Origin of the sequence: Tropicimonas sp. S265A, from assembly GCF_049800835.1 — a bacterium.
Classification (GTDB): domain Bacteria; phylum Pseudomonadota; class Alphaproteobacteria; order Rhodobacterales; family Rhodobacteraceae; genus Dinoroseobacter.
The window spans coordinates 1-111,342 of sequence record NZ_JBNAFU010000005.1; the positions used below are offsets into that span (position 1 = coordinate 1).

Here is a 111,342-nt window from a genome sequence, read left to right on the forward strand (position 1 = left end):
GCGAAGAACGGCGTGTGACGGCCCCCCTCTTCCTTGGTGAGGATGTACGCCTCGGCCTCGAACTTCGTGTGCGGGGTCACAGAGCCCGGCTTGCACAGGACCTGCCCGCGCTCAACGCCTTCGCGGTCCACACCACGCAGCAGCGCGCCGATGTTGTCGCCCGCCTCACCGCGGTCCAGCAGCTTGCGGAACATTTCCACACCCGTGCAGGTCGTCTTGGTGGTGTCGCGGATGCCGACGATCTCGATCTCATCACCCACGTTGATCACGCCACGCTCGACACGACCGGTCACAACCGTGCCGCGGCCCGAGATCGAGAACACATCCTCGATCGGCATCAGGAACGGCTGGTCCACCGCGCGCTCGGGCGTGTCGATATACTCGTCCACAGCCGCCATCAGCTCGGCGATCTTCTGCTCGCCGATCTCCGGATCACGCCCCTCGAGGGCGGCCAGCGCGGAGCCCGCGATGATCGGAATGTCGTCACCCGGGTACTCGTAGCTTTCCAGAAGCTCGCGGATCTCCATCTCGACGAGCTCCAGAAGCTCCTCGTCGTCGACCTGGTCGACCTTGTTCATGAAGACGACCATCTTCGGGATGCCAACCTGGCGGCCCAGCAGGATGTGCTCGCGCGTTTGCGGCATCGGGCCGTCCGCGGCGTTCACCACGAGGATCGCGCCGTCCATCTGCGCCGCACCGGTGATCATGTTCTTGACGTAGTCGGCGTGGCCGGGGCAGTCGACATGCGCGTAGTGACGGGCGTCCGTCTCGTACTCCACGTGCGCCGTCGAGATCGTGATCCCGCGCGCCTTCTCCTCAGGCGCGCCGTCAATCTCGTCATACGCCTTGAAGTCGCCAAACTGCTTCGTGATCGCCGCCGTAAGCGTCGTCTTGCCGTGGTCAACATGCCCAATCGTGCCGATGTTAACGTGCGGCTTGGTACGCTCAAACTTTTCCTTTGCCATGATCCAGGCGCCTTTGCTGTGGGGGTCCCTCCAGACCCGTTGGTGTAATCGCGGGCTAGCTACTGAGTGTCGCAGGAAAAATCAAGCACTCTTGCACAGGTTGTCGCAGCCGGATCACAGGCCCACGCATCAGCCCTGGTCAGGGCGTGGCGCAGGGCGGGTATCCTCCGGCCCGGGTACCGATATGCCTGCGGCGGCAAGCTCCTCGGCGCGCGACCGTTCGGTCTGGATTTCATCGAAAGGGATCCCGCCTTCGACCGGATCGTCGAACCATTCGGGACGGTTGTTCAACCAATCCTCGATCTCCTTCACGAGATTCTGGGAGATGTTTTCCAGTTGCTCGTCGGCCTCCATGGTCAGGCCGGAGCCGACAACCAGATCGGAGGAAAACGACTCCAGAACCACGATCTGCTTGGGTTCCTCGTTCATCTTGGCCTGCGCTGCATCGTCCCAAAGAGTGACGGAGGCGAAGAGCGCGGATTTGGGCGACGCGATCACCGGGATACCCGGCTCCGCAATGATGTATCCGTCGATACTGACCCCCAGGTGATAGCTTTTGCCGCCTTCGTAACGGCTGAACCGGCGGTCGATTTCGGCAGAAACCGCCTCTTCGATCTGCTCCGGCGTGGCATCGCGCGAGAAGGGCCCCTTGCGCGCGTTGTCCGCCACAACCACCGCGAAACCAAGCTCGAAATTGCCAAGATCGACCTTGTCGGTCAGTTCTGCATTGTTCGCACACCCGGCCAGTGTCAGCGCCGCAGTGGCGAGCATAACGCCTTGGATTGCCTGTTTCATTTGCCTGCCCTCGTAATGTTCCGCCTCAGGGTACTGCCCGTCTACGTAAATTTGTTGTCGCGCGGAAAGCCGCGGGGGGCCATCCGCCCGGCGCTGGCCCGTTTTCCTGTCCACTCCACCAGGTCGGGGTCCGAGACCGTGCGCGTGCGTCCGCCCGCATCGAGCCACTGCAAGCCGTCCGCCCGGGTGAACGTTGCCAGATCGGACAATCCGCCGTCCTTGTATTTCTGCAACCGAACGCCCTTGCCGCGGGTCATCTCGGGCAATTCATCCAGCCCGAAGATCAACACTTTGCGGTTCTCGCCGACCGTCGCGATCGTGTCGCCGGTCACGGGCTTGGCGCAAAGGGCTTTGTAGGGGCTTTTGACGTTCAGCACCTGCTTGCCGGCACGGGTCTGGGCCGCAACCTCGCCCTCGGGCACGATGAAGCCATCGCCCGCGTCCGAGGCCACTAGCAGCTTGCGTTCAGGATCGTGAAGAATGAGGTCCACAAGCTCCGCCTCGTTCGGAAGGTCCACCATCAGGCGCAGCGGCTCGCCCATGCCGCGCCCGCCCGGCAGGTTGGCGCAGGACAAGGTATAGAAGCGCCCATTGGAGCCAAACACCAGCACCTTGTCGGTGGTTTCCGCGTGGAAAATGAACCGTCCCTCGTCCCCGTCCTTGAACTTGAGCGCGGTATCGAGGGCAATGTGCCCCTTCATCGCGCGGATCCAGCCCATTTTCGAGCAAACGATCGTGATCGGCTCACGTTCGATCATGTCCTCAAGGCTGACCTCTGCCACCTCTGTTACCTGCGCGAAATCGGTGCGGCGTTTTCCGAAGGCGTGCCCTTTGCCGAAGTGTTTGCGGATGTCCTTCAACTCTTCCGCGATGCGGGCCCATTGCAGGCTTTCCTCGGCCAGCAAATCCTCAAGCTCGGCGCGTTCTTTCATCAATGCGTCGCGTTCGGAGACAAGCTCCATCTCTTCGAGGCGGCGCAGGCTGCGCAGGCGCATGTTGAGAATGGCTTCGACCTGAACTTCGCTGAGTTCCCCCTCGCCCGGGGCCGGCGACACATAATCGGCCTCGGACGTGGCGCGGACGAAGCTGCGCCCCCAATCCTCGCGCAACAGCGCGGATTTGGGGTCATCGTCATAACGGATGATATCGATCACGCGATCAAGGTTCAAAAACGCGATGATGAACCCTTCGAGGACTTCGAGCCGGTGGTCGATCTTGTCCAACCGGTGGCGTGCGCGGCGGCAGAGCACGTCTTGCCGGTGATCGAGGAAGGCGCGCAGCACCTCCTTGAGTGAACAGACCTTGGGCGTACGTCCGTCAATCAGAACGTTCATGTTGAGCGAGAAGCGCGTCTCCAGTTCGGACAACCGGAACAACTGCGCCATCAGGACATCTGCCTCGACATTCTTGGAACGCGGCTCCAACACAATGCGGACGTCATCAGCACTTTCGTCACGGATATCAGCCAGGATGGGCAGCTTCTTTGTCTGGATGATCTCGGCGATCTTCTCGATCAGCTTGGATTTCTGAACCTGATAGGGGATTTCGGTGACAACGATTTGCCATTGGCCGCGGCCCAGGTCCTCTGTCTGCCACCGGGCGCGCAACCGGAACGCTCCGCGCCCTGTGCGATAGGTTTGCGCCATGCTCTCGGGAGGCTCCACGATCACGCCGCCAGTCGGGAAATCCGGCCCCTGAATGTAGTTCAGCAGCGTATCGTCGCGGGCATCGGGCGTCTTGATCAGGTGCAGACAAGCGGCGATCAGTTCATCCAGGTTGTGGGGCGGGATGTTCGTCGCCATGCCCACCGCGATGCCGGACGACCCGTTTGCCAGCAGGTTCGGAAAAGCGGCAGGCAGAACTTCCGGCTCTTGCAGGGTTCCGTCGTAATTGTCTCGGAAATCGACTGAATTCTCGTTAAGACCTTCGAGCAGGGCCTCGGCGGCGGCGGTCAGGCGTGCCTCGGTGTAGCGAGAGGCGGCCGGGTTGTCCCCGTCGATATTACCGAAGTTCCCCTGACCATCGACGAGCGGATACCGGACGTTGAAATCCTGCGCCAGCCGGGCCATCGCGTCGTAGATCGCGGCGTCGCCATGGGGGTGATAGTTGCCCATCACATCGCCCGAGATTTTTGCTGATTTCCGGAAGCCGCCGGTAGAACTGAGCCGCAGTTCCCGCATCGCAAACAGGATACGGCGATGCACCGGTTTCAACCCGTCGCGCGCGTCGGGCAGCGCCCGGTGCATGATGGTGGACAGCGCATACTGCAGATACCGTTCGCCGATGGCGCGGCGAAGGGGTTCGGATGTCAGCGCCTGTTCTTTTTCGTCCATTTTGGGGTCGCCTGACGAACTGCTCGTATATGCTGTGTAGCGGGGCAGCGCGGATGCGTAAAGCGACGACGCGCGCGGAGACGAAAATAGCCGCTTGCCGCCGGGCGGGGCGCGCCCTAGCGTCCGCCGCATGAGCAAATCCGTTTTGATCACCGGCTGCTCGTCCGGCATCGGACTTGATGCGGCCCGCACGTTGCAGGACCGGGGCTGGCGGGTGTTTGCCTCCTGCAAGCAGCAGGCCGATTGCGATCGTCTGACGGCAGAGGGCTTCAACGCGCCCCGCATCGACTACACCGACTCCGCCAGCATCGAGAGCGGGCTGGCCGAGACGCTGGAGGCCACCGGCGGCACGCTGGACGTTTTGTTCAACAACGGGGCACATGCGATTCCGGGGGCGGTAGAAGACATACCGACCGACGCGCTCCGCGCCAATTTCGAGGCGAACTTCTTTGGCTGGCACGAACTGACGCGCCGGGTGATTCCGGTGATGCGCGCCCAGGGGGCCGGCCGGATCGTCCAATGTTCTTCGGTTCTGGGGTTTGTCACACTGCGTTGGCGCGGATCTTATGTTTCCACCAAGTTTGCGCTGGAAGGGCTGACCGACACTCTGCGGCTGGAGATGAAGGATACCGGGATAGAGGTTATTCTGATCGAGCCCGGCCCAATTACGACGCGCATCCGGCAAAACTCCATCCCACATTTCGAGCGTTGGATCGATTGGCGCGCCTCTCCACGCAAAGCGCAGTATGAGGGCAGCCTGATTGAGCGGCTCTACAAGGAAGAGGGCGGCCCAGACCCGTTCGAACTGCCGCCCGAGGCCGTGACGCGGAAACTGATCCACGCGCTTGAAGCGCCCCGACCAAGGCCGCGCTACTATGTGACCACGCCCACGTACATCATGGGGATTGCACGCAGGCTGCTGCCGACCCGCGCCCTCGACCGGCTTTTGCGCAAGGCGGGCTGAAAAAATCCATCCTCGCCTTCGCTTTTCCGAACGCGCGCCTTAGGTTGCGCCGGACCAGACACGACAGACGACCAAAGGACCTACCATGGTGAAAGATCCGCTCTTCCTTGTCATGGCGCTCGCAATGCTGGCGGTTGTGGCAATCCTGATGTTCGGCATTGGCGGATTTGCCAAGGGCGGGGATTTCAACAAGAAGTATGCCAACAAGGCGATGCGCTGGCGTATTTACGCGCAGTTTATCGCCGTGCTGTTGATCCTGCTGTTCGTGTTTGTCCGGCGACAGAGTGGTGAGGGATAGGCATGGTCGTTCTCAACAAGATTTATACGAAAACTGGCGACGCGGGCGAAACCGCTCTCGGCAACGGGGCGCGCGTGGCCAAGCATTCGATGCGGGTGACAGCCTACGGCACCGTGGATGAGACAAACGCGACGGTCGGACTGGCCCGGATGCATGCCTCTGGTGCGATGGATGACCGCCTCGCGATGATCCAGAATGACCTCTTCGATTTGGGCGCGGATCTGTGCCGGCCGGACATGGAGAAGGACGCCGAGTCCGAATACCCGCCCCTTCGCGTGACGGACGCGCAGGTGGCGCGTCTTGAGTCGGAGATCGACGAGATGAACGCGGCACTTGAACCATTGCGGTCGTTTATCCTGCCCGGCGGTTCTGCCCTGGCGGCGCATCTGCACCTGTGTCGCACCGTCTCCCGCCGGGCCGAGCGGCTGAGCGTGGAACTTGCGACCATGGAAGCGATCAACCCGGCGGCGGTGAAATACCTGAACCGGCTGAGTGACTGGTTTTTCGTTGCTTCGCGCATCGCCAATGACGATGGCAAGGCGGATGTGCTCTGGGTGCCGGGGGCAAATCGCTGATCCGCGAAACGAAGTCGAAAAACGCCGCGTCGGATGCGTCATTGCGGCGCTTTTCCTCTGTTGTCGCGCGCCTAGCTCAGGTATTGCAACACCGATGAATTCCCCGCGCTTCCCCGGAGAAGCGCCGACTTGATCAGGAGAGATGCGCAAATGAAGGTCCTGGTGCCTGTGAAACGCGTGATCGATTACAACGTGAAAGTTCGTGTCAAAGCGGATGGCAGCGGCGTCGATCTGGCCAACGTTAAAATGTCCATGAACCCGTTCGACGAGATTGCCGTCGAAGAGGCGATCCGGCTGAAGGAAAAAGGCGCGGTTGACGAGATTGTCGCGGTTTCGATCGGAGTGAAGCAAGCCCAGGAAACGCTGCGCACGGCTCTGGCCATGGGGGCTGACCGCGCGATCCTGATCGTCGCAGCCGACGATGTCCATCAGGACATCGAGCCGCTGGCCGTCGCAAAACTTCTGGCCAAAGTGGCCGAAGAAGAGCAACCCGGCCTGATCATCTGCGGCAAGCAGGCCATCGACAATGACATGAACGCCACGGGCCAGATGGTTGCGGCGTTGCTTGGCTGGTCGCAAGCCACGTTTGCCTCCGAAGTTGAGGTCGCAGGCGACACCGCCAAGGTCACGCGCGAAGTGGATGGCGGCTTGCAGACGATCGAAGTCAAGCTGCCAGCGATCGTCACGACCGACCTGCGCCTGAACGAGCCGCGCTATGCGTCGCTGCCCAACATCATGAAGGCGAAGAAAAAACCGCTGGATGAGAAGACCCCTGCGGATTACGGCGTGGACGTCGCGCCTCGCCTGCAAGTGGTCAGCACCGCCGAGCCCGAAGAACGCCAGGCCGGCATCAAGGTGGGCTCGGTCGAAGAGCTTGTGTCGAAACTCAAAGAAGTGGGGGCTGTGTAATGGCTGTTCTTCTTCTCGCCGAAGTCACGTCAGGCGCACTTGCCATGGACGCGACCGCAAAGGCGGTCACAGCGGCAAAAGCCCTGGGCGATGTGACGCTGCTATGCGCGGGCGCGTCCGCCAAGGAGGCCGCGGCCGAAGCCGCCACCATCGAAGGCGTGTCCAAAGTGCTGGTGGCCGAGGGCGACAGCCTTGGGCACCGTTTGGCTGAAACCACCGCAGACCTGATTGTTGGGCTCGCCGGCGACTATTCGCATATCTGCGCTCCGGCGACGACGGATGCCAAGAACATCATGCCGCGCGTCGCGGCCCTTTTGGATGTGATGGTCATCTCAGAAGTCGTGGCCGTGGTCGATGCAGACACGTTCCAGCGTCCAATCTATGCGGGCAACGCGATCCAGACCGTAAAATCCTCGGACGCGACAAAGGTCATCACCTTCCGCACATCGACCTTTGACGCAGCGCCGGTTGGCGGCTCTGCGCCGATCGAAGATGCGGCTGCGCCGGCCGCGTCCGGCCTGTCGAGCTGGATCGAGGACAAAGTGGCCGAAAGCGACCGGCCCGAACTCACGTCGGCTGGTATCGTGGTATCCGGCGGCCGTGCCTTGGGATCGGAAGAGCAGTTCTCGATCATCGAAGGATTGGCCGACAAGCTGGGTGCCGCTGTCGGTGCGTCGCGGGCGGCGGTCGACTCGGGCTATGCGCCGAACGACTGGCAGGTCGGGCAGACCGGCAAGGTCGTGGCCCCAGAGCTTTACATCGCGGTTGGGATTTCCGGCGCGATCCAGCACCTTGCAGGCATGAAAGACAGCAAGATCATCGTTGCGATCAATAAAGACGAAGAAGCGCCGATCTTCCAGGTTGCGGATTACGGGCTTGTCGCAGACCTGTTCGATGCGGTGCCGGAGTTGATGGAAAAGCTCTGACCAGAGCCTGATCTGATGCCAAAGGCCCGCCTTGAGCGGGCCTTTGCCGTGTCTAGCGCCGCCGACGTCGGGCGCGTGGAACGGCGTCATCTTTCGGCAGATGGCGAGCCAGCGCGTGCAAGACGCGCTCGCCCGCAAAGGCGACCTCGTGTGCTGTGGGCAATGCCTCTAGCTGCGCAAGCGCATCGTCCGGAAAGACCATGCCGGTGCGATCCTTCCGCAGGTCATGTCCGTCAATCACGACAAGGTCCGCGGCAGTTCCGGACAGACCACTGACCATTTGCTCATCCACGAATGGAATGCGCACCGTGGCGTCTTCGGCTTTCTGCGGCACGGGCCCGCCCCCCATCCAGAGCAAGATAACCGGGCCCGGCAGCGCGCGGACAAGCGCGTGCATCCGTTCCAGCCATTCCTGGCGCAGATCTTCGATGACCGTTTCAGTGCGCGCCGGTGCGACGGCCTGCATCAGCGTCAGCAAATGGCGCGTGAAGTGAACATCCGACAGATCGAGCTCCGGGAACACCCGCTTCATCAGCGGCGTCGCGGCAATCACCCGGTCATTGCGACGTGGATGGACACGGTAAAACCGGTTCGACAGGTTGTGTGCCCCGACCAGATCAATCACCGTCACGGTCGCGCGCGAAGCAACGCTGAGCATCTCGGGGCTGACCATGAAATCGACGCCGCCGTTCACCTGCCCCAGATTGACGGCAGGCATGGCGGAGCCCGCTTCGACCACGTCCGGCAGGGCACGGGGGACATATTTTCCGAACATGCCCGCACCACCGAGGCAGGCAATGAACGGTCCGTCCAGATCCCGCTTCGGCCCCCGAAAGGCCATCTTGATATCGTTATAATAGCACGGCGCATAACAGACTGCGTCCGCGCCATGATGCTGAAAGCTCATGGTCGCCCACCTTGTTTAAGACTCACCCATGACCAATTTCGGCCCAAAGCCTTGACGAAGCGCTAAGTCTCTATTTTGCCGAAACTTTTAATCGTGTCGCCGCCCGGCTTCGCGCCTTGCGCTTTGCAGCGGGCGTTGCGTAAACTCCAGCCGACAGATGGAAAGCGGGGCAAAGATGGACATCAAATCAGTGGGCGTGATCGGGGCCGGGCAAATGGGCAACGGGATCGCGCATGTGTTCGCCCTCTCCGGGTTCGATGTGCAGCTGACCGATGTCAGCCAGGATGCACTGGACCGCGCGATCGGCGTGATACGCAAGAACCTCGATCGTCAGGCCAGCCGCGGCAAGATTTCTGCTGAGGATGCGGAAGCCGCGATGGGACGGATCAAGACCACATTGACGCTGTCGGACCTCGGTCAGACTGATCTGGTTATCGAAGCGGCGACAGAACGGGAAACCGTCAAATCAGCCATTTTCGAGGATCTGCAACCGCATCTGAAGCCAGAGACAATCCTGACCTCCAACACATCCTCCATCTCGATCACGCGGCTGGCGAGCCGCACAGACAGACCGGAAAAGTTCATGGGGTTTCATTTCATGAATCCTGTGCCCGTGATGCAGTTGGTCGAGCTGATCCGGGGGATTGCAACGGATGAGCCGACTTATTCCGCCTTGCACGGCGTTGTCGAGAAGCTTGGCAAAACCGCCGCGAGTGCCGAAGATTTTCCGGCGTTCATCGTGAACCGCATCCTGATGCCGATGATCAACGAAGCCGTCTATACTCTGTACGAGGGCGTCGGCAACGTTCGGTCCATCGACGAGTCGATGAAACTTGGCGCAAACCACCCGATGGGTCCGCTGGAACTGGCAGATTTTATCGGACTGGACACGTGTCTGGCGATCATGAACGTGCTGCATGACGGGCTTGCGGACACCAAGTATCGGCCCTGCCCGCTTCTGACCAAATACGTCGAAGCAGGTTGGCTTGGGCGAAAATCCCAGCGCGGGTTCTATGACTACCGCGGCGAGACGCCTGTTCCGACACGATGACACCGGACGAGAAGATCGCGCAGGTCCACGCGTATTTCGCCGCTTTGACGGCAGGAGACACGTCGGCCATTGTCGCGCTGTTTGCGAAGAACGCGATGGTCCACTCGCCGTTTCTAGGAGAGGTCGCAGCGCCCGCGTTCTTTGCGAAGCTCGCAGCCGCTTCCAACGGGAGCAACCTGAAGGTTTTTGATGTTCTTCTGAACGCCGACGCTTCTTCGGCGGCGGGGCACTTCCGGTACGACTGGACTCTGGCCAGCGGCGATACCCTGAGCTTCGAGGGTGTCGATCTGTTTCATTTCGCGCCGGACGGCCGGTTTGCACGCATGGCGATCTATTACGACACGCATCCGCTGCGCGAAGAGGTCGGCGACAAGTACGCCAACGCCTGAGCCGAACGCAAAACCCCGGCCACAGAGACCGGGGTTTGGTTTGTTCCGCGAAAGCTGTGCGTCAGCCGATCGCGACGGCCTTTACGTCCTCGTCGATGTAGGGGACATATTGCGCGAAGTTTTCTGCGAACATCTCCACCAGTTTCTGGGCCTGCGCGTCGTAGGCAGCGGGGTCGTCCCATGTGCTGCGCGGGTCAAGCAGCTTGGCATCCACGCCATCGACCGTAACGGGCACGTCGAAGCCGAAGTTGGCGTCCTTGCGGAAAGTCGCGTCCGCCAGCGACCCGTCAAGGGCAGCGGTCAGAAGCGCGCGGGTTGCCTTGATCGGCATCCGCGATCCGGTGCCATACGCCCCACCGGTCCAACCGGTATTCACCAGCCAGCAGGTCGCGCCATGCTTGGCGATCTTTTCCTGCAACAGCTTGCCGTACGCCTCAGGCCGGCGCGGCATGAAGGGAGCCCCGAAGCAGGTCGAGAAGGTCGGCTGCGGCTCGGTCACGCCCCGCTCGGTTCCGGCAACCTTGGACGTAAACCCGGACAGGAAGTGGTACATCGCCTGCGCCGGGGTCAGGCGGGTGATCGGCGGCAGCACACCGAACGCATCGCATGTCAGCATGATGATGTTCTTGGGATGACCGCCAAGTGCCGTGTCCGACGCGTTGGAGATAAACTCCAGCGGATAAGCGCAGCGCATGTTCGCGGTCAGGCTGTCATCCTCGAAATCCAGTTCGAAGGTTTCGGGATCGAACACCATGTTTTCGATCACCGTGCCGAATTTCTCGGTCGTGGCGAAAATCTCCGGCTCCGCCTCGGCACTCAGGTTGATCGTCTTGGCGTAGCAACCGCCCTCGAAGTTGAAGGTGCCGCGATCCGACCAGCCATGCTCGTCATCGCCGATGAGCACGCGGTTCGGATCCGCCGACAAGGTGGTCTTGCCGGTGCCCGACAGTCCGAAGAAAACAGCGGTATCGACCGGGTTGCCAACGGCATGGTTGGCCGAACAGTGCATCGGCATGATGCCTTTTTCCGGCAATATGTAGTTCAGCAGCGTGAACACCGATTTCTTGTTCTCGCCCGCATACTCGGTACCGCCGATCAGGATCATCTTGCGATCGAAGTTCAACGCGATCACGGTGTCCGACCGGCAGCCATGCTTGGCTGGGTCGGCCTTGAAGCTGGGGCAGTTGATGATCGTGAAATCAGGCACGAAGCTGTCCAATTCCGCCCGCTCGGGTCGGCGCAGCAGGTGGCGGATAAACAGGCCGTGCCAGGCCAGTTCCGTGACCACGCGAACATCCAGTCGGTGCGCCGGGTCAGCGCCGCCAAACAGATCCTGCACGAAGTAATCCTTGCCCTTCATGTGGGACAACATGTCGGCATACAGCGCATCGAAGCCTTCGGGCGACATTTCTGCGTTGTTTTCCCACCATATGCTGTCCGCAACGCTGTCCGTGCGCACGACGTGCTTGTCCTTCGGCGACCGGCCGGTGTACTTGCCAGTTGTCACGAGGAACGCGCCACCTTTGCCCAAGGTGCCTTCGTCGCGCTTGAGGGCGGCCTCGATCAGCGCAGGTTCGATGAGGTTGTAATGCACCTCGCCCAGCCCGCTAATTCCTTGATCTTCAAGCGTATGTGTCGGGTTAACCCGTCCAATTGCCATACCTAGAGCTCCTGCTTCGTAACGCGCCGCTGCCGCGACCGGGACCCGAAATTCCTGCGAACGGCCAAGTTCCGCAGTGCGCCGTCTGACGCGTAGGGCGGCCTATAACACGCAGCTTAGCCGAAGGAACAGGACTGTTCCGCGCAGTTAGCGCAACCAAGTTTGCGTTAGCGCAACCAGCGGGGGCAATAAGGCCCGGAAGCCGCAACAATACCACAAATTTAGCACTTTCTTATCCGATTTGTCGTGTTTTCAGGATGCCAGAGGGGCCGAATTAAGAGAATTGAGTTGATTCTCAGGGCCCGAGGACTCATTGTTCTGCCATAAAAATAACTGGCAGGCCGCAGCAGTATAAGGAATTCGCCCATGTCGCGGATCGCGTTGGTCGATGACGACCGGAATATCCTGACTTCCGTTTCCATCACGCTGGAGGCTGAAGGTTTCGAGGTTGAGACTTACAACGACGGCCAGTCGGCGCTGGATGCTTTCAGCCGCCGGATGCCTGAGCTTGGGGTTTTTGACATCAAGATGCCCCGGATGGATGGCATGGACCTGCTCCAGCGGGTGCGCCAGAAATCGAAGATGCCCGTTATTTTCCTGACATCGAAGGATGACGAGATCGACGAGGTCCTCGGCCTTCGCATGGGCGCTGACGACTACGTCAAGAAACCGTTCTCGCAACGCCTGCTGGTCGAGCGGATCCGGGCACTTCTACGTCGCCAGGAAGCCATTGCCAGCACCGAGGCCGGTGAGGTCGATGAAAGCAAGGTGCTGACCCGCGGCAACCTCAGCATGGACCCACTGCGCCACGCTGTGACCTGGAAAGGCAAGGACGTGGCCCTGACAGTCACGGAATTCCTGCTGCTTCAGGCGCTCGCGCAGCGCCCTGGCTTTGTAAAAAGCCGTGACCAACTGATGGATGTGGCGTATGATGACCAAGTTTATGTAGACGACCGTACGATCGATAGCCACATCAAGCGCCTGCGCAAGAAGATGCGGTCTGTGGACGACACGTTCACGGCAATCGAAACTCTGTACGGCATTGGGTACAAGTATAACGAAGAATGAATTTGGCGACTGAGTCTGAGCCATCAAGAAAACGTCGCTCCAAGCCACCTGATGTGGAGCTTGGGGAGGATTGGGTCGACAGCGTAGCAGCGCGTGATCCGGATCTGCAAAGCGCCCGCAAGTCAAAGCGGGTGCTTTCCATTAACAGTTCCCCGCTTGCGCGGAAGATCATCACCTTCAACCTCATGGCGCTCGTTGTTCTGGTTGCGGGCGTTCTGTACCTGAACCCGTTCCGGGACAGTCTGGTGTTTCAGCGCGAACAGGGGTTGGTGTTCGAGGCCCATCTGATCGCGGATGTGCTCGAAGCGGTGTCGGAGGATAGGTCCCAAAACAAGACGCTGGCCGAGTTGGACGTGCCGCGGCTTGTCGCCAACCTGGATCTTGCACCCTCCCTCGAGTTGTTCGTTTTTGACGCAAACGGCGAAACGCTGGCACGCGCTGAAGGTGCCCGACGTTCCGAATGGGCAGCCTCTACGCAGGCGGACAGGCCGCGCCCCACGATCATCACGGACAGTCTGAACGCAGTGTGGGAGGGGATCGCCAAGCTTGTCGGGCGCGAGACGTTGCCCGTTCTGATGTCCGGAGAACAACAGGCGCGCAGCTTGTTCGACGGCGCGATGACAGGTGTGACGTCGATCGAAAACTCCATAAATCCGGCAGGAAATCAGATCTTCGCTGTCGGCACTCCGATCCTGATCGACGGCGAGGTTGTCGGCGTTGTGGCCCTGACCACGGCCTCGGGCGAGATCGACACGCTTGTCCAGCGCGAGCGGGAACAGTTCCTGCAAATGTTCATCGTCGCCCTGCTAGTCTCGATCGGGTTGAGTCTTGTTCTGGCGGGCACCATCGCCAACCCGCTGTCCGACCTTGCCGCCGCTGCTGAACTGGGGCGCGATCGGAACGCCCGCAAGATGAGCCCGGGCCGTGTCCGTATTCCGGACCTGACAGGCCGACCGGACGAAATCGGGCGGTTGTCGGGGGCGCTGCGTGGGATGGTTTCAGCGCTCTACGACCGAATTGATGCCAACGAGCAATTCGCGGCGGACGTCGCGCACGAAATCAAGAACCCTCTCGCCTCGCTGCGGTCTGCGACCGGCACGCTCCGTATGGCAAAACGCGAAGACCAGCGCGCCAAGCTGCTGGACGTGATCGACCATGATGTGCGCCGCCTGGACCGGCTCGTTTCCGATATCTCCAACGCATCCCGCCTCGACAGCGAACTGGTCAAGGAGGAAGAGGAGGCGTTCGATCTGATCAAGATGCTGCGCAACCTCACCGACTATCATACCGAAGAGGCCGCCAGCCAAGGCATCGATTTCATCGCCGACATGCCCAATACGCCAGTGATCGTGCAAGGGCTGGAACCGCGCCTGGCGCAGGTGTTCGTGAACCTTTTGGGCAATGCGATTTCGTTCTGCGAGAAAGGTGATGCCGTGCGCCTTTGGGCGCGACAGCGCGACAACCGCGTGCTCGTCGTTGTCGAAGATACGGGTCCCGGCATTCCGGAAGAGGCGCTGACAAAGATTTTCACGCGCTTCTATTCCGAGCGCCCCGAGCGCCAGTTCGGCAATCATTCCGGGCTCGGCCTCGCCATCTCGAAACAAATCATCGAGGCGCATGGCGGCGTGATCTGGGCGGAGAACATTCGCCCCACGGTCATGGACCCGACCTCGGAACCGCTCGGCGCTCGTTTCGTGGTTGGCCTGCCACTCTGACCCATGACCGCGTCCGACGGCCATATCCCAAAGCCGACGCAGCAAATCATTCACGCGACCTCCGTTGCAGTAAACGGCTGTGCAGCGTTGTTGACCGGTGCGGCCGGCAGCGGGAAATCCACGCTCGGCCTTCAGTTGGTCGCGCTTGGCGCCGGTCTGATCTGTGACGACCGCACCCGCATCTTGCGAGAACACGGGCAGATTATGGCCAGCGCGGCCCCCAACATCGCCGGTTTGATCGAGGCGCGCGGGGTCGGCATCCTGCGCGCGGACGCAGCACCGGCGGCCCCCGTTGCGCTGGTGGTGGACCTGGACCGGCCTGAAATCGACCGGCTGCCAGAGGCGCATGTCGTGTCAATTCTTGGCGTGGACCTGCCTTGCCTTCACAAAATAGAGGGGCCGCATTTTCCCGCCGCCATCCTGCAATATCTAAAACACGGGTTGGCGGAATGACCGCGAAACGCCGAAGGACCTGAGCATGCCGCCCAATGACATCAGTATGCCGCCCCCAACGGACCGCGCGCGCGACAAGCGCGTGGGGCTGGTGCTTGTCACCGGACCCTCGGGCGCCGGGCGTACAACCGCCATCCGCGGGTTGGAGGATATGGGGTTCGAGGCGATCGACAATATCCCCCTGTCGCTCGTACCCCGTCTGCTCGATGGGTCTCCATTGACCCGCCCGATCGCGCTGGGTCTGGATGTACGCACCCGGGATTTCAGCGTTGCCGGTCTGCTTGATCTGCTGGACGACCTGCGCGATAGCGAGAAGGTCAAGGCGGAATTGATCTACCTGGACTGTCAGGACGACAAGCTGCTCAGGCGGTTCTCGGAAACACGCCGACGTCATCCGCTTGCACCGGCCGAAAGCCCGATCGACGGCATTCGACGGGAGGCAAACGTTCTGGGGCCGGTCCGGATGCGGGCCGATATGCTGATCGATACCTCGGAAATGAGTCCCCATGACCTGCGCGCGGAACTGGCGCGCTGGTTTGGCAGTGCGGATCAAACCCGTCTTGCAGTTTCGGTTCAGTCTTTCTCCTACAAGCGTGGGGTCCCACGCAGTGCGGACATGGTCTTTGATGTCAGGTTCCTGCAAAACCCCTATTGGGAGGCGGATTTGCGCGCACTGGATGGCCGCTCGGACGCGGTTGCGGCTTACGTGATGGCGGACCCTCGTTTCAGCGCGTTCTACGATCACATCCTGTCGCTGACCCGGTTGTTGCTTCCGGCTTACACGGCGGAAGGAAAATCCCACCTGTCAATTGCCTTTGGCTGTACCGGGGGGCAGCATCGCAGTGTCACATTGACCGAAAAGCTGGCGGCAGCCCTTGCTGCGGACGGCTGGGGGGTGTCTATACGACATCGGGAACTTGAAAGCCGGGGCGCAAGCGGCAAGGACCGCGTGTAGGAGGCCAATTGATCGGGATTGTCATCGTCGCGCATGGCGGACTTGCACGGGAATACCTGTCAGCGGTCGAGCATGTGGTTGGCAAGCAGGCGGCGGTTCGCGCGATCGCAATTGCCGATGATTGTGATCGCGAGGCGAAACAGGCCGAGATTTGCGCCGCGGCGGATGACGTCGATCAGGGCCAGGGCGTTGTGGTTGTCACGGACATGTTCGGCGGATCCCCATCGAACTTGAGCCTGCGGGCCTGCACACCGCAAAACCGCCAAATCGTTTACGGGGCCAACCTGCCGTTGCTGATCAAACTGGCAAAATCGCGTCAAGAACCCCTGGCCGATGCAGTTAGGGTTTCTCTGGAAGCGGGTCGCAAGTATATAAACAGCTTTGACGGAACGGTCTGAGAAGGGAGATCAGATGATCCGCCAGGAACTGATGATTGTGAACGAAAAGGGTCTTCACGCGCGAGCCTCGGCAAAATTCGTCGAGTGCGTTGAAGCCTATGACGCCAGCGCGGAGGTCGAGAAAGACGGCCTGTCGGCGTCGGGTGACTCGATCATGGGGTTATTGATGCTGGCCGCGAGCAAGGGCACGTCAATACAAGTCGAGACCAAGGGACCTGCAGCCCAGCAATTGGCAGCAGCCCTTGAATCGTTGGTTGCAAACCGCTTCGGCGAGGACTTCTAGCGCAGGCGCGCAAGAGACTGATCCGCATGTTGCGGTTCAGATCAGGAACAAGGGAGCCTCCGTGACCGACAGTATCGCTCAGAGCGTCAGCGCGCCCGAGGCAGAGCCCTATGACGGGCGCAACCTGTCGTATGCCCGAACGTTCACGGACCCACGCGCCGCCGCCATTATCCGCAGCATCGAGATGCTCACTGGGAAGTTGCGCCTCCTCAGGTTGATTCGCATCTTCGAGCGGCAAGGCGTCCCGCACGGTCAGGCCTTCTGGCGCCAGGCTCTGGATATCATGGGCATCGAGCTGACCACGCCGAAAGACCAGATCGCCCGCATACCAGCCTCGGGCCCGACAATCATCGTCGCCAACCATCCGCACGGGTTGGTGGATGGCATGATCATGGCAGATCTGATCGGGCGCGTGCGGACCGACTACAAGATCCTGACCCGGTCGCTTCTGACGGATGTCGACGAGGTCCGGGAGTTCATGATCCCGGTGCCGTTCCCGCACGAAGCCGATGCGTTGAAGAAGAACCTCGAAATGCGCAAGCAGGCCATGGCCCATCTGGCCGGAGGGGGCTGTGTCGTCGTGTTCCCCTCGGGTGTGGTGGCAGCCTCAGAGACGATGTTCGGGCCAGCGATCGAGCGTGAATGGAACCCGTTCACCGCCAAAATGATCCAGCGCAGCGGTGCCAAGGTCGTGCCAGTGCACTTCCCCGGACAGAACTCGCGCTGGTACCAGATCGCCAACCAGATCTCCCCGGTACTGCGGCAGGGTTTGCTGATCTACGAGGTGGTCCATGCGTTGAATAAGCCGCAGGCTCCGGTGGTGGGCACGCAGATATCCGACGCTGACATCGCCAAGTGGAAAGACAACCCGCGCGGGTTCATGGAATGGCTGCGCGAGCGGACCCTCGCGCTTACATAAGTGATCGCCGGATCAGGTTGAGCCCCGCAACCAGAAGCAACACCATGGTCGCCTGGCGAAACCGCGCTTGGTCCATCTTGTCTTGCAACCAGAACCCGACCGCCATGCCGATGGCCGCAGGGACAAGCAACGCGGCCGAGAACTGGAGCGAGATGCCTGTCAGTACGCCAGTGCGCAAGTGCGTGATCAGAAACGCGACGCTGCCCATCCCGTACAGAAGACCTTGCGCGCGGACCTGTTCGGCTTTTGGCGTGTCCAAAGCCGTCAGATACGCCACGATGGGCGGTCCCCATATGCCGCTGAAGCCTCCGAAGAAACCTGCCACGATGCCCGTACCCACCTCGGCACGACGATGATGGCGAGGCGCGACACGCAGCCGCCATCCAAGCAACTGACTGGCTGCGTAGAAGGTAATGGGCACCCCGATCATCGCCGACAACAATGCCTCGGGCAGGGCCACGACCAACTGCCCTGACAAGAATATGAACACCAAAACGATGCTCAGCAGGCGCCAGTACTTCTGCGTTGCGCGCCAAAGCGCGCCCACCCCACCGCGCAGCGCCTGCCATACGTTCATGACCAGCGTTGGCAGGATCAGACCCGCAAGCGCGATCGGCACTGGCAAGACTGCGGAAAGGCCAGACATCATTACGAGTGGCATCGCAAAACCTACGGCGCCCTTCACGATGCCTGCAAAGACGGCGACGAACAGAAGAAACAGCAACGTGCCTTCGGACACGGACAACAGTATTTCCATGGCAAGCTCCCTGCCTAGCGCTTATCCCCGGGCTGTGGGAACCGCAAGTCGCACCGATTCGAGGCGGGTACACTGCACCGCAGCATTTGGAGCCGCTCCGATCGGACGCATGGCGTGGACCTTTGAAAGGTGCAATTTGGTGTTGCCTAAGACCCTATTCGCCCTAGCGGCGGGTTATAATCCTTCGCAAATTGCCGCGTGCGCGAATTTTTCTTGCGCTGCGGTTGCAAAGACCCTATCCCGGTCGAGATCACGACAACTGGAGACGTAGAATGCCCCATGATGGACAGGACATTGCCCTGACAGAGGCCCAGACGACGGTCCTCCCCGACCTGCTTGAGTTGACCGGTGCGGCTGTTGCCCCGGCGGAAAAGATTTTGGAAATCGCCGTCGCGAAGCTTAAGGATCGCTTCACGATTGACGGCCGGATTTCGGGCGCTGCGCTTGAGGCGGACCAGACGGCGGCGCATGGCCTCGCCTGGCTTGCAACGTATGTCGAATCCCTGCGTCAGATGCAAAAATGGGCCGAGCGCCTCAACGAGGATGGAAAGTTCGGCGAGGTCGAGAAGCTGATCCACCAGATCGCGTTCGGGGAGTACCTCTGGCAGATTTACGGTGGCATTCCCATGAACCAGGGCGAGATCGTACGCCTTCAGGATCTGGGCCTGAGCCAGGAAGACCAGAGTGTTCTGATGGACAATGCGGTCATGACACTGACCCAAACGGCAAACACACTCGCAGCCCGCACGCGTCTGGTCGAGTTGATGCAGGAGCGGTCTGCTGAAATCACCGTTGGCGCGACCGGTCTTGACGAAGAACTTGAGATGATCCGGGAGCAGTTCCGCCGCTATACGGTCGATCGCGTTCTGCCCGACGCCCACGAATGGCACCTGAAAGACGAACTGATCCCGATGGAGATCATCGAGGAACTCGCGGAGATGGGTGTATTCGGCCTGACGATCCCCGAGGAATTCGGCGGGCTGGGATTGTCCAAAGCCTCCATGTGTGTGGTTTCCGAGGAGTTGTCGCGCGGCTATATCGGCGTCGGTTCGCTCGGCACGCGGTCCGAGATTGCTGCGGAGCTGGTGATCGCTGGCGGCACGCAGGAGCAGAAGGAAAAATGGCTCCCGGGTCTGGCCTCGGGCGAAATTCTGCCCACTGCCGTTTTCACCGAACCCAATACCGGCTCCGACCTCGGCGCATTGCGCACGAAAGCGGTAAAGGACGAAAACGGTGACTGGATCATCAACGGCAACAAGACATGGATCACCCACGCTGCGCGCACCCATGTAATGACTGTTCTGGCGCGGACGATTCCGGACACCGACAACTACAAAGGGCTGTCGATGTTCCTGGCCGAGAAGACGCCCGGCACCGACGAGCAGCCATGGCAGGATCCGGGCATTTCCGGCGGCGAGATCGAGGTTCTCGGCTATCGCGGGATGAAGGAATACACCGTCAACTTCGACGACTTCAAAGTGAAGGGCGAAAACCTGCTGGGTCAGGAAGAGGGTAAGGGCTTCAAGCAATTGATGGAGACCTTCGAATCTGCCCGCATCCAGACCGCGGCCCGCGCGATCGGCGTCGCCCAGTCGGCGCTGGATGTCGGGATGCAATATGCCGAAGACCGCAAGCAATTCGGCAAGTCGCTGATCGCGTTCCCGCGCGTATCCAGCAAGCTGGCGATGATGGCGGTCGAGATCATGATTGCGCGGCAGCTGACCTATTTCTCCGCGTGGGAGAAGGACCACGGCCAACGCTGCGATGTGGAGGCCGGTATGGCCAAGCTGTTGGGCGCGCGGGTGGCCTGGGCTGCGGCCGACAACGCGCTGCAGATTCACGGCGGCAATGGCTTTGCGTTGGAGTATGCGGTCAGCCGTATCCTGTGTGACGCGCGCATCCTGAACATCTTTGAAGGTGCGGGCGAAATTCAGGCCCAGGTGATTGCGCGACGCTTGCTGGGCTAACAGAAGCATACTTGATGACGAAAGCCCCGTGCAGCGCGCGGGGCTTTTTCGTAGGCATCACGCCTGCGCCCGCCGGGACAGCAGATCGACAAAGCGTGCACGGGCTTCGGGCAAAGGCCGATCCCCAAGAGCCGGTGCAAGCTTGCGGGTCAGAAAGTGACCGGTCGTGGTCAAGCCGTCGCGCACGCCGGCCAAGTCTGCGGGTCCGCCCAGCATCACCTGTGGCAGTGGCAGCAAGCGGTCCGCCCAGGCACCAGCCCCCTGACGACTGACCGCGCGCCCCGACTTCGGACTGATGAAACTCAAATCCTCGTTCACGCCGCGCACGGCACAGGCCGAAAGGTCAAGGCCGAACCCCATTTCGGCCAGCAGGGCCAGTTCCCAATCCAGATAGGCGGGCAACCAGCCGACTCCGTCGGCCAGTGCGTCGAGCAGCGCCTCGGTCTGCGCATAAAGATCCGCGTAGGGTGCACGTTCGGGCAGCACGAAGCCCGTCAGAACTAGAACCGAGGTCATCGCCGCCAGCGACAAGCGGTCCGACATCACGCTCGCTGCGCGCCCTTTGACAGGCTCAACCGTAAAAGCGCCCAGATGATCGTCCAAACGCGCCTTCCACGTCAGATCGAGTTGTGCGCCCGGTTGCAGGACAGGCGTCAACTTGCGCGATGCGCCCCCTCGGACAACGCCGCGATGGCGACCATGCTCGCGCGTGAAAACATCGAGGATGGCCGAGGTCTCACCATGCGGGCGGACCGATAGCAAAATACCCTCTTCGCGCCACTGGATCACGCGTGCCTCGCTTGTTTCTTGCACGACCAGTCTTGCCGAAGGCTTGCGCGCCCGGCAAGCGGCGCTAGCCGTCGAGACCCGGTGCATCCAGCAAATGGCGCCCGGCGCGATCTTCAACCGCAACGATCCAGAGGTCCGGGTCGCGCGCCCGCGCCCGCTGAAGTGCTGCATCCACCTCGGCCTCCGGACCTTCGACCAGAACCTCCCAGGATCGGGTGTCACGCAGGATGTCATACCGCCGCTCGTATGCGCAGGCCCGTCCGTCCAACGTGCATTGTTTCACGATCACCGCGCCCGCGGTGGCATCCCCTCGCGCCTCGACATAAACTGCAATTCCTTCGATCTGACAGCGCATCATGTAGGCCTGCACCCAAAGGCCAGACGCCAGCCGCGCCGTCATGGCTCAGGACGACCCGTCACGAAAATCGAGACCCATCTCCTCGAACCGCTCTTTTTCTTCGAGCCAGTTCGGGCGGACCTTGACCTGAAGGAACAGGTGCACGGGACGCCCCAGAAATTCGGCAAGCTCTTCGCGGGCCGCGACCGAGACACCTTTGATCGTCTCGCCCTTGTTGCCCAGAACGATGCCCTTATGGCCATCGCGGGCGACGTAGATAAGCTGGTCAATGCGGACGGACCCGTCTTTGCGGTCGTCCCATTTCTCGGTTTCCACCGTAAGCTGGTAAGGCAATTCCTGATGCAGCCGCAGGGTCAGTTTCTCGCGTGTCACCTCGGCGGCCAGCATGCGCATTGGGATGTCGGCGATCTGGTCCTCGGGGTAGAGCCATGGACCTTCAGGCAGTGTTTCTGCAAGCCACCCGCGCAGGTCGTCGACACCGTAACCTTTTTCGGCAGAGATCATGAACGTCTGCGCGAATGGATAGGCTTCGTTGAGGCTGGATGACAATTCTAACAGAACTTCGGACTTCACTCGATCGATCTTGTTGATGGCAAGCGCCACCGTTTGTTTCGGCGAGGTGCGTTCCGAAAGGGCGTCCAGAATGGCGCGCACACCATCGGTGATGCCCCGATGCGCCTCAACCAGCAACACCACGATGTCGGCATCCGCTGCTCCGCCCCATGCGGCTGCAACCATCGCGCGATCCAGACGACGTCGTGGGCGAAAGAGACCGGGCGTGTCGACGAACACCAACTGCGCATCCCCTTCTATCGCGACACCGCGGATGCGGGCTCGCGTGGTCTGCACCTTGTGCGTCACGATCGACACCTTGGCGCCGACCATGGCGTTGGTCAGCGTAGACTTGCCGGCATTGGGTTCGCCGATCAACGCAACGAACCCGGCTTTGGTCTGCCGTTCAGGCATCGCTTTTCTCCAGTTGTTCGAGCAGCGCGCTTGCAGCGGCCTGCTCTGCCTGGCGCTTGCTGCCCGCGCAGGCCTGTGCCTTGGCCCCCGTTTCAAGCTCAGCGGCTATTGTGAACTCCGGCGCATGATCCGGACCGGACCGCGAAAGCTCCACATAGCGCGGGGGCGTCATCCCGCGAGCTTGCGCCCACTCCTGCAAGGCGGTCTTCGCGTCCCGGGCATCGGCCTCGACCCGGTGAATGCGGTCACCCCACAGTCGCAAGACAACGTCCTTTGCGGCCTCGAAACCACCGTCGCGATAGACCGCCGCGATCACGGCTTCCACCGCATCGCCGAGGGCTGCATCCTTGCGCCGTCCACCGGTTTTCATTTCGGACCGGCCGAGGCGCAATACGTCGCCCAGACCAATCTCGCGCGCGACGCTGGCGCAGGTTTCCTTGCGCACGAGCGCGTTGAACCTCGGGGCGAGGCTGCCTTCGGGGGCGTCCAAATCGGCTTCGAGCAGGGCCTCGGCCATGACCAGCCCCAAAACGCGATCGCCCAGAAATTCCAATCGCTGATTGTCGGACCGCACGCCGGAACTGCGGGACGGATGGGTGACCGCGCGTATCAGAAGGTCGGGCTCGGAAAACGCATACCCCAACTTCGCGGAAAACGCGGAGAGTTCCGATGACAGCTTCAATCCAGAGCCTTGAAGAAACGGTCGCCGCGCCAGGTCCAGAAATAGACCATGCGCTTGCCGGCGGACGAGAAGATGACCCGGTCTGCCCGACCGATCAGATTTTCGAAGGGGACGAACCCGACGCCGCCTACAGCTTGCGAGTATCGGCTGTCCTGACTGTTGTCCCGGTTGTCACCAACAAAAAAGAAATGGCCCTGCGGAACCGTGAACACCGGCGTGTCATCGCCAAAGCTGCTCTCGATGTTGAGGACGGAGTGGCTGACACCGCCGGGCAGTGTTTCGGTGAAGCGTTCCTTTTCGCATATACCACCTTCGCCCACCGGTGCGTTGCTGCACCGTGGATAATGGCCGATCGGACCCTGCCGGGCGAACACCTCCTCGAAGGTGCCAGCGGGCTCCAGTGGAACGGGCTCTCCGTTCAAGATCATGCGCCCGCCCTGGAACTGAACCGTATCGCCCGGCAGCCCGACAACACGTTTGATGAAGTCCGATCCGTTCACCGGATGGCGAAAAACCACGATGTCACCGCGCTCGGGCTCGGACCCGAGAATTCGGCCCGGAATAGGGCAGATGGAGAACGGGCACGAAACCTGCGCGTATCCGTAGGCCATCTTGTTCACAAACAGGAAGTCCCCAACCAGCAACGTATCTTTCATTGAGCCGGACGGGATCCAGAAAGGTTGGAAGAACAAGGTGCGAAAGATACCCGCGATCAAGAGAGCATAGACCACCGTCTTGACCGTTTCGACCAGTCCGCTCTCTACTTTTTCGGTGGTTGCCATGCCTGGGATCCTGCCTGCCGTTTTGCCCCCGCTTCATGGTCCCCGCGCGGGGGGGAGTCAAGGAAGCGTGCGGGTGACTTGCTTGGGATGCGCGTGAATGACCACAAACGCCTGTGCCCATGGATGGTCATCGGTCAGAGAGACATGGATCACCGCTTCGTGCCCTGGCGGGGTCAGCTGTTCCAGGCGTGCTTTCGCCCAGCCAGTGACATGCATGATCGGCTGGCCGGTGTGCAAATTGCTGACCGCCATGTCCTTCCACGCGATGCCCATGCGCAACCCCGTTCCGAGCGCTTTGGAGCAGGCCTCCTTCGCGGCCCACCGTTTTGCATAGGTGGCCGGCGCGTTGGCGCGATTCTCCGCACGGGTTTGTTCACGTTCGGTAAAGACACGGTTTCGAAACCTGTCGCCAAACCTCGCGAGCGTGCCTTCGATCCGCTCGATGTTCGCCAGATCCGTACCGATCCCGATGATCATGCCGCTTCCGTGACGCGGGCCGCATCCATACGGCGGCGCATTTCAGCCATCGCGTCCGGGAGGCCCCTGAAAATCGCCTCGCCCATCAGAAAGTGGCCAATATTCAGTTCCACCACTTCCCGAAGCGCTGCGACCGGCGCGACCGATCCATAGCTCAGACCGTGTCCGGCATGAACCTCCAGACCCAGCGCGTGTGCCTGCGCCGCGGCTTCGGCAATTCGGGCAAGTTCTGCATCACGCGCCTTGAAGTCACCCGCGTCATGGTGGTCGCAATAGGCTCCGGTGTGCAGTTCCACGACAGCAGCGCCCACGCGTGCGGAGGCTTCGATCTGCTCGGGAACCGCCGCCACGAACAGCGACACGCGCGCGCCGGCTTCGGCCAAGGGGCCGACAAAATCGCTCAGTCGGTTCTGGTCTTTTGAAACTTCGAGTCCGCCTTCGGTGGTCCGCTCCTCGCGCCGCTCGGGAACAATGCACACGGCGTGCGGCTTGTGCCGCAGCGCGATGGCCTGCATTTCATCCGTGGCGGCCATTTCAAAGTTCAGCGGGATGTGCAGCGCCGCCATCAGGCGTTCGATGTCGTCGTCCCGGATATGGCGGCGGTCTTCGCGCAGATGCGCCGTAATTCCGTCCGCGCCCGCGGATTGCGCAAGCACAGCGGCACGGACCGGGTCGGGCACGCCCCCCCCGCGCGCGTTTCGGACCGTGGCAACGTGGTCGATGTTTACCCCCAGCCGCAATGGGCCCAGGAAATCGGTGATACTCATGGCATAACCCTCCAGAGCCGCAAGTTAGGGCGCGCGGCCCGCTTCGTCAGCCCCCGGAATAGGTTTTGGCTTCGCATCGGCTTGCGCGCGCAGCGCTTCGAGTTTCTTCTTCAGCCGCCCGCGCCGCCGTTTCTGGTACGCCTGCAACACCGGAAGGCTCAAATAGTAGCAAATCGTGGCGGCAACCAGACCAGGCAGGATTCCCCCGACGAGATAGGGAAAGAAAACCTCGTTATTGAATCGTGACAGGTTGGACCAGTCAGCGGTTGCGTCCGTAAAGAGCGCGTGGAAATTGTACCAGAGGTCCGCCATGGCGTCGTTGAACTTGCCGACCAGCGACTGATCCACATTCTCATCGAACTCGGTTCCGAGAATATAGTGCCCGACCTTCAGGCAGATCACGCCGATCGGGATATAAGTCAGCGGATTGCCAATGAAGGTCCCAAAGAGCGCCGCGAACATATTGCCGCCCATGGCCCGGGCAATAAGCGCCGCGATGACAAAGTGCAGACCATAAAACGGTGTGAAGGCGGTGAAAACGCCCGCAAAAATGCCCCGTGCGATCCGATGCGGCGCGTCCGGCAGCCGTTGAACCCGATGTTTGATGTAATAGGCCGCACGCCCCCAGCCACCCCGGGGCCAAAGGCTCTCCAGTGCGATCTTCCAGATCGGACGTTTATCACGGCGCTTGAATACCAAGCGGGGGCCTCAACTTTTTACCGAGCCACGTGAACCCGTCAGGGCCTGCGGCTCATATCGCGGTAACGTTCGAGCTGGGCGACATCGCTGTCGGCCTGAACGGCGGTCATTACACGGTGCAAATGCTCCAGGTCCCGGACTTCTACTTCCAGAAGTAGGCGATAAAAGTCCGGTTTCCGGTCAACAAAGCGCAAGTCGCTGATATTTGCCCGTTGTTCTCCAATCAATGTGCAGATTCGCCCCAGCACACCCTGATCATTGCCGATGGTGACATCAAACGTCACCGAATGTGCTGCGGCATGGCGCCCGGAATGCCATTGCAGGTCAATCCATCGCCGCATTTCATCCTCGAATTCCTCAAGGGCGGGGCAATCAATGGCGTGTACGCGCACCCCCTGTCCCTTGTAGGCGATTCCAACGATGCGCTCACCAGGCACTGGTTGGCAGCAACGCGCCCGCTGGAAGCTCTGATTCTGGTCCAGACCGATCACTGCGCTTTCGGCTGCAACCTCGTCTCCGTCCTGCCCCGCAAGATCGGGGTACAGCGCTTCGACCACCTCGCGCGCGGTGATCTGCGCGCTCCCCAGATCCGCCAGCAGGTCCTGCCGAGACCCGATTCCCAGGAGCCCGGCGGCGGTCTTCAGGGCCTTGTCACTGACGCGTTTGCCCACATGTTCGAACCCCACGCGCGCAAGCTCCTGCCCAAGTTTGACAAACCGCGCGCGGTCTTCTTCGCGCAGTGACCGTCGGATTGCCTGTTTCGCGCGGCCCGTCACAACGATATCGATCCAAGTCGCCTGAGGGCGCTGTCCGTCGGCGGTGATGATTTCCACCGACTGGCCGTTCTTCAGCCGGGTCCACAGGGGCACGCGCAAACCATCGACCTTGGCCCCGACGCAACTGTCGCCGATCCGTGTGTGGATGGCATAAGCATAGTCCAGAGGCGTCGCCCCCTTGGGCAGCTTCACCACTTCGCCCTTCGGCGTGAAACAAAACACCTGATCGGAATACATCTCCAGCTTTACGTGTTCGAGAAATTCGGAGTGGTCTTCCGATTGCTCGAACCGCTCGCTGAGCGATGAGATCCATTTTGCCGGATCGACGGCGAACGGGTTTTCCACCTGCACGCCATCTCGGTACGACCAGTGCGCCGCAACCCCGGCTTCTGCCACTTCGTGCATTTCCCGGGTGCGGATCTGGATTTCCACGCGCTTGCCATCCCGACCGGAGACCGTCGTGTGGATCGACCGATACCCGTTCGACTTCGGCTGGCTGATATAGTCCTTGAACCGCCCCGGAACGGCCATCCACCGCTGGTGCAGTGCCCCCAGAACCGCATAGCAGTCGGCTTCGGACATGGTGATCACACGGAACCCGTAAATATCAGAGAGTCGCGAAAAGCCGAGTTGCTTGGCCTCCATCTTGCGCCAGATAGAATAGGGCTTCTTGGCCCGGCCGTAGACATCCGCTGTCAGATCGTTCTTCTCAAGTTCGTTGCGGATATCCGTTGTGATCTTCTGAACCACATCACCGGTTTCCTGCTGCAACTTGATGAAGCGGCGCATGATCGACTGGCGGCCATCGGGATTGAGGACCCGGAAGGACAGATCCTCCAACTCCTCGCGCATCCACTGCATGCCCATGCGCCCGGCCAGCGGCGCGTAGATGTCCATCGTTTCGCGCGCTTTCTTGACCTGCTTTTCGGCATGCATGTGCTTGATCGTGCGCATGTTGTGCAGCCGGTCGCCGAGTTTGACGAGAATGACCCGCAGATCCTTCGACATCGCCATGAACAGCTTGCGGAAGTTTTCCGCTTGCTTTGTCTCGCGGCTGGACAGCTCCAAGTTTGTCAGGTTGGTTACGCCGTTTACAAGCTCCGCAATTTCGCGTCCGAAATGCGCTTCGAGCTCGGCGTAGGTCGATCTGGTATCTTCCAGAGTGTCGTGAAGAAGGGCCGTGACAATGGTGCTGTCATCAAGGCGCTGTTCGGCAAGGATTGCCGCCACCGCGACCGGATGCATGAAGTACTCTTCGCCCGAATGCCGCGTTTGCCCGGCATGCATCTCGCGCCCATAAGCGTAGGCCGACATGATCAGGTCGGCGTTGGAGTTCGGATTGTAATTCTTGATCAGCGCGACCAGATCACGAGCTTCGAGCATAGGGTCCGGTAACGCCTCCGGGGCTTGGGGTCAGGCCTGACCCTGCGCTTCCATCAATGCGCGCAGCAGCTTCTCTTCGGACATGTCGTCCTCGGCGGGCTTGTCAGCTTGCGGCCCCATCAGGATCGCCATGTTGTCGTCTTCCGGCTCGTCAACCTCGATCTGGGTCTGGTTCGACTCGATGAGACGCTCGCGGAGGGCATCTGCGGACTGCGTTTCCTCGGCAATCTCGCGCAGCGAAACCACGGGATTTTTGTCGTTATCACGCTCGACCGTCAGGGGAGAACCGGACGAAATCTCGCGAGCACGGTGAGCGGCAAGCATAACCAGCTCAAACCGGTTGGGAACTTTATCAACGCAATCTTCAACCGTCACGCGGGCCATTGGTCTCTCCAATCCAAGAAAGGGGCGGTTGGTGGGATTTAAGGCCTCTCGTTAGTCTTGACAACCCGAATTCGCGGTGCGGATCGGCCTGATCGCGTCAATTTCAGCCTTTGAGCGCCGGTCGAGCATCTGCCTGACGGTCAATCCGGTCACGGGATGCTGCCACAACGGGGCGATTTCGGCCAATGGCACCAGAACAAAGCTGCGATCGGCGATACGCGGATGGGGCAGAATCAATTCGTCAGGGGTCCGTGCTAACTGGTCAGTCCGGGACAAATCCGCCCACTGGTCGTACGTGGCGCGGTCAGGAACGACAGCTGCGCCAAATGACAGAAGGTCAAGATCGATCACGCGTGCGCCCCAACGCTCGTCACGCACCCGGCCCAAACGGTCCTCAACCGAGTGCAAATGCTTTAAAAGCGCTTTTGCTGACAGAGATGTCTGCAAGCACACGCACGAATTGACGTAAGGTCGTGCCGAGGGGTCCGGAAACGCCGGCGTTTCGTAGAACGAGCTGCGCGAAATCTCCAACACCTTGTCATTAAACAAGTAATTAAGAGCTTTCCCTAAGGTCACTCTCGGCGGATTGTCGCCGGAAGGGAGGTTTGCACCGAGTGCGATCAGGCCGATGGTTAACATTTTGATGACAATAGCGGTTGCGAAACGGTTTGAGTGCTATATTTTCAGCCGCGCGTTTCATCAAACTCTTTTCCATCACACTCACGGATTTGATGAAGCGCATTATCGAAGGGAACATTGATGTTTTACAAAGACGATCGATTGGCGCTGTTTATTGACGGTTCCAATCTTTACGCCGCAGCCAAGGGGCTGGGCTTTGACATCGACTACAAGTTGTTGCGGCAGGAATTCATGCGTCGCGGAAAGTTGCTGCGTGCGTTCTATTACACCGCTCTCTTGGAAAACGATGATTACTCTCCGATCCGTCCTCTTGTCGATTGGCTCCACTACAACGGGTTCACCATGGTGACGAAACCCGCGAAGGAGTACACAGACAGCCAAGGCCGTCGGAAGGTAAAGGGAAACATGGACATCGAGCTGGCTGTGGACGCGATGGAACTAGCGCCCCACATCGACCATGCCGTCCTGTTTTCAGGTGACGGAGACTTCCGCCCATTGATCGCCGCCCTGCAACGCAGCGGTGTGCGTGTGTCGGTGGTCTCCACAATTCGGTCGCAGCCGCCGATGATCTCGGACGAGTTGCGCCGTCAGGCCGACAATTTCATCGAACTCAATGAGCTCAAGGAAATCATCGGTCGGCCACCGCGGGAGCCTCGCGAAGTTCGCGAACAGGCGCCCGAGGTTGAAACGGCGGAATAAACTACCCCCCTATCGCCACGATCAGACCCGCCTTAGCGCGGGTCTTTTCTTTGGAGGGTCGTCATCCGCGCTCTTGGGGTCTGCGCATCGACCTGTTGCGTGTTTCTACGATGTAGGCGCAAAGTTTCCAGGTGCACGCGCGCACATCCATCGCGCCCTCTACGTGAACCCGTTTTCATCCATCGCGGCAATGGCGCTCTGGCCAAGGCTCTCGCCAAGGCTTATTCAGAAGGCGTCTGCTGTATTCTGACCCGAGGCGATCCATGACCAAAACGCCCTTGACCCTGTATCTGGCAGCGCCGCGTGGCTTCTGCGCCGGCGTGGATCGCGCCATCAAGATCGTCGAGATGGCTTTGGAGAAATGGGGCGCGCCGGTATACGTGCGGCACGAGATTGTTCATAACAAGTATGTGGTCGATGGCTTGCGCGAGAAGGGCGCGGTCTTCGTAAAGGAGCTGGATAATTGCCCCAATGACCGCCCCGTCATTTTCTCGGCGCACGGGGTGCCCAAGGCTGTCCCGGCAGAGGCGGCCCGACGTGAGATGATCTACGTCGACGCGACGTGCCCCCTTGTCAGCAAGGTCCATATCGAAGCCGAACGGCACCACGCCAACGGGCTGCAGATGGTAATGATCGGACATGCGGGCCATCCAGAAACAATCGGTACAATGGGACAGCTTCCTCACGGAGAGGTCATCCTTGTGGAAACCGAAGAAGACGTTGCGCAGATCACCCCGCGCGATCCGGAAAAGCTGGCCTTCATCACGCAGACCACGTTGTCGGTTGACGACACCGCAGGCATTGTCGCCGCACTTCAGGCCCGATTTCCAACTATCGTCGGTCCACACAAGGAAGACATCTGCTATGCGACCACGAACCGGCAGGGCGCTGTAAAAGCCATGGCGCCGAAGGCCGATGCAATGCTGGTGATCGGGGCACCGAATTCCTCGAACTCCAAACGTCTTGTGGAGGTTGGCCGCTCTGCCGGATGCGCCTATGCTCAACTGGTTCAGCGGGCGGAGGACATCGACTGGCGCGCGTTGGAGGGGATCGGGTCCATCGGGATCACGGCCGGGGCCAGCGCTCCGGAAGTGCTCGTCAATGAAGTGATCGATGCGTTCCGCGACCGATTTGATGTCACCTTGGAGCAGGTCGAAACTGCCGTCGAGAACGTTGAGTTCAAGGTGCCCCGGGTTCTGCGTGAACCTGCCTGAGACATAGTGTGCGCGCGTGGTGAATAGACAGGCGGTCCAGCGCGTGCCACGGTCCGCACATGATTTCTGTCCAGTTTCTCATCACCGCCCTCGTTGTCGTCGCAGCCCCCGGCACCGGCGTTCTTTACACCCTTGCCGTTGCCCTCGGTCAGGGCCGTCGCGCGGCAATGGCTGCTGCCTTGGGCTGCACGTTTGGGATTGTTCCGCATCTGGCGGCGGCGATCCTTGGTCTTACGGCCGTTCTGCACACATCTGCCGTGCTTTTCACGGCTGTGAAATTTGCTGGCGTGGCGTACTTGCTGTGGCTGGCCTGGCAGTCGCTGCGCTCGGGCGGGGCGTTGCAGGTCCGGCCTGACCGGTCGGCTGAGGCCCTGTTCCTGACGGCCCGCCGTGGCGCTCTGATCAATATCCTGAACCCGAAGCTGTCGATCTTCTTCCTCGCCCTCCTGCCGCCATTCCTGAGCGGCAATGCGGCCTCGGCAACCACCGAGATGCTGATTTTAGGAAGCGTTTTCATGGGGATGACCTTTGGCGTGTTCCTGATCTATGGGCTCTTTGCAGCCAAGACGCGCGACTGGGTGCTGGGATCGGAACGGGTGATGGCGTGGCTGAACCGCACCTTTGCGACGCTCTTTGCCGCACTTGCGGGTCGCCTCGCGCTGGAGCGTGCCTGACACTTGCAATCGGCCCGGTTTCGGGTACCTCCTCGGAGCACACCATCGACGTCCGCTCGACAGAGGCTTTTTTTGACACAGATCCCCCGCGCCGCCCTGATCCTTGGCCTTGCCGGATTGATCCCGTTCCTGTTCGGAACCGCCACGCTGTATTCAACCGCGCTGGCACAGTGGGGGGTATCTGCACTGGGGCCGCGGTTTGTGGGGCCATATGTGCAGGTTTTCTACGGCACGATCATCCTGTCTTTCATGTCCGGCGTGCTTTGGGGCTTTGCGACACAGGCCACGGGCGCAGTGGCCGCGACGGGCTATGCGTTGTCGGTCATCCCCGCGCTTTGGGCGTTTTTCATGGTGGGAGGCGGCGCAAACGCGGCTGCGTTTTATCTGGCCGGAGGATTTATTGGACTTCTGGCACTAGATTACATGTATTGGAAACAAGAACTTGCGCCACCATGGTGGATGCAGCTTCGTATTTTGTTGACCAGTATCGTCGTGGTTTGCCTTGGACTGACCGCCTATGCCTGATCTTTTTGCCTACACAGACGGCGCGTGTTCCGGGAACCCCGGCCCAGGGGGCTGGGGCGCGCTTCTGATCGCGCGCGACGGTGAAAAAGTGTTGAAAGAGAAAGAGTTAAGCGGCGGCGAGGCCGACACGACCAACAACCGGATGGAGCTTCTGGCGGCGATCAACGCGCTGGAGGCGCTTGAGCGTCCCTCAAACCTGACGGTCGTGACCGATAGCGCCTATGTCAAAGGGGGTGTAACCGGTTGGATTCATGGCTGGAAACGGAATGGTTGGAAAACCTCCACCAAGAAACCGGTCAAGAACGAGGACCTGTGGCGCCGCCTCGATGAGGCGCAGGCGCGGCACAGCGTGACATGGGAATGGGTGAAGGGACATGCCGGGCACCCTGAAAACGAGCGCGCCGACGCGTTGGCCCGCGCCGGGATGGCCCCCTACAAACCTTAAGCCTTTGTTCAGGAATGCGGGCGTTTGTACGTTTTGTAGCACTCGAAAACCGGCCGTTTTACAAAATGTAGCAAACCGAATGGCTCGGGTTCATGTGATTTTCGGGCCACGAAACGGGTCGGTCAGGACACAGTTTCGGGCAACGTGAGGCCGCGCAGGATTTCTGCCGCTTGGGCCGGTTTCTTGCCAGCGCGTTGGGCGCGCGTGATCTCAACCGCGCCCGTGCCGCAGGCGATCGTGAAGCCGCTCAGGACCTGCCCCGGCGCGCCTTGCCCCGTGGCGAGGCGCGCGCCGAGGAGTTTGACACGCTCCCCTGCAATCTCGCACCACGCGCCGGGAAAAGGGGAAAGGCCGCGGATCAGGCGGTCGACCTCGGCGGCGGGACGTGTCCAGTCGACGCGCGCCTCGGCCTTGTCGATCTTCTCGGCATATGTGACGCCGTCTCCGGGTTGTGGCTTGGGCGTGAGATCCGGCAGCCGGCTCAGCGCCTCGACAATCAGGTCGGCCCCGAGACGTGACAACCGGTCATGCAAGCCGCCCGTGGTTTCCTCCGCCCCGATCTCAACCCGGCCTTCCAGCAGAACCGGACCGGTGTCCAGCCCAGCCTCCATCTGCATGATGCAGATCCCGGTCTCGGCATCGCCCGCCATGATCGCGCGGTGGATGGGGGCGGCCCCACGCCAGCGCGGCAAGAGAGAGGCGTGGATGTTCAGGCAGCCCTGCGCAGGTGCATCGAGCACCGCTTGCGGCAGGATCAGTCCATAGGCCACGACCACGGCGATATCGGCATTCAGAGCGGCAAACTCTGCCTGAGCCTCAGGCGTGCGCAGGGTCTTGGGGTGGCGGACAGGCAGGCCCAGCGCCTCCGCCCGGGTTTGCACGGGCGTGGGGCGGTCTTTCTTGCCGCGGCCCGCCGGGCGTGGGGGCTGGCAGTAGACGCAGGCGACCTCGTGCCCCGCCGCGACCAGCGCGTCGAGCACGGGCACAGAAAAATCGGGCGAGCCCATGAAAACGATCCGCATCTGTCAGCCTCTTCTCAGGAACGCGCCGCGCCGGTGCAGCATTCCCGCACCTCCGGGTGACCGGCGCAGCAATCCTCTAGCAGAAAGGCGAGGAAGGCACCAAGGGCTGGAAAGTTGGCGCGGTAGATCACCTGCCGGGAGCGTTTTTCCGATGTGAGCACACCCGCGCGTTCGAGCGCCGAAAGGTGAAACGAGCTGCGCGAGGAGGAGGCGCCGACTGCCGCCGCAACCTCCCCTGCCGGAGCGCCGTCCGGTCCGCGTGTTACGAGAAACCGCAACATGCGCAGGCGGGTCTGCTCGGACAGGGCCGACAGCATGCCCAGAACTTGACTCTCCTCCATATTTCAATGATCCTTGAGATGTTGAGATATGAAAGGACGGTACGCAATGCCCCCTGCCCCCGCAACACTGACAGACCTGATCGCGGATCTGAGCGCGCAAGACCCGGAGGCCGCCGCGGTGTTCCAACTGGACGGGCGGGACATTCAGGCAGGCTACCACGTGACCGAGTTGAAACTCGCGCGGATCGACGGGATCGATTGCGGTGGTCGGCGCAGCCACTGGCAGGAGGCGCAGATGCAGGTGCTGGACGGCTATGGTGGCAAGTGGATGCGCGCGGGCAAGCTGGCTGGCATTCTGCGCCAGTCCGCCGAGGCGCTGCCGGGTCTCGCCGACGCGCCCCTGTCGGTGGAGTTCGCGCCGGGCAATGCGCATCTGGCCCGGTACCATCTGGGCCCTTTAGGGACAGATGCAGAGGGCCGGTTGACCCTGCCACTGGTTGCGACACGGGCGGTGTGCAAACCGGCGGAGGACCATGCGCTGCGCGTGGGCGGCGCGCGCTGCTGCTGAGACGGCTCAGCGCCGGGTTTTTCGCGATTTCTTGATCAGCATCTCGCGCTTGGTGCGGCTGAGATGGTCGATATACATCCGGCCGTTCAGGTGGTCGATCTGGTGCTGGATGCTGGTGGCCCAGAGCCCCACGAAATCCTGTTCCTTCACGGCCCCTGTTTCATTTAAGAACCGCACGGTCACAGCACGCGGGCGGGAAATTTTGGCGAAGACGCCGGGCAGGTTCGGGGAGGCTTCCTCATGGTCTCGCATCTGGGCGCTGGCATGCAGGATCTCCGGGTTGGCGAAGCGGATCGCATGACCACGGTCGTCCGAGGCATCGACCACGGCGAGACGCAGCATTACGCCGATTTGCGGTGCGGCAAGGCCCACGCCAGGCCCCATGCCCGGCATCGCCTCCATCGTGTCGATCATGTCCTGCCAGATCGCGCGAATGTCGTCCGTGATCGTTTCGACAGGCGCGGCAGGCGTCCGCAGGCGCGCATCCGGATAGGGTACGAAGGGGCGGATCACGCGCGGGCGCGCTCTCGCTTCAGCTTGACCATCTTGCGGGTGATCATCTGGCGCTTGAGCGGTTTGAGATAGTCGATGAACAGCTTGCCGTTCAGGTGGTCGATCTCATGCTGGACGCAGGTCGCCCAGAGCCCGTCCATTCTGGCCGATTGCTCCGCCCCGTCGAGCGATGTCCAGCGGACCTCGACCTCCGCCGGGCGTTCGACATCGGCGTATTGCTCGGGGATGGACAGGCAGCCTTCCTCGTAGGTGTTCAGGTCTTCGGATGACCAGACAATCTCGGGGTTGATGAGCACCATGGGTTCTGGCTCGGCGTCTTTCGGGCTACAGTCGAGCGTGATGATCCGGTGCAGCACGCCGACCTGCGGTGCGGCAAGGCCAATGCCCGGCGCGTCGTACATTGTCGCCAGCATATCGTCAGCCAGCGCGCGCACCTCGTCCGAGACGCCGGTGATGGGCTCGGCGGTTTTCTTCAGGCGCGGATCTGGATGGATAAGGATCGGTCGAATGGTCATGACAGGTGATGTAAGCGAGTGCGGATTGCGGTGCAACATCGCCTTGCCCCTCCGGACGGGCGCGTTAGGGTGAAGGCACACTCACAAGGACGAAAACAGAATGGATTTTGACACGCCAAAGGACCGGCGTGGGACGGATTGCTCCAAGTGGGATCTGATGGAGCCTGCTTTTGGCGTTCCGACCGACGAAGGCCTTGCGATGTGGATCGCGGATATGGACTTCGCGCCCGCGCCGTTTTTGCAGAACGCGGTTCAGGGGCTGCTGGAGCGCGGGGATTACGGGTATTTTTGCGGGCTGGAACGGTACACGCAAGCGATCCAGTGGTGGATGCGCACGCGCCACGGCTGGGACGTGGACACGGACGCGATGTTCACGACCTATGGTCTGGGCAACGGGATCGCCATTACGCTGAACGCGCTGACCTCGCCGGGTGACGAGGTGATCACGTTCACCCCCGTCTACCATGAGTTCGCCATCAAGATCGGCAAGACCGGGCGCGTGGTGAAGGAACTGCCGCTGGTGCAGGACGCAGGTGGCCTCTACCGCATGGATTTCGACCACTATGAGACCTTGCTGTCGGGGCGCGAGCGGCTGGTGATGCTGTGCTCCCCGCACAACCCGGCGGGCAGGGTCTGGACCCGAGAAGAGCTGCGCGCGCTGGCGGCGTTTTGCGAGAAGCACGACCTGCTTCTGATCTCGGACGAGATCCACATGGACCTGACCTATGGCGGGCAGACGCACCTGCCGATGCCGGTGGCCGCGCCCGAGATCACTGATCGGCTGGTGATGACCACCTCTGCGTCCAAGACGTTCAATATCGCGGGGGCGCGGACGGGCACGATCTCGGTCCTTGGGGAGACGCTGCGCGAGAAGTTCCGGGCGTTTTTCCGTGGGCTTGATATGCAGCCGAACCTGTTTGGCGTGCGCCTGACGGAGGCCGCTTACACGCCCGAGGGTGCGGCCTGGGTCGATCAGCTGACCGCCTATCTGGAGGGCAATTACCGACTGTTCGAGGCTGGCGTGAATGCGATCCCGGGGCTGAAGCTGATGCCAATGCAGGGCACCTACCTGTCCTGGGTCGATTTCAGCGGCACGGGGATGGAACGGGCCGAGTTTTCCGCCCGTGTGGCGGAGCGCGCAAAGATCGCCGCAACGCCGGGCCATACGCTTGGCACGGGTGGCGAGACCTTCCTGCGGTTCAATCTGGGCACGCAGCGCGCACAGGTCGAGGCGGCGGTGAGCCGCCTGCAGGATGCGTTTTCCGACCTTCAGTAGGGCTTAGTGGCGCGGCAAGAGCGCGACCGGGGCAGCTTCGTCCCGGTCGTAATCGAGCGGTGGGGTCTCCCGCGCTTCGGTGACGCGCTTGAACTCATAGCGCATCTCGGGCCCGTCGAGCGCCGCGGTCACGATCAGCGCCTGATAGAGGTGCCGCCCGCCATCGAAGATATCCACCAGCCCGCGCAGGTTCGGCGTGTCTTCGACCGCCAGTGTGAAATCGCGCTCTCCGAAGGTGCGGATGGGAAAGCTGCTTTCCCCGATACGGACCTTGAGACGGTTCTTTTTCAGCGCGTCGCGCTTGCGGGCAAGGTTCAGGCCCTCCCGGACCTCTTTGGGCAGGTAACTCGACATGATCGCACGTCCTTGGCAGCGCTCCCCCTGAGCACACGGTAAAGCTGCGTCAGAAATGAATTAAATCAAGGATTCCCCGGGGAGACGGGGGCGTCATCAGCCATCTGTTGCCGAATTGGCGCGAATACGCGGCCTGAGCACGTGTGGTATCGCGGGATCATACAATGCGCTGTCTCGGAACTCCTGAACCTCGGCCAACGCGGGGCCGACGAGGATCAGCGCGGTGCGGGTGATCTTTTCAGCACGCACTTTCTCGCGGATATCCGACAGGGTGCCGCGCAGGAACATCTGGTCGGGCCAGCCCACACGGTAGGCGATGATCACCGGGCAGTCCGCGCCATAGTGCGGGGTCAACACCCGCTCGATCTCGCGCAGAGCACGGATGCCGAGGTGGATGGCAAGCGTGGCACCGGTACGGGCGAAGTTCTCCAGCGTCTCATTGGGGGGCATGGAGGTCGATTTCATCGACACGCGCGTCAGGATGATCGATTGCGCAACCTCCGGAATGGTCAGTTCCTGCCCAAGGGCCGCGGCGGCGGCGGCATAGGCGGGCACGCCGGGCACGACCGCGTACGGGATATCATCGGCGCGCAGGCGGCGGATTTGTTCGGCAATCGCACCATAAAGCGATGGGTCGCCCGAATGGACGCGGGCCACGTCATGGCCGGCCTTATGCGCGGCGAGGATCTCGGCATGCGTGTCATCAAGCGTCATGGACGCCGTATCAAGCACGCGGGCATTCGCAGGGGCATGGGCCACCACCTGTTCGGGCACGAGCGAGCCAGCATAGAGGCAGACCGGACAGGCTGCGATCAGGCGCTGCGCCTTGAGGGTCAGAAGTTCAGGGTCGCCGGGGCCCGCGCCGATGAAGTAAACGGTCATGGTGTTGTCCCTTTCACAGGAGCCGCGCGATGCTGGCCGCCCCCGAAGATTTCGTTCCCGCCTTTGTCGCCGCGTGGATGGCGCGCGACGGGGAGGCCCTTGGCGCGCTGTTTGCGGAGGATGCGGATTTCGTGAATGTCGTGGGCATCTGGTGGGAGGACCGCCCCGCCATCGCCCGCGCGCATGGCTATGCGTTGGGCTCGTTTTTCGCCGAAACGAAGCTGGTGCCGGGGCGGGTGAAGGTCCGCCAGATGGGCGATGTGGCCGTGATCCACGCGCGGATGCGGCTGAGCGGCCAGCGTGCGCCCGACGGGTCGGAGGCGGCGGCACGCACCACGATCCTGAGTTTCGTGCTGCAACAGGGGCCGGATGGCTGGGCGTGCGTGTCGGCGCAGAACACCGATGTCCTGCCTGGGGCCGAGACGTATCTGGCCAGCGACACGGGTCTTGCCCCGCAGGATTACCGCTAGGCTCATTTGCCCAGGCCCGCGTGACGCTCGGCCACCAGATCGCCGTCGATCTTGCGGGCATAGCCGCGCGGCGTGAACATGCGCGGCCCCTCGCCCAAGTGCGCGAGCCGCGAGTTCGAGGACCCGACCAGCACGACGGTCAGCATGTCGACCTCTTCCACATCGAGATCGGCAAGGCGGCGGTAGCGGATTTCCTCCTCGGGGCGGCCGAGGGAACTTGCCAGCAGGACGGGCGTATCGGCGGGGCGGTGGGCGAGCAGGATATCCCGCGCCTCGGCCAGCAAGGTGCGACGGCGCTTGGAGACCGGGTTGTAGAAGGCGATGACGAAATCGCCCTCCGCCGCGGCGTGCAGGCGTTTGACGATGTCTTCCCGCGGGGTCAGCAGGTCGGACAGGGAGATCGCGCAGAAGTCATGCCCGAGCGGCGCGCCCGCACGGGCGGCGGCGGCCTGGAGCGCGCTGACACCGGGCGCAGAGACCACGTCGACACGGCGGGCGGCATCGCTGACACCTTCGGCTTCCGCATCGCGGTCCAGAAGTTCGAACACCAGTGCGCCCATGGCGTATATCCCTGCGTCGCCCGAGCAGATCAGGGCCACGTTGCGCCCCTCGCCCGCGCGTTCGAGCGCGTAGCGGCAGCGGGCTTCCTCGCCCCCCAGCGGGAAGTCGGCGCGGGTTTTGCCATGGGCAAGCGGGCCGAGCAGGTCGATGTAGAGCCCGTAGCCCACAAGCTCCTCGGCTTGCGTGATCAGTTTGGAGGCTTCGGGCGTGCGCCAGTCGGACTGGCCCGGCCCTATGCCAATAATGGAGAGCCGCCCGCGCGGACGCCCGTATAGGTCGGTGATGGGCTGGGGCGCGACGGCCAGCGCGGCAGTGGCCATGGCGGTCTTGCGTTTGGGGTACCAGAGCACGCCCCCCGCCCCCGCCCCGGCAAGGGCTGCGTTTTCGGCCACGCCGTGGCTGCCGATCTCGGCAAAGACCACGTCGGACGGGTTTTCCGTGCGGGGAGTTTCGGCGTCCAGTTCCGCGGCGGTGAAAAGGCGCAGCGGCAGGTCGAGGTGGCGGGCAAGCGCCAGCACGGCGGGCTCGTCGGCCTTCAGGTCGGCGGTGTAGATACCGCGCAGGGCGGCGGGCGCAAGTTCAGCCTCGGCCAGAAGCCCATTGACAAGGGCGATCAGTTCTTCGGGGGGGCAGTTACGCGACGCACCCACGCCCAGCGTAGCGCGCTTGGGGTGGAACGTGAGGGCGGCGTGGTTGGGATCGTGCGGCTCCATCGTGCAGGCGAGCGTGACAGTGTCGCCTTGGGGCAAGTCGGCGAGCCAATCCGCCTTGGCGGCTTCGTCCCCGGTCACGGTCGCCCCACCGCCAGCAAGGAGTTGCGCCATCGCGTCCTTGGCGTCAGCGGGGTTGGCAAGCGCCCAGCCCGCGGGCGGCTCGTCAAGGGCCACGCCCAGCGCCACATCCCCGGCGGTGGTGATGGCGGCGGTGGCCCCGATTCCGTCGGCGATCTGACGGGCGAGCCGGTTCGCGCCCCGGTGTCCGCCCAGAAGCGGTAGGACGACCGCGCCATCCTCGGACACCGCAACAACCGGGGGTTCGGTCGTCTTGTCGGAAAGCAGGGGGGCAACGGCACGGATCAGGATGCCTGCTGCACACACGCCAATCACCGGCCTTCCGGCAGCGAAGAGGTCGCGCACATGGATGAGCGCATTGGCAAACTCGGCATCCGCGCCGACCGCCCGGCCCGCGCGGCCATGCATGGCCCAACCGTGGGCGTCGGCGATGCGCCGGGCAAGCGGGCTGCCAGAGGCAGAAATGGCGACGACGACGGGGGTTAGAGCCATGGATCGGCCCCTTTCGTAACAAGGATCATCGAGAAATAGGGGGCGGGATCGGGGGCGTCGGCCAGTGGCATGGCGCGTTCGGCAGGCAGCGTTGCCCGTTCCAGATACCGGGCCTGCGCGGCAAGGCCCGCATGGGTCAGGACACGGCGGATCTTGGTGATGTGGCGGCCGACCTTCATGATCACGACAGTGTCCGCCTCCTCCAGCCGGGCGTAGAGCGTGTCTTCGGGCAGTGGGCCGGGGAGGACCGTGAGCACCTCGTTCCGGGCCACCAGCGGGCGGGCGGCGCGGGCGGCACAGGCGGTCATGGAGGTCACACCGGGCACGACCTGCACATCGAACCGATCCGCAAGCCGGGCGTGCAGGTACATGAAGGAGCCGTAGAAGAACGGGTCGCCCTCACACAGGCAGACAACGTCATGGCCGTCGCTGAGCGTTTGCGCGATGTCCTCAGCCGCGCTGTCATAGGCGGCTTGCGCCGGGGCCCGTGCCGGGGTCATGGGCACCTCGATCCGAATCTCGCGCGCGGTCTCGGGGATGGCGGCGGCGGCGATGGACCGGGCGAAGCTGTCGCCTTCCACCAATGCAGGATAGGCGACGACTTTTGCTTCGCGGATCAGCCGGTCGGCCTTGAGCGTCATCAACTCCGGATCGCCGGGGCCGAGGCCAACACCATAGAGCGTTCCGGTCATCGCTTGATCAGGCTCCACTGGGTGACCGGCATGAAGGGCCGCCAGCCGGTGCGGGGGCCGACAGGTTCGGCGCGCTGGACGCTGAGCTTGGCCAGTTCGCCGCCATGGGCGTGGTGCAGATCGAGAAGCACCTGTTCGGATTCAAGCGTGACGGAATTTGCCACCAACCGCCCGAGGGGGCGCAGGGCGGCCCATGCGGCCTCGAAAACGTGGCGGTCGAGCCCGCCGCCGACGAAGATCGCATCCGGCGCCTCAAGCCCGTCAAGGGCCGTGGGGGCGGTGCCATCGACGATTTCCAGCTTCGGGACACCGAGGGCCAGCGCGTTGGCGGCGGCCATGGCGCGGCGGTCAGCGCGCGGCTCGATCCCGATGGCGCGGGCGTAGCGCGCCGCACGCATCCATTCCACGGCGACCGAGCCACAGCCCGTGCCGATATCCCACAAAAGCGCGCCGCGCATGGGCATCAGCTTGGCCAGTGTCACCGCGCGCACCTCGCGCTTGGTCATGGTGCCGTCATGCTGAAAGAGGTCATCCGCCAGCCCCGGCACGCGGGGCAACAGCGCACAGTCGGGGGCCGCGATGCAATCAACGGCGAGCGTGTTGAACTCCGGCACCTCATGGGTCCAGGTTTCGGCTGTGCCGTCAAAGCGCGCCTCGTTCTCCCCCCCCATTGCGGCGAGCACGGTCATGGGCGATTTGCCAAAGCCACGGTCGGTCAGAAACCGTGCGATCTGCGCCGGGGTGTCGGCCCCGGTGGTCAGGATCAAAAGCCGCTGGTCGGGCTGGATGAAGGCGATCATCTGCTCCACCGGGCGGCCATGCACGGTGAGGGTTTCGACATCCGCAAGGCTCCACCCCATACGCGCAGCGGCCAGTTGGAAGGCGGAAACCTGCGGGTGATAGGTGATCTCGGATGGATCGATCTCGCGCCCGATGCGCGCACCGACCGAGAACCAGAGCGGATCGCCCGTGGCCAGCACGACGACGCGGCGGCCCTGATGCGCGCGCAAGAGGTCGATAAGCGCGTCAAAGGGCGAGGGCCACGCGACACGCTCAGCAGTGACGGCATCCGACAGGTTGTGGTGGCGCTGACCGCCCACGATCACCTCTGCCGCCTCGACCACGGCGCGTGTGGCGGGGGTCAGGCCGTTCATCCCGTCCTCCCCGATGCCGACGATATGCAGCCAGGGTTGGGTCATCCGCGATCCTCCGGCAGGCCTGCGGCGAGCGCGTTGACAGCCGCCGAGGCAATGGCGGAGCCGCCGCGCCGCCCGCGCAGCGCGATAAATTCGGACCCGCGCGGGTTTCTGGCCAGTTCGGCTTTCGATTCTGCCGCGCCAACGAAGCCCACCGGAAACCCCAGGATCACGGCAGGTTTCGGCGCGCCTGCATCGAGCAATTCGAGAAGGTGAAAGAGGGCCGTGGGCGCGTTGCCGATTGCCACGACACTGCCTTCAAGATGGTCTTGCCAAAGCTCCACCGCCGCCGCCGAACGGGTGTTGCCGATGGCCTTGGCAAGGTCCGGCACGGTTGGGTCATTCAGGGTGACGATGACCTCGTTATCCGCAGGCAGGTAGCGGCGGATGATGCCGGCCCCGACCATTTCGCAGTCACACAGGACCGGCGCGCCCGCGCTAAGCGCCGCACGCCCGGCATCGAACGCGTTCTTGGTGTAGGCGAGGCGGTCGGCCACTTCGACCATGCCGCATGCGTGAATGATGCGAGTCGCGAGGCTGGCCATCGCCGGGGTGAACCGGTCGAGATTGGCCTCTGCCCGCACTGTCGCGAAGGATTGGGCATAGATCGCTTGCGGGTCGCGAATATAGGGGCGCATGGGCGGGGCTTCGGCGGATGCGGCCTCTGTCATTTCATCAATGGCCGCCTTTACCGCCTTGCCCAGCAGTGCCTCGTAACCGAGGCCGAGGATCGTCGCCTCATGCGTGACGACATCGGCGGGATGTTGATCCGCGGACGCCAGCATCGGACCGAGACGCCCCTGCCCATCGAGCGCGCAAAACGCCCGCGCAAGGCTTTCGACCTGCACGGCATCATGCACACGACCCGGGATTTGCGGCACATCGACGAGCGAGGGGTACACCTCCGCCAGAACCGGGACTGTGCGCCCTTCCCACCCCTCGAACGGCCAGACGGCGGCCTGAACGGCGCGGCGCAAGCGATCCAGCACGGGGAGGCCGGTCAGCGCCTGCCCGCCAACAGAGCCCGCACCGGACAATTTCCAAACCTCCTGCGCGCTGGAGGCTGAGGAGTCGGCCAGCCGGTACCGCGCTGGCATGGCGCCGCCGTAGTTATTGGGGCAGGTGAACGGCAACCCCTCGTAGCGGCCATGGTGCTGATGCGGGTAGCCCCAGAACGGTCCATCACCCGGAAAGACCGCGTTCAATCGGGCCGCGGCCTCGAACCGGTTATTCGCGTTATCCGGCCCGTCCGAGATTTCCTCGGCAAGCCGTGCCCAGACATCGACCCACGTCCCGTGCGGGGCGATTGTGGCGGCAAACCCTGCTGGGTAGCCGAAGGGGAAATCGAACCCCGCCAGAACGCGGCGGCCTGCGCGCGCCTCCGACAGGATCAGGTCCGTGATCTGGGTTTCGGCCTCTGCCCGCGTGGACGGGTTGGCGAGCACCGGGTCCGCGCCGGGACGCACAAGCGCCCACCAGATGCTGTTTGGCCCCTGTGCTGGCGCGTTGCTGGCTGACCAGTCAACGACCAGGTAACTGCCGAATGCGCGCGCCATCAGCCCGCGGGCTTTGCCGTTTTGCGCGCACTTTCGGGGCCGTGCGGGTGGGCGGCATGCGGATAGGGCGCGTGGTGGTGGTGGTCGTGATCATGATCGTGGTCATGACCGTGATGATGGTGATGTCCATGGTCGTGGCTGTGACTGTGCTGCGCTTCAAGCCGGCAGAGGCCGGTGCAGAACGTGTCGCACAGCGTGCAGTCGGCCACGTTGGAGCCGGGGGCGGAGGCGCCCTGCCCCTCCACATGGTGGTGGTGGCTTTCCTGGATCGCGCCGACCTCTGCCTCGAACCCAAGCACCTGCGTACGGTACTTGCACATCACGCAAGTGGCGGGCGGGACGGCGCCGAAGGCCGGGTGTTTGCGTTCCTCGGCGGTGATGATGCGGGTGGTGCCGTCGGCGGCCGCAATGGCCTGCGCGCGGTAGCCGCATTGGCCACAATTGGGCGGCGGGGTGTCGGAGACCTGCTCCATCACGCGTTCGGCGAAGGTTTCGAGCACGTGGGGGTGCGCGCCGAGGTAGCCTGCCTTGACGAATTCGATATCCGGGTGCGCGTCGGCGACCTGATCGGTGAAGCCGTAGATGCGGTCGATCAGGATGCCGGAGAAGAGGAAATAGGGGAAGACGACAATGCGCTTGTAGCCGAGCCGGGCCGCGTGGCTCAGGCAGGGCTCGACCAGCGGGAAGGTCACGCCGGAATAGCCAACCTCGCACCAGCCAAAGCCCATCCCCTCGTGCAGGAGGCGGGCGATCTTGGCAACGTTGCCATTGGCGTCCGGGTCGGACGCGCCGCGCCCGATGACGACAAGGCAGGTGTCGTGCAACGGGACGAGGTCGGTCATGTTCGCCTGATCGACCGCGTCCTGAATGCGGGCGGCGGCGGCGGAGACCATCTTGGGGTCAACCCCCAGTTCGCGGCCATAGGACACGTCGATCCCGTGCTGCTCCGCATAGGTTGTCAGCACGGTAGGGATGTCGTTTTTCGAATGCATCGCCGCAAAGAGCATGCCCGGCACGGCGAGGATCTTGTCGCAGCCTTTTTCGCGCAGGCGGTCGAGGCCGTCACGAATGACCGGGTTGGCGAATTCGAGATAGCCGTAATCCGTCTCCCACTCGGGCGGCAGGTAGGCTGGAAGCGCGTCCGCGAGCTGGGCAAACTCCTCGACAGCCGCCTTGGAGCGGGAGCCGTGCCCGCAGATCATCACGCCGACCTTGGTCATGCTGGTGTCTCCTCGGGCGCGTCCTCTTCGGCCTCGTCCGGCTCGGCCTCGGTGGATTTCTTGCCCTTGAGCGCGCCGTAAAGACCCAGCGCGATGGCAAGGCCGATTGCCGCCCCGGCGACCCAGTGATCATGACCCGCAAGTGCACCCAGATGACCGGGGTGGGCCATCGCGGAGACCGGCGCGAGGATCAAGACGGCGGAGGCAAAAGCAAGGTTGGGGCGCAGCATGGGGCAGCATCCGTCGAGGCGGGCCGAACCGTGGCAAGCCGTGCAAAACCGCATGACGATCCGCGTGGTTGCCCCCGGGGTGGGTCAGCTCCGTCACGGCACCTGTCCGGCCCTAGGTTGAAAGGGCGTCGTCCCTGTTGGCTATAGCGGCGCGTCCGAGGTCGCGCAAACGGATTCCGGGCGCTGCGTCATCGCGACTTTTGTGCGTTTTTATGGGATGTTCCCTGCGGGTATCGGTGTTTTCCGACACATGCGCGCAGTTTACCTTTGTTCCACACTCAAATCAGGAGCGATGTGATGGGACAGTTGGTTGATGGCGTTTGGCACGACACGTGGTACGACACGAAATCCACGGGTGGAAAGTTCGTCCGCTCAACCGCCGGGTTCCGCAACTGGATCACCGCCGATGGCAGCCCGGGTCCAACCGGCGAAGGCGGGTTCAAGGCCGACAGCGGACGCTATCACCTGTATGTCTCGCTGGCGTGCCCCTGGGCGCACCGGACGCTGATTTTCCGCAAACTCAAGGGTCTGGAGCCGCATATCGGCGTTTCGACCGTGCATCCCGACATGTTGCAGGATGGATGGACCTTCGAGACCGATGACCACGGCGCGACCGGCGATCGGCTATATGGGCTTCCGTTCGCCCGGGATATCTATACCAAGGCCGACCCGACCGTGTCCGGCCGCGTGACGGTGCCGATCCTTTGGGACAGGGAGCGAGAGACGATCGTGTCGAACGAAAGCTCCGAGATCATCCGCATGTTCAACAGCGCGTTCAACGAGCTGACCGGCAACACCGACGACTACTACCCCGAGGCGCTGCGCGCCGAAATCGACGCGGTGAACGCACGTGTCTATCACGACATCAACAACGGTGTTTACAAGTCCGGGTTTGCCACCACGCAGGCAGCCTACGACGAGGCCGTCACGACGCTGTTCGATGCGCTGGACTGGGTGGAGGAGCGCCTGTCGAGCCGCCGTTACCTGGCTGGAGACAGGTTAACGGAAGCTGACTGGCGGCTCTTTACGACGCTGGTGCGGTTCGACCCGGTCTACCACCTGCATTTCAAGTGCAACCGGCGGCGGATTGTGGATTATCCCAACCTGTGGGCGTACACGCGGGAGCTTTTCCAGACGCAGGGCGTGGCCGAAACGGTGAATTTCGAGCATATCGTGCGCCACTATCACTACAGCCACGAGACCATCAATCCGCACCGGATCATCCCGATCAATCCCGAGATCGACTGGATGGCCCCGCATGGCCGCGACCGGCGTGCGGCCGCTTGACCACTAATGGGTTGCGTAGTGCTGGACGACGGCGGTCAGGTCTTCGGGCGGGACGTCGTCGGGCAGCATCAGGTTGGCGTTGCTGACATGGTTGAACAGCGAGCCGTCGCTGAAAAACTTGTTGTTGGAGACGAACAGGACCCGGCAATCAGGGCGCCGGTAATTGGCATAGTCGGCGATGGCCAAGGCGCTGCCACGTTCCAGCGTCAGTGACAGCAGCATCACGTCGAACCTTGTGCCGCCCAGAGCCTTGATCGCCGTGTCGGTGTCACGCGCCAGCTGCACCTCCACGCCGGAGCGGGTCAGATGACGACTCCAGAGTTGGGACAGTTCGGTCTGACCATGGACAATCAGGACGCGCTTCATGGCGTTTCTGGACCCTCTGCGGTTGCCGCCAAGCGGCGCTGCACAATACTAACACATTTTTGACTTATACGGCTCACAAAACAAACAAACGGATGTGTTGGCAAGCCTCTGCCCAACTGTAACTCGTTTGAATTTGGCACAAATTCTCCGCTCTGTATCTAGGCAGATTGACCTACGGCGTTAACGCATCCGATTGCGCCTCAGCCGGAAATCGGGTTTTAACACCGCCACGACACATAAGTGCTTCGGCGACACAAAAGGGCAAGGCATGGCGACCACCTGGATTACAATTTGCGACACGTGCAAGCAGGACGGATGGGACGCGCGGGGCATGGACCAGACCGATGGTGAGGTGCTGGCAGCGGCGGTCGAGACGGCGGCGAAAGCCAGCCCGGGCCTGCGCACCCGCCGTCATTCATGCCTCATGGGGTGCAGTGGCGCGTGCAACGTCACGATCCAGGCCCGGGGCAAGCTGGCCTACACGCTCGGCCGGTTCGACCCGAATGCAGAGGCCGCCGCCGCCATCGTCGACTACGCGGAGAAATACGCCGAAAGCGACAGTGGTCAGGTGCCCTACCGGACGTGGCCCGAAGCGATAAAAGGTCATTTCGTGACCCGCCACCCGCCCTTGCCTGAGGAATGAGCGCAGGGCGAGATCACGGCGGCGGGGTGGATGCAGCCGCCCAACGCTATGGTGGCACACGCGCGGACTGGCTTGACCTGTCCACCGGCATTAACCCGATCCCCTACCCGGTCGACAGCCTGCCCGCAGGCGTCTGGACGACCCTGCCCGACAGCACTGCGCAAGAGCGCCTGTTGCACGCAGCGCGCCGGTTCTGGAATGTCCCTGACGGGTTGGGCATACTTGCCGCGCCGGGGGCTTCGAGCCTGATCGCGCAAATGCCCCACACCCTGGGCGCGCAAGGGACTGCCCGGATCGCACAGGCGACCTATAACGAGTGGGCTGCAAGTTTCCGGCAAGCGGGCTGGACGGTGACGGAGACCGCACCGCACGCCGAGGTCGATGTCAGGGTGCATCCGAACAATCCGGATGGAGCCCTCGCAGAACCCGTGCAGAAAACGGGCGAAACTTTCGTGATTGATGAGAGCTTTTGCGACCCCACGCCCGAGAAAAGTTTTCTGTCTGAGGATTTTTTCTGCAAAGTTATTGATACTAATAATTTTTTTATCTTTAAGAGCTTTGGAAAATTTTGGGGTTGTGCCGGGTTACGCCTCGGATTCCTGATCGGACCACCCCCGTACCTTGAGCACATGGCCGCCCGTCTGGGGCCCTGGCCGGTCTCGGGGCCTGCGCTTGAGCTTGGCGCGCGCGCGTTGGAGGACCCGGGCTGGGCGGATCAGACGCGGGCACGGCTGCGGCGGGACAGCGATAGACTGGACGCCTTGATGACGGAGTACGGCGCAAGAGCGCCGCGCGGAACGACCCTGTTTCGTCTGTACGAGGTCGCGGATGCGGCGGCGTGGCAGGACAGGCTCGCACGGCATCACATCTGGACCCGGATCTTCCCGTACTCGAAAACCTGGATTCGGCTGGGCCTGCCGGGGCAAGAGCCGGACTGGGTTCGGTTGGGCCGGGCCCTGAAAGACCTCTGAAGATGGAGTGGGCAGCCATTCTGGCATTGGCACTGGTGCTTGACGCGCTGCTCGGGGAACCGGTTTGGCTGTGGTCCCGCCTGCCGCATCCGGCGGTTCTGATGGGCCGTGCGATCGGTTGGGCGGATGCGCGTTTCAACACCGCGGACCGGCAGAAACGGAACGGCATCTGCGTAGTGGCTGGTCTGGTTCTGATCGCAGGCGCGGTTGGTCTTGTGTTGTCCCAACTCGGGTGGGTGGCGGAGGCGCTGGTTGCGGCCATCCTGCTGGCGCAACGCAGTCTGGTTGATCATGTGCGCGCGGTGGCGGACGGTCTGGCGCGGTCGGTCGAGGACGGACGCGCGGCGGTGGCGATGATCGTAGGGCGGGATACACGCGAGATGGACGGACCAGCGGTCGCGCGCGCGGCCATCGAGTCCGCCGCCGAAAACTTCTCCGACGGGGTGGTGGCCCCGGCGTTCTGGTTCCTGATCGCGGGTTTGCCGGGGCTGCTGATCTACAAGGTGGTGAATACCGCGGACAGCATGATCGGCTACCGCACCCCGCGCCATTTGGCGTTCGGGTGGGCAGCGGCGCGACTGGACGATGTGCTCAACTGGGTGCCTGCCCGGCTGAGTGCGGTGCTGATTTCGCTCAGTCACGGAAAACTGCGGATCTGGCGGGCCGTTCGGCAGGATGCACGTCTGCACCGGTCGCCCAATGCGGGCTGGCCCGAGGCCGCCATGGCGCAGGTGCTGAACGTGGCACTTTCCGGGCCGCGCGGTTATGACGGGCAGCGTGAAGCGTTTCCATTCGTCAACCCGACCGGCGCGCGCGACATCGGTGCGGCGCAGATCGCGGACGCGTGCGACGCGCTGTGGCGGTCCTGGTCGGTCGGTATGGGCGCTGTGCTGCTGCTTGCGCTGCTCTAGGGTTGCGCGACGCGGCGAGCCTGCTAGCGTCCGCTCAACTTCAGGAGGGTTTCAGGATGCGGTTCGTTTCTGCCTTGGTGATTTCGGTCTTGGCCGCTGGCGCGGCGGCAGCCCAGTGCGGCGGCAGTTTTTCCGGTTTTGTCGAAGGGCTGAAGGCCGAGGCCGTGGCCAAGGGCCATGACCGGGTGACGGTCGACGCATTTTTCCGAACCGCTGCGCAAGACCCACGCACATTGCGGGCGGACCGGGCGCAGGGGGTGTTCAAGATGCCCTTCACCGACTTCTCCAGGCGGGTCATCAGCCAGAACCGCATGCAGAACGGCGCGCGCAACGCCGAGCGCTATGCACAGGTCTTTGCGCGGGCGGAACGCGACTATGGCGTGCCGGCGGGCGTGTTGCTGGCCTTTTGGGCGCTGGAGACCGATTTCGGCGCGGTGCAGGGCGATTTCAACACGCTCAACTCGCTGGTCACGCTGGCCCATGACTGCCGCCGCCCCGAGCTGTTCCGCCCGCAGATCTTCGCCGCGCTTGAGCTGTACGAGGCCGGGGATTTTGACCCGGCCCGCACAACCGGCGCCTGGGCCGGGGAGATCGGGATGGTCCAGATGCTGCCCGAAGACATCCTGACACGCGGGGTCGATGGCAACGGAGATGGGCACGTGTACCTGAAGACCTCTGCCCCGGATGCGCTGCTGTCGGGGGCCAACATGCTGCGTGGCCTTGGCTGGCGTGCCGGAGAGCCGTGGTTGCAGGAGGTGCGCGTCCCGGACGATCTGAACTGGTACGAAACCGGCCTGACGACGAGAAAACCCGGGCGCGACTGGGCTGCACTGGGGGTCACGCCGCGCTGGGGTCAGATCGAGGGCGGGCTGCCCGCCGCGCTGATCCTGCCGCAGGGGCGCAAGGGTCCTGCGTTTCTGGCCTATCCGAATTTTGACGTTTATTTCGAGTGGAACCAGAGCTTTGTCTACGTCACCACGGCGGCCTACTTCGCCACGCGGCTGTCCGGCGCCCCGGTGTTCGACGCGGGCGCCCCCGAACCGGGCCTGAATGATGCCCAGATGAAGCAGCTTCAGCAAAAGCTCGCGGCACGCGGATACGATGTCGGCAAGGTCGACGGGATCCTGGGCGCCCGCACTCGCGCCGCCGTACGCGAGGAACAACGCAGGCTGGGCCTGCCCGCTGACGCGTGGCCGACGCAAGCCTTGCTGGCGCGACTCTAACCAAGAGCTCCGCCCGTGGTTGCGACCACGCGGGTTACACTGTTTCCGAGATGTCAACAAAATCGCAGGTGTAGCAACCGCTTTTTCCTTCTGCGCGCCTGAAACGTTAAAAATTTGGGCAAATATGTTAAAAATATGATGCAGAACTAACGCTAGCTAAAGTACGATTGCGCTGTGCGATTATCGCATGTGTTACGTAACGGAGATTTCCAATGGAAAAAATTCTAACGCGCGGGGGCGTGTGGCACAGCATTACTGGCGCTGTTTTCACACTTCTTGCAGCGCTCTTCCTACTGCCCACCGCGGGTCATGCGGCTGGGACAGTCAGCTGGACAAACCCGGCAAACAACTCGTCGTTCCCGGTCGGGACCGTCATCAGCCCTCAGGGCATCGCATCGGGCGGCATTTCGTCCGGCTCAGGCCTTGATCTGGTCATCGTTCTCGACGGATCGGGCTCGATGAACAACACCACGCTGGCCCAACAGGCCGCTGCGGCCAATGCGTTGATTGCGGCTGTTCCACAGGCGACAAGCCAGATCGGGATTGTTCAGTTCGGTTCGAGTGCATCGACCATCGCACCGCTGCAAAGCGCAGCAAACCAAGGCGTCCTGATGGCCGCCGTGAACAGCGTTGACGACAACCTAGGCACCACTGACACGGCAGAGGCGATCGACCTTGCCGCCAGCCTGCTGACCGCGAATGACAACGGCAATTCCAAGCAGATCGTTCTGATCACCGATGGTGGCCCGAACAGCCAGACTGCTGCGGAAACAGCCGCTGCCAACGCCGCTGGTGGGACACCCGCGGTACAGGTCAACACTGTTGGCCTGCCGAACACGAACTTCGGTAGCCAGGACGATATCGCCGCTGCAGGTGGTGGTATCTTCGTGACGGCTAGCAATCAGCAAGCACTCGTTGATCTGTTCACAGGGACCGGCGGTAACCTCGTTGGTATCGACCAGATCGATGTGGAACTGCCTGACGGCACACTGCTGTCTGACGTTGCACTGACCTCCGGTCTGGGCAACTTTGACGTAACCCAAGGGTATGCTCTGGAAGCCGGTGCAAACACCTGGACGGTCACTGCATTCTTCACCAACGGCCAAAGCGCAATGGCAGACCTGACCGTCTTCGGCAAAACCGGAAGCACGAACGTCGTTCCGCTGCCTGCCGGTGTGTGGATGCTGCTTGCCGGCCTTGGTGGCCTCGGCGCCCTGCGCCGCCGCAGCTAAGAACCAAGTTGAAATCGGAGAAGGCGGCCCCGGCGGCCTTCTCCCGCCTGATTTCCTCCACAATTTTGATATTGAAGCGGTTCCATGCGCATTTCAGTCCTTTCCGCTGTCGCCCTTTCCCTGGCATTTGTCGCACCCGGTGCGGTTGACGCGCGGACGCTGTCCGTCGATCCGTTCATGTCGGACGGAGAGGCCGCATATTCCACCGCAACAACCACCCTCGCCGATGTACTGAGGGACTACGGAGACACCGGCGCCGTTGCCGGGGCGCTGCCCGAAGATACAGCCGACGACCCGATCCTTCAGGCGCTGCGCGCGATCACCCTTGCCAGCGCGGGCGATGTGTCGGAGGCGCGCACGGCGCTTGCCCGCACACCTGAAAGCCGGGCAACCGTGTGGGGGCAGATCGCACAGGCGATCATCCTGCGCGCCGAAGGCAATCTGGACGCCGCGCGCGACGAGATCGACGCCGCGCTGGTGCTGGGCGCGAACAACGCCTACGCGCACAACATTGCCGGTACAATCGCCGCGAGCCGACAGGACTGGGCCAGCGCGGTCGAAAGCTTCGGCACCGCCGCGCGCCTGAGCCCGGATGGCGCGCTGTACCTTGCAAATCTGGGGACCGCGCAACGGGTCGTGGGCGCCTTTGCCGATGCTGCCCGATCACTGACCCGGGCGCTGGACCTGAACCCGCAATCCTGCACGGCCGCCATCGGGCGCGCAGACCTCTTTGCCCTGCAAAACAACATCTCGGCTGCGCGGGACGATCTGGAGTTGTGCCTGGCGACCGCCACGCCGCACCCCCAGGCGGCAACGCGCCTGGTTGAGCTGTTGCTTGAAGCGAACGCGCTGGACGCCGCCGAAGAGACCCTGGCCATCCATCAGGACCTGCTTGGCGCGTCGGTAGCGGCGTTGCGGGCAGAGCTGGCCTTGCGCGATGGCAGACCGGCAGACGCGCGCGTGCTGCTTGCGCAGGCCACGACGTTGACGCCAGCGCAACGCGAGGTGAACAAGGCCTATAGCCTGATCATGCAGCGCCGCGACGCCGAAGCGTCGGAGCTTCTGGCTGAAAGCGCACTGGAGGGCCCGGCCCGCCTTGCACTGGACGCCGGGTTGTCGGTCATCCTGGGCATGCCGCTGCCAACAGGGCTTCCGCCGCAGGATCCGATGATTGCGATGTTCGCTGCGCTCGCGCCCGGCAGTGCCACTGCGCCGCAGCGGTTTCTGGAGATGTCCCGGGCAGCAGATGTGGTACCCGGGTTCCGGGTCGATGGATTGACCGAACAGGCCATAAGTGCTGCCAGCACGCCCGAGATGCGCGCGGAGCTTTCCCGCGGGATCTTGTTGATCGCCCGCGATCTGTACGGCCCCGCCGCCGAGGCCTTTGCCGCCGCCGAAGCCGCATCCGGCACCACGCCAGACGCACAGGAGGCGCGTGCGCTTGCCCTCTATTTCAAGGCAAGCGCCCTGTCGCTGGCGCGGGATGTCCCCGGGGCGGAGACCGCGCTTGAACAGACCGTAGCGCTGGCCCCCGCGTTTGCGGCAGGTCAGTTCTTTCTTGCCGAAACGCGCGCGGGCCAGGGAAAATTCGCCGAGGCCTTGCCCGCGTACGAGGCCGCGCATGCCACCGCCCCGAGTTCGGCAACGGTGTTGCGGGTCGGAATGGCGGCGGAGGCGGCGGGCATCCCCGAGACAGCGGAGCGCGCGTATCGCGAGCTGATCACATACATTCCCGACAGCCATGTCGGTTACAACCAGCTGGCCTGGGTGCTCGTGTCGAATGACGGTGACCTGGACGAGGCGCAGGCCCTGGCCGAGCGCGCCCTGACCATCGCGCCCGGCGACCCTGCGATCAAGGACACGCTCGGCTGGACGCTGTTCAAGAAAGGGGATCCGGCTGCCGCGCTGCCCTATCTGCGCGCGGCCCATGATGCCGGAACCAGTGCCTCTGCGCCGTTGATCGCGTTCCATCTGGCCCAGGCCGAAGCCGCGATGGGCAATGACGCCGCAGCGCGCGCGTTGCTGGACGAGTTGCTGGCCTATGGCGATAAGGCGTTCGTGTTCTCGCAACAGGCACGGGCGTTGCGCAACCGGTTGAACTGATCGACCGCCTCAGGCGACCAGTGTCTCGGCCCGCTTGAGGTCGACGGAGACAAGCTGGCTGACACCCTGTTCCCCCATTGTCACGCCGAACAACCGGTCCATGCGGGACATGGTGACCGCGTGGTGGGTGATGATCAGGAACCGCGTATCGGTGCGGCGGCACATCTCGTCCAGCAGGTCGCAGAAGCGCGTGACATTGGCATCGTCCAGGGGCGCGTCGACCTCGTCCAAAACACAGATCGGAGCCGGGTTGGCGAGGAAAACCGCAAAGATCAGCGCCATCGCCGTCAGCGTCTGCTCGCCACCCGACAGCAGCGACAGGGTCGAGAGTTTCTTGCCCGGCGGCTGGCACATGATTTCCAGTCCCGCCTCCAGCGGATCATCGGACTCAACCAGCACCAGTTTTGCCTCGCCACCGCCGAACAGGTGCGTGAACAACATGGAGAAGTTGGAATTGACCTGCTCGAACGCGGTCAGAAGCCGCTCGCGCCCCTCGCGGTTGAGGCCTGAAATGCCCGAGCGCAGCTTGCCGATCGCCTCTTCCAGATCGCTCTTTTCCTGCGTGAGGGTCTGGTACTCCTCGTCCACGGATTTGGCGTCTTCTTCGGCGCGCAGGTTCACGGCCCCCATTGCATCGCGTTGCCGCTTGAGGCGGTTGACCTCTGCCTCGATCTGCTCGGCCGGCGGCATTTTCTCGGACTCGCCACCAAGTGTATCGAGCAGTTGCTGCGGGGAGACGTCGAGTGCTTCGCGAATGCGGTCCGCAGCGAGCGTGACGGTTTCGATGGCGGCCTCGGCGCGGGCCTCGGCGCGGGCACGGGTCTCGCGCGCCTCGGAGGCCGCGCGTTCGGCGTCGCGTTCGGCCTGTTCGGCCTTGCGCAAGCCGCCTTCGGCTGCGCTGAGCGCGTCCGCGGCGTCGGCCTTGCGGGCCTCGGCCTTGGCGATTTCCTGCGCCAGCGCGTCGCGCTGACGTGCAATGTCGCCCGGGGCCTCTTGCGCGGATTTCAACTCGGTTTGCGACGTTTGCCGCCGGTCCGCAAGCTCGGCACTGCGTTTGGCCGCCGTGTCCAGCCGGTGGCGCCACCCGCTGATCTGTTGGGTGATCTCCTGATCACGCTTGGTGCGGGCTTCCCCTTCGCGACGCAACTCGTCATGGGCAGAGCGCTTGGCCAGCATCGTCATGCGCGCGGCATCGACCGTCATGCGCACCTGTTCCACCTGGGCCCGCGCCGTCTCCAGATCGTCAAGACCCTTGAGCGCAGCCTCGGCCTCTGCCACCGCCTTGCGGGCTTCGAGAGCCTCTTCGCGAAAGCGCGACACCGACATGGTCAGGGTTTCCAGCTTGCCAGCCAGAATATTCTTGTCGGCCTCCGCCCGGCTCAGTGCGCGGCTTGTGTCCCCCAGCGCGCGCTCTGCGGCCTTGCGGGCGTCTCGCGCGGTTCGATCGGCTTCGGACGCTGCACGCAGATCAGCTTGCAGACCCTCATGAACAGCGCGCGCGGACGCGGCCCTGGTGTCTGCTGCCGACAGATCCGCGCGCAACGTGGTCAGGCGGTTCATCTGCTGAAGGCGCGCGGCAGCCGCCGAAGGCGCATCCTCGGCTCGGGCGCTCAGTCCGTCCCACCGCCACAGGTCGCCTTCCACGCTGACCAGACGCTGGCCCGGCAAGAGGGCGGGTTGGAGGCGCGCGCCCTCGGCCCGTTCGACCAGACCCACCTGCGCCACACGGCGGCGGAGCGCGGCCGGAATCTCCACGTGGTCGCCCAGGGGCGACACCCCCGCAGGCAGCGGCTGCGCCGCATCGTAGTCCGGCAGCGTATGCCAGCCGGACGCATCTCCCTCGACCTCCGGGGCCTTTAGATCGTCTGCAAGCGCGGCCCCCAGAGCGGCCTCGAACCCGACCTCCGCCGTCACGGCATCGAGAACCTGCCCCCCTTCGGCCCGCGCGCGGGCCACCAGCTTGTCGAGCGCACCAACCTCCGCCCGCAGGGCACTTGCCTCGCCTTCGGCTTCGGACCGGGCCGCCCGTGCTTCGGCCTCTCGGGCTTGCAGCGTGGCGCGATGCGCCTCGGCTTCGGTCAACGCGGTGTCGGCGGCCTCGGCCTGTGTCTGCGCCTCTGTCTGGGACGCTGTCGCAGTGGTGAAGCGCGCATCGGCATCGGCCAGAGCCACCTGTGCCTGCGCGACCGCTTCCTCGGATCTGGTCGCCTGTTCGGCGGCGCGGGCCTCGGACTTCTGCGCATCCTGAAGCATCCGCTGCGTCGACTGATGACGTGCCGCGAGCCGTGCCACATCTTCGGTCAGCTCGCTTTGGGCGGTTTCGCGGTCCTGAAGGATTTCGGCCGCGGCGCGGGCGGCCTCGGACGCCTCGGTCAATCGCGTATCATGTCCTTCTGCGGCCTTCCGGATCTCGGCCTGTTCCCATTCCAGCTTTTCGATAGTCTCGCCCGCATCGGTGTTCAGCGACGCCTCACGGGCAATGTCGTTTTCCAGTTGCGCAATGCGCGCCACCAGCGTGTCGATCATTTCCCGCGCGCGGGCTTCCTGATCGGCCAAGGTGTCGCGCTGGACATGAAAACGCTGGACGACGGCGGCGGCGATCGCGTCTTCCTCGCGCAGGGGGGGAAGCGCGTCTTCCTGGGCCACGCGGGCCTTGGCGGCCTCCCGCGCGGCTGATTCCGCCTGTGCAGCCTCGGTGGTGCAGGTGGTCAGGTCCCGGGCCGCAAGCAGACGCGCCTCGTCCGCCTCGCGCCAGCGCCGATAGAGCAGCAGACCTTCGGCCTTGCGCAACTGCGTTCCGATCTCACGGTAACGCGCGGCCTGCTTGGCCTGACGTGCAAGGGTCGCCAGCTGGCTGGCCAGCTGTTCCAGCACGTCATCGACCCGTTCGAGGTTCGATTCCGCCCCCTTGAGCTTCAATTCCGCCTCGTGACGGCGTTGATACAGCCCGGAGATGCCTGCCGCTTCTTCCAGAATGCGGCGGCGCGCCTTGGGCTTGGCGTTGATCAGTTCGGCGATCTGACCCTGCCGGACGAGCGCCGGCGAATGCGCGCCGGTGGAGGCGTCGGCGAACAGCATCTGCACATCGCGGGCGCGCACGTCCTTGCCATTGGTCTTGTAAGCCGAGCCGACATCCCGGGTGATCCGGCGAATGATTTCCAGCTGTTCGGCATCGTTGAACGCCGCAGGTGCACGCCGGTCGGAATTGTCGATGGTCAACGAGACTTCTGCAAAATTGCGGGCCGGGCGCGTCGCGGCCCCGGCAAAGATAACGTCTTCCATGCCACCGCCACGCATCGCGGTTGGGCGGTTCTCGCCCATGACCCAGCGCAGGGCCTCCAGCAGGTTGGATTTGCCGCAGCCATTCGGGCCGACCACGCCTGTCAGCCCGTCCCCGATGATCAGATCGGTGGGGTCGACAAAGCTCTTGAAGCCATTGAGGCGAAGCCGGGAGAAGCGCACGCGCAAACCCTTTCAGCGGTGATTCCAACACCCCACAGGGTCGGGACTCCGGCTCTCCGAGTCAATGGGGCATACCATATATGGCCCAACGACCTAGGCTCACCACGGCATCTGGGGCGTTTATCCACAGGGTGTGGGCGCGACCAATCTGCCAAGGTGTAAAATCGCCTTGACGCCAAACTGTCACGAGGCGCACAACGGGTGTGCTTAGGTTCCCCGGTGGCGCAAAGCGTCGGGGATGAAATGGGAATGTGGTGCGGACGACCCAAGTCGGGGTCCAACGCCACAGCCGCCCCCGCGACTGTAAGCGGTGAGCGCCCGTCCGACACCACTGGCTCGCCTCGGGCCGGGAAGGGGACGACCGCGCCACGACCCGCGAGCCAGGAGACCAGCCGAGCGTCTTGAAACCACCTCCGTCGGGTGTGACGGATATCGTAGGGACACGATCATGCATATCGAACCGGGCGTCGTAAACGGCGCGAAACTCGCACTTTCATACGCAACGGCCGCCGGCGCGGGCCTGTGGACCGTCAAGCTGGCCTGGGAGACGCTGAAAACCTCCTCCGTGCCGGGATTCGTGGCGCGCGTTGCGGCCTCCACCCTTGCGGTTTTCTTCTTTTTTGAAGTTCTTCCGAAATTCCCGGTCGGCGTGTCGGAAGTCCATTTCATCCTCGGCTCGACGCTGTTCCTGCTGTTTGGCGCCGCCCCTGCTGCGCTTGGGCTTGCGCTGGGGCTTCTTGCACAGGGGATGATGTTCGCGCCCGGCGACCTGCCCCAGTATTTCATGAACCTCACCACGCTTCTGGTGCCTCTGTTCGCCATCAGCGCGCTGGCCAGGAAGATCATCGCGCCGGGAACCCCGTATGTGGATCTGAGCTACGTTCAGGCGCTGAAACTTTCCACGGCTTATCAGGCCGGCGTCGTGGCGTGGGTCGGATTCTGGGCGGTCTACGGTCAAGGAGCCGGCGCCGAGAACATGGCGGCCATCGCGGCCTTCGGCGCGGCGTACATGCTGGTGATCATCATCGAGCCGCTGGTCGATCTGGCGGTGCTGGCTGGCGCGAAGTCGATCCGCGACATCTCCAAATGGCAGGTCTTCCACCCGCATCTGCACAAGGGCCACTGAGCCTTCACGGCGCGCGCACCGCGCGCGTCTTGCCATCAATCGGTCGGCGACGGGGTTTCCGTCGGCGGCTTAAGTGCGTTCTGACCGTGAGACCTCCATGCCCAGCAAGATACCCGCAACTGTCGTAACCGGCTTTCTTGGTGCCGGGAAAACCACGCTCATCCGCCACATGCTGAGCAATGCCGAAGGGCGCAGGATTGCCCTGATCATCAATGAGTTCGGCGATCTTGGCGTTGATGGGGAAATCCTGAAGGGCTGCGGCGACGCCGCCTGCAAGGACGAGGACATCATGGAATTGTCGAACGGTTGTATCTGCTGCACCGTGGCCGATGACTTCATCCCGACGATGGAAAAGCTGCTCGCGCGGGACACACCGCCCGACCATATCGTGATCGAGACCAGTGGGCTGGCCCTGCCGCAACCGCTGGTGCGTGCGTTCAACTGGCCGGGGATTTCCACCAAGGTCACGGTCGACGGCGTGGTGACAGTGATCGACGGAAAGGCAGTGACCGAGGGGCGCTTCGCCCATTCGGTAGAAGCCGTGGACGCGCAGCGCAAGCAGGACGAGAACCTCGATCACGAAACACCCCTGTCAGAGTTGTTCGCCGACCAGGTCGCCTGTGCCGACATGCTGGTTGTGAACAAATCCGATCTGTTGTCGGCGGGTGAGGCGGCAGGACTGACGCGCAAGCTCAAATCCGAGGCCCGCGCAGGCGTTCAGGTCGTGTCGGCATCCCACGGGTCATTGCCCGTGGATGTGCTGTTGGGTCAGGGCATAGGGGCGGAATCGGATATGGCGGCGCGTCACGAGGTGCACCACCATCACCACGACCATGACCATGACCATGACCATGACCATGACCATGACCATGAGGATCATCATGATCACGACCACGATGCGTTCACCTCGTTCGTTGTGGACCTGCCGGAAGTGACTGATCCGGATGCCTTTGCGCGGAAGGTCGCAGACGTGATCCGCGACCATGATATCCTGCGGCTGAAAGGGTTTGCCGCGGTGACGGGAAAACCCATGCGCCTGACCTTGCAGGCGGTGGGGCCGCGAATCGAAACCTATTTCGACAGACCGCTCACAGAGGCCGAGGGACGGCGCGCGCGGCTGGTGGTGATCGGCCAGCGGAGTCTGGACGAGGCCGCGATATCCAAAGCGCTTCGAGCTTAGACACAAGAAACCACAAGTTAATTTGAATCAAGAGTGGGGCAGTATTTCGCAGTCCCCCTCGAAAAGCTGTATCAGAGATGTCATATTTATCATGAGGGGCGTGAATCCGCGGAGGATTCGGAAAGAGGACCGATGGCGCAAGAGCTTCGGATTTACCGGGCCAGTCCGTTCGATCAAAAGGCGCAGCGGTTCCTTGTACCGCCGAAATCAATTGAAGCGCCCGACCTGAGCGATCTGTCCGGCCCAAAGGCCTTTTTCTATCTGGCCGAGCGCGAGGACCAGCCTCTGGGCTGCATCTCCCTGCGCAACATGGGCAGCTTTGGTCTCGTGAGCGCGCTGCACTTCATCCCAGAACAAGAGCACACCGCGCTGCCAGATATCCTGATCGAACAGGTTGAGACACAGGCACGCAGCCTGCGATTGCCGGTGTTGCGGGCCTGGGTCGGCAGGCTGCATCCAAGTATACAGGCAGCGTTCACCCGCAACGGGTTTTTCCCCGATTGCGCGGCGAATGATGACGACCGAATGGCCATCTACGAACGGCACCTGAAGCGCGGTGCGGCCCGTGCTTCGGCCAAGCGTCCGAGCGTGTGAAACCCTCGATTGCCGGTGTCCGGCAGTCTTGATACACCGCCCTGAACGACAAGGAACAGGGCATCTCCATGCATCTACTGGCGGCAACACCGGGGGCCATTGACGATGGGCAGGAGCCTGTCGATCTGGGGCAGACCCCGGCGCCGCTGATCGTCATTTCCGCCGCCGATACCGAGCTTGCCGCCCTGTCGGAAGCGCGCGGCGCGATGGCATCCCCCCCACAGATGCGGCTCTCCAACATGATGCACTTGCGTCATCCGATGTCCGTCGATCTGCATCTGGACACATGTGCCACGCAGGCGAAGCTGGTCGTCGCGCGGGTGCTGGGCGGCACGGGCTATTGGCGTTATGGGGTCGAGCAATACGCGGCGCGCTGTGCGCAGGCGGGCGTTGCGCTGGCCCTGTTGCCCGGAGATGACAAGCCGGACCCCGACCTTCGTGCTGTGTCGACCGTGGCGGATGCGGATTACGACGCGCTCTGGGCATACCTTGTCGAAGGCGGGCCGGAGAACAACACTAATTTCCTGCGTTATGCGCAGGCAATGATGGACGGGACGCCGCGACCGGCGGGGGCGTCCCCTTTGTTGCGGGCCGGTGTCTACTGGCCCGGGGCCGGGATCGCGACGCTTGAGGCCGCGCAGGCGGCGTGGACAGTGGGCGCGCCCGTGGTGCCGGTGGTGTTTTACCGGGCACTGGTGCAAGGCGCGGGGTTGCATCCAATCAACCGTTTGGTGCGCGCCTTGCTGAAACGGGGCCTTGCCCCACTGCCGGTCTTTGTCGCCTCGCTGAAGGATCCGCTCAGCCAGGCGACGCTGGACCGGCTCTTCGGGGATGCGCCGCCGTCGGTGATCCTGAACTGCACGAGTTTTGCAGTGGGGACACCGGACCAGACGACAGGCCCCATAAACCCCTTGACCGCCCCGAGCGCGAATGACGCACCGGTGTTTCAGGTGATCCTGTCGGGCGCGTCGGAAGCGGCTTGGGAAGACAGCGCCGCCGGTTTGTCGGCGCGGGATATCGCCATGAACGTGGCCTTGCCGGAGGTTGATGGACGCATCCTGAGCCGGGCCATCAGCTTCAAGGGGGAGGCATATTACGACGAGGCCACCGAGTGTCCGATCGCCAGCTATCGCGCGCAGGGAGACCGGGTGGAGTTCGTCGCCGATCTCGCGCAGAACTGGTGCCGTTTGCGCGCCACGCCGGTCGCGGATCGAAAGCTGGCGCTGATCCTCGCGAATTACCCGAACAAGGATGGGCGTCTGGCCAATGGCGTGGGCCTTGATACACCTGCGGCAACCGTGAGCGTTTTGCGCGCATTGTCGCGCGAAGGCTACGATGTTGCCGACCCCCCGCGAACGCCTGATGTGCTGATGGCATCGATCATGGCAGGGCCAACGAACTGGTTGACCGACCGCGCCACACGGACGGGCGGCGCGCGCCTGTCGCTGGAGGATTACCAAGCGGCCTATGCCGGGCTGCCGCTGGAGCTGCGCGCGGCAATTGAAGACCGCTGGGGGGCTCCGGAGGAGGATCCGTTCTGCACAGACGGAGCCTTTGCCCTGTCGATCCTGCGGTTCGGCAGCGTTGTGGTGGGGGTGCAACCCGCCCGCGGCTACAACATCGACCCGACCGAGACGTACCATGCCCCGGACCTCGTGCCGCCGCACAACTATCTGGCGTTCTACATCTGGCTCAGGGTAGTGCATGGTGCGCAGGCGCTGGTGCACATGGGCAAGCACGGCAATCTGGAATGGCTGCCCGGCAAGGCCGTCGCCCTGTCGCAGGCGTGTTGGCCCGAGGCGATGATGGGCCCCTTGCCCCATGTGTATCCGTTCATCGTCAACGACCCCGGCGAAGGCACGCAGGCCAAGCGACGCGCACAGGCTGTGATCATCGACCATCTGACCCCGCCGCTGACACGGGCCGAGACTTATGGCCCGCTACGCGATCTCGAGGGGTTGGTGGACGAATACTACGAGGCCGCAGGCGTGGACCCGCGTCGGATCACGGAACTGCGCCGCGAAATCCTGTCCATGACCTCAGCCACCGGGCTGGATCGCGATGCCGGGTTCACCGGCGATGAGGACAGCGATCTGGCAAGGCTGGATGCATACCTGTGCGAGTTGAAAGAGGCGCAGATCCGCGATGGACTGCATGTGTTCGGCACCTCGCCCGAGGGCGGGTTGGCGCGCGATCTGACCATTGCACTGGCCCGCCTGCCGAGAGGAAATGGCACCGGGCGGGATGCGTCTCTGCTGAGGGCGCTGGCGGGAGATTTCGCGCTAGGGTTCGACCCGCTCGATTGCGAGATGGCCGAAGCCTGGGCAGGACCGAATCCTGAGGCGCTGGTCCGCGTTTCGGACGATCCGTGGCGGAGTTCGGGCGACACGGTGGAGCGGTTAGAGTTGCTGGCGCAGGATTTGTTGGAGGGGTTAGAGGCCCCCGGCCCGCAAAGCGCGGACGTTCTAGCCGAAATCCGAGAACGGATCGCGCCAACGGTTGCCGCATGCGGACCGGCAGAGGAGGCGGGGCTTCTCAGGGCCCTGGAGGGCCGCTTCGTCGCCCCGGCGCCTTCCGGCGCGCCCACGCGGGGACGGCTGGACGTATTGCCGACGGGGCGCAATTTTTACTCGGTCGATAGTCGGGCGGTGCCCACACCCACCGCGTGGAAGCTGGGGTGGAAGTCTGCCAACCTGTTGATCGAGCGGCATTTGCAGGACCAAGGCGACTGGCCGCGCACGATGCTCCTGACGGCCTGGGGCACGGCGAATATGCGCACGGGCGGCGATGACATCGCACAGGCCCTGGCACTGATGGGCGTGAAGCCGCAATGGGACAGTGCGAACCGACGGGTGACCGGGTTCGAGGTGATCCCGATCTCGGCCCTCGGGCGGCCACGGGTGGATGTGACCTTGCGCATCTCGGGCTTTTTTCGGGATGCGTTTCCGCAGCAGATCGCCTTGGTCGACAGTGCCGCGCGGGCCGTGATGGCGCTGGACGAGGCGGAGGCGGAGAACCCAGCGGCCGCGCGGGCCCGGGCCGGCGAGGCGCAGGCGCGGGTTTACGGCTCTAAACCCGGTGCTTACGGCGCGGGGCTTCAGGCGCTGATCGACGAGCGGATCTGGAATGACGCGTCCGATCTGGGCGCGGCCTATCTGGAGTGGGGCGGCTACGCCTATGGCGCGGGTGCGGAAGGGCGCGCGGATCGGGGCGGACTGGAACAACGCCTCGGGCAGGTCGAAGCAATTGTCCAGAACCAGGACAACCGGGAGCATGACCTGCTGGACAGCGATGATTACTACCAGTTCGAAGGGGGGGCCGCGGCGGCAGTCAAGTCCCTGCAAGGGCGGGAGCGCCCAATCTATCACAATGACCATTCCCGCCCCGAGCGCCCCGTGATCCGCACCCTGGACGAAGAGATCGGACGCGTGGTGCGGTCGCGTGTGGTCAATCCGAAATGGATCGAAGGCGTGAAGCGCCACGGCTACAAGGGAGCGTTCGAGATTGCCGCCACGGTGGATTACCTGTTTGCCTTTGCCGCGACGACGGGAGCGGTGCGCGACCATCACTTCGATCTGGTCTATGGCGCGATGCTGGAGGATGAAGCAACGCGCGGCTTTATCGCCGAGCACAACGCGCCAGCGCTGCGCGAGATTGCGGAGCGCCTGAGCGAGGCAATAGAGCGGGGGCTCTGGCGGCCAAGTTCGAACTCGGCACAGGCGATGCTGGAGCGGTTGCGCGCCTGAGGGACGCCGGGGCTGGCGGAGGCCGTGGTCTTGAGTATTTGAGCAAAGAAGAAATGCAAAACGCCCCGGCATTGGACCGGGGCGTCTTTGTTTTGATCATAGAAAACGCCGTGCTTAGTCGGCGGTTTCTTCTTTCTTGGCTTCTTCACCGGTTTCCTGATCGACGACTTTCATAGACAGGCGGACCTTGCCGCGATCATCGAAGCCTAGCAGCTTGACCCAGACTTCCTGACCTTCCTTGAGAACGTCGGAGGGGTGGTTCAGGCGGCGGTTTTCAATCTGGGAAACGTGCACAAGGCCGTCCCGTTTGCCGAAGAAGTTCACGAAGGCCCCAAAGTCGACGATCTTGACGACCTTGCCGAGGTAGATCTTGCCTTCCTCGGGTTCGGCGACGATCGAATGGATCATCTCGTAGGCTTTCTTGATCGCTTCGCCATTGGCAGACGCGATCTTGATGATGCCGTCGTCGTTGATGTCGACCTTCGCGCCAGAGGTTTCCACGATTTCGCGGATGACCTTGCCGCCAGAGCCGATGACTTCGCGGATCTTGTCGGTCGGGATCTGCATCGTCTCGATACGCGGGGCGTGCTCGGAGAACTCCTGACGGCCTTCGGATAGCGCTTTGCCCATCTCGCTGAGGATGTGCAGACGCCCGTCCTTGGCTTGTGCGAGGGCCTTTTCCATGATCTCGGGCGTGATGCCCGCGACCTTGATGTCCATCTGCAGCGACGTGATCCCGTCCTCGGTCCCAGCCACCTTGAAGTCCATGTCGCCGAGGTGATCCTCGTCCCCGAGAATGTCGGTCAGAACCGCATACTCGCCGCTATCCTCAAGGATCAGGCCCATGGCCACACCGGCCACCGGGGCCTTCAGCGGCACGCCTGCATCCATCATGGACAGCGAGCCACCGCAGACCGACGCCATCGACGACGAGCCGTTGGATTCGGTGATCTCGGAGACCAGACGGATGGTGTAGGGGAAGTCGGTTGCAGCCGGCAGAACCGCCTGAAGGGCGCGCCACGCAAGCTTGCCGTGGCCGATCTCCCGCCGTCCCGGAGGGCCGAAGCGGCCCACTTCGCCGACCGAGTAGGGCGGGAAGTTGTAGTGCAGCAGGAAGTTCGACTTGAAGTTGCCGTGCAAGGCGTCGATGAATTGCTCGTCATCGCCGGTGCCCAGCGTGGTGACCACAAGGCCTTGCGTCTCACCCCGGGTGAAGAGCGCAGAACCGTGGGTCCGGGGCAGGACGCCCACTTCGGAAGAGATCGGGCGCACAGTGTCGAGCGCACGCCCATCGATCCGCTTGCCGGTCTTGACCACGTCGCCGCGCAGGATGGAGGATTCAAGCTTCTTGAAGGCGGAACCCAGGTTCGCGTCTTCCAGTTCCTCGTCCGACAGTTCGGCTTTCACCGCATCGCGGGCGGCCGCGATGGCAGTTGTCCGTTCCTGCTTGTCGGTGATCGCAAACGCCGCGCGCATCTGATCTTCGCCCAGACCTTTGATCTTGGCATAGAGGTCCGAATAGTCCGGCGCCTGGAAATCAAACGGCTCCTTGGCGGCGTCTTCGGCCAAATCGATGATCAGGTCGAGCACGGGCTGCATCTGTTCGTGACCGAACTTCACTGCACCCAGCATTTCGGCTTCCGACAGCTCATAGGCTTCGGACTCCACCATCATCACCGCGTCCTTGGTCCCCGCAACCACGAGGTCGAGGCGCTGATCGGGGTTGGTGCGCAAATCCTGCATGTCATCGACGGTCGGGTTCAGAATGTACTCGCCATCCTCGAACCCGACGCGCGCGCCCGCGATCGGGCCCATGAAAGGCACACCCGAAATGGTCAGGGCCGCCGAGGCCGCGATCATTGCCACGATATCGGGATCGTTTTCCAGATCGTGGCTCAACACGGTGCAGATCACGAGGACTTCGTTCTTGAACCCATCCACAAACAGAGGGCGGATCGGACGGTCGATCAGGCGCGATGTCAGCGTCTCTTTCTCTGTCGGACGCGCTTCGCGCTTGAAAAAGCCACCGGGGATCTTGCCGGCGGCGTAGTATTTCTCGTTGTAGTGCACGGTCAGCGGAAAGAAATCCTGCCCCGGCTTCTGGGCCCGGGCATAGGTGACCGCGGCCATGACGGAGGTTTCTCCGTAGGTGGCGATGACACAGCCATCCGCCTGACGGGCAATCTTGCCCGTTTCGAGGGTCAGCGTATCTTCCCCCCATTCCATTGTCTTTTTGACTACTTTGAACATCTGTTTTTCCTGTAGGGGAGCACTCCCGGCCTTCCGGGTCTCCCGTTCATATCGCGGCCCCATTGCCGCTGACCCCTGTCCTTTGCATCACGCCGGGGTCGGTGCGTCACGTCTCAGATGCGCGGGGAGTACATCAGTTTAGCGCTAAAGGAAAGCGTTTCCGGGCCGCCGTAGCGTCGGGCTTCGGTGCGGCCTGCGCCGCGTCGGATCGGTCCGGTTTTCGCGCGCCCGATTGCCCGAAAAGCCGTTTTTCTGCTAGGATCGGGTTTTTACCCAAGGTTATTTGCATGCCCCTGTCTCTGGATCCCGTCGTGTTGTTTCGCATGGGCGAGCGCCTGACGCTCACCGTGATCGTTATCCTCGTCGCGCTGATCGTGATGGTCGGTTTCTGGCGCACGGTCCAAAAGGTCGAGATCACAGAAGGCAAGGCGCTTGGCCTCGCCGGGTCATTCATGTTCTCTACCCCTGTTCTCGTTTTGCTGGCGATAGTCGGATACGCATGGGTCAGCCTGTCCAACCCGATCACACTGGCCACGACGACCGCGACTGCCGAGACCGACGACACGCGTCAGGCCAGTGGGGGGGTGGTGACATCGGAATTCATCGGCATGGGGGCGACCCGGGCCGTAGATACGACCCCCTACGATCTGACCATCGCACAACGCCGCGTGCGAAGTCTGAACTGCCTTGCCAGTGCTGCCGGGGAGCTGACGCAGAGACAGACGGATGATCTGGCAGACACCAAGCTGGTGTTGATGGGGCAGGTCTGGTCCGAGGACTGGGGCGATTCGGAGGCGTTCGCCATCTGGGCGCGCGACCCGTCAGGGCCCGCCCCATCCGCTACCGCAGCCAATTTCTTCAATGAAAGCCACGTAATATGCTGATCCGTAGTCTTGTTATCCTGTGCCTCTGGCCCAGTCTGCTTGCCGCGCAAGTCACCTATAGCCGCGCCGACCTGGACCGGGTTCAGGCGCGGGCCGTGCCGACCATCCTGTCGGTGTTCGAAGATGACATTCTGGGGAACCTGCCGCGGGCGTACCGCCAGCAGGCGCGGAACATCCGCCTGGAGTTTCCCGATACCGGGCCCAGCCCGTTGTCGTTCTATGCAGAACCGGCTCGCCAGACAATTACCATGCCGCTCGCCTCGATCCGGTTTTTCGACGATATGGCGACCGTGTTCGCGTGGTTCGAGGCCCGGCAATGCCAACCGGAATACATACAATCCTATCTACATGCCTTGCTGCGACAGGGGCGCCCGTTGCCGGCGCCGCTGACCGCGTTCGCAATAGACCGGGATATCGCCTTTGCTGACGCCTATACCTATGACGTCTCGGGCAAGATCTTGAGCTCAGGCATCCAGTTCATCCTCGCGCATGAAGTCGGGCATCTGCTGCTGAACCACCGCACGGATGTGGACAGCATCGGGTCGCAACGGCAGGAGGAAGAAGCGGACCGCTTCGCCCTAGAACACTTCGCGCGGCTGGGCGGGTCCCCGATGGGCGTGTTCTGGTTCTACATGATGGCGTGGTGGCAGGACCCGGTCACTCAGGACCGGCGAGACCATTCGCACCCGGTCTCGCCGCAGCGGATCACGGCCCTGTCCGACCGCCTTCTGGCCAACCCGATAGATTTCGCCCATGGCGAGGCGGACCCGGCGCGGGAGGCCGCGTTCATCGGGCAGCTTGGACAGATGATTGCAGAACTCAGCACGCTGATCGACGATGACGGGATGCTGACCCTGATGCCGTTGACGCTTGAGCGGGACTTCCCCGTCAGCCGTCTGGAACTGGCCTGTCCGACCAGCTGAGACCAGCGCACGCTCTGATGACACGCGGGTAACCCATTGGCGTGTAAAGCCGGTACTGGCGGCGGATGGCCCGCAGCCTGTTTCCACTTGCGCGGAAAGGACACGCCAATGGCACAACGCATCATCTTGATCCACGGTCGCAGCACCAAGCCCGCCAAGGCCCGTTTCGCCAAGCTGCAACGTCAGGCCCTGCTGCAAGGTTTGCGACGTGCGGATCCCGTCAAGGCTGAGAAAGTGGCCAATGGAGAGGTCAGTGTCGACTACGTCTATTACGGCGACATCAACAACCGGATCCTTCGAGAGGCACTCGCGTGCCACAAAGACACGCTGACCGATAACGACCCGGCCTTCGACGCTGCCCCGAGCCTACCGGACACGGGCTATGCGGAGGCGATCAACCAGTTGTCGGCACTCGGGCGGTTCGACCGGCGCGCCTATCGCAAGGTTCTGGCCGAGAACACGGACCTGCGGTTCGTCGACAACGCGGCGCGTGCTGTATCGACCCTTGCAGCGTTGGCGACCGGCGCCTTGCTGAACGAGGTTGCGATCAAGCTCGCGACCGCGGATATGGGCGCGTACCTGATGCGCCGCGCGGTCGGGTCTGCGGTGCGCGAACGGTTGCAGACCCCGCTGAAGCGGGCCTTGAAGGCGGGCGACGATATCTGCCTGATCTCCCACTCGATGGGCTGCATCGTGGCCTACGACGTGCTTTGGAAGTTCTCGCGCATGAGCGAGTACCGTGATGTTCGCGCGGGCGGAAACCGGATTGCGAACTGGATCACACTTGGCTGCCCGTTGGGCGAAGCCGGGGTGAAAGCCTATCTCTACGATGCCAATGAACGCGCCTATGAGGGCGGGACTGACAAGCACCCCAAGCACATCGTCCGCAGATGGGAGAATATCGCCGCACGGGATGATTTCATCAGCCATGATGCCACGATGCGCGGGGACTACCGCGACATGACACGGTTCGGCTATGTGGACTCGATCCGCGACCAGCGCATCTACAATTGCTGGACCAAGGACGGAACGTCCAACCCGCACAAGTTCTACGGCTATCTCGTCAACCCTGTCACGGCACGCGTCATCACGGACTGGATCGCCTGACCCCGCGCCTGCAAGCTCTCAGTTCCATTTTACAGAACAAATTATATCAAAACTTGTATTTTTATGTATGCCTCGGGTCCCCTAGTTAAGGGCGAACACCAGAACCGGAGCGCCCCATGGACTTACTTTTTGAGATTCTCAGCACGATGCTGATCCAACTGCAAAAACCCACCCTCGCCTTTCTGATCGGTGGGATGCTGCTGGCAGCGATGGGGTCGAAGTTCGAAGTCCCTGATCCTGTCTACAAGTTCATCGTGATCCTCCTGCTTCTCAAGGTTGGCCTCGGAGCAGGGATATCGGTGCGCGAGGCTGATCTGGTGGCCCTTGCCGTACCAGCGCTTGCCGCGGCTCTCGCCGGGATAACGATCGTCTTGCTGGGTGCGCGGACGCTGGCCCGGCTCAGAGACGTATCGCATATGGACGGGATGGCGACCGCAGGTCTGTTCGGCGCGGTCTCGGCCTCCACACTCGCGGCGGGCATTGCTGTGCTCGACGACGGCGGGATCGCATATGAAGGCTTCATCGGCGCTCTCTATCCGTTCATGGACATCGCCGCACTCGTCACAGCGATCGTGTTGGCGCGGATGAGCGCGGACCGCAAACTCGCCCGGCCCGTGCAGGGCGACGGCACCGCTGCGCTGACCGTCGGCGGCACTGGCGGCTTCGGGGCACCGGCCCTCGACGGCAAGATGATCAAGGGCATTCTGGTCGACACGTTCCGGAGCCCGGCAATCTCGGCGCTGGTGCTGGGTCTGGCCATTGGCATGTTCGCCCGGCCAGAAAGCGTCTATTCCAGTTTCTATGAGCCGCTTTTCCGGGGTCTGTTGTCGATCCTGATGCTTGTCATGGGGATGGAGGCGTGGTCGCGCCTGTCGGAGTTACGCAAGGTGGCCCATGCATACGTGCTCTACGGCCTTACGGCTCCCATCATCCACGGCCTGATCGGATTTGGTCTGGGCCTGGTCGCCCATCAACTGACCGGCTTTTCGGCTGGCGGGGTCGTTCTGCTGGCGGTCATGGCGGCATCCAGTTCGGACATTTCCGGCCCGCCCACGATGCGCGCCGCCCTGCCGGAGGCCAACCCTTCGGCCTATGTGGGCACCTCAACGGGACTGGGCACCCCGGTGGCCATCCTTTCAACTCCGCTCTTCATGGCGCTGGCCGATGTCTTCATCGGTCTCTAGGCGCGCCAAGGGTCGCGGCCAGAACCAATGCACAAAAACAAAAGGGGCCGCATGGGCCCCTTTTTCCTTTGGGTTCGGCGCTGCGGCTAGCGGCGCAGACCCAGCGACGAGATGAGCTTGGTGTACCGCTCTTCCTCTTTCGCCTTGAGGTAATCCAGCAGTTTCCGGCGCTGCGCCACAAGCTTCAGAAGGCCACGACGGGAGTGATTGTCTTTCCCATGTGTCTTGAAGTGCTCTGTCAGCGTGGCAATGCGGCTGGACAGGATCGCAACCTGCACCTCGGGCGACCCGGTGTCGCCTTCCTTGGTACCATATTGCTTGATCAGTTTGGCTTTTTCTTCCGCAGTGATCGACATCGGGGTCTCCTTGGTTAAGGGTGAAGGCACAAGCCGGGATGTCGTCCAGCAGGGCCCATGGAGGCACCACCCAACCGGGGTGGATGCGGGCACATAGCGGGATTCCCCGAGCAAGGGAAGCCCTGTATCCGGTTGCGAACGCGATAAAAGGAACCTGCCATTGAAAAACTGGTCTTTGCCCACGCTGTTGCTGACCGCCGCATTCTTTATCGCCCCGCTTGTCGCGGACCCGTTTACCGGCTTTCGCGAAGATCAGTTGCCATTTCCGCAGGATAAGCCGCCGCTCCAGCCCGCGGGTTACGCATTCTCGATCTGGGGCGTGATCTACGTGTGGTTGCTCGCGTCGGCCGTGTTCGGCGCCATGCGGCGTGCCGACGATCCCGATTGGGACGATGTCCGACTTCCCCTCTGCCTCAGTCTGGCCGCCGGTGTGCCCTGGCTTGCTGTCGCCACCCAGAGCGCTGTTGCAGCAATGGCACTGATCTGGGTCATGGCCGTGCCCGCGATGATCGCCACCTTGCGCACGCCGTTGACAGACCGGTGGTGGCTGGCCGCCCCTGTCGCCCTTTATGCCGGATGGCTGACGGCGGCGTCCCTTGTGGCCACCGCGACCGTACTGGCGGGCTACGGGATCGGTCCCGGACCGGTCGGGTTGGCATGGCTTGGCCTCGGTGCGGCCTTGATCATCGCGCTGAACGTGCAAAGCCGCAACGCCCCCTTTCCCTATGCGGTTGCGGTGGCATGGGCCCTGGTCGGGGTGGTTGTCAGCGCGCTCGGCGACCGCCCGCTTCTGGCGGCTGGCGCCGCAGCGGGAGCTGCGATCGTGCTGCTTGTCGGAGCAAGAAAGGGCCGTGTACCGACCTAGTTGAAGCGTGCCGCCATCGGACTGTTGCGCACCGTCCAGACCCCGGTTTCCAGCGCGCCTGCATTGGGCAGAACGTAGGACCGGTTGGCATAGTAGCGCAGCCGGGCGAAATCCTGTGCCAGCACGTCGGGGCGCGGCGCCGACAGGAACAACCAGTCGCGCCCCTCGCCATCGGCCTCCACCCACGCGGCGGACGCGCTGTTGGCGATCTGCGCTGCCGGAGGCGTGGAGAATGCATCCGCGCGTGCTGCCAGCACATCATCGCGCGTGCCAATCACAACGCGCGGACCACTGTCGTCATCGGTCCCGGGGCGACGCAGCGCACGCGCCCGCCATGTTTCGGCAGCTTCGGCATAGGCGGGTGTGGCAACCTCCAGGTCAACGGACTTGGCGGAAAATACCTCGGCCATCACCTTGGCCCGCTCCCCGGGCCAGAGCGCACGCGCAACCTCGAACCCCGGATCTATGGCCACCGACCGGGGGGCCGTCTCGAATGACAGGACAACTTCACGCGACCGTGCATCCAGCCGCACCAGTTCCGTGACGGGTCCGGTGTCCAGATCAACTCGCACGGGCACCAGCAGATCGTACACCGGCCCGGTCTGGGTTTGCGCCAGCGTCAGCGATACTGTCTCGCCCGCCACCGACGCCCGTTCAAGGCGCAGTGCGGGCAGGTCGCTGCGATCCAGCCATTGCTCGAAAAACCCTGTCAGGTCGCGCCGCGAAACCCGCTCGAACGCGGTTTGCACGTCATCCCAACTGGCCAGCTCGAATTGTTGGTCGCTCCAGAACGCCTTCAGGCCCGCTTCGAAAACGGGCGCACCAATTTCCGTTCGCAGCATGTGGAACATCAGCGCTGTCTTGCCATATCCGACTGCCTGGCTCTGCCCATGCCCGGCCGTCCGAAAGGCGCGCACGGGGCGCCTGCGTTCTTCGGACAAGGCCGACAGTTCCGTCAGCCAGTCCCCGCGCAGGGATACGTCGTTCCCTGCATCCGCAGCCAGTGCGTGATCGGCGAGATAGGCCGTCATCCCCTCCGCCCAGTTTCCGCGCGCGTAATCCACCGCGACGGCGTTTCCAAGCCAGCTGTGCAACACCTCGTGCGCCAGAGACCGGCCCTGCATGTACGGGTGCGGCAGGATTTGACTGCCGACATAGGTCAGCCCCGCGAACCCGAGACCCACGGGAATGGGCGCAGCCACAATGGAAAACTGGCCATAAGGATAAGCCCCGATTTCCGTGTCATAGCGTTCAACATACTGCGCTGCCGCTTCGAGATAGGTGTCGGACAGCGCCGTCAGATCCGGGGGAAAATACGTGCGCACGGTAAGTTCACCGATCTTGCGCGATGCAACTTCGTAGGGTCCGAAAAACACCGAGGGCGGCTCAAGCGCGTTATCGAAGATGGCCGTGACACGCTGCACGCCGTCATCGTCCACCTCGTCGTGCAGAACCCTGCCTGTGACCGCGACCCGCCAGGGAGCGGCCACCTGAACGTTCAGACGGTAAGTCGCGGTGGTTTCAACCTCCGGCACCCATCCGGCCTGGCCAAGCAGATACCCCCCTTCGGGAGAAAATCCGGCGGCACCGAAGCGGTGTGTGATATCGGGCAAACGACCAGAGGCTGTCATCTCGATCTGCCCTTCCGTGCCGGCGCGCAGGCGCATACCCATCCCATCCGCGGGGCGGTCCTGTTCCTTGCCCTTGAAGGTCAGCCGATCGATCCCGAGCCACGCCCCGGCCGGGCGGACCACGACGGCCTCTCCGGCGGGCGAGGCTACGGATTGCGCCGCGATGCGCCCGCTGGACGGGTCAATCGTCAGCGTGATGTCAACGATCGGGGCATCCTCCGCGCCGTTGCCTGCGCGCGACTGAGCGGATGCAGAGGTCGCGACGATGACGTTGGACAGGGCAAGGATCAACAGAACCAGAAGAACGCGCATGGGGCAGGCCTCGTCTCGAAAGCGGCCCGCAGATCGTGCCGTTACCAGAAGCCTAGCGCGCAACCTGCGACAAAAAAGACCTCAGCCGAGTCAGCTTTGCCGTGGCCAGAGACGTGCAAAGTATTGATTTGATGCACTTTAAGCCTGAACAAACCGTCCGCGCCGCACAATCGCGCGGAGAATTGAACAGCGCGGAACGGGAAAAACCGCGTCAGCCTGCCTTAAAAAACGGCAGAAACGTCGCAATAACGTCTTCGGGGGCTTCCTCCATGGCGAAGTGGCCGGAAACGCAGGACCTGTCCTGCACCTGCTCAGCCCAGTCGCGCCAATGTCCCGCGGCATCACCGGAATGCGCCGGGAACCCCCGTTCCGCCCACAAGTACATCAATGGGGCCGTTATCTTGCGCCTTGCCTCCATGTCCGCCTCGTCAATTGCGCGGTCGATGGTCGCCCCGGCACGATAGTCAGCGCACATCGCATGGATCCGAGCAGGGTCGCGGGCCTGAGCCCGATACGCCTCCAGAGCATGTTTCGGGAACACATCGAGGGATTTTTCAAGCGTCCAACTGCGCAGCGTCCAGTCGATATACCCGACGGGGTCGGCGGCAATCAGTTTCTCGGGCAAGGGTACGGGCTGGGCCAGAAAGGTCCAGTGATAGGCTTTCATGGCCAATTTCGCATCCCATGCCGCCCAGAACGTGCCGGTCGGGACAATCTCGATGATGCCCAACCGCCGCAGGCGGTCCGGGTGGTCCAGCGCGAAGCGATAGGCCACGCGCCCACCGCGATCATGGCCCAGAATATGCGCCCGGCCGATCCCGAGCGCATCCATCAGCCCCGCGATGTCCCGCGCCATGGTGCGCTTGGAGTAGGTGGTGTGCTCGGCGTCATCGACCGGCGCGTCACTGTCGCCGTAGCCGCGCAGGTCGGGGATGATCACGTCGAATTGCGCCGCAAGCGCCGGAGCCACCCGCGACCAACAGGCATGGTTCTGCGGATACCCATGCAGCAGGATCAACGGTGCCCCCTTGCCCGCACGGTGGACCGACAATCGTACGCCGTTGGTCTGTACGAAACTTTGCGAGAATCCGTCGATCATGGCGTGTTCCAGGGTTCGGGCTGTTGCGTGTAAGCGATGTAGAGCGGGTGCTTTGGGTGCCCGTGCTTCGACAGACCCAGATGGGTCAGCGGACGCCCGGTGGCCCGCATCAGCGCCTCCACCTGCGGACCTCGCCCTCTGTGTTCGCCATGCGTGCCCCAGGCGCACACGATGGTATCGGCCCAGGTGCACCCCTCCAGGATGGCAGCATCGTTTTCCGGTCCGACGGGGTCGGCAGCCTTGCGCATGTCGCGCGGGTCCGTCGCGCGCCATGCGAATATGTTGCATACCCGGAACGCGCCGAACCCAAGCGCCCGCGCGCGGCGTTCGCACCGTTCCACCGTCGGGTCGTTCTGGACCTCTGTCGCGGTCGAGGGGTTGAGCATGACGAACAGAACCTTGCGGCCCGCCGGATCCCACGTCCGGGTCAGGGTGTAGCGGTAATTCTCGCATCGCGAGTACACGGCGACGGAGGGCGCGTCGCCTTTCTGGTGCGTACGGGTAATCATGAACCGTCTTGTCGCCTGGCCCGCGATGTGACGCAAGCCGGGCGCGGGATTACTGGCCAGCCATGATGCTGGTCGGCGCGACCCCGGCGTTCAGCCAGGCTTCGAGCGGGGTCATCGGGTCAAGGCCCGCCTGCGCCAGCCCGTCCGCACGGGGAAGAATACCGCAATGGTCCAGTCCCGGGATCATGAAGAGCGCCACGTTTTCTTTCAGCGCGTCTTCGCCGCCCGCAGCCTCGGCGGCGGCGTCATACCAGTCCACCGTCTTGTAGGGCGTGACGATCGCATCCGCCCAGCCGTGCCAGATGATCATCTTGCCCCCCGCCTCGCGGAAGGCCGAGATGTCCGGGTTATCGGCGTTGTAGAACCCCGATGACTGGCCCATGCGCCCTGGATCGACGTCGAAGTCGAAATCTGCGGCGGTCCATCCGGCGCCGGGATCGTGGTCGAACGCCATGTAGCGCCCGAAATTGGTGACAAAAGCGTTGACCAGTTTGCCACCGCCCTGCCCATTGCCGGTCAGCCAGAGCCACCAGAACGGCTCCGATCCGGCCGGAACACCACCGGGGTAGAGTTGCTCTCCGGCGCTGTTCACAGGGCCCTGTCGCCACCGGTCGATGACCGACAATTCCGCCGGTGTCAGGCAGTCTTCGCCTTCCTCACCCACGCACTGGAGCGCGCTGAGGTCAGCCTCGCACTGGCGCGGATCGTCGATCAGCCCGTCATCCTTGCCATCGAGCGCGTCGCATTGCGCCATGACCGCCTCGCCGATCAGGGCTTCCTTGCCGGGCATCAGGATCTGACTGCCATCTCGGGCGGTATTGGCCTGCATCAGCCAAGCCATTTTCGTCGCGACAAGCCCGGTATAGTCCATCGCCGGAGCGCCTGCGATGATGCCATCGAACATCTCCGGGAACCGTTCCGCCGCCATGTGCGCCATGCGCCCCCCCGTGGAACAGCCCTGAAAAATGGCCTGTTCGGAGGTGCCACCATAGAAAGCCCCGATCATGGCATGGGCCACGCGGTGGGTCTCAGAGATCGAGCGATACCCCCAGTCGCGTTCGGCCGCCGGGTTGTTGTAGGCCCAGGCCGCATCCACGACGCTGAGCCCGTGGTGCCCACTGTCGGACGTGGCGGTCGCATAGCCCCTCTCCAGCCCGGGCCTCATCGCGTTGATCCAGCCCGCCGCAGCATCGGCACGACCCAGAACACCGCAAAATCCGCCGCAGCCAGCCTGATAGTACTTGCCGTTCCACCCCTCCATCGGCAATCGCACCTCGATCGAGATCGCAGGAAGCGCCGTCGCGCGCACCTCGCAATAGGCCGGGAGCGGATCGACCGCGTCCACCACATTGGCGGAGGCCACGAACCCGCCGGAGATCGACATGTTCGCCAGCGCCGCGCAACTTGCCGCATCCTGCGCTGCGGCCTGCCCGGCAGCCAGCCCCCCGAACGCCGTCGCTGCTAGAAAAAAAGAGAGTGGTTTCATCAAAAATGCTCCTCCAGACACCCTGCCCGTCTTCCGGGTCATGCCCAGTGTTGCGAGGGCGGATCGGAATGAAAAGACCGTTCTGCGCGTTGCACGTAAACCGGCAAAGAAAGGGGGCGCGCCAAGGCACGCCCCGATACTCGCAACACACTGACTGTTAGCCGACGAGGCCACCATCCTCACGTTTGATCGCGACGATGGCAGACCGTGGCAGGTCACCTTCCGCACCCGGGAAGAAACCGCCCGGATGCTGGATGCCCACAAACATGGTCCGACGATCGGCCGACCACGTCAGACCTGTTACTTCGGAGCCCTGCGGGCCGGTCATGAACCGCTCGATCTGGCCAGTGACAGGGTCGCCCGCCAGCATCTGGTTGTTGCCGTGGCCTTCGAAGTCGCCTTCGTTGTCGTCGTTGCCGTCGGTCTGGATCCACACGAGCCCGGCACTGTCGAACTGCATCCCGTCCGGAGAGTTGAACAGGTTGCCCTCGTTGATATTTGCCGAGCCTGCATAGGCGTCGTCATGGACCGTCGGGTTGCCCGCCATCACGTAAAGATCCCACGTGAAGTCATCTGCCGTGTGATCATCGTTTGCCGGGAACCAGCGCACGATCTGACCATAGTGGTTTTCGGCCCGCGGGTTCGGCCCGTTGACGGAGGTGTCGTCACCCCCGGCGTTGGGTTTGACGCCCCGGTTGCGGTTGTTGGTCAGGCAGCAATAGCCTTCGACCGCGACAGGGTTCACGGCGATCCACTCAGGGCGGTCCATCGTGGTCGCGCCGACGGCAGAGCCTGCCATACGGCTGTAGACAAGGATTTCGGCCTCGGCCATGCCGGTCGCTTCGGGCGTCAGCGCGATCCACGCGCCGGTGCCGTCATCGTTGAACTTGGCCACGTACAGCTGACCATCATCCAAAAGGGTAGAGGTGTCGCCGCCCGGTACGTACACACCGTTGGAGACATACTTGTACATGAACTCGCCGCGCTCGTCGTCGCCCATGTAGACGACCACACGGCCATCGGGTGCTACGGCGGAAGCCGCGTTCTCATGCTTGAAACGGCCCAGAGCGGTGCGCTTTACAGGTGTCGAGGTTGCATCGGCGGGATCGATCTCAACGATCCAGCCAGCGCGGTGCGGTTCGTTCGGGTTCTTCGAGATGTCGAACCGCTCGTCGAAATTCTCGTAGCCGTAGCGGCTTTCGAGGTTGATGCCGTAGCGTACGAAATCCGCCGGACGCTCGAACCCTTCGTCGGTGGAGCCGAAATAGCCGTTGAAGTTCTCTTCGCAGGTCAGATACGTGCCCCACGGCGTGCGGCCCGAGCCGCAGTTGTTGAACGTACCCAGGGACTCCGTACCAGTAGGATCGGCAGCGGTCTTGAGCAGGTCAGACCCGGCAGCGGGGCCGGAAATGCGCATCGGCGTGTTGTGCGTGATGCGGCGGTTGAACGGGCTGTCGACCACAACGGACCAGCCATCGGCGGTTTCGGCAACTTCGAACACCGCGACGCCTTGCAGGTTTTGCAGCTTGAGCGTGTCCGCGGCCGACCCGGCCTTGCCGTCGACATGCCCGGGAATGTTGGTCTTCGTGTTGGCGTATTCGTGGTTCACGGCCAGCACCTGCTTGTCGCCAATCAGGAACAGTTCCATCCCGTCGGTGTTCTCGCCAAAGGCCCGAGCAGTGTTTTCCGCGTCGAGACCACCATTCGCATGATCAAACTCGGGCACACCCGAGAACAGCGGATCACCCCACTGAACCAGCACTTCCCATGTGTAACCCTCGGGCACGTGCACGGTGAAATCTGTCTGGATCGGGATCGGCTTGAAGGCAAAGCGGGACGACGCCGTCATCGCCTCAGCAGAAGTGGACCCCAGAAGGCCCGTGCCCATCGCGGCGGCACCGGATCCGAACACCATCAGTCCGCTTAGGAAGCCGCGGCGCGACATGGCGCGTTCCACGACCGCGTCGAACTCGTTGTCCTCGCTGCGGGGGTCTTTCAACTCGTCCCACTCGTCCCAAGACAATTCTGTTGTGTCGATATCTTTCATGGTAACCCTCTCTGTCGGAATACTGCGTGCAGAAATATGCACGTGGCTCGCGTGCGATACCGGGCGGAGGTCACGGGTACATAAAGGTCGTGTTACAGAACTGTGACGATCACACGTGGATGCGGAAATACGCCACCTCGCCCCGACCGCTGCCTTGGAATAGGCGGGGTGACTATAGCACACTGAGACAGAAATGCAGACAGACAACCGCGCGTCCTACGATATCACCCTCGTCACCGTCACACACAACTCGATGGCCGTTCTGCCCGACATGCTGGCCAGCGTGCCGAAGGGGGTGAAGGTTGTAATCGTCGACAATGCATCGGACGCGGCGGCGCTCAGCAAACTCAGGCAGCTGACTGCCGCACGCGGGGCAACACTCTTGGAAAACAAGGAAAACAAGGGGTTTGGCGTCGCGTGCAATCAGGGCGCAGCCGGGGCTGAGACCGCATACTTGCTGTTTCTGAACCCCGACGCACGGCTCGGGGCCGGGGCCCTGGAAGCGTTTCTCGAAGGGGCGGCACGATACCCGGACGCGTCGGCCTTCAACCCGCGCATTTCGAATGCGGACGGGACGCCCTACTTCAAGCGCAGCAGCGTTTTGTTGCCCGCGGGCGCCAGCCTGCCGCGGGGGTGGCCCGCGCAGGACAGGGAGGTGCCCATCCTTACCGGAGCCGCGCTTTTTGTGCGGCGTGAGGGTTTCGAAACCGTCGGTGGCTTCGACCCTGCAATTTTTCTGTTTCACGAGGATGATGATCTTGCCTTGCGCCTGAAACGGACATGCGGCCCGTTGATGTTTCTGCGTGATGCCGAGGTGACACACGCAAGTGGCACCTCGTCGAGACGCACAGCCGCATCCGCTGGGTTCAAGGCATATCACATGGGCATGTCGCGGGTTTACGCAGTACGCAAGCATGATGTTCCGGGGGAGCCGCGCGCCGCGTTCAGACAAGCCCTACTCAAGATGATGTCGCCCGAAAACCTGTTGTCGCGGCGGCGTCGGGCAAAGAATTACGGGTTCTTGCGGGGCGTCCTGCGGGAAACACGCACGCCATTACTGGGGCGTCGCGAGATATAGGTCTAGGCGTCTGGTTGGTGTTTCAGGACCACTTACTGGATCAGCACTGCCCGGAAATCGTTCACATTGGTGTGCGTCGGCCCCGAGACGACCAGACCGCCCGCTTTTTCGAAGAAGGAAAACGCGTCATGGCTGTCCAGATAGGCACGGGCGTCCAGTTCGGCAGCGGCCACGCGCGGGATCCAAAGGGCCCCGGCGTTGCTCTCGGACCCGTCAATCCCGTCCGTATCGCAGGCAATCGCGGAGATATCAGGCCCCGCATGCAGGCCAAATGATAGCAGAAACTCCGAATTGCGCCCCCCACGACCTGGTTTCGTCTTGACCGTGACGGTCGTTTCCCCTCCCGAGAGCAGAACGGCAGGTGCGCTGATCGGTGCACCGTGGGTCAGCGCTGAACGGGCGATGCCCGCCATCACGATGCCCAGCTCGCGCGCTTCGCCTTCAAGCGCATCGCCCAGGATCATCGGCGTAATGCCGGCCGCCCGCGCGGCCTCTGCAGCGGCTTCGAGGGCCTGTCGCGGTGCCGCTATGACATGGCACGCCGACGCCGCAAACGCCGGGTGTCCGGGATCGGGGGTTTCAGAGGCCGGCGTTTGCAGAAATGCCGCCACCGCATCCGACACATCCAGATGATACCGGGCCAGAATGGCCCGCGCGTCTGTCGCCGTTGTCGGGTCCGGCACGGTGGGACCCGAAGCGATTGTGGCCGGATCGTCCCCTGGTACATCCGAGATCGTCAGCGTGACCGTCCTTGCAGGCCATGCTGCAACAGTCAGCCGACCGCCTTTGGTCGCGCTCAGATGCTTGCGCACGCAGTTCATTTCATCAATCGCCGCCCCGCAGGACAGAAGCGCCTTGTTGATCGCCTGTTTATCCTCAAGGGTCAGGCCGTCGCCCGGGGCGGCCATGAGCGCCGACCCGCCGCCCGAGATCAGGCACAAGGCAAGATCGCCTTCACGCAGACCCGATACCAGTTGCAGAATGCGCCGTGCCGCAGCCTCGCCCGGCGCATCCGGAACGGGATGCCGCGCCTCCACAATCTCGATCCCTTCGGTTGGCAGGGCGCTGCCATAGGGCACGATCACGATGCCCTCGCAGGGTCCCCAGGCTGCCTCCACCGCTTGCGCCATCTTGGCAGAGGCCTTGCCTGCCCCGACGACCACGACGCGTCCTGCCGGTTTTTCCGGCAGGAACCTTGGCACTGCAATGGCAGGGTCAGCCGCCGACACCGCCGCATCAAAGAGATGCCGCAAAAAGGGCTCCGGGTCGGAGATCAAATCTCCTGGCCCTTCATCTTGCGAAACCGCTGGATCAGGCTGGAGGTGTCCCAACGTCCTCCACCCATTTGCTGCACTTCGGCATAGAACTGGTCGACCAGTGCCGCGACAGGCAGCGACACACCCATGGACTGCGCCTGATCAAGCGCAATGCCCAAATCCTTGCGCATCCAGTCGACGGCGAAGCCGTGGTTGAACTCGTTGTCGATCATCGTTTCGTTACGGTTTGCCAATTGCCAGGATCCGCCTGCGCCCTGCGCGACGAGCTGCGCCACTTTCTTGGCATCCAGCCCGGCCTCCATCGCGAAAAACAAGCCTTCGGATATCGACTGGACCAAACCCGCGATGCAAAGCTGGTTGACCATCTTGGTCAACTGACCTGCGCCCGCGTCACCGAAATGGGATGTGGCCTTGGCATAGGCGTCCATGATTGGAACAGCGGCGTCGTAATCGGCCAGTGCACCGCCACACATGATCGCAAGCTGGCCGTTTTCGGCCCCAGCCTGCCCGCCCGAGACGGGCGCGTCTACGAACCCGATGCCCTTTTCGGCGCACGCAGCAGCAATCTCGCGCGCCACGTCAGCGGACGCGGTCGTGTGATCGATCAAGGTCGCGCCGGACGACATGTCCGCGAGCACGCCGGCCTCACCAAAGACAACAGACCGCAGATCATCATCGTTTCCCACACAGGTCATCACGAAGTCCGCGCCCGCCGCAGCCTCGCGTGGGGTCGCGGCATGCGAACCACCATGCTGCGCCGCCCAGGCCTCGGCTTTTGATGTGGTGCGGTTATAGACAGTGACGTCATGCCCTGCCGACGCGAGATGCCCGGCCATTGGAAACCCCATGACACCAAGGCCAATGAATGCGGTTTTCGCCATCTTTTGTGTCCTCCCTCAGACATGCGGGGCAACTGACCCATTTTGCCTGACAATCTAACAATAATACAAAGCGGGTTCCAGTGTGTATTTTTACCGCCTATGATGATCGCGAGTGTAGCACGGGATACGCCATGTTCGACCCTATTCCACAAACCCCGCGGTATCGATTGGTTGCCGAGGCCCTGATCGCAAGGATCGAGGATGGAAGCCTGCCCGCGGGCAAGAAACTTCCCCCAGACCGCGTGCTTGTAGAAAGTCTGGGGGTCAGTCGCGCCACCCTGCGCGAGGCGCTTATCGCTTTGGAAGTAATGGGGCATATCGAAACGCGGTTCGGCGCAGGCGCCTTCGTAACCGAAGCGACGCCGGAGCAAACACCGACCGAGGCTCCTGACGCGCCTCTTGAAACTGCAGGCATGGCCCACGGCCCGTTTGAAACGCTGGAAGCACGCAGACTGATCGAAGGGGAACTTGCCGCTTTGGCGGCTGAGCAGACGACACCTGCGCAACTCGACAAACTCTGGGATGCGGTCCACCGGATGGAGACCGCATCGCGTTGGGACGCACAGGCCGACGAGGCTTTTCATGCGACAATTGCCGAAGCCGCAGGAAACGCCGTCCTCGCGGGTCTGGCCGCACGGTTCTGGGGCGGGCGCACCCAGGACCCGCTGTGGTCATTTCTGGAAGACTCGGTCGAGGACGCGAACCGTAGACCCGCTCTTGTGGCCAAACACGAGGCGATCATCGAGGCCCTGACCGAAGGCGATGCAGACGCGGCGCGTGAAGCCATGCATCGGCATCTGGACAGTTTTGCCGAGACCTTGCTCGATACCCTCGACAGCCCGTCACAGGAAAGCGCAGAGGCGATTGCGTACCGGCGTCTACAGACGGGTTGTCGCTCGACGGCCTGATTGCCTGACAATCTTGCCCAATCACGCCATCTTCCCAAACTGCCCGACGTATTCCCGGATCACGTCGTCGATCCCTTCGTTCACCGGAAACCCAAGCCTGGTTGCCGTCACCGTATCAAACGCTTGCGGCCAGGACTGCACGATCCGCGCGATCTCGGGGCGATCCACGCGGACGACACGGGCCCGTGCCTCTGGACCGGCTTCGGCTTCGAGCGCGTCCAGCATCTCGGCGACACTGACCGAAATACCCCTGAGATTCAGCACGGGATGCGGCTTCAGACTGGCCCAGTCGAGCGCACCCGTGTGGGCCAGCCCGGCGACGCTGACATCCGGTGACGCGATCCAGACCCGTGTGGCCTCGTCGACGGGCAACTCTGCGGTCTGACCGGCCAACGGCTCCCTCAGGATGCCAGACAGAAAGCCACTTGCCGCAGCATTGGGCGCGCCGGGGCGAATGGATACCGTCGGCAAGCGTACGGAGGTACCGCGCACGAAGCCCTTGCGCGTGTAATCCGCCACAAGCAGTTCCGCCATCGCCTTCTGCACACCGTAGCTGGATGCAGGGCGCAAAACGAAGTCCTCCGGTACGCTATCGGGAAACGGGGGACCATAGACCGCCAGCGATGACGAAAAGACCAGCCGGGGCGCCGTCCGGAGCCCGCGCAGGCCCTCAAGCAAGGCACGGGTCAGATCAAGGTTGACCGTATAGCCCAGATCGAATTCCGCCTCGGCCTGGCCGGATACCACCGCGGCCAGATGAAAAACCATGTCCGGCTCCGTCGAGATCAACTCGTCCAGGGCAACCGGATCGGTCAGGTCGAGCCCGTGGCACACGCAAGGAAGTCCCGCGACGGGCTGCGGTTTTACCAGATCGACCAATGTCAGACGTGTCGCGCCCGGCACAGCTCCACCGTCGACCGCCCGGGCAAGCTTGGCGCCCAGCATTCCGGCCGCCCCAAGGATCATCACGTGCATCAGGACGCCTTCAGGTAAGGATCAGCCCAGCCAAGCCCTGCCAGAGTACCCGCCGCCGGGGTATACTCGCACCCGATCCACCCGTCATATCCCAAGCCGTCCAGCATCAGCAGCGGGTCGGGAAACCCCATATCGCCCGTGCCCGGCTCGTGCCTGTCCGGGGTATCGGCGATCTGAACGTGTTTGGTTATGGGCATGAGGGTGCGCAGACGATCTTCGCTTACGCCTTCCATGATTTGCATGTGAAACAGGTCAAGCTGCAAACCGAGGCAGGGTTTGTCGATCATGTGGAGGATCGCCTCAGCCGCCTGCGTAGTGGCCAGAGCATAGCCCGGCATGGTCACCTTCGTGTTGATCGGTTCGATCAGGATCATGCGGCCTGCAGCCTCTGCCGTTTCGGCAGCCAACGTCAGATTGTCACGGTAGACATTCCAACTTTTCATTGGGTTGGACCCTTCGGGCAGGATCCCAGCCATCGCATGCAGGCGCGGGCAGTCCAGTGCATCCGCGTATTCCAGCGCAAGGCCGAGGCCGGCGCGAAACTCGTCTTCGCGGCCCGGGATGGCTGCCATACCACGGTCCCCGGCGTCCCAATCCCCAGGTGGCAGATTAAACAGCGCCTGCTCGACCCCGGCGGCCTCCTTGGCACGCGCCACGTCCTCGGGCGTGTGGTCATAGGGGAACAGGAACTCAACCCCCGTAAACCCTGCCTCAGCTGCCGCGGCGAACCGGTCCAGAAAAGGCAGTTCGGTGAAAAGCATGGTCAGATTTGCAGCCAGTCGCGACATCGAAGCCCCCTCTTTCCCGAAATCCTAACGCACCCCTGTAAAAAGGAAATACGCTGCCGACATCCGAAAACCTAGAATTCCACGCCTTGCTGCGCCTTGATGCCAGAGCGGAACGGATGCTTGATCAGTTCCATCTCGGTGACGAGGTCGGCCAGTTCGATCAACTCGTCCTTGGCGTTGCGCCCGGTCAGAACCACGTGGGTCATTTCTGGTTTCTCGTCGCGCAGGAACGCGACCACGTCATTCACGTCGAGGTAATCGTAGCGCAGGGCTATGTTGATCTCGTCCAGCAGCACCATGCGCATCTTCGGATCCCGGATCAACTCTTTGGCCTTCACCCAGGCGGCCTGCGCCATCTCGATATCCCGGTCCTTGTCCTGCGTTTCCCAGGTAAATCCTTCACCCATGGTGTGGAAGGCACAGGCGTCCTGGAAATGGCTGAGGATCAGATCGCGTTCTCCGGTGCTCATACCGCCCTTGATGAACTGGACGACAGAGCAAGGCATCCCGTGTGCGATGCAGCGAAAGATCATGCCGAACGCGGAGGAGGACTTCCCCTTGCCCTTGCCGGTATGGACGATCACCAACCCCTTTTCGCCAGTCTTGGTCGCCATGATCTTGTCGCGCGCGGCTTTCTTCTTGGCCATCTTCGCGTTGTGGCGATCTGAGTCCGAATGCTCTGTCATGTCCCCTCCGTCAGAAAAACAACCCGATGATCAGCGGCGCGAGCACGGCTGTCAGCACCGCGTTTACGCCCATCCCGATCCCCGCAAAAGCCCCTGCCGTTTCGTTCACCTGAAACGCGCGGGCGGTTCCGATACCGTGGGCGGCAACGCCGGTGGCAAAGCCACGCGCGCGCCAGTCCTTTATCCGCAGCAGGTTCAAAAGTGGCGTGACGAAGACGGCACCGATAATCCCCGTCAGGATGACCAGGACCGCCGTCAGTGTGGGCAACCCGCCAATGGCCTGCGAAATCCCGAGTGCGACGGGAGCGGTCGCGGATTTGGGCGCAAGCGACAAGAGCACATCGCCGCGCAGCCCGAAGGCCCAGCCAAGGGCGAGGGCCGACCCCATTGCCGTCACCGACCCGGCCACAAGGGCCGCAGCCATAGGCACGGCGGTTTTCCGAACCTGCCCGAGGTTTGACCAAAGCGGCACTGCCAGCGCCACTGTCGCCGGTCCAAGCATGAAATGGACGAATTGTGCGCCTTCGAAATACGTCTGATAGGGTGTCCGGGTGGCCCACAGAACGAGGGCCAACAAGGCCACCGCGATCAGAACCGGGTTGACCAATGGGCGCCGGCCGGACGCTTTGAAAAGCGCGTCCCCCGCCAGATAGGCGGCCAGCGTGGCGGTCAGCCACAAGAGCGGCTCCGACGCAAGGTACACCCAGATTTCCGTCAGTTCACTCATCCGCGCCGCTTCCCGTCAGACGCGCGACGCCAACGAACACCAAGGCCCCGACCACGATGGCCAGCAGGGTCGACAGGACCAGCGCCGCCAGAAGCGGCCCTGCATTCGCGCCAAGGACGTCAAGATGCGCCACGACACCGACACCCGCAGGCACGAAGAGGAGCGACAGGTGCGACAGCAATCCGCTTGCCGTTCCGCGCACGACGTCCGCAAGTCTTGGAAACACCAGCAGAGCGACGAGCAGAAATACCAGCCCCAGCACAGGACCGGGGATCAGCAGCCCCAAGCTCCGCGCGGTGACCTCGCCCGCCAATTGCGCAACGAGAAGGATGAGAACCGCTAAAATCATGTTGCGCCACCCTAGCCGAGAGGCACCGCGACGCAAGGCGGGAAACGCTGCCTAGCAGCGCGAATACATATGCGCCCAGAACGCGCGGTTCGGCATCGGATCGTCCGCGTGCACCTGCTTGAGGTAAACGCCTCCGACCCGATAGGCCTCGACCTCTCCCTGGGCGGGGCACAGGTAACTGTCCGCCACACCCGACACGTGTTGCACATGGTGAACCAGTTCATGCAACAACATCTCGCGGAACAACGGATTGTCGTACGCGTCATCACCGTCGGCAGCCCCCGGCACGAGGTCCGCGTCAAGAATGTAGACGCGCCCATGCGGGCCTTCCTCGATCGAATAGAGCGCCTGAATACGCTCATCGACACCCTTCGCGGGCATAAGTTGCGGGGCATCAGTGTAGTATTCGGCGGTCAGTTCCTGAGGCGTCATCTCGATCACCTCGGGCAACGGCATTCCTGTGGTGTCGTATGCGGTGTTCGCACTGATCCACAACATCAAAGCAGCCAAAACTTCGTTCATCGTAACGCTCACTTCGTCTGGGGCGACCGGTCGAACCGCCGATTTGCAACAGCCCCGAGCCGAGTAAGAACCGCGCGGGGAAGAGGTCCCTCCTGCAAAAAGGATTAGGACTAAAGTCGTAGACGGCAACGGTGGCGGGGCGGCAGGTGTGTCGTTCCCGCGTCACCGGTCCCACAAGGTCGCGCACGTGCGCAGGCGGTGCCCGAAAACCGCGCAAAGGCGCTTCAATCCTGCGCAAACTGGCATCACGTCCGCAAAACCGTTCGGATCGATTGACACCCGTGACCGCGCTGCAAACCGTGCTACTTGCGCGAAAGACATGACCGGCACCCATGCCGACAACGGATCAGCAGGAGACATCGCCAATGCCACCAATCAAACTTCTCGGTATGTCCGGCTCGCTGCGCGCAGGCTCATTCAACACCCAGCTGATGCGCGAGGGCGCCCGGTACTTCGCCGCCGATGAGTTCGTCGAAGCCAGTTTGCGCCTTCCGCTCTATGACGGCGACCTCGAAGCGGCTGATGGCATTCCGGCAGAGGTACAGACCCTGTCGGACCAGATTGCCGCCGCCGATGCGGTGATCATCGCGTCGCCCGAATACAATCAAAGCCTGACAGGTGTCCTGAAGAATGCACTGGACTGGGTGAGCCGCACCGAAAGCAAGCCGTGGGCGGACAAACCCGTGGCTATTGTGGCCGCGGCAGCGGGGCGCGCCGGGGGCGCCCGGGGGGCATATGCGCTGAGACTGGCGATGATGCCTTTCGCGGCCCATGTGCTGCCCGGGCCTGAGGTTCTGGTGGCTGCCGCGTTCAAGGAATTCGACGAGGCCGGGCAGTTGAAGACCGATAGTTACAGCGAGCTTCTGAAAAAGCTGATGAGCGACCTGCGTGCCATCGCCGAACAGAACGCGGCTAGAGCTGCCTGATCAGCAATGTGGTGGCAGCAAGTGCAGCGAGGCCAAGAGCCCAGGGCCGGATCGCGGCCCGCGCAACGCGTGCCGACAACGGACGGGCGACCAGCAGTCCAAATCCCACTGCAGGGAGCATCAGTCCGGCAAATACAAGCGCGTTGACCGTCAACAGGCCGTACCACCCAAGTGCCAGGACGCTGACAACCATACCCCAGAAGAAAAACGTGTTCTGCATGGCCGTGGACCGTCGCTGTGTCTCATGCTGGTACAGCAGCGCCATTGGCGGTGCCCCGACACCGGTCAGCGTCGCCATCAGGCCCGCTACAGTGCCTGCGGAGAACAGGCTGACCGACGTGATCGCCACACGGACCCCGATCAGGGAAAGCCCGATGCCAAGATACACCATTCCCGCGATTATTGGCCCAATCGCCTCCGGCGCGGGAAGACGCGCCGCCAGCGACGCCGCAATGACGGCCCCAAGCGCGCGACCGGCAAACCCCGGGGGAAGCTCGGGCAAGGCGATGGCCTTGGGGTCGACCGAAACTGACCCGATCCCGACAGCGATTCCCAGGAACAACAGCGCGGCGGGCAGGACCTCGGGGGCAACGAGTGCAATGACCGGGGCGGCGAGCATCCCGAGACCCTGCCCCGCGAGCCGCTGCACGAGTGTTCCCGCAAGCACTGCGGCGAACGAAACGGCCAGCACGGTTGCTTCGAACCCATAAATCACGGCGCGGGGACTTTGGGCAGGCTCGCCTCGGGTCGGAAATCCTCGGGAATGCGATCATCCCCCTCCAAGATCAGATCAGCCATCATTTCTGCCGCCGCGGGGGCGATACCGAACCCGATCTTGAACCCACCATTGGCGATGAACCTGTCGGTGCGCAGCGGATGCACGCCGAGCATCGGCGCACGCGACCGCGCACGCGGGCGCACGCCGGCCCACCGGGTAAGAACGGCGGCGTGACGCAACGCGGGAACCGCCTGCCGCGCCTTATCGAGCAAGGCATCGAGCTGCGCGTCGGTGGTATCGGGGGTCTCGTAGCTGCGCTCGGACGTTGACCCGATAGCCACCGTGCCATCCGTGTGGGGCACGATATGCAGCCCGTCCAGAAAAAGCTGCGGCAAGGCCCGCGCGTCGAAATCCAGAACAGCGCCCTGCCCTTTTACACCGTTGCCCACCTGTGCTGAAAAGGCGGATGACAGCTCCAGCAGACCGTCAACGCCTGTCGCCTCCACCACTGCGCCCTGCACGGCGCCCCTGCGCACGACCTCGGCACCACGGGCGGTCAGAGCGGTCGCCATGGCCGCACAGGCCCGCCGCGGATGCAACCGCGCGGACAAGGTGTCGTGGATCGCAAAACCCGTCGGCGTCGGCGCAAGCCAGCCTGCAAAGTCCCGATCCGGCACCACGTGCCATCGGGCACGACCTTGCCAGAGTGCCCCGGCTCCGGTTGCCCGCGCACGCGCAAGATCCAGCGCCCGCGCATCGGCAATCGCCTGTACGCGACCCAGGCGTGCATAGCCCGGGTCCTGCCCTGTTTCTTCGGCGATCCGGGTCCACCATGCTTCCGCCAGCAGAAGGCTTTCCAACTGCAACTGCTTCTTGGGGTTCCAATTCTCGGGCGTATGCGGGGCCAGCGCCCCCACGATGCCCCCGGACGCACCCGAACCTACACCACCCGGGTCTATGACCCGCACTCGGGCGCCACGCAAGGTACAGGCCCAGGCGACGGACAGACCGAAAATTCCGGCCCCCAGAACGGTCACTTCTGCGATTGCCAATCCCGAACTCCTTGCCCATGCTCGCGTGCGTTTGACCCCGACTTAGGACGGAACCGGATGAAAGGCCAAGAGGCTGATCTGACCTGGACCCCACAGGGCGTGCCGATATCGCGCCGCTTCGAGGATCCCTATTTCTCCATGGCGGACGGACTGTCCGAAACGCGCCACGTCTTTCTGCGCGGCAATGGTTTGCCGAAGCGCTTCGCCAATGCCGCCCCGCACCATGTTGCGGAACTTGGTTTCGGCACCGGGTTGACGCTGGCCGTGATGCGCGCGGCGCATCGCGATGCCGGGCTGACCCCGCGCTTTCGCTTCACCAGTTTCGAGGCGTTTCCGATGCCTGTCCCGGCCATGCGAGAGGCGCTCGCACATTTTTCGGAGATCGCCGCAGAGATTGATGACGTTCTGGACGTTCTGGCCTCTGGCGGCACCAGATGGAGCGCGCCGGATCTGGACTTCGAGCTGATCCGGGGTGACGCGCGCAAAACCTTGCCTGATTGGCCGGGCACCGCGCAGTCGTGGTGCCTTGATGGGTTCTCGCCCGCCAAGAACCCCGAGCTTTGGGACCCTGCACTGCTGCAAGCCGTGGCAGATCACACCGCACCGGGCGGACGGTTTGCGACCTACACGGCGGCGGGGCATGTGCGCCGCGCCCTTGCTGCGGCTGGGTTCGAGGTGTCACGTGTCCCGGGCTTCGGGCGCAAACGGCACATGAGCGTCGGGCGCTTGCGATGACCGAACAGAACACACGTCTTGGCATCCTTCTGATGGTGGCCGCCACGATGGTATTCACCATTCAGGACGGACTCTCGCGGCATCTGGGGGCGTCATACAATGTCCTGATGGTCGTGATGATCCGGTACTGGTTTTTCGCAGCCTTCGTGATGGCGCTGGCCGCGCGCGCGCCGGGTGGACTGCGCGCCGCCGCGCGAACATCTCAGCCCTGGTTGCAGGTTTTCCGGGCGGTTCTGCTAGTGGTCGAGATTTGCATCATGGTCGTGGCCTTCGTGGTTCTGGGGCTGGTGGAAACTCATGCGGTGTTCGTCTGCTATCCGCTGCTGATCGCTGCACTGAGTGGCCCCTTGCTGGGCGAGCGCGTCGGCTGGCGCCGCTGGAGCGCGATCGCGATCGGTTTCGTCGGCGTGCTGATCATCCTGCAACCGGGCAGCGGCGTGTTTCAGCCGGCCGCGCTGATCCCGCTTGCAGCGGCATTCTGCTTTGCGCTCTATGGCCTGCTGACCCGCTATGCCGCTCGCAAGGATGATGCGGCCACCAGCTTTTTCTGGACCGGTGCCGCCGGAGGTGTCGCCATCACTCTTGTCGGCATCTGGTTCTGGGAACCGATGGCCCCACGCGACTGGATCTGGATGGGGGCGCTCTGCCTGTCCGGCGCCCTTGGCCACTGGCTTCTGATCAAATGCTATGACGTCTCCGAGGCATCGGCCGTACAGCCCTTTGCCTATCTGCAACTTGTCTGGGCCTCCGCCCTCGGACTGACGCTTTTCGACGAGACTTTGCGCAGCAATGTCGTGCTTGGCGCCGGGTTGGTGATCGCTGCCGGGCTTTTCACCCTTTGGAGGGAGCGGCAGACCGCGAAACCGTGAATGGCGCGGTCAGCGCGCCGTCAGCCGCTCGACCACGTTCCAGGGACCGACCTCGCCGGCCAGGCGCATGCCGTATACCCCCCGGCTCTCGGCCACGCGCATCACATAGCTGCGCGTCTCGCGGAACGGGATATGTTCGATCCAGTCGACGATCTGGTCCTCGGACATTCCGCGGGGGTCACCGAACCTGTCCGGCCAGGACCGCGCACGACCGGGCCCGGCATTGTAGCCGATTGCGATCAGCGTCAGGTTTTCCCCGAAATCACCGATCAGCCGCGCCAGATAGGCGGACCCGAACCGCGCGTTCTGCGCAGGATCGGTCAACAGACGACCGAGGTCATATGGCTCCCCCAAAGCCCGCGCCATTTCCTTCGCAGTACCCGGCATGAGCTGCATCATGCCCCGCGCTCCCGCAGGGGAAATCACCACCGGATCAAACTCGCTTTCGCGCCGGGCTACGGCAAGGGCAAGCGCGCGGCTGACCGGCAGGTCGTCGCCCAGAGGTGCGATCGGGTGATAGGGCCGGTGCAGGATATCACCACGCCCAGCAGCGTATTTGGCAAGGCGCAGCGCGATGTGAAACTCGCCCGCGTCGAGCGTGTACTGCGCAAGGCTGCCAATCTCCTCGGCGGTCAGGCGCTCTGCAAGATGGCGGAAGAAACGCTCTGCAAGATCGCGCTCACCTTCCTTCATCAATGCGTCCCCGGCGGCAAAAATTGTGCTCTTGGCGTAGGGGGTGCTCGTCCAGCCCGGATAACTCTCGCGTCCGATCACGGCAGGGTCGGTGGGCAGCCCCGCGCGCTCTGCCGCGAGTTGGCCGTAAAACGATGTCTGGTACTCTGCCGCGAAAGCATACGCCGCGCGGGCATCTTCGGTCCGGCCCAGCGCCTCCAGCGCCCGGCCTTCCCAGTAGCCTGCACGCCCCAACGATATGGGCGTGAAGACCGCGCCGCGGAACCGCCGGAAATGTGCAAGCGCGGCCTCCGGATCATCAAGCTTGCGCAGCGCCAGAAACCCCGACAGCCACTCCAGATCCGCGAAGTGCCGCCCCTCGGTCAGGAAATGCTTAGACGCCAGTTCGTAAGCAGCGCGGTTCTTGTCGTCGCGCATGAAATCCCGGGCGATCCCGCGACGCCGATTGGCCCATTCCTCTGGCCGGCCAAGCGATGCGGAGGAGGTCGACCGCGCAGCGAGGATTTCAGCCGCGCTCTCGAACCGCCCCTTCCGCGCCCGCCATTGAAACCGCTCGTAAGCCAGCCCCGCATCCGCGGAGAGGGACGACGGCACGCGGGCGATCAACCCATCCACGCCGGGTGCCGCGGTGCGCAGGGCGATGCGCGCCTCGGCCAGGCGGCGCCAGCCTTCCGGCACGAGGTCGAACATCCGACGCGCAGCCGTGGTACGCCCGTTCCAGAGCAGCATATCAAGCCGCTCCACATTGTGCGGGGTAACCTCGTTCCAGTAATCGCGCAGGATCGCGGTAAACTCGCTCTCGCTCAGGGTCATGGTCTTCCACGCCTCGACGATCACGGCCTCAGCTCCGGCAAGATCGCCCCGGGACCGCAATGCAGCCGCCAGACGCAAGGCCCCCGTGCCCGTTTGGGGAGCCGCCGCTGCGAAGTACGCGATCACATCACCCGCCAACGCATTGGTCGGGATCACCCCTTCGCCCGCGCGCCGCAGCAGGGGCAGACCGGGCCAATCCGGGTTGCGGGCGAGGAAGTCGCGGTAAAAAGACCATTCCCCCTTGCCCGCGCGCAGGCTGGTCCAGGACACCACATCGCGCTGTTCGGTCGGCAGTCTTAGCGACAGGCGTTGCGCCTGCGTCCAATCCCCGCCGCGCGCCGCCTGCAGGGCGTCCGACAGCTGGCCCGCGGTGGCCGTCAGCACAGACAGCATCAGGCAGACCGCTGCGGGGCCGAGAATTCGGGCAATGGGGGTCATTGATCTGCTCCTGTCCTGCGCGCCCAACAGATAGGGTGCGCGCTGCGCCTACGGCAAGGTTTCTCTGCCCGCCCTCTTGCCTTGACCCCAAAGCAGAGAGTATCCGCCGAATGCAAATCAAAAGTTCACGCCACAAGCCAAGGAGGCGCCATCATGTTCAAAGGGTCAATGCCAGCACTGGTCACACCTATGAAAGACGGCGCCGTTGACTACAAGACGCTCGAAGCGCTGGTGGAATGGCATGTCAACGAAGGGTCGCACGGGCTTGTTCCCGTGGGCACCACCGGCGAAAGCCCAACGCTCAGCCACGAAGAACACGAGGCTGTGATTGCCCGCGTGGTCGACGTGACCGCGGGCCGTGTGCCGGTGATCGCGGGTGCCGGGTCGAACAACACGAGAGAGGCCGTGCGATTTGTCGAATACGCCGCCGCCGTCGGAGCGACGGGATCGTTGGTGGTCACGCCTTATTACAACAAGCCGACACAGGCCGGGATGATCGCGCATTATACCACGCTGGCGCAGGCCACCGACCTGCCGATGATCATCTACAACATCCCGGGGCGGTCCGTCGTGGACATGACCCCTGAGACGATGGCGGAGCTTGCCAAGCTGCCCACCATCGTCGGCGTCAAGGACGCAACCGGCGATATCGTGCGCGTGTCTCAGACCCGTGCTGCCTGCGGACAGGAGTTCATCCAGCTTTCGGGCGAGGATGCCTCGGCCCTGGGGTTCAATGCGCACGGGGGCGTTGGCTGCATCTCGGTCACGGCAAACGTCGCGCCCAAACTCTGTGCCCAGTTTCAGGAGGCGACGCTTGCGGGTGATTATGCCACCGCGCTGACCCTTCAGGACAAGTTGATGCCCTTACATACGGCGATCTTCCTTGAACCCGGGCTGGTTGGCGCGAAGTATGCGCTTAGCCTGCTGGGGCTGTGCGGGACCGAAGTTCGCTCCCCCTTGCTGGAACTGACGGACGGGGTCAAACAGGCCATCAAAGATGCCATGGCGCACGCAGACTTGCTCAGCTGATCTGAAAATCCGGCCCGCGCGCCCGCGCGATCACGCTGCCCTTACAGCGCTCTGGCGCCGCGCGGTTTCCGCGTCGCACAGGTATCTGGGCGCGCGTCGCCTGGTTGAGGAGGAAACGGCTGTCTCCACGGTCTACTTGCCCGCCTGTGAGGTCTGGATCGCGGAGGCCGACGGTCCGGTCGGGTTTCTTGCCCTGCGCCCCGGAGGCGAGGTTGCCGGGCTGTTCGTGGATCCCGTCGCGCAACGCAAGGGCGTTGGCTGGTCTTTGCTCGACCATGTCCAGGCCGGAGCAACACTGCACCTTGAAGTCGCCGCCCCGAACTTTGCCGCAAGGGCATTCTACGCGCACTACGGTTTTCGCGAAGTGTCGCGGCGCCACGACCCCGATCTCGATGAGGAGCTTTTGCACATGCGTCTTTCAAGCCCCGGTCCCGAGGTATCCACTGATGGGTGACCCAAGACCCGGCGAGACTGTATTGCCGTTCGATCCGGCGAACAGTGCCGACGACACCGTAGCCTTTATCGGCACGATCCGCTCTCCCTGGGGCAAGGAAGACTGCCCCAAGAACATCGGGCGCGCACGTGAAACCGGTCAGGGCGCGCATATCGAACTGACAGAGGGCTACGGACCCGGATTGCAGGGGTTGTCGGTCGGTCAGGCGATTGTCCTGCTCTATTGGATGGACCGAACCCGCCGCGATATCATCGTGCAGCGCCCGCGTCATGTGGATGGACCGCGCGGTGTCTTTGCCTTGCGCTCCCCGGCGCGGCCCAACCCGATTGCAATGTGTACGGTCCGCATCACGGAGCTCGATCCCGAAGCCGGTCGGATTGGAATCGATGCAATTGACGTCTACGATGGGACGCCCCTTGTCGATCTGAAACCATGGCTGGAAACGGTCGATATCCCGCCCGCGGCCAAAGACCCCTTGTAGACACCGTCCATCGGCCTGATATGTGAACGCCATGGCCAAAGCGCAGACACCCGAGGAAAAGAACTACAAAGTGATCGCCGAGAACCGGCGGGCTCGGCGCGAGTATGCGATCGAGGATGATCTGGAAGTCGGCATCCAGCTGATGGGGTCGGAGGTCAAATCGCTGCGGCAGGGCGGTGCACAGATCACCGAGTGTTATGCAGAGGTCGATGATGGCGAGCTGTGGCTGGTGAACAGCTACATCGCGCCCTACGAGCAGGCCAAGACGTGGAAGCACGAAGAGCGGCGGCGCCGCAAGCTGCTCGCTTCCCGCCGGGAGATCGCGCGAATGTGGAACGCCACCCAGCGGCAGGGCATGACCATCGTTCCGCTGGTGATGTATTTCAATCATCGCGGACTGGTGAAGATGAAGGTCGGCATCGCCAAGGGCAAGAAACTCGCCGACAAGCGCGCGACCGACGCCAAGCGTGACTGGAACCGCCAGAAGCAGCGCCTGCTGAAACAGCAAGGCTGAGCTGGATCAGGATTCGCGGCGGATTCGGTCCGAAAACTTGCCAGACCGGTCTGCGCTCGCTAGGCAAGTGGTCACGATAAGTGAAAAAGGCTATCCGCTCGTGTCCGCAGACGACCCCAAGACCCTCGTATCCACCGACTGGCTTGCAGCGCATCTGTCCGATCCCGATCTGCGCATTCTTGACGGAAGCTTCTATCTTCCGACAGAGGACCGGGATCCGCGCGCCGAGTATGACGCCGCGCATATTCCCGGTGCCCGGTTCGTGGACATCAACGAGATCAGCGACGCGCGCTCCGAGTTGCCACACATGGTCCCGCCGGTTGAGAAGTTCATCTCGCGCATGCGGTCGCTGGGGGTTGGCGACGGACATCAGGTCGTGGTCTATGACGGCGCCGGCCTCTTTTCGGCCGCGCGGCTGTGGTGGTTGTTCAAGCTGATGGGCAAGTCCGACGTTGCGGTTCTGGACGGGGGCCTTCCGAAGTGGCAGGCCGAAGGTCGAGAGGTCGAAGACCTGCCACCGGTTATCCGCGACCGCCACATCACGGTCCAGCGGCAGGCGCATCTGATCAAGGATGTCACCCAAGTTGCCGCAGCTTCGAAAATCGGCACGCCCCAGATCGTCGACGCGCGCTCCGCACCGCGGTTCCGGGGCGAAGAGCCCGAACCGCGCGCCGGCCTGCGCGCGGGCCACATCCCGGGCGCCCTGAACGTGCATTACAAGTCCTTGCTGAACGACGACAGCACGATGAAGGAAACCGATGCATTGCGCGCCGTGTTCGAGGAGGCGGGGGTGGACCTGAAGAAACCCGTCATCACCTCCTGCGGGTCGGGCGTGACGGCAGCGATCCTGAGCCTTGCCCTGGAACGTCTCGGGCATGGGCAGCACAGCCTGTACGACGGGTCGTGGACCGAATGGGGCTCCTATGGCGACCTGAAGGTCGCCACGGGCTGATACGGCCGGGGGCATGTTCGAAACCCTGACAGCCCGGACAACGGACTCCATTCTGACCCTGATGCAGGCGTTTCGGGACGATCCGCGCGATGACAAGATCGACCTAGGCGTGGGTATCTGGCGCGAACCGGACGGTACAACGCCGGTCTTCAAGGCCGTCAAGGCCGCAGAACAACATCTTTGGCGGACCCAGGAGACCAAGGCTTATGTCGGCATGCTGGGGGATTCCGCTTTCCATACGGCAGTCGCACAGCTCTTGTTCGGGCAAGCGCCGCAGCGCATGGCGGCCGCTGCAACCGTTGGGGGCACGTCGGCCGTGCGGCAATTGCTGGCGCTGACCCGCGTCGCACGACCCGATGCCACGATCTGGATTCCACGGCAAACTTGGCCGAACCACTGGGCGCTCGCGCAGGATCTTGGCCTGTCGGCGCAGCCCTACGCGTGGCTTGACCGCGCCGCCTGCGTCTTGGACCGAGATGCAGTGCTACGCGATCTATCGGGCGTGCAGGCGGGCGATGTTGTGATCCTGCATGCGTGCTGCCACAACCCGACCGGAGCTGACCCGGACCCGGATTTGCAGGCGGCCATTCTGAACGTGCTGCAACGCAACGGGGCGGTGCCCCTGATCGACGCCGCCTATCTTGGCTTTGCGGATACGCCCGAGGCTGACGCGGGATGGATACGCCAAGCCGCCGCGTGCCTGCCTGAGGTTCTAATCGCCTTCTCAGGTTCCAAAAGCTTCGGACTATACCGCGAGCGTGTGGGGCTGGCATTCGTGTTGTCGGACCATGCGGGGGTCGTGCAAAGCCATCTCGCGGTTCTGAATCGGATGGATTTCACCTTTCCACCGGACCATGGCGCACGAGTTGTGACGGAGATCCTGAACGATGCCGATCTGCGGCGCTCTTGGACGGAAGAACTGGGCAGCATCCGCGGAACGCTCAGAACATCGCGCCAGAGGCTCGCGCAGGCCTTGCGAGCAGAGCTGCAATCGGACCTTTTTGACGTGCTGACCGATCAGGTGGGCATGTTCGCCCTTCTGCCACTGGATGAAACCCGCGTAGCGCATCTGCGGGAAGTTCATGGCATCTACATGGTTGGCGATGGGCGGATCAATCTGGCGGGGGTCACCGAGGAAACCTGCCCGAGGATCGCCAGCGCACTGGCCGAAGTCATGCGCGGGCGCGGCTAAAAAAACGCCGCGGGGCTTACCGCGGCGCAGTCTATGCACTGGAGGGAATATTGGCCCGCTTTGGGCCAGGAAAACTGCCCGAACAGGGCGGAAATCGTTAAACGAAATCTTCTGAAAAACCCGGGCGAGCAAGCCCGCCCGGGAAGGTATCAGGTTGATCAGGAAGGAGGGATCAACCCTTGGAGAACTCCGGATAGGCTTCCATGCCCATTTCGGCCATGTCGAGCCCGTTGATTTCGGTCTCTTCGCTCACCCGCAGGCCCATTGTGGCCTTCAGGATGAACCACACGATGGCGGAGACGACGACCACGAACGCACCGACGATGACGATGGAAGTCAACTGGACCATCAGGCTCGCATCGGGGTTCGTCAGAACCACCGCGATTGTGCCCCAGATACCCGCGATCAGGTGAACCGGGATCGCGCCGACGACGTCGTCGATCTTCATCTTGTCGAGCATCGGAACCGTGAAGACCACGATCACACCACCGATGGCCCCGATAAGCGTTGCCATGCCCAGCGACGGTGTCAGAGGCTCAGCCGTGATGGACACGAGGCCTGCCAGGGCGCCGTTGAGAACCATCGTAAGGTCAGGCTTCTTGTAGAGCACCTGCGTCAGGATCAGTGCCGTGATTGCACCGCCTGCGGCTGCCGTGTTGGTGTTGGCAAAGATACGGCTGACGTCAGCCACGTCACCGATGGATCCCATCGCCAGCTGCGAGCCGCCGTTGAAACCGAACCAGCCGAGCCACAGGATGAACGTACCCAGGGTTGCCAGCGCGAGGTTGGAACCCGGCATCGGATGGATCTTGCCTGTGGAGTCGTACTTCCCAAGGCGCGGCCCAAGGATGATCGCACCAACCAGAGCGGCCCAGCCACCCACGGAGTGCACAACGGTCGAGCCCGCGAAGTCGAGGAAACCCATCTCGTCCAGGAAACCACCGCCCCACTTCCACGACGCCTGCAGCGGGTAGATGATGGAGGTCAGGATGATCACGAAGATCAAGAAGGGCCACAGTTTGATCCGCTCGGCCAGAGTACCCGAGACGATCGAAGCGGTCGTCGCACAGAACATCAGCTGGAAGAAGAAGTCCGACGCGGTCGACGCATAGCCGTAGTCATCCACGGCATCTGCCGCAACGCCCACAGGCTCAAGCACGCCCACAGCCGGGAACAGAGCGGAGAAGTAGCCTTCGATTGCCCAGGACCCCAGCGGGTACATCAGGTTGTAACCGATCAGGTAATAGAAGATCGATGCCAGCGAGTAGAGCGCGACGTTCTTGGTCAGCTGCATCGTGACGTTCTTGGACCGGACCAGACCGGCCTCCAGCATCGCAAAACCCGCAGCCATCCAGAACACCAGGAAGCCACCGATCAGGAACAGCAGGGAGTTGAGGATAAACACGACATCGGTCGGAACGGCGGCAGGCACTTCGGCGTCCTGCGCCAGACCCATCGACGGGAGCGCGACCGCTGCTACCGCAAGGGGGAGGAATTTCGTCATTTTCATTTCATTGAAGCCTTTCTCGAAGGATCACTTGCGCGCGTTACAGCGCGTCGTCGTTGGTTTCGCCCGTCCGAACGCGCACGGCTTGCTGCACGTCGAGGACGAAGATCTTGCCGTCGCCGATCTTGTCGGTCTTGGCGGTTTTCTGGATGGTCTCAACGACCTGATCAGCCATGGCAGCGCTGACCACGATTTCCAGTTTGACCTTCGGGACGAAGTTCACGGCGTATTCCGCGCCGCGGTAGATTTCGGTATGACCGGACTGCGAGCCGAAGCCCTTGATCTCGGTGACCATCATGCCGCGCACGCCGATGGACGTCAGCGCTTCACGCACTTCCTCCAGCTTGAACGGTTTGATTGCTGCGATGATTAGTTTCACTATTGTTACCCCTTCCTTTTGCAGTGTCCCTGCGAGAGTTCACGGGCGCACAACAGAACGTGTGCGTCCGAGCTTCAACGAAACTGCGCGCATAACGCACAACTGAGAGTTGTTTTCGCACATTTTTTGCACATTTCCTATCTTTTGCTTATTTTTTGATCAAACCAAGAATGGCAATTCTGTGTCCCGTGGGTGCCCTTCTGAGTCGAAGCGGCATATATTCGGGTAAAGCCACCGGTGTCGCGGAGCGGCATTTACAAGACCTTCAGGGCAGGCACGGCGTATGAGTACAGGCAATCGCAAGGGTCCCGTGCTGCGGGCCGACAAACGGCCCGCGAAAAAGGCCGCAAAACCCCGTGCGTCCTCCGGATGGCTTTCGGGGCTGTTTACCAAGCGCACCGCCAAGCCGAAGCCGACCAGGCGCAAGGCGGCTACGCCCAAGAAAGCAGCACCCGCGCGGGCACGCAAAGCAGCGCCGAAAGCCAAGGGCAAGACTTGGGTCGGGCGCATGGTGCGCCGCGTGTTGGGATGGGTTTTTGGCCTGATTTTCGCGATCACCTGGCGTGTTTCGGCCGTGGTCCTTCTGATTGTTCTGGGCTTTACCGGCTATCACTATGCGCAATTGCCGCCCGCATTGGAGCTGACAGACGGACGTGTCCGCGGCTCCGTCACCTTGCTGGACCGTAACGGCGATGTGTTTGCCTGGCGCGGGGATCAGTTCGGCGGAATCATCACGGCGGACACGGTGTCGCCTGATCTGAAGAACGCGATCATCGCGACAGAAGACCGGCGCTTCTACAGGCACTTCGGCGTGTCCCCCCGCGGCATTGCAAGCGCAGTGCGGATCAATCTGCGCGAAGGGCGCGGCCCGTTGCAGGGTCATGGCGGCTCTACGATCACACAGCAGGTGGCCAAGCTGTTGTGCCTTGGTGTGCCATATGACCCTGCCTCCGGCATGACGGAAGCGGAGTACGAGACCGACTGTCGGGGCGGCGGCATCACCCGCAAGCTGCGCGAGGTCCCCTTTGCCCTGGCGCTGGAGGCCAAGTACACCAAGGATGAGATCCTGACGATCTATCTGAACCGCGCCTATCTTGGCGCGGGCGCGCGGGGGTTCGCAGCCGCGTCTCAGCGTTATTTCGGAAAGTCCGCCGCGGATGTCGACCCGGCGGAAGCGGCCATGCTGGCCGGCCTGCTGGTCGCGCCATCGCGATTCGCACCCACCTCCGATCTGGAACGGTCTCAGGCCCGCGCCGCCACGATCGTCCGCCTGATGCAGGACCAGGGATTTCTGTCCAGCACCGAAGCCGCGGTCGCCATCGCCAACCCAGCGACCCTGTCCGAGGCTGCGGAAAAGCGCGCAGGCGGCTATTTCGCCGACTGGGTGATGGACACCGCACCCTCGTACCTGTCGTCACAGACGACCGAAGATGTGATCATCCGGTCCACGCTGGATCAGGGCATTCAAACAGCTGCCGAGGATGCGCTGAAATACATCTTCGAAACCAAGGTCAGCGCGGGGTCGAAGGCGCAGGCGGCGATTGTCGTGATGTCCGCCGATGGCGCGGTACGGGCCATGGTTGGCGGGCGCAAACTCCAAGTGTCCGGTGCCTTCAACCGCGCGACACAGGCCTTGCGGCAGACCGGTTCTGCCTTCAAGCCGTTTGTGTACGCAGCTGCGTTGGACCTTGGGTGGCGGTATGACGATCTGATCCTCGATGCACCGCTGACGCTGAACATTCCCGGCTCGGGGCCGTGGTCGCCGCGCAACTACACGAACCAGTTCTATGGCAACGTGACCCTGACTCATGCGCTCAAGACTTCGCTCAACACCCCTGCTGTGCGCTTGTCCGAAGACGTGGGGCGCGAAAATGTCCGCAAGGTCGCGACCGAATTCGGCATCGCACGCGACATGGCCGAAGGCCCCGCACTGGCGTTGGGCGCCTCGGAGTCGACCCTGCTGGAGATGACCGCTGCTTACGCGGGCATCCTGAACGGCGGATCAAGCGTCGCGCCTTACGGGCTCAGCGAATTGCGCCTTCTGGATGACCCGGAGCCAATTCTGGGCCAAACGGGCGGCATCGGGGAACGGGTCATCACGCAAGGGGCCGCAGATCAGCTGATCTACATGATGAACCAGGTCGTGGAATCGGGCACCGGCCAGCGCGCAAAACTTCCCGACGGCCGCCCGGCCGCCGCCAAGACAGGCACGACACAAGCCGCGCGGGACGCGTGGTTCGTCGGCTTCACGGCCGACTACGTGGCCGGTGTCTGGATGGGCTATGATGACAACACCCCCCTGACGGGGGTGACGGGCGGCGGCCTTCCGGCAGAAATCTGGCGTGAGACCATGGCTCGCGTGCACGAGGGCGACCCGATCCGCCAACTGCCGATGACCCTGCCGCCACCGCGCGTCGCGGAACTCCAACCGCAGCAACAAGGGACGTCCGGCAACCGTAACGTGCGCACCCCTGAGTCTCTGCGCGAGGCTGCGGATCAGTTCCGCCGTGACGTGAATGAAGTGGAAAATGCCATCGGGGGTGTGCTGCGGCAGCTCTTTGGCAATTGACCCGACAACAAAAGGCGCGCCACCGGGGCGCGCCTTGGTATCTCAGAAACCAGTTAAGCCCGGCGACCTAGCCCGCCTGACGCAGATCCGCGATCATGGCGTCGATATCCCCGCGCCGCCGGTCGATCATCGCGCCGATCTCTGTCCGTTCCGAGGTGTTCATGTTCACGCCCTCGACGATGATGTTGAACACACGGTCGCTGCCGGAGCGGTCTGACACGAGAAACACGACGTCGAACGGACTTTCACCCTTGAGATACGCGGTGGAACGCACCTCGTAAAAGGTGCGAATCGGACGCGCCGACTTCACCTCGACCCGACCGCCGATAAAGTCACGGAATTGCTTGCCGTACTTACGCGACACATAGCCTGCGAACGCCTCGGTAAACGCGCGGCGCTGCGATGCCGATGCCGTGCGCCATTCAACGCCCATCACGGACTGCGCGATTATCGGCAGGTCCGCGTATGTCTTGAAGATACGTTCGAACTCGCGATAGAGCGACGGCCCGGTCTTGCCCGAATTCACAGTGCGCTGGATGTCGTCGACCAGCTTGGTGACGAGCGAAGACGCCCCTTGAGAGGTCAACGCGAAAGACGGACCTGACAGCCCAAGCGCCGCCCCCGCAGCGGCCATCAGGGACAGGGCAGAGCGACGGGACAGGTTATTGGGCATAGGGGTCCTCGTAAGGGTCTACGAAAAGGTCATTGTCCAGGGGCACGTCCGAAAACGGGTCCTCGTAAGGATCCAGATAGTCGGGACCTGCATTGCTTCCAAGGCGGAATCGGCGGTTCTGAAGGTAAACAATTCGTGCCTGCGCATAGCTGTCCACACTGTCGTAGAGCGCCGCGTCAATGGCCGCGCGCCGGTCATCACGGATTTTCAGCGCATCGAGAACGAACAGGCTGGCCTGGAGCGTCGCCCCGTCGAAGAAGCCCAGAACAAGCCCCAGAGGGTCCAGCACGATGTCCACGCCACGTCCGACGAAACGCCGTGTCGTCTGCGGCCCGAAGAACGGCACCTCCAGGTACGGCCCCTCCGCAACGCCCCAAACGTACATCGTTTCTCCGAAATCCGTGTCGTCTTCGGGGATACCCATCTCGCTGGCGACATCGAACAGCCCGCCGATCCCGATGGTGGAGTTCGTCAGAAACCGCAGGGTCGAATAGGTGACGCCGTCGATATCCGCTTGGAATACGTTGTTCACTGCATTCAGCGGCTCGCCCACATTGCTGAAAAAGTTGGCAATGCCCTGCACCACCGGATCCGGGGTCACGGTGACGTAAATACGGGAGGCATCGCGCACCACGGCGCGGTCCAGCCCCTTGTTGAACGCATGCATGCTGCGGTTGGCGCCTTCAAAAGGGTCATTGATGGCGTCGGGCGGCTGCGACGTGGCGCAAGCCCCGAGCACCCCCAGCGTCATGATCGCAAGACAAATCCGAAACAGGCGGCCAATTTCATGAGGCATGGGAATGGAATATCCGAATAGGGGCACAATCACACGATGATAGGACGAAGACATAGAACACGCTTCAGAATATTGAAAGCACCAGCGGTCCGTCGCCGACCCGCTACCGTATTTGTGAACCGCGCGTGGCCTGCACGCCGCAAAAAACCGCGCGTTGGGTCGCAGCCATTGCACGGACAATGGAGCATGCTCCGAAACGTCACAACTGCCTTGAACGCCTCTTGACTATTCATGCGTTGCGCTTGTGACTGCCGGCACACGCGTCCCGAACGGGGTCATCAAGATGAAGCCTGCAAGTGCTGTCGCATCGCATGTGCCGCTACCGCTCGAGTTTCTGGGCGTGCCACTGGCGCACCGGGGTCTGCACGACCAAGCCCGGAATGTGATTGAGAACAGCCTCGGGGCCGTGCGCGCGGCTGTTGATGCCGGGTACGGGATCGAGTTGGACGTGCAGCCGACCCGCGACGGAGACGCGGTGGTGTTTCATGACCCACTTCTGGACCGTTTAACATCGGAACGCGGAGCCGTTGCGGATCGCACAACGTCGGAATTGACACGCCTGGCGCTGCTCGGCGGTGACGGAGACCGCATTCCGACGCTGTCGCAGGTGCTGGCGGATGTCGCGGGCCGCGTTCCGGTTCTGATCGAACTGAAGGACCAGTCGGGGTGTTTTGGCCCTGAGCCCGACCCGCTCGCGCGCGCTGTGGCGCGTGCCCTCCGTGGGTATACCGAGCCCACGGCAGTGATGTCGTTCAACCCACACAGCGTGGCGCATCTTGCCCGCCTTTCTCCGCAAACGCCACGCGGTCTGACAACCAAGCGCTTCCTGCCACGTGGTGGTCTGACATATCGCATGGCCGCACGTCTGAACCGGTTCGAATTGTTCGAGGAGGTCGGCGCAAGCTTCATTAGCCATGACCGACGCAGCCTTAGCGCCCATGCAGTGGTCGCCTTGCGCAACAAGGGCGTCCCGATCCTCACCTGGACAATCAAATCGCCCCGGCAGGAACGTGTCGCGCGCCGCGTTGCCCACAACATCACATTCGAAGGATACACGCCGTCGCCCAGACCCGCATCCGGCGGACCGATCACTTGACGCCGCCCGGGGGCGACCCATGTGGTCGCGCACGCACGAACAGCCATGCGAGCCCATGACCGCACATCCCTCTGACATGCCGGAAACCGAGGCTCGGATCGAAGTCTCCGTTCTGACCTCGCTTGCCCAGATAGAGGCGGCAGACTGGGACGCGTGTGCCTGCCCGGAAGCCACGGATGGGGGTCGGCCCCGCGACCCGTTTACGACGCACCGCTTTCTGTCGGCGCTCGAAGTCTCCCGCTCTGTCGGCGTGGGAACGGGATGGACGCCGCAATACCTCGTGGCCCGACGCAACGGCGAGGTGATTGGCGTCGCGCCGCTTTACGCCAAATCGCACAGCCAGGGTGAGTTCATCTTCGACCACAACTGGGCCCATGCCTACGAGCGCGCAGGCGGGCGCTATTACCCGAAGTTCCAGATGGCCGTGCCTTTTACTCCGGCGACGGGGCGGCGTTTTCTGACCAGGCCCGGCTTCGAGGGGATTGGGCGCGCTGCCCTCGTGCAAGGGGCCGTTCAGATTGCCGAGCAGAACGGGATCAGTTCGGTCCATATCACTTTCTGCACCGAAGACGAGGCGCAGGCAGGCGCCGCGATGGGCTTGATGGCACGCGCCAGTCAGCAGTTTCACTGGGAAAATCGGGGCTATGCCGATTTTGACGCGTTTCTGGCCGATCTGTCCTCGCGCAAACGTAAGAACATCCGCAAGGAACGGGCCACGGCACACGCGTTCGGCGGAGAGATTGTCGCGCTGACCGGAGATGACCTTCAGCCCGAGCATTGGGATGCGTTCTGGCGGTTTTATCAGGACACCGGCGCGCGCAAATGGGGCACCCCGTACCTGACCCGCGCGTTTTTCGATGCAGCACAAGACACCCTGCGGAATGACATGCTGCTGATCCTCGCGCTGCGCACCGGTCGGCCCATTGCCGGCGCACTGAATTTCATCGGCCGCGAGACGCTTTACGGGCGGTACTGGGGTGCGATCGAGGACGTCCCCTGCCTGCATTTCGAAGCCTGTTATTATCAGGCGATCGACTACGCCATCGCACACGGCATGGCCTGTGTCGAAGCCGGGGCGCAGGGCGCCCACAAGCTGGCCCGCGGATACCTGCCGGTGACAACCCATTCGCTGCACTGGGTTCGTGACCCCGGGTTCGCGGAGGCGATCCAGACCTATCTGGAAGCCGAGCGTGACGCGGTGGATGACGAGATCGAGGTCCTGACCAAGTACGGACCCTTCAAGAAGACGAGGAGCGAGGACGAATGACCGAGAAACTGACAGGGGCCGCGCGCGATGCGGCAATGGCCGAACTTGGGGCATCCGGGTGGTCGGAAGCCGCCGATCGCGACGCCATATCCAAGAGCTTCGTTTTCACGGATTTCACCGAGGCTTTCGCGTTCATGACCCGCGCTGCGCTTTATGCCGAGAAATGGGATCACCATCCCGAATGGTTCAATGTCTACAAGACCGTGGACGTGACCCTGACCACCCATGATGCGGGCGGCGTGTCGGAGCTTGACGTCAAGCTTGCGCGCAAGATGGATGCTCTGGCGGGCTGAAACCGGCCCCCAAGACCATCGCGCCGGTCACGCGCGCCTCATGCCGGTTCAGCACCCGGCGCGCGCATGGCCCATACGCCCAATCGTGTTCAGCCAGTTCCGGCATCAGCATCAAGAGTTCCTCTCGGGCGGCTTGCGTAAACCCGTCGAGCGCGACCGGCCCCGGATGCAGGCTTTCGGTTGGCACCCCTTCGGAAAACACCACCTCATGGCGCGCAAAGAGCAGGTGCACATACGTCACGCTTGGTTGTGGCGTGGTGCGGACTGAGACCCCATCGACGAGGTGACAGGCCGGGATCAACGTCTCCGTGGTGTCAAACAGCATCGCCAAACGGCCGTCACGCACGAGAACCCGGTGCTGGGGCGAGACACGCAGCGGGGCGTCGTTGCCCAACGCGCCGGGGGCGAACTCCACCGGGGCGCACTTGCCGATCCCCGGCAAGGTGCGCTGCCCGACCCAAACCAGACGTTGCGGACCATGATCCAGCGTTTCGACCCAGTCGCCTGCGCGCAGGTCCTCCACCAGGGCCACGCCACCGGGCACGGCGATACGGGTGCCCGCCACGAAACAGGGCGGCGTGACAGAGGACAAGGGCACATCCGTGGAGTTGGGCACCCATTCCGAGCCCGCTGCGACACCGGGCTTGAGCACGGTGCCGTCCGTGGCCATGAAGTGCTTGTCGCCATTGCTGAGGTAAAAGGTGACGCCCTCGATCTCCACCGGGCCGGTGTCGGTATCGACGGTGATCTTATCCCCCAGATAAGACGCGGTAATGCGCACTCCGTTGATCTGATCCCCGGGGCCGATATCGCTATCGTCGTCCATATCGGTCAGCGTGATTTCCGCAGGCTCCAGAACCGTGCCGTTGGTCAACCCATAGGCATCGTTCGGATATCCAAGCGTTTGATGGTCTGTCGGCAAAACGGCGACTCCGGCACAAGCAAGTTCACCGTTCGTTCTGGCAGGTTAGTCCTTGTTTCTGGTTAACGCCGGCCCAACTTGATCAGTGGGGCAGCGTCCGGTTCTGGCGCAGCACCTCACCGGCCAGATAGAGCGAGCCGCAAATAATCACGCGCCGAGCCCCGGTTTGCGCGAGGGTGCGCACGGCGGCCTCCACCGAGGGCGCTGTCATAGCCTTGATCCCCGCCGCCTGCGCGGCGGCCCGGGTTTCCTCGGCACTCAATGTGGCCGCCTCCCCCGGGATGGACACGGCGGTCAGGCTTTCCGAGACCTTGGCAAGCGGGTTCAGAAACCCTGCGACGTCCTTTGTCCTGAGCATTCCGCAAATGACATGCGTGCCGGGCACCGGGTGGCTGGCGAGGTAAGCCGCCAGCGCCGCACCGGCCTGCGGGTTATGTCCCCCGTCAAGCCACATCTCGGCATCTGGAAGCAGGGCTTTCAAGTGCCCTTGGGTCAGCTTCTGCATCCGGGCGGGCCAGACCGCCTGCGTCATCGCGGCCTCCGGATTGCCTGCATCCAGTGCCCGCAGAACCGCCAACGCGGCCCCGGCATTGTCCATCTGGTGCGTGCCGGGCAAGGCGGGCAATGGCAGATCGAGAAGCCCGCGCTCGTCCTGGTACACCAGCCGCCCGCGTTCCTCGTAAACGTGCCAGTGCTGGCCCTGTGCCAGCACCGGAGCCCCACAACGTTCTGCCTGCGCCTCGATCACTTCAAGCGCGGCCTCGTCCTGACGGGTGACGACGCAAGGCACCCCCCGCTTGATGATTCCCGCCTTTTCACGCGCGATCTCCGGCAGCGTGTTTCCCAGAAACTGCTGATGGTCATAGGAGACCGGCGTAATCACCGTCACCGCTGGCTGATCGATGACATTTGTCGCGTCCAGCCGACCGCCCAGCCCGACTTCCAGCAACGTGTAGTCCGCCTGCATGCGGGAGAACGCCAAAAAGGCTGCCACCGTGGTGATCTCGAAATAGGTGATCGGCGCGCCATCGTTCGCGGCCTCGCATTCCTCCAGAACGTCCAGCAGCGCGTCTTCGGAAATCAGCGTGCCCGCCAGCCGGATGCGTTCATGAAAACGCGCCAGATGGGGCGAGGTATAGACGTGACACCGCGCCCCCGCGCCCTCCAGCCCGGCGCGGATCATCGCCAGCGTGGAGCCTTTGCCATTGGTCCCCGCAACGTGGATCACAGGGGGCAGCTTGCGTTCCGGGTGGTCCAGCGCCCCCAGCAAACGCCAGACCCTGTCCAGCACGAGGTCGATCACCTTGGGGTGAAGCGCCATCAAGCGGGCAAGAACCCGGTCAGAACCCTGAGTACGGGCCGGATCGCAGGTCATCTCAGCCCTCGGGCGCGTCAGCCGGTTTGGACTGCTGAGCCGGAACCGGCGAGGTTTCCGGCGACGGTGCGGGCAAATCACCTTTGATCTGCGGTCCCTGCCCCGTCAGCATCCGAGTGATCCGGATCAACTCGTCGCGCATGGCCATACGATGTGTGACACGGTCCAGCATCCCGTGATCCAGCAGGTACTCGGCCCGCTGGAACCCCTCGGGCAGCTTCTCGCGGATCGTTTGCTCGATAACGCGCGGCCCGGCAAAACAGATCAGCGCGTTCGGCTCGGCAATCTGGACATCACCGAGCATCGCGTAAGACGCCGTTACCCCACCTGTGGTCGGATGGGTCAGTACGACAATGTAGGGAAGTCCGGCTTCCTTCAGCATCTGCACGGCCACCGTGGTGCGCGGCATCTGCATCAGGCTCAGAATACCCTCCTGCATGCGCGCGCCACCAGCGGCAGAGAACAGGATCAGCGGGCGCTTCAGTTCCACCGCGCGGGTCGCTGCTGCGACGATCGCATTGCCGACATACATCCCCATGGAGCCGCCCATGAAACTGAAGTCCTGCGCGGCAGAGACGATGGGCGTGCGCCCGATCTCGCCTTCGGCGACCAGCATTGCTTCTTTCTCGCCGGTCGCCTTCAGCGCGGCTTTCATCCGCTCGGGATACTTCTTCTGGTCCTTGAAGTGCAGCGGATCAGCGACCGGTTCAGGCACCTCGACCTCGCTGAAGATGCCGCCGTCGAACAGCGCATGAAACCGATCACGCGGCGTGATCGCCATGTGATGGTTGCAACTGACGCAGACATTCAGGTTCTGTGCCAGTTCCCGGTGAAACAGCATGGTTCCGCATTCCGGGCATTTCGTCCACAGGTTCTCGGGCATCTCGCGGCGCGAAAACAGCGAGTTGATCTTGGGGCGGACGTAGTTGGAAATCCAGTTCATCGGAGCGGCGTATCCTTGGGGCGGGCCTGAAACGCCCTGACGCGTCGGAAATAAGCGGCGCCGCTCGGAATTGCAATCAAACCCGCAGCGCGCGCCGGACCAGATACCAGACGAAGACTGTCAGGATCATGTCGAGGATCAGGAATGGCAAGATCGCGCCGGTGTCGTCGATCGGCATGTCGGTCAGGTAAAGTGCAAGACCCGTGATACTGCCGGGGACACCTACGCCAAGGATGGCGACAAGGTTATTGGCGAAATGCATCCCCCAGGCCGCCATGATCGACCCGGTCCGTGCGGTCAGATCAGCCGCCACCAGCCCGAAGACCCCGGCGGCGAGCGCCACGAAAGGCGCACTCGCACCGGCACTTGCGATTTCGAAATGCGCGACGCCAAACAGCGCGCTCGGGAGCACGCCCCAGACCAGAAACGAGTTGAAGCGCGCGCCAAGCTGTTGCTGCAGGTATCCGCGAAACACCAATTCCTCTGCGCCGGTCTGCACGGCAATCAGCACGAGCGCCGGAATCAGAAACAGCGCCCAGCGTGCAGGATCCAGATTGGGACTCAAGTCCGCAAAGGGCAGCGACACCGCCATCGTAACGCCGGTCACCGCCAACGACACGCCGGTGGCGTACCAGAATTCGCGTCCACGCCGTCCGGAGATGCCGAACAAGGTACCGGGACCGCGCTTGTGCACCAGTCGCACGGCCAGAATTAACGCCAGAACCAGCACACCGAACGTGCTGAGCAGCAACAGGACCGAGACGGGGGTGTCGCCAACACCCACTCCGGTGGCAAAGGCGGCGACCTCCGGCATGGCGGGTGCCAGCAAGAACATCGCGGACACGATGAACGCGACCGATCCCCCGACATAAAGCGCAATCGTGATCACCGTGCCCAGAACCAACCACCAGATTTCCGTCCGGGGTTGCACAAGGCCTGTCATCTCGTCGAAGCGGTCATAGGGGTCACTCATGGTCGCGACGCTAGGCGGGCCGCGCGGGATGGGCAAGCACCCCGGTAAGTTGGTTGCTGGAATTGCGCAAGGCACGGCTCGGCGCTTGTCTCCGACGGCCCGAGCGCGTATCCCAACCGGCAATTCAGATCAGTACCCAGCCCATGGGGAGGCCACCATGCTCAAGCGTCCGTTCGACAAATCCAAGTTGCCCAGCCGACACGTCACCGAGGGGCCATCGCGCGCCCCTCATCGGTCCTATTACTATGCCATGGGCATGACGGAAGAGGAGATCCACCAACCGCTGGTTGGGGTTGCAACCTGCTGGAACGAGGCCGCGCCCTGCAACATCGCGCTGAACCGTCAGGCCCAGGCGGTGAAGATGGGCGTGAAACAGGCCTACGGCACCCCACGTGAGTTTACCACGATCACCGTGACCGACGGGATCGCCATGGGGCACGAGGGCATGCGCTCCTCGCTGGCGTCCCGCGAGGCGATTGCCGACACGGTGGAACTGACCATGCGCGGGCATTGCTATGATGCAATCGTGGGTCTGGCGGGGTGTGACAAATCCCTGCCCGGCATGATGATGGCCATGGTGCGGTTGAACGTGCCGTCGGTCTTCATCTACGGAGGCTCTATCCTGCCGGGCCGCTTGCACGGTGAGGACGTGACCGTGCAGGACGTTTTCGAAGCGGTCGGCAAGCATCAGGCCGGGAATTACTCGGATGCCGAGCTCGAAGTTCTGGAGCGGGTCGCCTGCCCGTCCGCCGGGGCCTGCGGCGGCCAGTTCACCGCCAACACGATGGCCTGCGTGTCCGAGGCGATCGGTCTTGCGCTGCCCAACTCCG

At 63.0% G+C, this 111,342-nt stretch carries 112 protein-coding genes and 1 riboswitch (1 of these 113 only partly in view); of the genes, 55 read left to right on the forward strand and 57 right to left on the reverse strand.

Annotated features, from left to right (window positions below; all coding sequences use genetic code 11):
* The 3 genes from tuf to ACP15N_RS13010 all read right to left on the reverse strand — a co-directional run.
* Positions 1-965 (reverse strand): elongation factor Tu (gene tuf, locus ACP15N_RS13000; protein WP_425092737.1); only part of this gene is annotated, 965 nt, incomplete at its 3' end.
* Between the two features lie 129 nt (positions 966-1,094).
* Positions 1,095-1,760, reverse strand: a complete 666-nt coding sequence (locus tag ACP15N_RS13005) for a hypothetical protein (RefSeq protein WP_425092738.1) — start codon at positions 1,758-1,760, stop codon at positions 1,095-1,097.
* Positions 1,761-1,801: 41 nt separating this feature from the next.
* Positions 1,802-4,093 carry a DNA topoisomerase IV subunit A gene (locus ACP15N_RS13010; protein WP_425092739.1) on the reverse strand — a complete coding sequence of 764 codons (2,292 nt, stop codon included), beginning with the start codon at positions 4,091-4,093 and terminating at the stop codon, positions 1,802-1,804.
* 130 nt (positions 4,094-4,223) lie between these two features.
* Here ACP15N_RS13010 and ACP15N_RS13015 point away from each other — a divergent pair, with 130 nt between their 5' ends.
* From ACP15N_RS13015 to ACP15N_RS13035, 5 genes are all read left to right on the forward strand, one after another.
* The gene (locus ACP15N_RS13015) at positions 4,224-5,057 is read left to right on the forward strand and encodes an SDR family NAD(P)-dependent oxidoreductase (protein WP_425092740.1); all 834 of its coding nucleotides are present in this window, start codon (positions 4,224-4,226) and stop codon (positions 5,055-5,057) included.
* 85 nt (positions 5,058-5,142) lie between these two features.
* On the forward strand, positions 5,143-5,355 hold the full coding sequence (locus ACP15N_RS13020) for a twin transmembrane helix small protein (protein ID WP_425092741.1): 213 nt from the start codon (positions 5,143-5,145) through the stop codon (positions 5,353-5,355).
* 2 nt (positions 5,356-5,357) lie between these two features.
* Complete coding sequence (locus tag ACP15N_RS13025) at positions 5,358-5,930, forward strand: cob(I)yrinic acid a,c-diamide adenosyltransferase (protein ID WP_425092742.1); 573 nt, start codon at positions 5,358-5,360, stop codon at positions 5,928-5,930.
* Between the two features lie 150 nt (positions 5,931-6,080).
* Positions 6,081-6,839, forward strand: coding sequence for an electron transfer flavoprotein subunit beta/FixA family protein (locus ACP15N_RS13030; RefSeq protein WP_425092743.1), 759 nt, complete (start codon positions 6,081-6,083; stop codon positions 6,837-6,839).
* Positions 6,839-7,765 carry an electron transfer flavoprotein subunit alpha/FixB family protein gene (locus ACP15N_RS13035; RefSeq protein ID WP_425092744.1) on the forward strand — a complete coding sequence of 309 codons (927 nt, stop codon included), beginning with the start codon at positions 6,839-6,841 and terminating at the stop codon, positions 7,763-7,765. Before ACP15N_RS13030 ends, ACP15N_RS13035 begins: the two co-directional genes overlap by 1 nt.
* Positions 7,766-7,817: 52 nt before the next feature.
* Here the strand turns inward: ACP15N_RS13035 and ACP15N_RS13040 are convergent, their stop codons facing one another.
* On the reverse strand, positions 7,818-8,672 hold the full coding sequence (locus ACP15N_RS13040; RefSeq protein WP_425092745.1) for a DUF6473 family protein: 855 nt from the start codon (positions 8,670-8,672) through the stop codon (positions 7,818-7,820).
* A gap of 175 nt (positions 8,673-8,847) precedes the next feature.
* Between ACP15N_RS13040 and ACP15N_RS13045 the strand changes: the two genes are divergently transcribed.
* Both ACP15N_RS13045 and ACP15N_RS13050 read left to right on the forward strand, forming a co-directional pair.
* Positions 8,848-9,723 carry a 3-hydroxybutyryl-CoA dehydrogenase gene (locus ACP15N_RS13045; RefSeq protein WP_425092746.1) on the forward strand — a complete coding sequence of 292 codons (876 nt, stop codon included), beginning with the start codon at positions 8,848-8,850 and terminating at the stop codon, positions 9,721-9,723.
* Complete coding sequence (locus ACP15N_RS13050; RefSeq protein ID WP_425092747.1) at positions 9,720-10,112, forward strand: nuclear transport factor 2 family protein; 393 nt, start codon at positions 9,720-9,722, stop codon at positions 10,110-10,112. The genes ACP15N_RS13045 and ACP15N_RS13050 overlap by 4 nt, the downstream gene beginning before the upstream one ends.
* A gap of 61 nt (positions 10,113-10,173) precedes the next feature.
* Here the strand turns inward: ACP15N_RS13050 and ACP15N_RS13055 are convergent, their stop codons facing one another.
* Positions 10,174-11,772, reverse strand: a complete 1,599-nt coding sequence (locus ACP15N_RS13055; protein WP_425092748.1) for a phosphoenolpyruvate carboxykinase — start codon at positions 11,770-11,772, stop codon at positions 10,174-10,176.
* Between the two features lie 366 nt (positions 11,773-12,138).
* Here ACP15N_RS13055 and ACP15N_RS13060 point away from each other — a divergent pair, with 366 nt between their 5' ends.
* The 7 genes from ACP15N_RS13060 (at position 12,139) to ACP15N_RS13090 (ending at position 17,563) form a co-directional block, all read left to right on the forward strand.
* Positions 12,139-12,840, forward strand: a complete 702-nt coding sequence (locus ACP15N_RS13060; protein WP_425092749.1) for a response regulator transcription factor — start codon at positions 12,139-12,141, stop codon at positions 12,838-12,840.
* The gene (locus ACP15N_RS13065; RefSeq protein WP_425092750.1) at positions 12,837-14,555 is read left to right on the forward strand and encodes a sensor N-terminal transmembrane domain-containing protein; all 1,719 of its coding nucleotides are present in this window, start codon (positions 12,837-12,839) and stop codon (positions 14,553-14,555) included. The genes ACP15N_RS13060 and ACP15N_RS13065 overlap by 4 nt, the downstream gene beginning before the upstream one ends.
* Before the next feature lie 3 nt (positions 14,556-14,558).
* Complete coding sequence (locus tag ACP15N_RS13070; protein ID WP_425092751.1) at positions 14,559-15,008, forward strand: HPr kinase/phosphorylase; 450 nt, start codon at positions 14,559-14,561, stop codon at positions 15,006-15,008.
* Between the two features lie 46 nt (positions 15,009-15,054).
* A complete protein-coding gene (gene rapZ, locus ACP15N_RS13075) occupies positions 15,055-15,963 on the forward strand; it encodes an RNase adapter RapZ (protein ID WP_425092975.1) in 909 nt (302 codons plus the stop codon).
* 8 nt (positions 15,964-15,971) lie between these two features.
* Positions 15,972-16,361, forward strand: a complete 390-nt coding sequence (locus ACP15N_RS13080) for a PTS sugar transporter subunit IIA (protein WP_425092752.1) — start codon at positions 15,972-15,974, stop codon at positions 16,359-16,361.
* Positions 16,362-16,374: 13 nt separating this feature from the next.
* Positions 16,375-16,644, forward strand: coding sequence for an HPr family phosphocarrier protein (locus ACP15N_RS13085; RefSeq protein ID WP_425092753.1), 270 nt, complete (start codon positions 16,375-16,377; stop codon positions 16,642-16,644).
* A 61-nt stretch (positions 16,645-16,705) separates the two neighbouring features.
* Positions 16,706-17,563 (forward strand): lysophospholipid acyltransferase family protein, encoded by an 858-nt coding sequence (locus tag ACP15N_RS13090; protein WP_425092754.1) that lies wholly within the window; start codon positions 16,706-16,708, stop codon positions 17,561-17,563.
* Here ACP15N_RS13090 and ACP15N_RS13095 read toward each other — a convergent pair.
* Positions 17,556-18,320 carry a sulfite exporter TauE/SafE family protein gene (locus ACP15N_RS13095; protein WP_425092755.1) on the reverse strand — a complete coding sequence of 255 codons (765 nt, stop codon included), beginning with the start codon at positions 18,318-18,320 and terminating at the stop codon, positions 17,556-17,558. The genes ACP15N_RS13090 and ACP15N_RS13095 overlap by 8 nt on opposite strands.
* A 272-nt stretch (positions 18,321-18,592) precedes the next feature.
* Here ACP15N_RS13095 and ACP15N_RS13100 point away from each other — a divergent pair, with 272 nt between their 5' ends.
* Positions 18,593-20,287 carry an acyl-CoA dehydrogenase family protein gene (locus tag ACP15N_RS13100; protein WP_425092756.1) on the forward strand — a complete coding sequence of 565 codons (1,695 nt, stop codon included), beginning with the start codon at positions 18,593-18,595 and terminating at the stop codon, positions 20,285-20,287.
* Between the two features lie 57 nt (positions 20,288-20,344).
* Here the strand turns inward: ACP15N_RS13100 and recO are convergent, their stop codons facing one another.
* The 11 genes from recO to folK all read right to left on the reverse strand — a co-directional run bounded on the left by recO (position 20,345) and on the right by folK (position 28,989).
* Positions 20,345-21,076 carry a DNA repair protein RecO gene (gene recO, locus ACP15N_RS13105; RefSeq protein ID WP_425092976.1) on the reverse strand — a complete coding sequence of 244 codons (732 nt, stop codon included), beginning with the start codon at positions 21,074-21,076 and terminating at the stop codon, positions 20,345-20,347.
* Between the two features lie 64 nt (positions 21,077-21,140).
* Positions 21,141-21,476, reverse strand: coding sequence for a DUF1491 family protein (locus tag ACP15N_RS13110; RefSeq protein ID WP_425092758.1), 336 nt, complete (start codon positions 21,474-21,476; stop codon positions 21,141-21,143).
* Between the two features lie 3 nt (positions 21,477-21,479).
* Positions 21,480-22,400, reverse strand: coding sequence for a GTPase Era (era, locus tag ACP15N_RS13115; protein WP_425092759.1), 921 nt, complete (start codon positions 22,398-22,400; stop codon positions 21,480-21,482).
* Positions 22,393-23,082 (reverse strand): ribonuclease III, encoded by a 690-nt coding sequence (gene rnc / locus ACP15N_RS13120; protein ID WP_425092761.1) that lies wholly within the window; start codon positions 23,080-23,082, stop codon positions 22,393-22,395. Before rnc ends, era begins: the two co-directional genes overlap by 8 nt.
* Positions 23,079-23,864 (reverse strand): signal peptidase I, encoded by a 786-nt coding sequence (gene lepB / locus ACP15N_RS13125; protein ID WP_425092762.1) that lies wholly within the window; start codon positions 23,862-23,864, stop codon positions 23,079-23,081. The genes rnc and lepB overlap by 4 nt, the downstream gene beginning before the upstream one ends.
* A gap of 57 nt (positions 23,865-23,921) precedes the next feature.
* Positions 23,922-24,341: a holo-ACP synthase gene (gene acpS, locus ACP15N_RS13130; RefSeq protein ID WP_425092763.1), complete on the reverse strand. Its 420-nt coding sequence runs from the start codon at positions 24,339-24,341 to the stop codon at positions 23,922-23,924.
* On the reverse strand, positions 24,338-25,108 hold the full coding sequence (locus tag ACP15N_RS13135) for a pyridoxine 5'-phosphate synthase (RefSeq protein WP_425092764.1): 771 nt from the start codon (positions 25,106-25,108) through the stop codon (positions 24,338-24,340). The genes acpS and ACP15N_RS13135 overlap by 4 nt, the downstream gene beginning before the upstream one ends.
* Positions 25,109-25,132: 24 nt before the next feature.
* Positions 25,133-25,807 carry a DUF2062 domain-containing protein gene (locus tag ACP15N_RS13140; RefSeq protein WP_425092765.1) on the reverse strand — a complete coding sequence of 225 codons (675 nt, stop codon included), beginning with the start codon at positions 25,805-25,807 and terminating at the stop codon, positions 25,133-25,135.
* Between the two features lie 38 nt (positions 25,808-25,845).
* The gene (locus tag ACP15N_RS13145) at positions 25,846-27,966 is read right to left on the reverse strand and encodes a RelA/SpoT family protein (RefSeq protein WP_425092766.1); all 2,121 of its coding nucleotides are present in this window, start codon (positions 27,964-27,966) and stop codon (positions 25,846-25,848) included.
* 30 nt (positions 27,967-27,996) lie between these two features.
* The gene (gene rpoZ / locus ACP15N_RS13150) at positions 27,997-28,350 is read right to left on the reverse strand and encodes a DNA-directed RNA polymerase subunit omega (RefSeq protein ID WP_425092767.1); all 354 of its coding nucleotides are present in this window, start codon (positions 28,348-28,350) and stop codon (positions 27,997-27,999) included.
* 51 nt (positions 28,351-28,401) lie between these two features.
* Complete coding sequence (folK, locus tag ACP15N_RS13155; RefSeq protein ID WP_425092768.1) at positions 28,402-28,989, reverse strand: 2-amino-4-hydroxy-6-hydroxymethyldihydropteridine diphosphokinase; 588 nt, start codon at positions 28,987-28,989, stop codon at positions 28,402-28,404.
* A 120-nt stretch (positions 28,990-29,109) separates the two neighbouring features.
* Here folK and ACP15N_RS13160 point away from each other — a divergent pair, with 120 nt between their 5' ends.
* From ACP15N_RS13160 to rnhA, 5 genes are all read left to right on the forward strand, one after another.
* Entirely contained in the window at positions 29,110-29,688 is a 579-nt protein-coding gene (locus tag ACP15N_RS13160) for an NYN domain-containing protein (protein ID WP_425092769.1), read from the forward strand.
* 263 nt (positions 29,689-29,951) lie between these two features.
* A complete protein-coding gene (gene ispH, locus ACP15N_RS13165; RefSeq protein ID WP_425092770.1) occupies positions 29,952-30,902 on the forward strand; it encodes a 4-hydroxy-3-methylbut-2-enyl diphosphate reductase in 951 nt (316 codons plus the stop codon).
* A gap of 59 nt (positions 30,903-30,961) precedes the next feature.
* Positions 30,962-31,576, forward strand: a complete 615-nt coding sequence (locus tag ACP15N_RS13170; protein WP_425092771.1) for a LysE family translocator — start codon at positions 30,962-30,964, stop codon at positions 31,574-31,576.
* A 72-nt stretch (positions 31,577-31,648) separates the two neighbouring features.
* Positions 31,649-32,101, forward strand: a complete 453-nt coding sequence (locus tag ACP15N_RS13175) for a DUF3429 domain-containing protein (protein ID WP_425092772.1) — start codon at positions 31,649-31,651, stop codon at positions 32,099-32,101.
* Positions 32,094-32,546, forward strand: a complete 453-nt coding sequence (gene rnhA, locus ACP15N_RS13180; RefSeq protein ID WP_425092773.1) for a ribonuclease HI — start codon at positions 32,094-32,096, stop codon at positions 32,544-32,546. The genes ACP15N_RS13175 and rnhA overlap by 8 nt, the downstream gene beginning before the upstream one ends.
* A gap of 122 nt (positions 32,547-32,668) precedes the next feature.
* Here rnhA and fmt read toward each other — a convergent pair whose 3' ends face one another.
* Both fmt and ACP15N_RS13190 read right to left on the reverse strand, forming a co-directional pair.
* A complete protein-coding gene (gene fmt, locus ACP15N_RS13185; protein ID WP_425092774.1) occupies positions 32,669-33,568 on the reverse strand; it encodes a methionyl-tRNA formyltransferase in 900 nt (299 codons plus the stop codon).
* Between the two features lie 14 nt (positions 33,569-33,582).
* Positions 33,583-33,909 carry an ArsR/SmtB family transcription factor gene (locus ACP15N_RS13190; protein WP_425092775.1) on the reverse strand — a complete coding sequence of 109 codons (327 nt, stop codon included), beginning with the start codon at positions 33,907-33,909 and terminating at the stop codon, positions 33,583-33,585.
* A gap of 46 nt (positions 33,910-33,955) precedes the next feature.
* Between ACP15N_RS13190 and ACP15N_RS13195 the strand changes: the two genes are divergently transcribed.
* Positions 33,956-34,417 carry a DUF6428 family protein gene (locus tag ACP15N_RS13195; RefSeq protein WP_425092776.1) on the forward strand — a complete coding sequence of 154 codons (462 nt, stop codon included), beginning with the start codon at positions 33,956-33,958 and terminating at the stop codon, positions 34,415-34,417.
* 6 nt (positions 34,418-34,423) lie between these two features.
* On the opposite strand, the gene def (ACP15N_RS13200) is transcribed toward ACP15N_RS13195, so the two are convergent.
* Positions 34,424-34,930 (reverse strand): peptide deformylase, encoded by a 507-nt coding sequence (gene def / locus ACP15N_RS13200; protein ID WP_425092777.1) that lies wholly within the window; start codon positions 34,928-34,930, stop codon positions 34,424-34,426.
* Positions 34,927-35,445, reverse strand: coding sequence for a peptide deformylase (def, locus tag ACP15N_RS13205; protein ID WP_425092778.1), 519 nt, complete (start codon positions 35,443-35,445; stop codon positions 34,927-34,929). The genes def (ACP15N_RS13200) and def (ACP15N_RS13205) overlap by 4 nt, the downstream gene beginning before the upstream one ends.
* A 100-nt stretch (positions 35,446-35,545) precedes the next feature.
* On the opposite strand from def (ACP15N_RS13205), the gene ACP15N_RS13210 reads away from it, so the two are divergent.
* The gene (locus ACP15N_RS13210) at positions 35,546-36,721 is read left to right on the forward strand and encodes a MalY/PatB family protein (protein WP_425092779.1); all 1,176 of its coding nucleotides are present in this window, start codon (positions 35,546-35,548) and stop codon (positions 36,719-36,721) included.
* A 3-nt stretch (positions 36,722-36,724) separates the two neighbouring features.
* Here the strand turns inward: ACP15N_RS13210 and ACP15N_RS13215 are convergent, their stop codons facing one another.
* Entirely contained in the window at positions 36,725-37,075 is a 351-nt protein-coding gene (locus ACP15N_RS13215; RefSeq protein WP_425092780.1) for a hypothetical protein, read from the reverse strand.
* A 96-nt stretch (positions 37,076-37,171) separates the two neighbouring features.
* Positions 37,172-37,957: a precorrin-4 C(11)-methyltransferase gene (gene cobM, locus ACP15N_RS13220; RefSeq protein ID WP_425092781.1), complete on the reverse strand. Its 786-nt coding sequence runs from the start codon at positions 37,955-37,957 to the stop codon at positions 37,172-37,174.
* A 29-nt stretch (positions 37,958-37,986) separates the two neighbouring features.
* Between cobM and ACP15N_RS13225 the strand changes: the two genes are divergently transcribed.
* On the forward strand, positions 37,987-38,427 hold the full coding sequence (locus tag ACP15N_RS13225) for a YybH family protein (protein ID WP_425092782.1): 441 nt from the start codon (positions 37,987-37,989) through the stop codon (positions 38,425-38,427).
* 2 nt (positions 38,428-38,429) lie between these two features.
* Here the strand turns inward: ACP15N_RS13225 and cobJ are convergent, their stop codons facing one another.
* The 6 genes from cobJ to ACP15N_RS13255 all read right to left on the reverse strand — a co-directional run bounded on the left by cobJ (position 38,430) and on the right by ACP15N_RS13255 (position 45,165).
* Positions 38,430-40,271, reverse strand: coding sequence for a precorrin-3B C(17)-methyltransferase (gene cobJ, locus ACP15N_RS13230; protein WP_425092783.1), 1,842 nt, complete (start codon positions 40,269-40,271; stop codon positions 38,430-38,432).
* Positions 40,262-40,963, reverse strand: a complete 702-nt coding sequence (gene cobI, locus ACP15N_RS13235) for a precorrin-2 C(20)-methyltransferase (RefSeq protein ID WP_425092784.1) — start codon at positions 40,961-40,963, stop codon at positions 40,262-40,264. Before cobI ends, cobJ begins: the two co-directional genes overlap by 10 nt.
* On the reverse strand, positions 40,960-42,162 hold the full coding sequence (gene cbiE, locus ACP15N_RS13240) for a precorrin-6y C5,15-methyltransferase (decarboxylating) subunit CbiE (RefSeq protein ID WP_425092785.1): 1,203 nt from the start codon (positions 42,160-42,162) through the stop codon (positions 40,960-40,962). The genes cobI and cbiE overlap by 4 nt, the downstream gene beginning before the upstream one ends.
* On the reverse strand, positions 42,159-42,797 hold the full coding sequence (locus ACP15N_RS13245) for a precorrin-8X methylmutase (protein ID WP_425092977.1): 639 nt from the start codon (positions 42,795-42,797) through the stop codon (positions 42,159-42,161). The genes cbiE and ACP15N_RS13245 overlap by 4 nt, the downstream gene beginning before the upstream one ends.
* 917 nt (positions 42,798-43,714) lie before the next feature.
* Positions 43,715-44,935 carry a sirohydrochlorin chelatase gene (locus tag ACP15N_RS13250; protein WP_425092786.1) on the reverse strand — a complete coding sequence of 407 codons (1,221 nt, stop codon included), beginning with the start codon at positions 44,933-44,935 and terminating at the stop codon, positions 43,715-43,717.
* Entirely contained in the window at positions 44,932-45,165 is a 234-nt protein-coding gene (locus ACP15N_RS13255) for a DUF6732 family protein (protein WP_425092787.1), read from the reverse strand. The genes ACP15N_RS13250 and ACP15N_RS13255 overlap by 4 nt, the downstream gene beginning before the upstream one ends.
* Positions 45,166-45,462: 297 nt before the next feature.
* Here ACP15N_RS13255 and ACP15N_RS13260 point away from each other — a divergent pair, with 297 nt between their 5' ends.
* Positions 45,463-46,452 (forward strand): glutathione S-transferase family protein, encoded by a 990-nt coding sequence (locus tag ACP15N_RS13260; protein ID WP_425092788.1) that lies wholly within the window; start codon positions 45,463-45,465, stop codon positions 46,450-46,452.
* 3 nt (positions 46,453-46,455) lie between these two features.
* On the opposite strand, the gene ACP15N_RS13265 is transcribed toward ACP15N_RS13260, so the two are convergent.
* Positions 46,456-46,818, reverse strand: a complete 363-nt coding sequence (locus tag ACP15N_RS13265; protein WP_425092789.1) for a hypothetical protein — start codon at positions 46,816-46,818, stop codon at positions 46,456-46,458.
* A 268-nt stretch (positions 46,819-47,086) separates the two neighbouring features.
* On the opposite strand from ACP15N_RS13265, the gene ACP15N_RS13270 reads away from it, so the two are divergent.
* From ACP15N_RS13270 to ACP15N_RS13295, 6 genes are all read left to right on the forward strand, one after another.
* Positions 47,087-47,461: a DUF1636 family protein gene (locus ACP15N_RS13270; protein WP_425092790.1), complete on the forward strand. Its 375-nt coding sequence runs from the start codon at positions 47,087-47,089 to the stop codon at positions 47,459-47,461.
* Positions 47,458-48,432 carry a threonine-phosphate decarboxylase gene (locus ACP15N_RS13275; protein WP_425092791.1) on the forward strand — a complete coding sequence of 325 codons (975 nt, stop codon included), beginning with the start codon at positions 47,458-47,460 and terminating at the stop codon, positions 48,430-48,432. Before ACP15N_RS13270 ends, ACP15N_RS13275 begins: the two co-directional genes overlap by 4 nt.
* A 2-nt stretch (positions 48,433-48,434) precedes the next feature.
* Positions 48,435-49,343 (forward strand): adenosylcobinamide-phosphate synthase CbiB, encoded by a 909-nt coding sequence (gene cbiB / locus ACP15N_RS13280; RefSeq protein ID WP_425092792.1) that lies wholly within the window; start codon positions 48,435-48,437, stop codon positions 49,341-49,343.
* A 56-nt stretch (positions 49,344-49,399) separates the two neighbouring features.
* A complete protein-coding gene (locus ACP15N_RS13285) occupies positions 49,400-50,566 on the forward strand; it encodes a lytic murein transglycosylase (RefSeq protein ID WP_425092793.1) in 1,167 nt (388 codons plus the stop codon).
* Between the two features lie 212 nt (positions 50,567-50,778).
* On the forward strand, positions 50,779-51,798 hold the full coding sequence (locus ACP15N_RS13290; RefSeq protein ID WP_425092794.1) for a vWA domain-containing protein: 1,020 nt from the start codon (positions 50,779-50,781) through the stop codon (positions 51,796-51,798).
* 84 nt (positions 51,799-51,882) lie between these two features.
* Positions 51,883-53,901 carry a tetratricopeptide repeat protein gene (locus tag ACP15N_RS13295; RefSeq protein WP_425092795.1) on the forward strand — a complete coding sequence of 673 codons (2,019 nt, stop codon included), beginning with the start codon at positions 51,883-51,885 and terminating at the stop codon, positions 53,899-53,901.
* A 9-nt stretch (positions 53,902-53,910) separates the two neighbouring features.
* Here ACP15N_RS13295 and smc read toward each other — a convergent pair whose 3' ends face one another.
* Complete coding sequence (smc, locus tag ACP15N_RS13300) at positions 53,911-57,363, reverse strand: chromosome segregation protein SMC (protein WP_425092796.1); 3,453 nt, start codon at positions 57,361-57,363, stop codon at positions 53,911-53,913.
* A 192-nt stretch (positions 57,364-57,555) separates the two neighbouring features.
* A riboswitch (cobalamin riboswitch) is annotated at positions 57,556-57,774 on the forward strand.
* A gap of 37 nt (positions 57,775-57,811) precedes the next feature.
* Here smc and ACP15N_RS13305 point away from each other — a divergent pair.
* The 4 genes from ACP15N_RS13305 to cobN all read left to right on the forward strand — a co-directional run bounded on the left by ACP15N_RS13305 (position 57,812) and on the right by cobN (position 64,009).
* On the forward strand, positions 57,812-58,489 hold the full coding sequence (locus ACP15N_RS13305) for an energy-coupling factor ABC transporter permease (protein ID WP_425092797.1): 678 nt from the start codon (positions 57,812-57,814) through the stop codon (positions 58,487-58,489).
* Positions 58,490-58,586: 97 nt separating this feature from the next.
* Positions 58,587-59,669: a cobalamin biosynthesis protein CobW gene (gene cobW / locus ACP15N_RS13310; protein ID WP_425092798.1), complete on the forward strand. Its 1,083-nt coding sequence runs from the start codon at positions 58,587-58,589 to the stop codon at positions 59,667-59,669.
* Positions 59,670-59,801: 132 nt separating this feature from the next.
* A complete protein-coding gene (locus ACP15N_RS13315; protein WP_425092799.1) occupies positions 59,802-60,263 on the forward strand; it encodes a hypothetical protein in 462 nt (153 codons plus the stop codon).
* Positions 60,264-60,331: 68 nt separating this feature from the next.
* Positions 60,332-64,009 carry a cobaltochelatase subunit CobN gene (cobN, locus tag ACP15N_RS13320; protein ID WP_425092800.1) on the forward strand — a complete coding sequence of 1,226 codons (3,678 nt, stop codon included), beginning with the start codon at positions 60,332-60,334 and terminating at the stop codon, positions 64,007-64,009.
* Between the two features lie 114 nt (positions 64,010-64,123).
* On the opposite strand, the gene pnp is transcribed toward cobN, so the two are convergent.
* Entirely contained in the window at positions 64,124-66,259 is a 2,136-nt protein-coding gene (gene pnp, locus ACP15N_RS13325; RefSeq protein ID WP_425092801.1) for a polyribonucleotide nucleotidyltransferase, read from the reverse strand.
* 287 nt (positions 66,260-66,546) lie between these two features.
* Here pnp and ACP15N_RS13330 point away from each other — a divergent pair, with 287 nt between their 5' ends.
* The 4 genes from ACP15N_RS13330 to ACP15N_RS13345 all read left to right on the forward strand — a co-directional run bounded on the left by ACP15N_RS13330 (position 66,547) and on the right by ACP15N_RS13345 (position 70,357).
* The gene (locus ACP15N_RS13330; protein WP_425092802.1) at positions 66,547-67,143 is read left to right on the forward strand and encodes a hypothetical protein; all 597 of its coding nucleotides are present in this window, start codon (positions 66,547-66,549) and stop codon (positions 67,141-67,143) included.
* The gene (locus ACP15N_RS13335) at positions 67,137-68,066 is read left to right on the forward strand and encodes a hypothetical protein (protein ID WP_425092803.1); all 930 of its coding nucleotides are present in this window, start codon (positions 67,137-67,139) and stop codon (positions 68,064-68,066) included. The genes ACP15N_RS13330 and ACP15N_RS13335 overlap by 7 nt, the downstream gene beginning before the upstream one ends.
* Positions 68,067-68,174: 108 nt before the next feature.
* Positions 68,175-69,173: a hypothetical protein gene (locus ACP15N_RS13340; RefSeq protein WP_425092804.1), complete on the forward strand. Its 999-nt coding sequence runs from the start codon at positions 68,175-68,177 to the stop codon at positions 69,171-69,173.
* A 116-nt stretch (positions 69,174-69,289) separates the two neighbouring features.
* Entirely contained in the window at positions 69,290-70,357 is a 1,068-nt protein-coding gene (locus ACP15N_RS13345; protein WP_425092805.1) for a sodium-dependent bicarbonate transport family permease, read from the forward strand.
* Between the two features lie 86 nt (positions 70,358-70,443).
* On the opposite strand, the gene rpsO is transcribed toward ACP15N_RS13345, so the two are convergent.
* Entirely contained in the window at positions 70,444-70,713 is a 270-nt protein-coding gene (gene rpsO / locus ACP15N_RS13350) for a 30S ribosomal protein S15 (protein ID WP_425092806.1), read from the reverse strand.
* A gap of 160 nt (positions 70,714-70,873) precedes the next feature.
* On the opposite strand from rpsO, the gene ACP15N_RS13355 reads away from it, so the two are divergent.
* The gene (locus ACP15N_RS13355; RefSeq protein WP_425092807.1) at positions 70,874-71,578 is read left to right on the forward strand and encodes a hypothetical protein; all 705 of its coding nucleotides are present in this window, start codon (positions 70,874-70,876) and stop codon (positions 71,576-71,578) included.
* Here ACP15N_RS13355 and ACP15N_RS13360 read toward each other — a convergent pair.
* The 5 genes from ACP15N_RS13360 to ACP15N_RS13380 all read right to left on the reverse strand — a co-directional run bounded on the left by ACP15N_RS13360 (position 71,575) and on the right by ACP15N_RS13380 (position 78,662).
* Positions 71,575-73,521 (reverse strand): M1 family metallopeptidase, encoded by a 1,947-nt coding sequence (locus tag ACP15N_RS13360; protein WP_425092808.1) that lies wholly within the window; start codon positions 73,519-73,521, stop codon positions 71,575-71,577. The genes ACP15N_RS13355 and ACP15N_RS13360 overlap by 4 nt on opposite strands.
* Before the next feature lie 211 nt (positions 73,522-73,732).
* On the reverse strand, positions 73,733-74,620 hold the full coding sequence (locus ACP15N_RS13365) for an alpha/beta fold hydrolase (protein WP_425092809.1): 888 nt from the start codon (positions 74,618-74,620) through the stop codon (positions 73,733-73,735).
* Positions 74,617-75,129 (reverse strand): DUF1643 domain-containing protein, encoded by a 513-nt coding sequence (locus ACP15N_RS13370; RefSeq protein ID WP_425092810.1) that lies wholly within the window; start codon positions 75,127-75,129, stop codon positions 74,617-74,619. Before ACP15N_RS13370 ends, ACP15N_RS13365 begins: the two co-directional genes overlap by 4 nt.
* 49 nt (positions 75,130-75,178) lie before the next feature.
* Positions 75,179-76,615 carry a tannase/feruloyl esterase family alpha/beta hydrolase gene (locus tag ACP15N_RS13375; RefSeq protein ID WP_425092811.1) on the reverse strand — a complete coding sequence of 479 codons (1,437 nt, stop codon included), beginning with the start codon at positions 76,613-76,615 and terminating at the stop codon, positions 75,179-75,181.
* A gap of 157 nt (positions 76,616-76,772) precedes the next feature.
* A complete protein-coding gene (locus ACP15N_RS13380; RefSeq protein WP_425092812.1) occupies positions 76,773-78,662 on the reverse strand; it encodes a PhoX family protein in 1,890 nt (629 codons plus the stop codon).
* Positions 78,663-78,855: 193 nt separating this feature from the next.
* On the opposite strand from ACP15N_RS13380, the gene ACP15N_RS13385 reads away from it, so the two are divergent.
* Positions 78,856-79,740, forward strand: coding sequence for a glycosyltransferase family 2 protein (locus ACP15N_RS13385; protein WP_425092813.1), 885 nt, complete (start codon positions 78,856-78,858; stop codon positions 79,738-79,740).
* A 32-nt stretch (positions 79,741-79,772) separates the two neighbouring features.
* Here ACP15N_RS13385 and ACP15N_RS13390 read toward each other — a convergent pair whose 3' ends face one another.
* Both ACP15N_RS13390 and ACP15N_RS13395 read right to left on the reverse strand, forming a co-directional pair.
* Positions 79,773-80,993, reverse strand: a complete 1,221-nt coding sequence (locus ACP15N_RS13390) for a glycerate kinase type-2 family protein (RefSeq protein WP_425092814.1) — start codon at positions 80,991-80,993, stop codon at positions 79,773-79,775.
* 20 nt (positions 80,994-81,013) lie between these two features.
* Positions 81,014-81,898 carry an NAD(P)-dependent oxidoreductase gene (locus ACP15N_RS13395; protein WP_425092815.1) on the reverse strand — a complete coding sequence of 295 codons (885 nt, stop codon included), beginning with the start codon at positions 81,896-81,898 and terminating at the stop codon, positions 81,014-81,016.
* A 131-nt stretch (positions 81,899-82,029) separates the two neighbouring features.
* Between ACP15N_RS13395 and ACP15N_RS13400 the strand changes: the two genes are divergently transcribed.
* On the forward strand, positions 82,030-82,806 hold the full coding sequence (locus ACP15N_RS13400; protein WP_425092816.1) for a FadR/GntR family transcriptional regulator: 777 nt from the start codon (positions 82,030-82,032) through the stop codon (positions 82,804-82,806).
* 21 nt (positions 82,807-82,827) lie between these two features.
* Here the strand turns inward: ACP15N_RS13400 and denD are convergent, their stop codons facing one another.
* The 6 genes from denD to ACP15N_RS13430 form a co-directional block, all read right to left on the reverse strand.
* Complete coding sequence (gene denD, locus ACP15N_RS13405; protein ID WP_425092817.1) at positions 82,828-83,781, reverse strand: D-erythronate dehydrogenase; 954 nt, start codon at positions 83,779-83,781, stop codon at positions 82,828-82,830.
* A complete protein-coding gene (gene otnI / locus ACP15N_RS13410) occupies positions 83,781-84,569 on the reverse strand; it encodes a 2-oxo-tetronate isomerase (protein WP_425092818.1) in 789 nt (262 codons plus the stop codon). The genes denD and otnI overlap by 1 nt, the downstream gene beginning before the upstream one ends.
* 71 nt (positions 84,570-84,640) lie before the next feature.
* A complete protein-coding gene (gene cobO, locus ACP15N_RS13415) occupies positions 84,641-85,255 on the reverse strand; it encodes a cob(I)yrinic acid a,c-diamide adenosyltransferase (protein ID WP_425092819.1) in 615 nt (204 codons plus the stop codon).
* A 10-nt stretch (positions 85,256-85,265) separates the two neighbouring features.
* A complete protein-coding gene (locus ACP15N_RS13420) occupies positions 85,266-85,982 on the reverse strand; it encodes an LrgB family protein (protein ID WP_425092820.1) in 717 nt (238 codons plus the stop codon).
* On the reverse strand, positions 85,975-86,331 hold the full coding sequence (locus ACP15N_RS13425; RefSeq protein WP_425092821.1) for a CidA/LrgA family protein: 357 nt from the start codon (positions 86,329-86,331) through the stop codon (positions 85,975-85,977). The genes ACP15N_RS13420 and ACP15N_RS13425 overlap by 8 nt, the downstream gene beginning before the upstream one ends.
* Positions 86,332-86,382: 51 nt before the next feature.
* Positions 86,383-86,853, reverse strand: coding sequence for a hypothetical protein (locus ACP15N_RS13430; protein ID WP_425092822.1), 471 nt, complete (start codon positions 86,851-86,853; stop codon positions 86,383-86,385).
* Between the two features lie 365 nt (positions 86,854-87,218).
* Between ACP15N_RS13430 and ACP15N_RS13435 the strand changes: the two genes are divergently transcribed.
* Positions 87,219-87,779, forward strand: a complete 561-nt coding sequence (locus ACP15N_RS13435) for an NADPH-dependent FMN reductase (RefSeq protein ID WP_425092823.1) — start codon at positions 87,219-87,221, stop codon at positions 87,777-87,779.
* Here ACP15N_RS13435 and ACP15N_RS13440 read toward each other — a convergent pair.
* Positions 87,766-88,494, reverse strand: coding sequence for a TSUP family transporter (locus ACP15N_RS13440; RefSeq protein WP_425092824.1), 729 nt, complete (start codon positions 88,492-88,494; stop codon positions 87,766-87,768). The two genes, ACP15N_RS13435 and ACP15N_RS13440, sit on opposite strands and share 14 nt — an antisense overlap.
* Positions 88,491-89,543, reverse strand: coding sequence for an NAD(P)/FAD-dependent oxidoreductase (locus ACP15N_RS13445; RefSeq protein WP_425092978.1), 1,053 nt, complete (start codon positions 89,541-89,543; stop codon positions 88,491-88,493). Before ACP15N_RS13445 ends, ACP15N_RS13440 begins: the two co-directional genes overlap by 4 nt.
* A gap of 63 nt (positions 89,544-89,606) precedes the next feature.
* Between ACP15N_RS13445 and mnmD the strand changes: the two genes are divergently transcribed.
* Positions 89,607-90,284 (forward strand): tRNA (5-methylaminomethyl-2-thiouridine)(34)-methyltransferase MnmD, encoded by a 678-nt coding sequence (gene mnmD / locus ACP15N_RS13450; protein WP_425092825.1) that lies wholly within the window; start codon positions 89,607-89,609, stop codon positions 90,282-90,284.
* Positions 90,281-91,153: a DMT family transporter gene (locus ACP15N_RS13455; RefSeq protein ID WP_425092826.1), complete on the forward strand. Its 873-nt coding sequence runs from the start codon at positions 90,281-90,283 to the stop codon at positions 91,151-91,153. The genes mnmD and ACP15N_RS13455 overlap by 4 nt, the downstream gene beginning before the upstream one ends.
* Before the next feature lie 9 nt (positions 91,154-91,162).
* Here ACP15N_RS13455 and ACP15N_RS13460 read toward each other — a convergent pair whose 3' ends face one another.
* Positions 91,163-93,097: a transglycosylase SLT domain-containing protein gene (locus tag ACP15N_RS13460; protein WP_425092827.1), complete on the reverse strand. Its 1,935-nt coding sequence runs from the start codon at positions 93,095-93,097 to the stop codon at positions 91,163-91,165.
* 153 nt (positions 93,098-93,250) lie between these two features.
* Here ACP15N_RS13460 and dapA point away from each other — a divergent pair, with 153 nt between their 5' ends.
* The 6 genes from dapA to ACP15N_RS13490 all read left to right on the forward strand — a co-directional run bounded on the left by dapA (position 93,251) and on the right by ACP15N_RS13490 (position 97,719).
* The gene (gene dapA / locus ACP15N_RS13465; protein ID WP_425092828.1) at positions 93,251-94,126 is read left to right on the forward strand and encodes a 4-hydroxy-tetrahydrodipicolinate synthase; all 876 of its coding nucleotides are present in this window, start codon (positions 93,251-93,253) and stop codon (positions 94,124-94,126) included.
* Complete coding sequence (locus tag ACP15N_RS13470) at positions 94,095-94,580, forward strand: GNAT family N-acetyltransferase (protein ID WP_425092829.1); 486 nt, start codon at positions 94,095-94,097, stop codon at positions 94,578-94,580. The genes dapA and ACP15N_RS13470 overlap by 32 nt, the downstream gene beginning before the upstream one ends.
* Positions 94,573-95,061: a tRNA (N6-threonylcarbamoyladenosine(37)-N6)-methyltransferase TrmO gene (tsaA, locus tag ACP15N_RS13475; protein ID WP_425092830.1), complete on the forward strand. Its 489-nt coding sequence runs from the start codon at positions 94,573-94,575 to the stop codon at positions 95,059-95,061. Before ACP15N_RS13470 ends, tsaA begins: the two co-directional genes overlap by 8 nt.
* A gap of 31 nt (positions 95,062-95,092) precedes the next feature.
* Positions 95,093-95,575 (forward strand): SsrA-binding protein SmpB, encoded by a 483-nt coding sequence (gene smpB, locus ACP15N_RS13480; protein ID WP_425092831.1) that lies wholly within the window; start codon positions 95,093-95,095, stop codon positions 95,573-95,575.
* A 67-nt stretch (positions 95,576-95,642) separates the two neighbouring features.
* The gene (gene sseA, locus ACP15N_RS13485) at positions 95,643-96,527 is read left to right on the forward strand and encodes a 3-mercaptopyruvate sulfurtransferase (RefSeq protein WP_425092832.1); all 885 of its coding nucleotides are present in this window, start codon (positions 95,643-95,645) and stop codon (positions 96,525-96,527) included.
* A gap of 13 nt (positions 96,528-96,540) precedes the next feature.
* Positions 96,541-97,719, forward strand: coding sequence for an aromatic amino acid transaminase (locus ACP15N_RS13490; RefSeq protein ID WP_425092833.1), 1,179 nt, complete (start codon positions 96,541-96,543; stop codon positions 97,717-97,719).
* A gap of 172 nt (positions 97,720-97,891) precedes the next feature.
* On the opposite strand, the gene ACP15N_RS13495 is transcribed toward ACP15N_RS13490, so the two are convergent.
* Together ACP15N_RS13495 and ACP15N_RS13500 are read right to left on the reverse strand one after the other, a co-directional pair.
* Positions 97,892-99,229, reverse strand: coding sequence for an ammonium transporter (locus ACP15N_RS13495; protein ID WP_425092834.1), 1,338 nt, complete (start codon positions 99,227-99,229; stop codon positions 97,892-97,894).
* A gap of 37 nt (positions 99,230-99,266) precedes the next feature.
* Positions 99,267-99,605 (reverse strand): P-II family nitrogen regulator, encoded by a 339-nt coding sequence (locus tag ACP15N_RS13500; protein ID WP_425092835.1) that lies wholly within the window; start codon positions 99,603-99,605, stop codon positions 99,267-99,269.
* 283 nt (positions 99,606-99,888) lie between these two features.
* Here ACP15N_RS13500 and ACP15N_RS13505 point away from each other — a divergent pair, with 283 nt between their 5' ends.
* Positions 99,889-102,174: a transglycosylase domain-containing protein gene (locus ACP15N_RS13505; RefSeq protein ID WP_425092836.1), complete on the forward strand. Its 2,286-nt coding sequence runs from the start codon at positions 99,889-99,891 to the stop codon at positions 102,172-102,174.
* A 67-nt stretch (positions 102,175-102,241) separates the two neighbouring features.
* Here ACP15N_RS13505 and ACP15N_RS13510 read toward each other — a convergent pair whose 3' ends face one another.
* A complete protein-coding gene (locus ACP15N_RS13510) occupies positions 102,242-102,847 on the reverse strand; it encodes an MlaC/ttg2D family ABC transporter substrate-binding protein (protein WP_425092837.1) in 606 nt (201 codons plus the stop codon).
* On the reverse strand, positions 102,837-103,643 hold the full coding sequence (locus ACP15N_RS13515) for an MlaA family lipoprotein (RefSeq protein WP_425092838.1): 807 nt from the start codon (positions 103,641-103,643) through the stop codon (positions 102,837-102,839). Before ACP15N_RS13515 ends, ACP15N_RS13510 begins: the two co-directional genes overlap by 11 nt.
* 283 nt (positions 103,644-103,926) lie before the next feature.
* Here ACP15N_RS13515 and ACP15N_RS13520 point away from each other — a divergent pair, with 283 nt between their 5' ends.
* From ACP15N_RS13520 to ACP15N_RS13530, 3 genes are read left to right on the forward strand one after another with little or no spacing between them, the layout of a single operon-like run.
* On the forward strand, positions 103,927-104,739 hold the full coding sequence (locus tag ACP15N_RS13520) for a glycerophosphodiester phosphodiesterase family protein (protein ID WP_425092839.1): 813 nt from the start codon (positions 103,927-103,929) through the stop codon (positions 104,737-104,739).
* 55 nt (positions 104,740-104,794) lie between these two features.
* Entirely contained in the window at positions 104,795-106,006 is a 1,212-nt protein-coding gene (locus tag ACP15N_RS13525; protein WP_425092840.1) for a GNAT family N-acetyltransferase, read from the forward strand.
* The gene (locus ACP15N_RS13530) at positions 106,003-106,299 is read left to right on the forward strand and encodes a 4a-hydroxytetrahydrobiopterin dehydratase (RefSeq protein ID WP_425092841.1); all 297 of its coding nucleotides are present in this window, start codon (positions 106,003-106,005) and stop codon (positions 106,297-106,299) included. Before ACP15N_RS13525 ends, ACP15N_RS13530 begins: the two co-directional genes overlap by 4 nt.
* On the opposite strand, the gene ACP15N_RS13535 is transcribed toward ACP15N_RS13530, so the two are convergent.
* The 4 genes from ACP15N_RS13535 to ACP15N_RS13550 all read right to left on the reverse strand — a co-directional run bounded on the left by ACP15N_RS13535 (position 106,262) and on the right by ACP15N_RS13550 (position 110,512).
* Complete coding sequence (locus ACP15N_RS13535; protein ID WP_425092842.1) at positions 106,262-107,221, reverse strand: Hint domain-containing protein; 960 nt, start codon at positions 107,219-107,221, stop codon at positions 106,262-106,264. The two genes, ACP15N_RS13530 and ACP15N_RS13535, sit on opposite strands and share 38 nt — an antisense overlap.
* A gap of 82 nt (positions 107,222-107,303) precedes the next feature.
* Positions 107,304-108,596 (reverse strand): bifunctional folylpolyglutamate synthase/dihydrofolate synthase, encoded by a 1,293-nt coding sequence (locus ACP15N_RS13540; RefSeq protein ID WP_425092843.1) that lies wholly within the window; start codon positions 108,594-108,596, stop codon positions 107,304-107,306.
* A gap of 1 nt (position 108,597) precedes the next feature.
* On the reverse strand, positions 108,598-109,539 hold the full coding sequence (gene accD, locus ACP15N_RS13545; RefSeq protein WP_425092844.1) for an acetyl-CoA carboxylase, carboxyltransferase subunit beta: 942 nt from the start codon (positions 109,537-109,539) through the stop codon (positions 108,598-108,600).
* 76 nt (positions 109,540-109,615) lie between these two features.
* Positions 109,616-110,512 carry a lysostaphin resistance A-like protein gene (locus ACP15N_RS13550; protein ID WP_425092845.1) on the reverse strand — a complete coding sequence of 299 codons (897 nt, stop codon included), beginning with the start codon at positions 110,510-110,512 and terminating at the stop codon, positions 109,616-109,618.
* A 157-nt stretch (positions 110,513-110,669) separates the two neighbouring features.
* Between ACP15N_RS13550 and ilvD the strand changes: the two genes are divergently transcribed.
* Positions 110,670-111,342, forward strand: the 5' end (the start) of a protein-coding gene (gene ilvD / locus ACP15N_RS13555) for a dihydroxy-acid dehydratase (protein ID WP_425092979.1). Its footprint extends 1,061 nt past the window's final position; only the first 673 of its 1,734 coding nucleotides appear in the window; it begins with the start codon at positions 110,670-110,672; its stop codon lies off the right edge, out of view.

Bases quoted from the DNA above. Each gene is read 5' to 3' on its own strand.
- cobJ (WP_425092783.1), bottom strand. From the start codon at position 40,271: ATGGCTCTAACCCCCGTCGTCGTCGCCATTTCTGCCTCTGGCAGCCCG.
- cbiB (WP_425092792.1), top strand. From the start codon at position 48,435: ATGGAGTGGGCAGCCATTCTGGCATTGGCACTGGTGCTTGACGCGCTG.
- ACP15N_RS13225 (WP_425092782.1), top strand. From the start codon at position 37,987: ATGCTGGCCGCCCCCGAAGATTTCGTTCCCGCCTTTGTCGCCGCGTGG.
- rapZ (WP_425092975.1), top strand. From the start codon at position 15,055: ATGCCGCCCCCAACGGACCGCGCGCGCGACAAGCGCGTGGGGCTGGTG.
- rpoZ (WP_425092767.1), bottom strand. From the start codon at position 28,350: ATGGCCCGCGTGACGGTTGAAGATTGCGTTGATAAAGTTCCCAACCGG.
- ACP15N_RS13515 (WP_425092838.1), bottom strand. From the start codon at position 103,643: ATGCCTCATGAAATTGGCCGCCTGTTTCGGATTTGTCTTGCGATCATG.
- ACP15N_RS13290 (WP_425092794.1), top strand. From the start codon at position 50,779: ATGGAAAAAATTCTAACGCGCGGGGGCGTGTGGCACAGCATTACTGGC.
- ACP15N_RS13040 (WP_425092745.1), bottom strand. From the start codon at position 8,672: ATGAGCTTTCAGCATCATGGCGCGGACGCAGTCTGTTATGCGCCGTGC.
- ACP15N_RS13370 (WP_425092810.1), bottom strand. From the start codon at position 75,129: ATGATTACCCGTACGCACCAGAAAGGCGACGCGCCCTCCGTCGCCGTG.
- ACP15N_RS13085 (WP_425092753.1), top strand. From the start codon at position 16,375: ATGATCCGCCAGGAACTGATGATTGTGAACGAAAAGGGTCTTCACGCG.
- ACP15N_RS13035 (WP_425092744.1), top strand. From the start codon at position 6,839: ATGGCTGTTCTTCTTCTCGCCGAAGTCACGTCAGGCGCACTTGCCATG.
- accD (WP_425092844.1), bottom strand. From the start codon at position 109,539: ATGAACTGGATTTCCAACTACGTCCGCCCCAAGATCAACTCGCTGTTT.
- ACP15N_RS13145 (WP_425092766.1), bottom strand. From the start codon at position 27,966: ATGCTCGAAGCTCGTGATCTGGTCGCGCTGATCAAGAATTACAATCCG.
- ACP15N_RS13055 (WP_425092748.1), bottom strand. From the start codon at position 11,772: ATGGCAATTGGACGGGTTAACCCGACACATACGCTTGAAGATCAAGGA.
- ACP15N_RS13015 (WP_425092740.1), top strand. From the start codon at position 4,224: ATGAGCAAATCCGTTTTGATCACCGGCTGCTCGTCCGGCATCGGACTT.
- ispH (WP_425092770.1), top strand. From the start codon at position 29,952: ATGACCAAAACGCCCTTGACCCTGTATCTGGCAGCGCCGCGTGGCTTC.
- cobN (WP_425092800.1), top strand. From the start codon at position 60,332: ATGCATCTACTGGCGGCAACACCGGGGGCCATTGACGATGGGCAGGAG.
- def (WP_425092778.1), bottom strand. From the start codon at position 35,445: ATGACCATTCGACCGATCCTTATCCATCCAGATCCGCGCCTGAAGAAA.
- cbiE (WP_425092785.1), bottom strand. From the start codon at position 42,162: ATGACCCAACCCTGGCTGCATATCGTCGGCATCGGGGAGGACGGGATG.
- ACP15N_RS13315 (WP_425092799.1), top strand. From the start codon at position 59,802: ATGGCGCAAGAGCTTCGGATTTACCGGGCCAGTCCGTTCGATCAAAAG.
- ACP15N_RS13365 (WP_425092809.1), bottom strand. From the start codon at position 74,620: ATGATCGACGGATTCTCGCAAAGTTTCGTACAGACCAACGGCGTACGA.
- acpS (WP_425092763.1), bottom strand. From the start codon at position 24,341: ATGATCATCGGGATCGGTACGGATCTGGCGAACATCGAGCGGATCGAA.
- cobW (WP_425092798.1), top strand. From the start codon at position 58,587: ATGCCCAGCAAGATACCCGCAACTGTCGTAACCGGCTTTCTTGGTGCC.
- ACP15N_RS13305 (WP_425092797.1), top strand. From the start codon at position 57,812: ATGCATATCGAACCGGGCGTCGTAAACGGCGCGAAACTCGCACTTTCA.
- ACP15N_RS13525 (WP_425092840.1), top strand. From the start codon at position 104,795: ATGACCGCACATCCCTCTGACATGCCGGAAACCGAGGCTCGGATCGAA.
- ACP15N_RS13265 (WP_425092789.1), bottom strand. From the start codon at position 46,818: ATGAAGCGCGTCCTGATTGTCCATGGTCAGACCGAACTGTCCCAACTC.
- ACP15N_RS13005 (WP_425092738.1), bottom strand. From the start codon at position 1,760: ATGAAACAGGCAATCCAAGGCGTTATGCTCGCCACTGCGGCGCTGACA.
- ACP15N_RS13050 (WP_425092747.1), top strand. From the start codon at position 9,720: ATGACACCGGACGAGAAGATCGCGCAGGTCCACGCGTATTTCGCCGCT.
- rpsO (WP_425092806.1), bottom strand. From the start codon at position 70,713: ATGTCGATCACTGCGGAAGAAAAAGCCAAACTGATCAAGCAATATGGT.
- ACP15N_RS13095 (WP_425092755.1), bottom strand. From the start codon at position 18,320: ATGGAAATACTGTTGTCCGTGTCCGAAGGCACGTTGCTGTTTCTTCTG.
- ACP15N_RS13385 (WP_425092813.1), top strand. From the start codon at position 78,856: ATGCAGACAGACAACCGCGCGTCCTACGATATCACCCTCGTCACCGTC.
- fmt (WP_425092774.1), bottom strand. From the start codon at position 33,568: ATGCGGATCGTTTTCATGGGCTCGCCCGATTTTTCTGTGCCCGTGCTC.
- rnhA (WP_425092773.1), top strand. From the start codon at position 32,094: ATGCCTGATCTTTTTGCCTACACAGACGGCGCGTGTTCCGGGAACCCC.
- ACP15N_RS13245 (WP_425092977.1), bottom strand. From the start codon at position 42,797: ATGCGCCCCTATATTCGCGACCCGCAAGCGATCTATGCCCAATCCTTC.
- ACP15N_RS13135 (WP_425092764.1), bottom strand. From the start codon at position 25,108: ATGAGTATCACCGATTTCCTGGGCCCATTGCGGCTGGGGGTAAACATC.
- dapA (WP_425092828.1), top strand. From the start codon at position 93,251: ATGTTCAAAGGGTCAATGCCAGCACTGGTCACACCTATGAAAGACGGC.
- ACP15N_RS13030 (WP_425092743.1), top strand. From the start codon at position 6,081: ATGAAGGTCCTGGTGCCTGTGAAACGCGTGATCGATTACAACGTGAAA.
- ACP15N_RS13540 (WP_425092843.1), bottom strand. From the start codon at position 108,596: ATGACCTGCGATCCGGCCCGTACTCAGGGTTCTGACCGGGTTCTTGCC.
- denD (WP_425092817.1), bottom strand. From the start codon at position 83,781: ATGCACGTGATGATCCTTGGGGCGGCCGGAATGCTGGGCGCCAAGCTT.
- ACP15N_RS13470 (WP_425092829.1), top strand. From the start codon at position 94,095: ATGCCATGGCGCACGCAGACTTGCTCAGCTGATCTGAAAATCCGGCCC.
- cobM (WP_425092781.1), bottom strand. From the start codon at position 37,957: ATGACCGTTTACTTCATCGGCGCGGGCCCCGGCGACCCTGAACTTCTG.
- ACP15N_RS13255 (WP_425092787.1), bottom strand. From the start codon at position 45,165: ATGCTGCGCCCCAACCTTGCTTTTGCCTCCGCCGTCTTGATCCTCGCG.
- ACP15N_RS13210 (WP_425092779.1), top strand. From the start codon at position 35,546: ATGGATTTTGACACGCCAAAGGACCGGCGTGGGACGGATTGCTCCAAG.
- tsaA (WP_425092830.1), top strand. From the start codon at position 94,573: ATGGGTGACCCAAGACCCGGCGAGACTGTATTGCCGTTCGATCCGGCG.
- ACP15N_RS13395 (WP_425092815.1), bottom strand. From the start codon at position 81,898: ATGGCGAAAACCGCATTCATTGGCCTTGGTGTCATGGGGTTTCCAATG.
- ACP15N_RS13170 (WP_425092771.1), top strand. From the start codon at position 30,962: ATGATTTCTGTCCAGTTTCTCATCACCGCCCTCGTTGTCGTCGCAGCC.
- ACP15N_RS13025 (WP_425092742.1), top strand. From the start codon at position 5,358: ATGGTCGTTCTCAACAAGATTTATACGAAAACTGGCGACGCGGGCGAA.
- ACP15N_RS13160 (WP_425092769.1), top strand. From the start codon at position 29,110: ATGTTTTACAAAGACGATCGATTGGCGCTGTTTATTGACGGTTCCAAT.
- ACP15N_RS13330 (WP_425092802.1), top strand. From the start codon at position 66,547: ATGCCCCTGTCTCTGGATCCCGTCGTGTTGTTTCGCATGGGCGAGCGC.
- ACP15N_RS13455 (WP_425092826.1), top strand. From the start codon at position 90,281: ATGACCGAACAGAACACACGTCTTGGCATCCTTCTGATGGTGGCCGCC.
- cobO (WP_425092819.1), bottom strand. From the start codon at position 85,255: ATGACAGAGCATTCGGACTCAGATCGCCACAACGCGAAGATGGCCAAG.
- ACP15N_RS13505 (WP_425092836.1), top strand. From the start codon at position 99,889: ATGAGTACAGGCAATCGCAAGGGTCCCGTGCTGCGGGCCGACAAACGG.
- ACP15N_RS13495 (WP_425092834.1), bottom strand. From the start codon at position 99,229: ATGAAAATGACGAAATTCCTCCCCCTTGCGGTAGCAGCGGTCGCGCTC.
- ACP15N_RS13510 (WP_425092837.1), bottom strand. From the start codon at position 102,847: ATGCCCAATAACCTGTCCCGTCGCTCTGCCCTGTCCCTGATGGCCGCT.
- ACP15N_RS13190 (WP_425092775.1), bottom strand. From the start codon at position 33,909: ATGGAGGAGAGTCAAGTTCTGGGCATGCTGTCGGCCCTGTCCGAGCAG.
- ACP15N_RS13250 (WP_425092786.1), bottom strand. From the start codon at position 44,935: ATGACCAAGGTCGGCGTGATGATCTGCGGGCACGGCTCCCGCTCCAAG.
- ACP15N_RS13360 (WP_425092808.1), bottom strand. From the start codon at position 73,521: ATGCGCGTTCTTCTGGTTCTGTTGATCCTTGCCCTGTCCAACGTCATC.
- ACP15N_RS13295 (WP_425092795.1), top strand. From the start codon at position 51,883: ATGCGCATTTCAGTCCTTTCCGCTGTCGCCCTTTCCCTGGCATTTGTC.
- era (WP_425092759.1), bottom strand. From the start codon at position 22,400: ATGCCTGAACGGCAGACCAAAGCCGGGTTCGTTGCGTTGATCGGCGAA.
- ACP15N_RS13335 (WP_425092803.1), top strand. From the start codon at position 67,137: ATGCTGATCCGTAGTCTTGTTATCCTGTGCCTCTGGCCCAGTCTGCTT.
- ACP15N_RS13110 (WP_425092758.1), bottom strand. From the start codon at position 21,476: ATGACGGCGCGGCTGGCGTCTGGCCTTTGGGTGCAGGCCTACATGATG.
- ACP15N_RS13045 (WP_425092746.1), top strand. From the start codon at position 8,848: ATGGACATCAAATCAGTGGGCGTGATCGGGGCCGGGCAAATGGGCAAC.
- ACP15N_RS13020 (WP_425092741.1), top strand. From the start codon at position 5,143: ATGGTGAAAGATCCGCTCTTCCTTGTCATGGCGCTCGCAATGCTGGCG.
- ACP15N_RS13215 (WP_425092780.1), bottom strand. From the start codon at position 37,075: ATGTCGAGTTACCTGCCCAAAGAGGTCCGGGAGGGCCTGAACCTTGCC.
- ACP15N_RS13270 (WP_425092790.1), top strand. From the start codon at position 47,087: ATGGCGACCACCTGGATTACAATTTGCGACACGTGCAAGCAGGACGGA.
- pnp (WP_425092801.1), bottom strand. From the start codon at position 66,259: ATGTTCAAAGTAGTCAAAAAGACAATGGAATGGGGGGAAGATACGCTG.
- ACP15N_RS13460 (WP_425092827.1), bottom strand. From the start codon at position 93,097: ATGACCCCCATTGCCCGAATTCTCGGCCCCGCAGCGGTCTGCCTGATG.
- ACP15N_RS13195 (WP_425092776.1), top strand. From the start codon at position 33,956: ATGCCCCCTGCCCCCGCAACACTGACAGACCTGATCGCGGATCTGAGC.
- ACP15N_RS13065 (WP_425092750.1), top strand. From the start codon at position 12,837: ATGAATTTGGCGACTGAGTCTGAGCCATCAAGAAAACGTCGCTCCAAG.
- ACP15N_RS13490 (WP_425092833.1), top strand. From the start codon at position 96,541: ATGTTCGAAACCCTGACAGCCCGGACAACGGACTCCATTCTGACCCTG.
- mnmD (WP_425092825.1), top strand. From the start codon at position 89,607: ATGAAAGGCCAAGAGGCTGATCTGACCTGGACCCCACAGGGCGTGCCG.
- ACP15N_RS13275 (WP_425092791.1), top strand. From the start codon at position 47,458: ATGAGCGCAGGGCGAGATCACGGCGGCGGGGTGGATGCAGCCGCCCAA.
- ACP15N_RS13345 (WP_425092805.1), top strand. From the start codon at position 69,290: ATGGACTTACTTTTTGAGATTCTCAGCACGATGCTGATCCAACTGCAA.
- smpB (WP_425092831.1), top strand. From the start codon at position 95,093: ATGGCCAAAGCGCAGACACCCGAGGAAAAGAACTACAAAGTGATCGCC.
- ACP15N_RS13550 (WP_425092845.1), bottom strand. From the start codon at position 110,512: ATGAGTGACCCCTATGACCGCTTCGACGAGATGACAGGCCTTGTGCAA.
- ACP15N_RS13400 (WP_425092816.1), top strand. From the start codon at position 82,030: ATGTTCGACCCTATTCCACAAACCCCGCGGTATCGATTGGTTGCCGAG.
- ACP15N_RS13340 (WP_425092804.1), top strand. From the start codon at position 68,175: ATGGCACAACGCATCATCTTGATCCACGGTCGCAGCACCAAGCCCGCC.
- ACP15N_RS13285 (WP_425092793.1), top strand. From the start codon at position 49,400: ATGCGGTTCGTTTCTGCCTTGGTGATTTCGGTCTTGGCCGCTGGCGCG.
- ACP15N_RS13530 (WP_425092841.1), top strand. From the start codon at position 106,003: ATGACCGAGAAACTGACAGGGGCCGCGCGCGATGCGGCAATGGCCGAA.
- ACP15N_RS13070 (WP_425092751.1), top strand. From the start codon at position 14,559: ATGACCGCGTCCGACGGCCATATCCCAAAGCCGACGCAGCAAATCATT.
- ACP15N_RS13425 (WP_425092821.1), bottom strand. From the start codon at position 86,331: ATGATTTTAGCGGTTCTCATCCTTCTCGTTGCGCAATTGGCGGGCGAG.
- ACP15N_RS13520 (WP_425092839.1), top strand. From the start codon at position 103,927: ATGAAGCCTGCAAGTGCTGTCGCATCGCATGTGCCGCTACCGCTCGAG.
- ACP15N_RS13010 (WP_425092739.1), bottom strand. From the start codon at position 4,093: ATGGACGAAAAAGAACAGGCGCTGACATCCGAACCCCTTCGCCGCGCC.
- ACP15N_RS13430 (WP_425092822.1), bottom strand. From the start codon at position 86,853: ATGAACGAAGTTTTGGCTGCTTTGATGTTGTGGATCAGTGCGAACACC.
- otnI (WP_425092818.1), bottom strand. From the start codon at position 84,569: ATGTCGCGACTGGCTGCAAATCTGACCATGCTTTTCACCGAACTGCCT.
- ACP15N_RS13100 (WP_425092756.1), top strand. From the start codon at position 18,593: ATGCCCCATGATGGACAGGACATTGCCCTGACAGAGGCCCAGACGACG.
- ACP15N_RS13420 (WP_425092820.1), bottom strand. From the start codon at position 85,982: ATGAGTGAACTGACGGAAATCTGGGTGTACCTTGCGTCGGAGCCGCTC.
- ACP15N_RS13375 (WP_425092811.1), bottom strand. From the start codon at position 76,615: ATGAAACCACTCTCTTTTTTTCTAGCAGCGACGGCGTTCGGGGGGCTG.
- ACP15N_RS13060 (WP_425092749.1), top strand. From the start codon at position 12,139: ATGTCGCGGATCGCGTTGGTCGATGACGACCGGAATATCCTGACTTCC.
- ACP15N_RS13380 (WP_425092812.1), bottom strand. From the start codon at position 78,662: ATGAAAGATATCGACACAACAGAATTGTCTTGGGACGAGTGGGACGAG.
- ACP15N_RS13260 (WP_425092788.1), top strand. From the start codon at position 45,463: ATGGGACAGTTGGTTGATGGCGTTTGGCACGACACGTGGTACGACACG.
- lepB (WP_425092762.1), bottom strand. From the start codon at position 23,864: ATGGCAACCACCGAAAAAGTAGAGAGCGGACTGGTCGAAACGGTCAAG.
- cobI (WP_425092784.1), bottom strand. From the start codon at position 40,963: ATGACCGGAACGCTCTATGGTGTTGGCCTCGGCCCCGGCGATCCGGAG.
- folK (WP_425092768.1), bottom strand. From the start codon at position 28,989: ATGTTAACCATCGGCCTGATCGCACTCGGTGCAAACCTCCCTTCCGGC.
- ACP15N_RS13435 (WP_425092823.1), top strand. From the start codon at position 87,219: ATGCCACCAATCAAACTTCTCGGTATGTCCGGCTCGCTGCGCGCAGGC.